This is a genomic window from Bacillus infantis (genome assembly GCF_050107595.1).
In the GTDB taxonomy this organism is placed as follows: Bacteria; Bacillota; Bacilli; order Bacillales; family Cytobacillaceae; genus Bacillus_AB; species Bacillus_AB infantis_C.
The window spans coordinates 115,344-230,686 of sequence record NZ_JBNILH010000003.1 but is presented as its reverse complement, the minus strand read 5'-3'; the positions used below and the strand labels follow the sequence as shown (position 1 = coordinate 230,686).

At 48.7% G+C, this 115,343-nt stretch carries 111 protein-coding genes and 1 pseudogene (2 of these 112 cut by a window edge); 87 read left to right on the top strand and 25 right to left on the bottom strand.

The features are described 5' to 3' along the window. From ACQCVH_RS07590 to ACQCVH_RS07560, 7 genes are all read left to right on the top strand, one after another. Positions 1-492: the 3' end of a response regulator gene (locus tag ACQCVH_RS07590; RefSeq protein WP_426835128.1), read on the top strand. The gene continues 1,086 nt to the left of window position 1, outside the view; the window shows 492 of its 1,578 coding nt (coding positions 1,087-1,578); its start codon lies beyond the left edge, outside the window; its stop codon occupies positions 490-492. Positions 493-945: 453 nt separating this feature from the next. Further along, a complete protein-coding gene (gene mglB, locus ACQCVH_RS07585; RefSeq protein WP_426835127.1) occupies positions 946-2,007 on the top strand; it encodes a galactose/glucose ABC transporter substrate-binding protein MglB in 1,062 nt (353 codons plus the stop codon). A 171-nt stretch (positions 2,008-2,178) separates the two neighbouring features. Further along, positions 2,179-3,681, top strand: a complete 1,503-nt coding sequence (gene mglA, locus ACQCVH_RS07580; RefSeq protein WP_224901849.1) for a galactose/methyl galactoside ABC transporter ATP-binding protein MglA — start codon at positions 2,179-2,181, stop codon at positions 3,679-3,681. 12 nt (positions 3,682-3,693) lie between these two features. Continuing rightward, on the top strand, positions 3,694-4,713 hold the full coding sequence (gene mglC / locus ACQCVH_RS07575; RefSeq protein WP_224901852.1) for a galactose/methyl galactoside ABC transporter permease MglC: 1,020 nt from the start codon (positions 3,694-3,696) through the stop codon (positions 4,711-4,713). Between the two features lie 87 nt (positions 4,714-4,800). After that, a complete protein-coding gene (locus ACQCVH_RS07570; protein ID WP_009794397.1) occupies positions 4,801-4,992 on the top strand; it encodes a hypothetical protein in 192 nt (63 codons plus the stop codon). Positions 4,993-5,142: 150 nt separating this feature from the next. Next, on the top strand, positions 5,143-6,042 hold the full coding sequence (locus ACQCVH_RS07565; RefSeq protein WP_426835126.1) for a sulfurtransferase: 900 nt from the start codon (positions 5,143-5,145) through the stop codon (positions 6,040-6,042). A gap of 119 nt (positions 6,043-6,161) precedes the next feature. Further along, a complete protein-coding gene (locus ACQCVH_RS07560; protein ID WP_426835125.1) occupies positions 6,162-7,151 on the top strand; it encodes a glycosyltransferase family 2 protein in 990 nt (329 codons plus the stop codon). Positions 7,152-7,164: 13 nt separating this feature from the next. Here the strand turns inward: ACQCVH_RS07560 and ACQCVH_RS07555 are convergent, their stop codons facing one another. After that, on the bottom strand, positions 7,165-8,064 hold the full coding sequence (locus tag ACQCVH_RS07555; RefSeq protein ID WP_426835124.1) for a PhzF family phenazine biosynthesis protein: 900 nt from the start codon (positions 8,062-8,064) through the stop codon (positions 7,165-7,167). Positions 8,065-8,221: 157 nt separating this feature from the next. Between ACQCVH_RS07555 and ACQCVH_RS07550 the strand changes: the two genes are divergently transcribed. Next, complete coding sequence (locus ACQCVH_RS07550) at positions 8,222-10,006, top strand: S9 family peptidase (RefSeq protein ID WP_426835123.1); 1,785 nt, start codon at positions 8,222-8,224, stop codon at positions 10,004-10,006. 96 nt (positions 10,007-10,102) lie between these two features. Here ACQCVH_RS07550 and ACQCVH_RS07545 read toward each other — a convergent pair whose 3' ends face one another. The 4 genes from ACQCVH_RS07545 to ACQCVH_RS07530 form a co-directional block, all read right to left on the bottom strand. Beyond that, positions 10,103-11,623, bottom strand: a complete 1,521-nt coding sequence (locus ACQCVH_RS07545) for a UDP-N-acetylmuramoyl-L-alanyl-D-glutamate--2,6-diaminopimelate ligase (RefSeq protein WP_426835122.1) — start codon at positions 11,621-11,623, stop codon at positions 10,103-10,105. 191 nt (positions 11,624-11,814) lie between these two features. Then, entirely contained in the window at positions 11,815-13,047 is a 1,233-nt protein-coding gene (gene pepT, locus ACQCVH_RS07540; RefSeq protein ID WP_426835121.1) for a peptidase T, read from the bottom strand. A 704-nt stretch (positions 13,048-13,751) separates the two neighbouring features. Then, positions 13,752-14,135 (bottom strand): VOC family protein, encoded by a 384-nt coding sequence (locus tag ACQCVH_RS07535; RefSeq protein ID WP_426835120.1) that lies wholly within the window; start codon positions 14,133-14,135, stop codon positions 13,752-13,754. Positions 14,136-14,180: 45 nt separating this feature from the next. After that, the gene (locus tag ACQCVH_RS07530; protein ID WP_426835418.1) at positions 14,181-15,833 is read right to left on the bottom strand and encodes a M20/M25/M40 family metallo-hydrolase; all 1,653 of its coding nucleotides are present in this window, start codon (positions 15,831-15,833) and stop codon (positions 14,181-14,183) included. 451 nt (positions 15,834-16,284) lie between these two features. Here ACQCVH_RS07530 and ACQCVH_RS07525 point away from each other — a divergent pair, with 451 nt between their 5' ends. Then, positions 16,285-17,463: an Alp7A family actin-like protein gene (locus ACQCVH_RS07525; RefSeq protein WP_426835119.1), complete on the top strand. Its 1,179-nt coding sequence runs from the start codon at positions 16,285-16,287 to the stop codon at positions 17,461-17,463. Positions 17,464-17,477: 14 nt separating this feature from the next. Beyond that, the gene (locus ACQCVH_RS07520) at positions 17,478-18,083 is read left to right on the top strand and encodes a hypothetical protein (protein WP_426835118.1); all 606 of its coding nucleotides are present in this window, start codon (positions 17,478-17,480) and stop codon (positions 18,081-18,083) included. Positions 18,084-18,169: 86 nt separating this feature from the next. On the opposite strand, the gene resA is transcribed toward ACQCVH_RS07520, so the two are convergent. Continuing rightward, entirely contained in the window at positions 18,170-18,706 is a 537-nt protein-coding gene (gene resA, locus ACQCVH_RS07515) for a thiol-disulfide oxidoreductase ResA (protein WP_426835117.1), read from the bottom strand. A 239-nt stretch (positions 18,707-18,945) separates the two neighbouring features. Between resA and ACQCVH_RS07510 the strand changes: the two genes are divergently transcribed. Beyond that, entirely contained in the window at positions 18,946-19,851 is a 906-nt protein-coding gene (locus tag ACQCVH_RS07510) for an NAD(P)/FAD-dependent oxidoreductase (RefSeq protein WP_426835116.1), read from the top strand. A gap of 147 nt (positions 19,852-19,998) precedes the next feature. Here ACQCVH_RS07510 and ACQCVH_RS07505 read toward each other — a convergent pair whose 3' ends face one another. Then, positions 19,999-20,721 (bottom strand): class I SAM-dependent methyltransferase, encoded by a 723-nt coding sequence (locus tag ACQCVH_RS07505; RefSeq protein WP_426835115.1) that lies wholly within the window; start codon positions 20,719-20,721, stop codon positions 19,999-20,001. A gap of 182 nt (positions 20,722-20,903) precedes the next feature. Between ACQCVH_RS07505 and ACQCVH_RS07500 the strand changes: the two genes are divergently transcribed. From ACQCVH_RS07500 to ACQCVH_RS07470, 7 genes are all read left to right on the top strand, one after another. Further along, entirely contained in the window at positions 20,904-21,365 is a 462-nt protein-coding gene (locus tag ACQCVH_RS07500; RefSeq protein ID WP_426835114.1) for a hypothetical protein, read from the top strand. 203 nt (positions 21,366-21,568) lie between these two features. Next, positions 21,569-23,227, top strand: coding sequence for a glycoside hydrolase family 13 protein (locus tag ACQCVH_RS07495; protein ID WP_426835113.1), 1,659 nt, complete (start codon positions 21,569-21,571; stop codon positions 23,225-23,227). Positions 23,228-23,561: 334 nt separating this feature from the next. Beyond that, positions 23,562-24,449: a UTP--glucose-1-phosphate uridylyltransferase GalU gene (gene galU / locus ACQCVH_RS07490; RefSeq protein WP_426835112.1), complete on the top strand. Its 888-nt coding sequence runs from the start codon at positions 23,562-23,564 to the stop codon at positions 24,447-24,449. Further along, positions 24,446-25,762: a UDP-glucose dehydrogenase family protein gene (locus ACQCVH_RS07485; RefSeq protein ID WP_426835111.1), complete on the top strand. Its 1,317-nt coding sequence runs from the start codon at positions 24,446-24,448 to the stop codon at positions 25,760-25,762. Before galU ends, ACQCVH_RS07485 begins: the two co-directional genes overlap by 4 nt. A gap of 125 nt (positions 25,763-25,887) precedes the next feature. Beyond that, the gene (ybaK, locus tag ACQCVH_RS07480; protein WP_426835110.1) at positions 25,888-26,364 is read left to right on the top strand and encodes a Cys-tRNA(Pro) deacylase; all 477 of its coding nucleotides are present in this window, start codon (positions 25,888-25,890) and stop codon (positions 26,362-26,364) included. A 167-nt stretch (positions 26,365-26,531) separates the two neighbouring features. Next, positions 26,532-27,644: a PRK06851 family protein gene (locus tag ACQCVH_RS07475; RefSeq protein WP_426835109.1), complete on the top strand. Its 1,113-nt coding sequence runs from the start codon at positions 26,532-26,534 to the stop codon at positions 27,642-27,644. A gap of 26 nt (positions 27,645-27,670) precedes the next feature. Beyond that, positions 27,671-28,216: a hypothetical protein gene (locus tag ACQCVH_RS07470; protein WP_426835108.1), complete on the top strand. Its 546-nt coding sequence runs from the start codon at positions 27,671-27,673 to the stop codon at positions 28,214-28,216. Between the two features lie 57 nt (positions 28,217-28,273). Here the strand turns inward: ACQCVH_RS07470 and ACQCVH_RS07465 are convergent, their stop codons facing one another. From ACQCVH_RS07465 to ACQCVH_RS07450, 4 genes are all read right to left on the bottom strand, one after another. Further along, a complete protein-coding gene (locus ACQCVH_RS07465) occupies positions 28,274-29,590 on the bottom strand; it encodes a YjiH family protein (RefSeq protein WP_426835417.1) in 1,317 nt (438 codons plus the stop codon). A 206-nt stretch (positions 29,591-29,796) separates the two neighbouring features. Continuing rightward, a complete protein-coding gene (locus ACQCVH_RS07460; protein WP_426835107.1) occupies positions 29,797-31,563 on the bottom strand; it encodes an ABC transporter ATP-binding protein in 1,767 nt (588 codons plus the stop codon). Beyond that, positions 31,550-32,317 carry a MerR family transcriptional regulator gene (locus tag ACQCVH_RS07455; protein WP_426835106.1) on the bottom strand — a complete coding sequence of 256 codons (768 nt, stop codon included), beginning with the start codon at positions 32,315-32,317 and terminating at the stop codon, positions 31,550-31,552. Before ACQCVH_RS07455 ends, ACQCVH_RS07460 begins: the two co-directional genes overlap by 14 nt. A 171-nt stretch (positions 32,318-32,488) precedes the next feature. Beyond that, positions 32,489-33,808 carry a short-chain fatty acid transporter gene (locus tag ACQCVH_RS07450; RefSeq protein ID WP_426835105.1) on the bottom strand — a complete coding sequence of 440 codons (1,320 nt, stop codon included), beginning with the start codon at positions 33,806-33,808 and terminating at the stop codon, positions 32,489-32,491. Between the two features lie 149 nt (positions 33,809-33,957). Between ACQCVH_RS07450 and ACQCVH_RS07445 the strand changes: the two genes are divergently transcribed. From ACQCVH_RS07445 to ACQCVH_RS07425, 5 genes are all read left to right on the top strand, one after another. Further along, positions 33,958-34,857, top strand: coding sequence for an SDR family oxidoreductase (locus tag ACQCVH_RS07445; RefSeq protein WP_426835104.1), 900 nt, complete (start codon positions 33,958-33,960; stop codon positions 34,855-34,857). Between the two features lie 108 nt (positions 34,858-34,965). Next, positions 34,966-35,457, top strand: coding sequence for a GNAT family N-acetyltransferase (locus tag ACQCVH_RS07440; protein WP_426835103.1), 492 nt, complete (start codon positions 34,966-34,968; stop codon positions 35,455-35,457). Between the two features lie 148 nt (positions 35,458-35,605). Then, a complete protein-coding gene (locus ACQCVH_RS07435; RefSeq protein WP_426835102.1) occupies positions 35,606-36,286 on the top strand; it encodes a sigma-70 family RNA polymerase sigma factor in 681 nt (226 codons plus the stop codon). A 23-nt stretch (positions 36,287-36,309) separates the two neighbouring features. Continuing rightward, positions 36,310-36,891 carry an ATP-dependent Clp endopeptidase proteolytic subunit ClpP gene (gene clpP, locus ACQCVH_RS07430; RefSeq protein WP_224901920.1) on the top strand — a complete coding sequence of 194 codons (582 nt, stop codon included), beginning with the start codon at positions 36,310-36,312 and terminating at the stop codon, positions 36,889-36,891. Between the two features lie 628 nt (positions 36,892-37,519). Continuing rightward, positions 37,520-38,245, top strand: a complete 726-nt coding sequence (locus ACQCVH_RS07425; RefSeq protein ID WP_426835101.1) for a hypothetical protein — start codon at positions 37,520-37,522, stop codon at positions 38,243-38,245. 64 nt (positions 38,246-38,309) lie between these two features. Here the strand turns inward: ACQCVH_RS07425 and ACQCVH_RS07420 are convergent, their stop codons facing one another. After that, entirely contained in the window at positions 38,310-39,827 is a 1,518-nt protein-coding gene (locus ACQCVH_RS07420) for a BCCT family transporter (RefSeq protein ID WP_426835100.1), read from the bottom strand. Between the two features lie 215 nt (positions 39,828-40,042). On the opposite strand from ACQCVH_RS07420, the gene ACQCVH_RS07415 reads away from it, so the two are divergent. From ACQCVH_RS07415 to ACQCVH_RS07400, 4 genes are all read left to right on the top strand, one after another. Then, positions 40,043-40,705, top strand: coding sequence for a DNA alkylation repair protein (locus ACQCVH_RS07415; protein ID WP_426835099.1), 663 nt, complete (start codon positions 40,043-40,045; stop codon positions 40,703-40,705). Positions 40,706-40,765: 60 nt separating this feature from the next. Further along, positions 40,766-41,632 (top strand): HAD family hydrolase, encoded by an 867-nt coding sequence (locus tag ACQCVH_RS07410; protein WP_426835098.1) that lies wholly within the window; start codon positions 40,766-40,768, stop codon positions 41,630-41,632. Positions 41,633-41,701: 69 nt separating this feature from the next. Beyond that, positions 41,702-42,787, top strand: a complete 1,086-nt coding sequence (locus ACQCVH_RS07405; RefSeq protein WP_426835097.1) for a PQQ-dependent sugar dehydrogenase — start codon at positions 41,702-41,704, stop codon at positions 42,785-42,787. Between the two features lie 145 nt (positions 42,788-42,932). Next, positions 42,933-43,376, top strand: coding sequence for an SRPBCC family protein (locus tag ACQCVH_RS07400; RefSeq protein WP_224901944.1), 444 nt, complete (start codon positions 42,933-42,935; stop codon positions 43,374-43,376). 69 nt (positions 43,377-43,445) lie between these two features. On the opposite strand, the gene bshB2 is transcribed toward ACQCVH_RS07400, so the two are convergent. The 3 genes from bshB2 to pdxK form a co-directional block, all read right to left on the bottom strand. Then, positions 43,446-44,111 carry a bacillithiol biosynthesis deacetylase BshB2 gene (gene bshB2 / locus ACQCVH_RS07395; RefSeq protein ID WP_426835096.1) on the bottom strand — a complete coding sequence of 222 codons (666 nt, stop codon included), beginning with the start codon at positions 44,109-44,111 and terminating at the stop codon, positions 43,446-43,448. A 21-nt stretch (positions 44,112-44,132) separates the two neighbouring features. Further along, entirely contained in the window at positions 44,133-44,480 is a 348-nt protein-coding gene (locus tag ACQCVH_RS07390) for a YojF family protein (RefSeq protein ID WP_426835095.1), read from the bottom strand. A 127-nt stretch (positions 44,481-44,607) separates the two neighbouring features. Then, on the bottom strand, positions 44,608-45,444 hold the full coding sequence (gene pdxK, locus ACQCVH_RS07385) for a pyridoxine/pyridoxal/pyridoxamine kinase (protein ID WP_426835094.1): 837 nt from the start codon (positions 45,442-45,444) through the stop codon (positions 44,608-44,610). A gap of 146 nt (positions 45,445-45,590) precedes the next feature. Here pdxK and ACQCVH_RS07380 point away from each other — a divergent pair, with 146 nt between their 5' ends. The 9 genes from ACQCVH_RS07380 to ACQCVH_RS07340 all read left to right on the top strand — a co-directional run bounded on the left by ACQCVH_RS07380 (position 45,591) and on the right by ACQCVH_RS07340 (position 53,258). After that, positions 45,591-46,262 carry a response regulator transcription factor gene (locus ACQCVH_RS07380; protein ID WP_426835093.1) on the top strand — a complete coding sequence of 224 codons (672 nt, stop codon included), beginning with the start codon at positions 45,591-45,593 and terminating at the stop codon, positions 46,260-46,262. Continuing rightward, complete coding sequence (locus tag ACQCVH_RS07375; protein ID WP_426835091.1) at positions 46,259-47,638, top strand: sensor histidine kinase; 1,380 nt, start codon at positions 46,259-46,261, stop codon at positions 47,636-47,638. The genes ACQCVH_RS07380 and ACQCVH_RS07375 overlap by 4 nt, the downstream gene beginning before the upstream one ends. Positions 47,639-48,195: 557 nt before the next feature. Continuing rightward, complete coding sequence (locus ACQCVH_RS07370; protein WP_426835090.1) at positions 48,196-49,107, top strand: ABC transporter ATP-binding protein; 912 nt, start codon at positions 48,196-48,198, stop codon at positions 49,105-49,107. Beyond that, on the top strand, positions 49,107-49,814 hold the full coding sequence (locus ACQCVH_RS07365; RefSeq protein WP_426835089.1) for an ABC transporter permease: 708 nt from the start codon (positions 49,107-49,109) through the stop codon (positions 49,812-49,814). The genes ACQCVH_RS07370 and ACQCVH_RS07365 overlap by 1 nt, the downstream gene beginning before the upstream one ends. A gap of 1 nt (position 49,815) precedes the next feature. After that, entirely contained in the window at positions 49,816-50,550 is a 735-nt protein-coding gene (locus ACQCVH_RS07360) for an ABC transporter permease (protein WP_426835088.1), read from the top strand. 319 nt (positions 50,551-50,869) lie between these two features. Next, on the top strand, positions 50,870-51,466 hold the full coding sequence (mobA, locus tag ACQCVH_RS07355) for a molybdenum cofactor guanylyltransferase (protein ID WP_426835087.1): 597 nt from the start codon (positions 50,870-50,872) through the stop codon (positions 51,464-51,466). A 71-nt stretch (positions 51,467-51,537) separates the two neighbouring features. Next, positions 51,538-52,002, top strand: a complete 465-nt coding sequence (locus ACQCVH_RS07350; RefSeq protein ID WP_009794347.1) for a molybdenum cofactor biosynthesis protein MoaE — start codon at positions 51,538-51,540, stop codon at positions 52,000-52,002. Then, positions 51,995-52,225, top strand: a complete 231-nt coding sequence (gene moaD, locus ACQCVH_RS07345; protein ID WP_426835086.1) for a molybdopterin converting factor subunit 1 — start codon at positions 51,995-51,997, stop codon at positions 52,223-52,225. The genes ACQCVH_RS07350 and moaD overlap by 8 nt, the downstream gene beginning before the upstream one ends. Before the next feature lie 13 nt (positions 52,226-52,238). After that, on the top strand, positions 52,239-53,258 hold the full coding sequence (locus ACQCVH_RS07340) for a ThiF family adenylyltransferase (RefSeq protein WP_426835085.1): 1,020 nt from the start codon (positions 52,239-52,241) through the stop codon (positions 53,256-53,258). 99 nt (positions 53,259-53,357) lie between these two features. Here the strand turns inward: ACQCVH_RS07340 and ACQCVH_RS07335 are convergent, their stop codons facing one another. After that, a complete protein-coding gene (locus ACQCVH_RS07335) occupies positions 53,358-53,681 on the bottom strand; it encodes a YflT domain-containing protein (RefSeq protein ID WP_257992745.1) in 324 nt (107 codons plus the stop codon). Between the two features lie 178 nt (positions 53,682-53,859). On the opposite strand from ACQCVH_RS07335, the gene ACQCVH_RS07330 reads away from it, so the two are divergent. The 4 genes from ACQCVH_RS07330 (at position 53,860) to ACQCVH_RS07315 (ending at position 56,408) form a co-directional block, all read left to right on the top strand. After that, positions 53,860-54,636, top strand: a complete 777-nt coding sequence (locus ACQCVH_RS07330) for a DUF4230 domain-containing protein (RefSeq protein WP_426835084.1) — start codon at positions 53,860-53,862, stop codon at positions 54,634-54,636. Beyond that, positions 54,620-55,294: a uracil-DNA glycosylase gene (locus tag ACQCVH_RS07325; RefSeq protein WP_426835083.1), complete on the top strand. Its 675-nt coding sequence runs from the start codon at positions 54,620-54,622 to the stop codon at positions 55,292-55,294. Before ACQCVH_RS07330 ends, ACQCVH_RS07325 begins: the two co-directional genes overlap by 17 nt. Positions 55,295-55,731: 437 nt before the next feature. Then, the gene (locus ACQCVH_RS07320; RefSeq protein ID WP_426835082.1) at positions 55,732-56,013 is read left to right on the top strand and encodes a YwdI family protein; all 282 of its coding nucleotides are present in this window, start codon (positions 55,732-55,734) and stop codon (positions 56,011-56,013) included. A gap of 23 nt (positions 56,014-56,036) precedes the next feature. Beyond that, a complete protein-coding gene (locus ACQCVH_RS07315; protein WP_009794339.1) occupies positions 56,037-56,408 on the top strand; it encodes a DUF423 domain-containing protein in 372 nt (123 codons plus the stop codon). A 35-nt stretch (positions 56,409-56,443) separates the two neighbouring features. Here the strand turns inward: ACQCVH_RS07315 and gerQ are convergent, their stop codons facing one another. The 3 genes from gerQ to hemQ form a co-directional block, all read right to left on the bottom strand. After that, entirely contained in the window at positions 56,444-56,947 is a 504-nt protein-coding gene (gene gerQ, locus ACQCVH_RS07310) for a spore coat protein GerQ (RefSeq protein WP_426835081.1), read from the bottom strand. Between the two features lie 22 nt (positions 56,948-56,969). Beyond that, the gene (locus ACQCVH_RS07305) at positions 56,970-57,392 is read right to left on the bottom strand and encodes a cell wall hydrolase (protein ID WP_426835080.1); all 423 of its coding nucleotides are present in this window, start codon (positions 57,390-57,392) and stop codon (positions 56,970-56,972) included. Between the two features lie 270 nt (positions 57,393-57,662). Beyond that, complete coding sequence (hemQ, locus tag ACQCVH_RS07300; protein WP_022544519.1) at positions 57,663-58,406, bottom strand: hydrogen peroxide-dependent heme synthase; 744 nt, start codon at positions 58,404-58,406, stop codon at positions 57,663-57,665. 455 nt (positions 58,407-58,861) lie between these two features. Here hemQ and pta point away from each other — a divergent pair, with 455 nt between their 5' ends. Together pta and lipL are read left to right on the top strand one after the other, a co-directional pair. Beyond that, positions 58,862-59,839, top strand: a complete 978-nt coding sequence (pta, locus tag ACQCVH_RS07295) for a phosphate acetyltransferase (RefSeq protein WP_009791662.1) — start codon at positions 58,862-58,864, stop codon at positions 59,837-59,839. 392 nt (positions 59,840-60,231) lie between these two features. Continuing rightward, positions 60,232-61,086, top strand: a complete 855-nt coding sequence (lipL, locus tag ACQCVH_RS07290) for an octanoyl-[GcvH]:protein N-octanoyltransferase (RefSeq protein WP_426835079.1) — start codon at positions 60,232-60,234, stop codon at positions 61,084-61,086. Positions 61,087-61,191: 105 nt separating this feature from the next. On the opposite strand, the gene ACQCVH_RS07285 is transcribed toward lipL, so the two are convergent. Further along, a complete protein-coding gene (locus tag ACQCVH_RS07285; RefSeq protein WP_426835078.1) occupies positions 61,192-61,971 on the bottom strand; it encodes an RsfA family transcriptional regulator in 780 nt (259 codons plus the stop codon). 316 nt (positions 61,972-62,287) lie between these two features. On the opposite strand from ACQCVH_RS07285, the gene ACQCVH_RS07280 reads away from it, so the two are divergent. The 3 genes from ACQCVH_RS07280 to ACQCVH_RS07270 all read left to right on the top strand — a co-directional run bounded on the left by ACQCVH_RS07280 (position 62,288) and on the right by ACQCVH_RS07270 (position 64,669). Continuing rightward, positions 62,288-62,512 (top strand): YuzB family protein, encoded by a 225-nt coding sequence (locus ACQCVH_RS07280; RefSeq protein WP_022544517.1) that lies wholly within the window; start codon positions 62,288-62,290, stop codon positions 62,510-62,512. Between the two features lie 302 nt (positions 62,513-62,814). Continuing rightward, the gene (locus tag ACQCVH_RS07275) at positions 62,815-64,113 is read left to right on the top strand and encodes an HD domain-containing protein (RefSeq protein WP_426835077.1); all 1,299 of its coding nucleotides are present in this window, start codon (positions 62,815-62,817) and stop codon (positions 64,111-64,113) included. A 49-nt stretch (positions 64,114-64,162) separates the two neighbouring features. Beyond that, entirely contained in the window at positions 64,163-64,669 is a 507-nt protein-coding gene (locus tag ACQCVH_RS07270; RefSeq protein ID WP_009791656.1) for a YwgA family protein, read from the top strand. A 46-nt stretch (positions 64,670-64,715) separates the two neighbouring features. Here ACQCVH_RS07270 and ACQCVH_RS07265 read toward each other — a convergent pair. Continuing rightward, positions 64,716-64,943 (bottom strand): annotated as a pseudogene (locus tag ACQCVH_RS07265) (2-hydroxymuconate tautomerase); the annotation flags it as partial. Between the two features lie 166 nt (positions 64,944-65,109). Here ACQCVH_RS07265 and ACQCVH_RS07260 point away from each other — a divergent pair. Next, on the top strand, positions 65,110-65,772 hold the full coding sequence (locus ACQCVH_RS07260) for a site-2 protease family protein (protein WP_224902006.1): 663 nt from the start codon (positions 65,110-65,112) through the stop codon (positions 65,770-65,772). A 72-nt stretch (positions 65,773-65,844) separates the two neighbouring features. Beyond that, positions 65,845-66,357 carry a YwhD family protein gene (locus tag ACQCVH_RS07255; RefSeq protein WP_426835076.1) on the top strand — a complete coding sequence of 171 codons (513 nt, stop codon included), beginning with the start codon at positions 65,845-65,847 and terminating at the stop codon, positions 66,355-66,357. 163 nt (positions 66,358-66,520) lie between these two features. Here ACQCVH_RS07255 and ACQCVH_RS07250 read toward each other — a convergent pair whose 3' ends face one another. Beyond that, positions 66,521-68,593, bottom strand: coding sequence for a transglycosylase domain-containing protein (locus ACQCVH_RS07250; RefSeq protein WP_426835416.1), 2,073 nt, complete (start codon positions 68,591-68,593; stop codon positions 66,521-66,523). A gap of 263 nt (positions 68,594-68,856) precedes the next feature. Here ACQCVH_RS07250 and speE point away from each other — a divergent pair, with 263 nt between their 5' ends. From speE to ACQCVH_RS07225, 5 genes are all read left to right on the top strand, one after another. Beyond that, positions 68,857-69,684: a spermidine synthase gene (gene speE / locus ACQCVH_RS07245; RefSeq protein ID WP_426835075.1), complete on the top strand. Its 828-nt coding sequence runs from the start codon at positions 68,857-68,859 to the stop codon at positions 69,682-69,684. Between the two features lie 42 nt (positions 69,685-69,726). After that, the gene (gene speB / locus ACQCVH_RS07240; protein WP_426835074.1) at positions 69,727-70,602 is read left to right on the top strand and encodes an agmatinase; all 876 of its coding nucleotides are present in this window, start codon (positions 69,727-69,729) and stop codon (positions 70,600-70,602) included. Between the two features lie 574 nt (positions 70,603-71,176). Beyond that, a complete protein-coding gene (locus ACQCVH_RS07235; protein WP_426835073.1) occupies positions 71,177-71,629 on the top strand; it encodes a YwiB family protein in 453 nt (150 codons plus the stop codon). Continuing rightward, positions 71,626-73,296, top strand: a complete 1,671-nt coding sequence (gene argS / locus ACQCVH_RS07230; protein ID WP_426835072.1) for an arginine--tRNA ligase — start codon at positions 71,626-71,628, stop codon at positions 73,294-73,296. Before ACQCVH_RS07235 ends, argS begins: the two co-directional genes overlap by 4 nt. A gap of 127 nt (positions 73,297-73,423) precedes the next feature. Next, complete coding sequence (locus tag ACQCVH_RS07225; protein WP_129613044.1) at positions 73,424-73,603, top strand: XapX domain-containing protein; 180 nt, start codon at positions 73,424-73,426, stop codon at positions 73,601-73,603. An 872-nt stretch (positions 73,604-74,475) separates the two neighbouring features. Here ACQCVH_RS07225 and uvsE read toward each other — a convergent pair. After that, complete coding sequence (uvsE, locus tag ACQCVH_RS07220; protein WP_426835071.1) at positions 74,476-75,432, bottom strand: UV DNA damage repair endonuclease UvsE; 957 nt, start codon at positions 75,430-75,432, stop codon at positions 74,476-74,478. Positions 75,433-75,491: 59 nt separating this feature from the next. Then, positions 75,492-76,694 carry a cardiolipin synthase gene (gene cls / locus ACQCVH_RS07215; protein WP_426835070.1) on the bottom strand — a complete coding sequence of 401 codons (1,203 nt, stop codon included), beginning with the start codon at positions 76,692-76,694 and terminating at the stop codon, positions 75,492-75,494. Positions 76,695-76,907: 213 nt separating this feature from the next. Here cls and ACQCVH_RS07210 point away from each other — a divergent pair, with 213 nt between their 5' ends. The 10 genes from ACQCVH_RS07210 to ACQCVH_RS07165 all read left to right on the top strand — a co-directional run bounded on the left by ACQCVH_RS07210 (position 76,908) and on the right by ACQCVH_RS07165 (position 91,098). Continuing rightward, the gene (locus ACQCVH_RS07210; RefSeq protein WP_426835069.1) at positions 76,908-79,019 is read left to right on the top strand and encodes a (Fe-S)-binding protein; all 2,112 of its coding nucleotides are present in this window, start codon (positions 76,908-76,910) and stop codon (positions 79,017-79,019) included. A gap of 334 nt (positions 79,020-79,353) precedes the next feature. Next, on the top strand, positions 79,354-80,541 hold the full coding sequence (locus tag ACQCVH_RS07205; RefSeq protein ID WP_426835068.1) for an acetyl-CoA C-acetyltransferase: 1,188 nt from the start codon (positions 79,354-79,356) through the stop codon (positions 80,539-80,541). A gap of 37 nt (positions 80,542-80,578) precedes the next feature. Continuing rightward, positions 80,579-81,430, top strand: a complete 852-nt coding sequence (locus ACQCVH_RS07200) for a 3-hydroxybutyryl-CoA dehydrogenase (RefSeq protein WP_426835067.1) — start codon at positions 80,579-80,581, stop codon at positions 81,428-81,430. Between the two features lie 38 nt (positions 81,431-81,468). Beyond that, positions 81,469-82,599, top strand: a complete 1,131-nt coding sequence (locus tag ACQCVH_RS07195; protein WP_426835066.1) for an acyl-CoA dehydrogenase — start codon at positions 81,469-81,471, stop codon at positions 82,597-82,599. Between the two features lie 42 nt (positions 82,600-82,641). Next, the gene (locus ACQCVH_RS07190) at positions 82,642-83,781 is read left to right on the top strand and encodes an acyl-CoA dehydrogenase (RefSeq protein WP_094769199.1); all 1,140 of its coding nucleotides are present in this window, start codon (positions 82,642-82,644) and stop codon (positions 83,779-83,781) included. Positions 83,782-84,056: 275 nt separating this feature from the next. Further along, a complete protein-coding gene (locus tag ACQCVH_RS07185; protein WP_426835065.1) occupies positions 84,057-84,734 on the top strand; it encodes a TetR/AcrR family transcriptional regulator in 678 nt (225 codons plus the stop codon). Then, positions 84,731-87,997 carry a fused isobutyryl-CoA mutase/GTPase IcmF gene (gene icmF / locus ACQCVH_RS07180; protein ID WP_426835064.1) on the top strand — a complete coding sequence of 1,089 codons (3,267 nt, stop codon included), beginning with the start codon at positions 84,731-84,733 and terminating at the stop codon, positions 87,995-87,997. Before ACQCVH_RS07185 ends, icmF begins: the two co-directional genes overlap by 4 nt. A 169-nt stretch (positions 87,998-88,166) precedes the next feature. Next, positions 88,167-88,346 (top strand): hypothetical protein, encoded by a 180-nt coding sequence (locus ACQCVH_RS07175; protein ID WP_426835063.1) that lies wholly within the window; start codon positions 88,167-88,169, stop codon positions 88,344-88,346. A gap of 351 nt (positions 88,347-88,697) precedes the next feature. Then, on the top strand, positions 88,698-89,270 hold the full coding sequence (gene rpoE / locus ACQCVH_RS07170; RefSeq protein ID WP_426835062.1) for a DNA-directed RNA polymerase subunit delta: 573 nt from the start codon (positions 88,698-88,700) through the stop codon (positions 89,268-89,270). 220 nt (positions 89,271-89,490) lie between these two features. Beyond that, positions 89,491-91,098 carry a CTP synthase gene (locus ACQCVH_RS07165; RefSeq protein WP_094769141.1) on the top strand — a complete coding sequence of 536 codons (1,608 nt, stop codon included), beginning with the start codon at positions 89,491-89,493 and terminating at the stop codon, positions 91,096-91,098. A 251-nt stretch (positions 91,099-91,349) separates the two neighbouring features. On the opposite strand, the gene ACQCVH_RS07160 is transcribed toward ACQCVH_RS07165, so the two are convergent. Next, a complete protein-coding gene (locus ACQCVH_RS07160) occupies positions 91,350-91,877 on the bottom strand; it encodes a DUF2529 domain-containing protein (protein ID WP_426835061.1) in 528 nt (175 codons plus the stop codon). 442 nt (positions 91,878-92,319) lie between these two features. Between ACQCVH_RS07160 and ACQCVH_RS07155 the strand changes: the two genes are divergently transcribed. The 25 genes from ACQCVH_RS07155 to upp all read left to right on the top strand — a co-directional run. Next, positions 92,320-92,694, top strand: coding sequence for a response regulator (locus ACQCVH_RS07155; RefSeq protein ID WP_426835060.1), 375 nt, complete (start codon positions 92,320-92,322; stop codon positions 92,692-92,694). 300 nt (positions 92,695-92,994) lie between these two features. Then, a complete protein-coding gene (locus ACQCVH_RS07150) occupies positions 92,995-93,852 on the top strand; it encodes a class II fructose-bisphosphate aldolase (RefSeq protein WP_101548883.1) in 858 nt (285 codons plus the stop codon). A 283-nt stretch (positions 93,853-94,135) separates the two neighbouring features. After that, the gene (gene fsa, locus ACQCVH_RS07145; protein ID WP_426835059.1) at positions 94,136-94,783 is read left to right on the top strand and encodes a fructose-6-phosphate aldolase; all 648 of its coding nucleotides are present in this window, start codon (positions 94,136-94,138) and stop codon (positions 94,781-94,783) included. A 324-nt stretch (positions 94,784-95,107) separates the two neighbouring features. Continuing rightward, positions 95,108-96,394, top strand: coding sequence for a UDP-N-acetylglucosamine 1-carboxyvinyltransferase (locus ACQCVH_RS07140; RefSeq protein ID WP_426835058.1), 1,287 nt, complete (start codon positions 95,108-95,110; stop codon positions 96,392-96,394). Positions 96,395-96,431: 37 nt separating this feature from the next. Next, positions 96,432-97,394 carry a class II fructose-bisphosphatase gene (gene glpX, locus ACQCVH_RS07135; RefSeq protein WP_148975669.1) on the top strand — a complete coding sequence of 321 codons (963 nt, stop codon included), beginning with the start codon at positions 96,432-96,434 and terminating at the stop codon, positions 97,392-97,394. A gap of 431 nt (positions 97,395-97,825) precedes the next feature. After that, entirely contained in the window at positions 97,826-99,100 is a 1,275-nt protein-coding gene (gene rho / locus ACQCVH_RS07130; protein ID WP_009792602.1) for a transcription termination factor Rho, read from the top strand. 156 nt (positions 99,101-99,256) lie between these two features. Continuing rightward, positions 99,257-99,469, top strand: coding sequence for a 50S ribosomal protein L31 (gene rpmE / locus ACQCVH_RS07125; protein ID WP_009792603.1), 213 nt, complete (start codon positions 99,257-99,259; stop codon positions 99,467-99,469). A gap of 165 nt (positions 99,470-99,634) precedes the next feature. Next, a complete protein-coding gene (locus ACQCVH_RS07120; RefSeq protein ID WP_129613013.1) occupies positions 99,635-100,255 on the top strand; it encodes a thymidine kinase in 621 nt (206 codons plus the stop codon). Between the two features lie 125 nt (positions 100,256-100,380). After that, positions 100,381-100,857 carry a hypothetical protein gene (locus ACQCVH_RS07115; protein WP_426835057.1) on the top strand — a complete coding sequence of 159 codons (477 nt, stop codon included), beginning with the start codon at positions 100,381-100,383 and terminating at the stop codon, positions 100,855-100,857. Between the two features lie 271 nt (positions 100,858-101,128). Next, a complete protein-coding gene (prfA, locus tag ACQCVH_RS07110) occupies positions 101,129-102,202 on the top strand; it encodes a peptide chain release factor 1 (RefSeq protein ID WP_009792606.1) in 1,074 nt (357 codons plus the stop codon). Next, positions 102,195-103,073, top strand: a complete 879-nt coding sequence (gene prmC, locus ACQCVH_RS07105; RefSeq protein ID WP_426835056.1) for a peptide chain release factor N(5)-glutamine methyltransferase — start codon at positions 102,195-102,197, stop codon at positions 103,071-103,073. The genes prfA and prmC overlap by 8 nt, the downstream gene beginning before the upstream one ends. Before the next feature lie 492 nt (positions 103,074-103,565). Further along, positions 103,566-104,264 (top strand): stage II sporulation protein R, encoded by a 699-nt coding sequence (gene spoIIR / locus ACQCVH_RS07100; protein ID WP_426835055.1) that lies wholly within the window; start codon positions 103,566-103,568, stop codon positions 104,262-104,264. A 186-nt stretch (positions 104,265-104,450) separates the two neighbouring features. Further along, positions 104,451-104,837: a glucose starvation-inducible protein GsiB gene (gene gsiB / locus ACQCVH_RS07095; RefSeq protein WP_426835054.1), complete on the top strand. Its 387-nt coding sequence runs from the start codon at positions 104,451-104,453 to the stop codon at positions 104,835-104,837. Between the two features lie 157 nt (positions 104,838-104,994). Continuing rightward, positions 104,995-105,435: a GNAT family N-acetyltransferase gene (locus ACQCVH_RS07090; RefSeq protein WP_426835053.1), complete on the top strand. Its 441-nt coding sequence runs from the start codon at positions 104,995-104,997 to the stop codon at positions 105,433-105,435. A gap of 176 nt (positions 105,436-105,611) precedes the next feature. Next, positions 105,612-106,652: an L-threonylcarbamoyladenylate synthase gene (locus ACQCVH_RS07085; protein ID WP_426835052.1), complete on the top strand. Its 1,041-nt coding sequence runs from the start codon at positions 105,612-105,614 to the stop codon at positions 106,650-106,652. Positions 106,653-106,998: 346 nt separating this feature from the next. Further along, a complete protein-coding gene (locus tag ACQCVH_RS07080; protein WP_426835051.1) occupies positions 106,999-107,556 on the top strand; it encodes a manganese efflux pump MntP in 558 nt (185 codons plus the stop codon). Positions 107,557-107,939: 383 nt separating this feature from the next. Next, the gene (locus tag ACQCVH_RS07075; RefSeq protein ID WP_426835050.1) at positions 107,940-108,377 is read left to right on the top strand and encodes a low molecular weight protein arginine phosphatase; all 438 of its coding nucleotides are present in this window, start codon (positions 107,940-107,942) and stop codon (positions 108,375-108,377) included. Positions 108,378-108,393: 16 nt separating this feature from the next. Then, a complete protein-coding gene (locus ACQCVH_RS07070) occupies positions 108,394-109,686 on the top strand; it encodes a methyl-accepting chemotaxis protein (RefSeq protein ID WP_426835049.1) in 1,293 nt (430 codons plus the stop codon). Between the two features lie 117 nt (positions 109,687-109,803). After that, positions 109,804-110,436, top strand: coding sequence for an NUDIX hydrolase (locus ACQCVH_RS07065; protein WP_426835048.1), 633 nt, complete (start codon positions 109,804-109,806; stop codon positions 110,434-110,436). Positions 110,437-110,558: 122 nt separating this feature from the next. Then, on the top strand, positions 110,559-110,999 hold the full coding sequence (gene rpiB, locus ACQCVH_RS07060; protein WP_426835047.1) for a ribose 5-phosphate isomerase B: 441 nt from the start codon (positions 110,559-110,561) through the stop codon (positions 110,997-110,999). A 20-nt stretch (positions 111,000-111,019) separates the two neighbouring features. Next, a complete protein-coding gene (locus ACQCVH_RS07055) occupies positions 111,020-111,583 on the top strand; it encodes a TIGR01440 family protein (protein ID WP_426835046.1) in 564 nt (187 codons plus the stop codon). A 377-nt stretch (positions 111,584-111,960) separates the two neighbouring features. Beyond that, positions 111,961-112,506, top strand: a complete 546-nt coding sequence (locus tag ACQCVH_RS07050) for a sigma-70 family RNA polymerase sigma factor (protein WP_426835045.1) — start codon at positions 111,961-111,963, stop codon at positions 112,504-112,506. Further along, on the top strand, positions 112,487-113,485 hold the full coding sequence (locus ACQCVH_RS07045) for an anti-sigma factor (RefSeq protein ID WP_426835044.1): 999 nt from the start codon (positions 112,487-112,489) through the stop codon (positions 113,483-113,485). The genes ACQCVH_RS07050 and ACQCVH_RS07045 overlap by 20 nt, the downstream gene beginning before the upstream one ends. A 131-nt stretch (positions 113,486-113,616) precedes the next feature. Continuing rightward, a complete protein-coding gene (locus ACQCVH_RS07040; RefSeq protein ID WP_426835043.1) occupies positions 113,617-114,858 on the top strand; it encodes a serine hydroxymethyltransferase in 1,242 nt (413 codons plus the stop codon). A 237-nt stretch (positions 114,859-115,095) separates the two neighbouring features. Further along, positions 115,096-115,343: the 5' end (the start) of a uracil phosphoribosyltransferase gene (gene upp, locus ACQCVH_RS07035; protein WP_009792624.1), read on the top strand. 382 nt of this gene lie beyond the right edge of the window; 248 of the gene's 630 nt are visible here — the first part of the coding sequence; its start codon is at positions 115,096-115,098; its stop codon lies off the right edge, out of view.

The window sequence follows — 115,343 nt, the reverse complement described above, 5'->3', positions numbered from 1 at the left end:
AGGTCTCTTCAAGAGCTGTTTGTGCTGGTATCAAGAATGCTCTATGAACTCGGCATTGACTACAGGCAGGTGCCCGAGCTCAGCGATTTAGATGACAGCGCGGTCCTGTTTGAGCACGGCAAGAATCATCTCCTCCGCATAGCCCGGGATGTGCAGGCATGGCGGAACAGCCATGCCAAAGATATGCTTTATAAAGCAAAGGAATATATCGAAGCCCATTATGCCGAGGCGCTTACCCTCGAATCGGCTGCTGAACATGTAGACTTGAGCCCGTTCTATTTTTCCAAACTGTTCAAAGACCGCTTTAGGATGACCTTCATTGATTTCGTCACCGACGTCCGGATCAGGAAGGCAAAGCATTTCCTCAAGGAAGGCTCCCTCAGCCTGAAGGAAATCTGCTACAGCATCGGCTACAAAGATCCCAACTACTTCAGCCGGGTCTTCAAAAAACATACCGGCCTCTCGCCAACCGAATACCGCAAGGAAAGCTGAAGGATCTCTATTAAGGGATCCTTTTTATTTTTTATAAAAGGGAATGAAAGAAATTGTTGTCATACATTTTGAATTTAATAGACATGCTGGGTGAAAGCCGTGACAGATGAATGCCCAAAAAATTATAAAAACCTGTTGATTGGAGTGCAAGGCACGTAGACTCCTGCGGGATTGCAGCGGCAGAGCTGAGACCCCGCAGGAGGTACGACGAGGAGGCTCAGCGCCGCCCCGCGGAAAGCGAAGTGCCTGGAACGGAAATCAACCCCCATTTAAAAGAAATCCTTTTTTAAAAATCAAAATATCCATCAAGTATTTTTTTATCCTGAACGCGATTTCACAAAATAGTCTAGAAAATCACAATTTAATGCTAGTTTTTCCGAATATGAATCTCCTACTCTCCTGCTACTATTTATGTAAGGGCTTACAAACTAAAACCAAAAGGGGATTGGGAAAATGGCTAAAAAGAAAAAAGGTTTGCTGGTATCACTTACGGTTGCTTCAAGCATCTTGCTGGCTGCGGGCTGCAGCAGCGATTCGACTGGCGGTTCGGGGGATTCAGGCAAGGCAGACGGACTTCCGGCTGTCGGGGCAACAATCTACAAATTTGATGATAACTTCATGTCCTATGTGCGCCGCGCAATGGAGGATTCCGCAAAGGACCAGGCCAACCTGATGCTCAATGACTCTCAGAACGACCAGGCAAAGCAGATCGAACAAGTCGATACACTGATCGCCAAAGGAGCAAAGTCACTGGCCATCAACCTGGTTGATCCAAAAGCAGCACAGACTGTCATCGATAAAGCAAAAGCAAAGGACCTGCCGGTTATCTTCTTTAATAAAGAGCCGGATGCAGCGGTCATGAATGGTTATGACAAAGCCTACTATGTCGGGACGACTTCTTCGGAATCAGGTGTCATCCAGGGTGAACTGATTGCCAAGCAGTGGGAAGCGAATGAAGCGGCATGGGATAAAAATGGAGACGGAAAAATCCAATATGTGCTCCTGAAAGGCGAGCCGGGCCACCCGGATGCCGAAGCCCGCACCAAATATGCGATTGACACAGTCAAGGGCATCGGCATTGAAACAGAAGAACTGGCAATGGATACAGGTATGTGGGATGCAACGAAGGCAACCGAAAAAATGGATGCCTGGCTGGCAAAATACAGCGACCAGATTGAATTCGTCATTGCCAACAATGACGGCATGGCACTCGGGGCAATTGCTTCTCTTGAAAAAGCAGGCTATTTCTCCGGAGATAAATACATGCCTGTCGTAGGTGTCGACGCTATTCCGGAAGCATTGGATATGATCGAAAACGGCAAAATGGTCGGAACGGTCCTGAACGATGCACAGAACCAAGGGAAAGCGACTGTCCAGCTTGCAGTCAACGCTGCAAACGGCAAAGACGTGCTTGACGGAACAGAATGGGAGCTTGACGAGGCCAAAGCCGTCCGCGTTCCTTACGTAGAAGTGACGAAAGATAACATCGATGTCGGCAAGAATGCTTACAAGTAAGAACTGCGCCTCAATTTGATGGCAGCAGAACAATAGATAAAAAGAGTTATTCCACAATGGGGGGCTTGCTGTGCGGGTCTCTCATTGTTTTCCAAAAAATAGCCGGCCGGATGAAACAGCTATAACAGGCAGTGCCGGCACATGCAGAAGGGCAAGCAAGGAGGTGCACTCATGCCGGAAACAAACGGAGCAGTGCTGCTGGAAATGAAAAATCTAACAAAAAGATTCCCCGGGGTCATCGCCCTGAACAACGTCTCCCTCAAGGTAAGGGCAGGGACAGTGCATGCGCTGATGGGGGAAAATGGAGCAGGCAAGTCAACTTTGATGAAATGCCTTTTCGGCATCTATTCAATGGACGAGGGACAGATCCTCCTCGAAGGCCGGGAGGTAGCCTTTGCCAGCTCGAAGCAGGCGCTGGAAAGCGGGGTCTCCATGGTCCACCAGGAGCTCAACCAGGTGCGCCAGCAGAATGTCATGGATAATATCTGGCTTGGCCGCTACCCGAAGAAAGGCATCTTCATTGATGAGAAAAAGATGTATGAAGATACGGCAGCCATTTTTAAAAGCCTGGACATCCGCATCGATCCGTCCAGCAAGGTGAGCTCTCTCTCGGTTTCAGAAATGCAGATGGTTGAGATCGCCAAGGCGGTTTCCTACCAGTCCAAGATCATCGTCATGGACGAACCGACCTCATCACTGACAGAAAAAGAAGTAAATCATTTATTTAAGATCATCAAAAAGCTGCAAAGTGAAAATGTAGCCATAATCTATATATCCCACAAAATGGAGGAAATCCTCCAGATATCCGATGAAGTGACGATCATGCGCGATGGACAGTATATCGCGACAAAGAGCGCCGAGGAGCTGACAACAGATGAAATCATCCGCCTCATGGTCGGACGCGATCTGTCACAGCGGTTCCCGGAAAAGGTGAACAAGCCGGGAGAGGTTATTTTAAAGGTTTCCGGCCTCACAGCGGAGGCAAAGCATTCTTTTTCTGATATCGGCTTCGAACTGAGGAAGGGAGAAATCCTTGGGATCGCCGGGCTGGTCGGATCAAAGCGGACCGAGGTGGTGGAAGCACTGTTTGGCATGAGGGGTGTGAAGTCAGGAAAGGTTGAGCTTCACGGGAAGGAAGTCCACAACCATTCCCCGCAGCATGCCATCAAGAACGGCTTTGCACTCGTTACAGAGGAAAGAAGATCTACCGGCATCTTTCCGGAATTGAGCATCAGCTTTAACTCTATCATTGCCAATCTGAAGAAATACAGGAAAGGCATCTTCCTTTCAGACGGCAAGGTGGCAGAGGATACCAAATGGGTCATAGACAGCATGAATGTCCGGACACCGTCGCAGAAAACATCCATCGGCAGCTTGTCCGGAGGGAATCAGCAGAAGGTTATCATCGGCCGCTGGCTCCTCACAAGGCCTGAAATCCTGCTGTTGGATGAACCGACACGGGGAATCGATGTCGGGGCCAAATTTGAAATATACCAGCTGATCAGCGAACTGGCGGCAGAAGGCAAGGGGATCATTTTCATCTCATCCGAAATGCCCGAGCTGCTGGGCGTGAGTGACCGGATCATGGTCATGAGCAACGGGAAACTGGCTGGGATACTGGATACTGCAGAAGCCTCGCAGGAAGAAATCATGCGGCTCGCTGCGATGTACTAGGAGGAAACACACATGAACAAAGCGGAAAAAAGATTCGATGCAGCCAAATGGCTCGTCGACAATGTTATATATGTCGTACTGGTCCTGCTTGTCATCGGGATCATCATCGCGTCACCTGACTTTCTATCAATAACGAACTTTATCAATATCCTGAGCCAGTCTTCATCCAGGATCATCATTGCTCTCGGGGTAGCAGGCATTCTGATCACTGCCGGGACAGACCTGTCAGCGGGAAGGCTTGTCGGCCTAGCCGCTGTCGTGTCAGCATCAATGCTGCAGGCTTCGGATTATGCTTATAAAATGTATCCGAATCTTGCTGAGCTGCCTATCATCGTACCCATCCTGATCGCCATGGCGGTCACAGGCCTGTTCGGGGCGCTCAATGGTGTCATTGTTTCCAAGTTCCATGTGCCGCCGTTCATTGCCACCCTTGGCATGATGATCGGCGTCTACGGCGTCACTTCGATCTACTTTGACCGCCCGCCATACGGCGCCCAGCCGATCGGCGGACTGAGCCAGAGCTTCACAACTTTCGCCCAGCGGGGAATCCCGATCGGCCAGTATGAACTGCCATACCTTGTCATCTATGCGGCTGTTGTTTCCATCATCATCTGGGTGATCTGGAACAAGACCCAGCTTGGGAAAAATATGTACGCAATCGGCGGAAATCCTGAGGCAGCAAAGGTTTCAGGCGTCAACGTTGCAAGGAATATCATCCTGATCTATCTGATTGCAGGCCTTCTCTACGGCTTCTCCGGCACCCTTGAAGCCGGGCGTGTAGGAAGCGCTACGAATAATACAGGAAATATGTATGAGCTCGATGCCATCGCAGCCTGTGTTGTCGGCGGGGTATCCTTGTCCGGTGGGATCGGCACCGTGCCGGGCGTCATCACCGGCGTACTGATTTTCCAGATCATCAACTACGGACTCGCCTTCCTTGGCGTTAGCCCTTATATCCAGTTCATCGTCAAAGGTGCCATCATCATCGTAGCTGTAGCCTTTGATATGAGAAAGCACGCGAAAAAGAAATAAGCATTCTGGCTCTGTTTCTCATTTGCGCCACCCTGCGCCACCCTGTGCTATACTTGCCAGACATATCCGGCAAAAGGAGCTCAGACTATGAAATTTCTCAAATCGCAAATGAAGCAGCTGGTCAAGCAGAACAAAGAACTGCAGCTGCGTTTAAAAGAGCTCGAAAAAGAGCATATGCTTGAAAAAAACTTCGCTCTAAAAGCCTTGTACCACGCAGAGGTTGCAGACGGCGGAAAATATCAGACAGCCTATCAAGCATTGGACCTGCCTAAAAAGTAGGTCCTTTTTTTATCTCCACAACTCAGGCTGCAGCCTTGCCTTGCGGGAGCTCCTGCACTTGTACAGGCCATTTTTGTTTAATAAATGTGTTTGCTGCATGCTGCAGGGGTAAACTTATGCAGGAAGCTAACGAACAGAAAGGGGAGCTTTATGGATACTATTCCTTTATTTGTCTCAACTGAATGGCTGGCTGAAAGGATGGAAGACCCGAACCTGAGAATCATTGATGCTACCGCTTTTCTGAAAATCCCGGAAGATAACGGCGAGGTTGGCGCCTGGTCCGGCAGGGATGAATATAACGGGGGGCATATCCCTGGTGCCGTCTTTGCCGACCTGATGAATGAATTGTCAGATCAGGAAGCGGGGCTGCCATTCACCGTGCCGCCAAGGCAGCAGTTCATAGAGAAAATCAGCAGGCTGGGAATAGGGGATGGCACATACGCGGTGATATACGATCAGGGCAATGCATTGGTCGGAAGCCCTGTTGCCGCTGCTTACTGGGCCTCAAGGCTTGCCTGGCAGCTTCGCTATGAAGGCTATGACAATATCGCAGTCCTGGATGGAGGGCTGACCAAGTGGAAGGAAGAGGGCCGCCCGATTTCCACAGAACCCGGGCATTATCCTGCTGCGGTGTTTACAGGGGAGCGAAGGGACGAGCTCATCGCTGCGAAAGAGGATGTCAAAAAGGCGATGAATGATGAAAGCATCGTCCTGATCAATAGCCTGTCCCCCGAGGATTTCAGGGGCGAAACGGAGACCTATCCGCGCAAAGGACATATACCCGGGAGTAAGAATGTGTTCTTCGGTGTTCATGCAAATGAAGAAACGAAGGAATTATTCTCTGACAAAGTTCTTAGGGAGACATTCGAAAAAACGGGCGCCCTTGATCCCGGCAAGAAGGTCATCACTTATTGCGGAGGCGGGATAGCGGCCACCTGGAATGCCTTGATACTTAACAAGCTTGGGCAAAGAAATGTCGCTGTTTACGACGGCTCCATGAATGAATGGGCCAGCGATTCGGACTGCCCGCTTGTCACAGGCAGCGAATAAGGATAAGCCCGATTTTTTTCGGGCTTTTTTTGTTTCCGTAAAATTCCTGTTTGAAAAAATGCTTTAACAGGGAAAAGATGTAAAAAAACTATACATATATAATGAAGGGGGAGGCCCTTATGAGCCAAATCAAAGTAACTGTCGGGATTCCGGTCTATAACTCTGCCAATCATATCAGCATCTGCCTGGATTCGATCCTGGAACAGTCGATGGAACAGGAGAGCATTGAAATCATCATGGTGAATGACGGATCGACCGACAGTTCCGGACAAGTGCTGGACAGCTATGCAAGCTCCCATCCAAATATCACTGTTATCCATCAGAAAAATACAGGAGGGCCGGGTGCCCCGCGCAATACAATTATGAAGCAGGCCCGGGGAAAGTTTATCTTTTTCGTGGATGCGGATGATTACCTGGGTCCGGAGGCGCTGGAGCGGATGTACAAGATGGGGAATGACAATCATTCTGACATTATTGTAGGAAAATTCACAGGAGTGAATGGGCGATGGGTGGCCAAGTCGATGTTTGCAGCAAACGAGCCATTCACCAATGTGTATGAATCAAATGTGCTCGAAGCGATCGGCCCTACAAAAATGTTCCGCCGCCGCTTTCTGCTTGATAATGATATTACCTTCCCGGCAGGGATCTGTACAGCAGAGGACCAGCCATTCATGGTAAAGGCCTATGTCCTGGCACGCGGCATTTCAATTGTAGCGGATTATCCATGCTATTATGTGGTCAATCATAAAGATAAGCAGCATGCGAGCGTCATCCAGGTCCAGCCGCGGGACTATTATAAAACGCTTGAAGAATCTGTGAAGGTTATCCACCGCTATGCCGAGAATGATGAGAAACGGAATCTGTTAAAAGCAAAATACTTAAAGAAAGAGCTGACAACCGGAAGAAGCATCCTGTTTGCCGGCTCTCAAATGGGACTCGATGAAAAGGTCCGCTGGCTCAGTGAACTGAACCGATTCTTAAACAGCTGGGTAGACGAAAAAACAGAAAAGCTTCTGCCGCTTAATATGAGGGCATTCCTTTTCCTCGTGAAGCGAGGGGATCTGGAGAGGCTGAGGGCGCTCTCCAGCCTGGAGTCAGTCCGGGCTTAGGGTGGAAGGATGCTTAAAAGGCCAGCATCCCGGAGATTACCGTTACCGCCCTTCCGCCAACTGTAATACGGATATTATCCCCATGGGAGCTGACGCCCGCCTCAAGCAGTCCCGGCCTTCCGGCTGCATGCCCCTGGCCTATGACCAGCTTGTGGCTTCTTCCATGTTCAAGAATACGCTCGAGCATTAAATATCCGGCGAGGGCGCCATTCGCGGAGCCTGTGACAGGATCTTCCCTGATGCCTGCAGCAGGGGCAAAATCCCTTGTATAGATGTCATATTCCATGCCCTTAGCATCAAAAGTAAACAAATGGGTTGTGCTGATTCCCAGCCGGCGGTTATGCTCCTCTACCAGATCAAACTGTGGTGCTGCCTGATCGATGGCTTCCCTGGTCTTCAAGGGGACAAGCAGATGCCAGTTCCCTGTATACCCCAGCCTGACAGGGTAACGCTCGTCAATGTCGGCAGAAGAAATGCCAATCATCCTGCACAGGTCTTCCAGGACATATTCTATTTCTTTTACTTTAGGTGATATTTGAGTCATTTCCGCAGAAAGGAGCTTTCCTCCGGCTGTTTGAAAAGTAACCGGCACGATGCCGATATTGGTCTCAAAACGGATTTCCCTGCTGTGCTTGAGCCAATCTGACTCAGATGCCATGATCCAGGCTGCGCTCAATGTCGCATGGCCGCAGAAATCGATCTCGCAGGAAGGCGTAAAATAGCGGACCCTGAAATCGGCATTTTCGCTGTCGGAAGGAGATAGAAAAGCAGTTTCAGACAGATTGAATTCACGCGCTGCCAGCTGCATCTCTTCTTCCTCCAGGAATGCGGCTTCCGGGACCACGCCGGCAGGATTGCCGCCAAATGCCTGATCGGTAAAGGCATCCACCTGATAAAATTTGATATTTTTCAACAAAAACTCCTCCTTCTTTTCTTATTTTCAAGAAAATTCTTGCAAAAAGATAGGGATTCCAGCCTTTCTTCCCGAATAGGATAGAGATGCCGGCAAATCTATTATACAGAATCACTGCCGAATCTAGTAAAAACAGAGAAGAAGGGGGAAAACTAGAATGCTGTCTTTTTCCAAACCGGATGTTGAATATTTTTTCCAGACCTTTGGCATCCAGACATTTGCTGTAAGCCCGGATGAAACGCAGCTGGTGTTCAGTACAAACCTGAACGGGAAATATAATCTATGGGCGATGGATCTGCCAAACCAGTTTCCTTATCCGTTAAGCTTTCAGAACCAAAGCTGCCAGGAGATAGAATATGATAAGGAAGGCCGCTTCCTGCTTGCTGTCATCGACTCGGACGGCGACGAAAACGGCCAGGTTTATGCTCTGCCAAGGAATGGCGGCGAGTTAAAGCCTATCCGCACACACGAAAATGCCCGTCATATGGGACTGATCTCCTCCAAGGACGGAAAGACGCTTTATTATACATCCAGCAAGGAAGATGCCACTTTTTTAAAGACGTACGCCTATAACATGGAGACCGGTGAGGAAGAGGTTTTGCTTCACGGCCGGGATGCTGCCACCTTCCTGACAGCCAAAAGCCCTGATGAGAAGCGCTTTGTCTTTGGCAGGATGTTCGCGAATACATACTCGCTTGCCTATGCCTGGGATGGCGAGAAGGAAGTTCTGCTGACGCCTGAGGCAGAGCCGCAGCATACAGTCACTGATGCTGTCTTTACTTCGGAAAACGATATCTATCTTGTAACCAACTATAAAGAGGACTTATCCTATTTAGCTAAGTTCAGCCTTGAAACAAACGAATTCACAAAAGTGCTGTCGCTCGATGGGGAAGACTTTTCAGGGCTGAAATATGATAAAAAGGCCCGCGCCCTGTATATCAGCAGCCAAAAAGGAGCAGAGGACCATCTCTACCGCTATGAGCTTGAGGAAGGCAAGGCGAAGCAGCTGGAGCTCCCTGCGGACACCATCGACGGGCTGTCAGTGGCAGAGACCGGAAACCTTTACCTGCTTGGCAGGTCTGCAGTCACTCCTCCTAATCTTTATAAATATGAAAAGGGCGAATGGACACAGCTGACCAATAATCGTGTGCCTGGAGTCAGTGAAGAGGAAATGGCTGAGCCGGAAATTCTGCACTACCCTTCGTACGACGGACTTGAAATTGAGGCGCTCTTCTTCAGGGCCAAGGAGGAAAACAGCAACGGACATGTCATCCTCTGGCCGCACGGCGGGCCTCAGGCGGCAGAAAGGGCTTCTTTCCGCTCTCTGTTCCAGTTCCTTGTCCACAGGGGCTACAGCATCTTTGCACCGAATTTCAGAGGCTCCTCAGGCTACGGGCTCTCTTATATGAAGATGGTCGAAGGCGACTGGGGCTACGGCCCGCGCCTGGATAATGTTGAAGGGCTAGAATGGCTCATCAAGAACGGCTATGCAGACCGGGAGAAGCTCCTGCTGATGGGAGGAAGCTATGGCGGTTATATGGCCCTGCTCCTGCACGGCAGGCATCCTGAGTACTTTAAAGCTGTCGTCGATATCTTCGGCCCGAGCGACCTGTTCAGCTTCATTGAATCGGTTCCTGAGCACTGGAAGCCGGTCATGAACCAGTGGGTCGGCGATCCGGTAAAAGACAAGGAAAAGCTGATCGAGTACTCGCCGATCACCTATCTTGATGCCATGACAAAGCCGATGCTCGTCATCCAGGGAGCCAAAGACCCGCGCGTCGTCAAAGCGGAATCTGACCAAATTGTCGCTGCGCTCCAGGAGAAGGGAAGGGAAGTCGAGTACATGGTCCTCGACGATGAAGGCCACGGCTTTTCCAAAAAAGAAAACGAAATTAAAGTCTACCGCAAAGTTCTGGAATTCTTTGACAGTTTTATTCAGTAAGGCTTTGCCGGAAAGTACGCACTGTGTGTGTACTTTCCGGCTTTTTTACTGGCTCCATCCCAAAAGAAAACAGGCAAGCCCCCGGCTTGCCTGTCCTCACGCTTCAAAGCGTTCAAGCTCTTCACTCTCTTCAAAGTTCCGGAAGAATTCCTGGATAATCTCCTTATCCGAATGAGGTATTTTCTCGCCTTTCACAATCTGAGCCCCGTTGATGCAGCCGCTTGTGAGAAGGATGAGATCGTCTTCTCCGCTGACGGACAATGCTGTGAGCACGCCATCCCTCCGTGTAGGCTCCTGCAGGATATTCCCTGCGTGGGGATTGGAGAAGCCCTTCATCACGTGGCCGACCACTTCCCATGGGTCTAGGAAACCAGGGTGGTCTACCGATACAATTACCTGGTCTGCCTGGTTCTCGACGGCCTTTGCCATTTGCGGCATTTTCTCTTTATCCCTGATCCCGATTCCGGTAATCATCACAATAAGTCGCTTATGCGGCAGCTTTTTCGCTTCCTTCAGCAGGCTTTTGAGGGCGACCGGCGTATGTGCGTAGTCAATGATGATCTTCCTCCGGCCGAATTCCTTCAGCACTTCAAAGCGTCCTGACGGATTTTCAACGCGCGGGAGGGCCTCAATGATCTGTCGGATCGTAAAGCCAAGGTGCATGGCCGTACAGATGGCTGAAAGGAGGTTGGCCACATTATAGCTGCCAAATACAGGCGTCCGCACGATATAAGAATTGCTCCCAAGCTTCAATTCAAAGCTTGTCCCATCATTTGACACCCTGATGTTCGAAGCTTTTACATCAGCAGCGGAATCCTTTTTCAGGCTATAGGTGAGAAGGCTGCCCTGGAAGTTCCGGATAATATCAGCGCCCATCCCTTCGTCATCAAGATTTACGACTGCCCGCTTTGCCTGGCGGAACAGCTTCAGCTTTGCCTGCTTATAATTCTCAAAGGTTTTATGGAATTCAAGATGCTCTGGCGACAGATTCGTATGAATAGCCACATCAAAGTTGATGCCGGCGGTCCGCTGCTGCTCAATGGCAACGGAAGAGACCTCCATGGCGGCGAGCTGGTCCCCGCGCTTAGCGAAATCAGCAAAAATAGCATGCAGATCGCTCGCCTCAGGAGTAGTCGGTGTTGACTGTACAAAGCTGACCGGGCCCTTGGACGAAAGCACCCCGTTGGTGCCAATCGAACCGGAGGGAATGCCGAGTGCCGTCATCAGTGATTTCACAAAGGCCGCTACAGTCGTTTTGCCGTTAGTGCCGGTAATGCCGACAGTATGTATTTTTTCATGGATCCTTCCATGGAATATAATTGATAATTGGGCAAGGAAAGCCCGTGCATCTTCCGTTTGGAGAAAGGTAAGCTGCGGGAATTTTCGGCTGAATTCCTCAAGAATGGCAGCATTCTCGCCTGCAAGGACAGCTGCTCCCTTTGCAATGGCTTCTTCCAGGAATGTATGGCCGTCATGATTTTCGCCGCCCAAGCAGATAAAGACCGATTGAGGGCCTGCATTGCGGGAATCATAAGTGATGCTATTTATTTTTTGGCTGGGGCTGCCCCATCTCTGCCTGATGTTCAGCTGCCCATATTGCTCAAAGTAGATGTCCATAGTACTGCTATCTAAACCCCCTGTAATAAAAGCCTGAATTGGCACATTTTTCGACAATGCGCCGTATACCTATACCCATGCTGAAAGTATTTACACATTCAGTTGAAAAAATGTATCTTTTGAATGTGCTTGGATCAATTCAGGATATTGGGGGCAGAAAAAAGGCGAAGATTACATCTCCGCCCCTGACATTATGCTTTCTCTTCAAACAGCTTTGCGATTTCTATGATGACATTTGCTGCTTTTTCCATATTATCAACTGAAATATATTCATATTTGCCATGGTAATTTTCGCCGCCTGTAAAAATATTCGGCGTCGGAAGCCCCATATAGGAAAGCTGTGAACCGTCCGTGCCGCCCCTGATCGGAAGGATCTGCGGCTCGATATCAAGCTTTTTCATCGCCTCTCCTGCAATGTCGACGATCTCGATGACAGGCTCGATTTTCTCTTTCATGTTATAGTACTGGTCCTTAAGCTCAAGCTGAATGCGCTCTTTTCCGTAATTCTCCTGCAGAGCGGCAACGGCTTTTTCAAGCAGCTCTTTTTTATGTTCAAATTCCGTACGGTCAAAATCACGGATAATATAGCTCATCTCTGTCTTTTCCACGTCCCCTTTGAATGAGCCGAGGTGGAAGAAGCCTTCATAGCCTTCAGTCAGTTCAGGTGCCTGTTCCTGCGGCAGGCTGCTTTGCAGCTCCATTGCAATTTTGATGCTATTGACCATTTTTCCTTTAGCAGACCCAGGGTGTATATTGGTTCCATTTATAATAATTTTGGCTCCCGCTGCACTGAAGCTTTCATACTGAAGTTCACCGAGCGGCCCTCCGTCCATTGTGTATGCATAGGTGGCATTGAAGGCTTCCACATCAAATTTATGCGGGCCTCTGCCGATTTCCTCATCTGGTGTAAAAGCGACCCTGATCGCTCCGTGCTTGATTTCCGGGTGTTTGACGAGGTATTCCATCGCCGTCATGATCTCAGCGATTCCTGCCTTATTGTCAGCCCCGAGAAGGGTAGTGCCATCAGTCGTAATCAGTGTATGGCCCTTATACTGCTCCAGGCTAGGAAAATCCTTTGGTGAAAGCGTAATATGTAAAGATTCGTTCAGGACAATATCCCCGCCATCATAATTTTCAGTAATCTGCGGGTTGACGTTTTTGCCGGTAAAGTCGGTTGCTGTATCTACATGGGCAAGGAAGCCGATGACAGGCACCTGCTTTTCTGTATTGGAAGGGAGGGTGGCCATGACATAGCCGTTATCGTCCATTGCTGCATCCTCCATGCCAATGGCTTTGAGCTCCTCTACAAGCTTTTTGCCAAGGTCCAGCTGTCCAGGGGTGGAAGGGCAGGTTGTGCTGTTATCGTCTGATTGTGTGTCCATTTTTACATACGAAACCAGGCGTTCAATCAGGTCTTTTTTCATCAGAATCACTCCAAGCTTTTTTCTTTCATCATATCATTTTTGTTTCGGGAAGCGAACAAAAAAAGGCACAAAAGCAGAACTTTTGCACCTGAGGTTTAGACGAAGGAAAAGGTAAAGCTTCCTAAGATTGTTTTGTTTGATTATGGGGCTGTTGATTTGCGTTCCAGGCACTTCGCTTTCCGCGGGGCGACGCTGAGCCTCCTCAGAGCAAGCTCTTGCGGGGTCTCAGCATTGCCGCTGCAATCCCGCAGGAGTCTACGTGCCTTGCACTCCAATCAACAGGGTTCCTATAAATAGTTGCGCAAGTTTGCATCAATAATCGGACTGTTGATTTGCGTTCCAGGCACTTCGCTTTCCGCGGGGCGACGCTGAGCCTCCTCAGAGCAAGCTCTTGCGGGGTCTCAGCATTGCCGCTGCGATCCCGCAGGAGTCTGCGTGCCTTGCACTCCAATCAACAGGGCTCCTATAAATAGTTGGGCAAGTTTGCCTCAATAATGGGGCTGCTGATTTCCGTTCCAGGCACTTCGCTTTCCGCGGGGCGACGCTGAGCCTCCTCAGAGCAAGCTCCTGCGGGTCTTAGCATTGCCGCTGCATCCTGCAGGAGTCTGTGTGCCTTGCACTCCAATCAACAGGGCTTTTAAATTTTTTATGGCATTGTGACTAAAAAACATGCCGAATTGTCCCAGCCCATTTTGTAATTAAAGTTAGCGCTGAAAGAATTCAATCCATTCCCTGTCAGGCCCGTAAAAGAAGAAATATTTATAGCCATTCGGGAGGGCGGTGATTTCCTGGTCTATGAGTTCAGCCCCCAGCTCTTTGAGCCGGGTGAATTCTCCTTCCACATCATCGGTGCTGACCGCAAAATGATGGACCGTCCCTTCTTCCGGGAGCTGGTCATTATAGCCTTGAATCAGCTCCAGCTCAGTCTCTTCATTCCCGCTGAAGCCAAGGAATGCGAGCTTAATGACACCGTTTGAATGGGGCACCTCTGCCTTCAGCTCCATGCCGACAGTGTGGGTATAAAACTCTATTGATTTCTCTATATTTTTAACCATTACTCCTACATGGTCGATTCTTTTTCCTGCCATGAAAACATCTCCTCATTATTATTTTGCAATTATTTCCCAGGAAACCTAGCCTTTTAGTACCTGCTGTATCACCCGGTTTGTCAGGTTAGGAACAATCTCAAGTGAATAGTTCATTTCCATGCGCTCCAGTTTCTTATGTGCATCCAGCCCGTATGGCCCTATATTGATGACAGGCACATTCAGTTCGCGGATATCGCTGTATTCCACATAATGCTTTGTGCCCCAGCCAGGGTTATTGTCAGATACAGCACTGATTCCTGCTTCATCATCGCTGAGCGCGATAAAGCTCATATCCGATATATAAGGGAAAAAATTCTTGGCAATGATCGGATGTGGGTAGGATGGCTGGATTTCTTCCACCGCCTGATCCAAAGCTTCAATAAGCCTTCTTTCATCCTCTGTCTGTCCGGAAAGCTCAATTCTCGGCGAGTATAAAGAAGAGTAGAAAAGAATCATCGCCGGGCTCTTATCCTTCAACCATTTCCATGCTTCTTCCACGACTCGTGCTGCATACATTCTTGTATCCAAAGTGTTATCAAGGAGCAATACTTCTTTGAATCCGTCCATATGGTCAATGTATGCCTGACCATGCTCATCCACCAGCATCCTGTGCATCTCCTCATATGTGTAGACGCGCGGCTGCCAGGGCAGCTCGGCATATGGTTCGCCGCTCATTTCGGCGAATTGCCGGTTCCGCTGTTCAAAGGAAGAGAGGGCGCTATTGAAGGCGATATAGGCTTGCTCCTTCAGTTTCTCCAATACTTCCTTTGGTGACCATGAATGAATGAAGAAATTATAGTAGACATAAGCACTCAGCGCAGTCTGGACTGTATAGGAAGGCTTAAGGTCGGTCTGCTTCAGGGATACCGGGGGGACTGTTGTTTCCCCAAGCGCTTCATTGCTAAGCTCCGGATTATAGCTGATCTGCCTTGTCAGTTCAGCAGCAAGGAAATTCGGATCCAGACCTTCAAAGCAGGAGCCGACATGTGTTTCAGCGCCTGTTATGAAGAAAGAGGGGAGGAGCTTCCCAACCGTTCCTTTGTAGATATACCGATTTGTATCTCCCTCAAATCTGGGGGAGACAAAGTCAGCATTGATGGCTGCAGCATAATGGAACTTATGCTCATCCTTCCATTTTTTCAAGGTCTTCAAAGCAGACAGTACTCCATGTGAACCGTCCTCCTCATCGCATTCTGCAAGGAAGACGAGATTTCCTTCTAATTCTTCCGGATGCTCAGAATAGTATTTTAAAAGATAGAGATGGCTTGCAAGCCCGCTCTTCATATCAAGCACTCCTCTGCCAAACATCCAGTCGCCGGATTCAAGCTGTTCCTTTGCTCCGGAAGGGAGTTCTTCGTTCCTGAACAGGTCTGCAAGCTGATCCGGGTCGCACGCTGCACCACGGAGCTGATTGAAATCATCGATTCCGACAGTATCCATATGGCCCATCAGAATGACTGTGCGGCTGTTTTTTCTTTTCGTTCCTTTCACAAAAGCCAGTACATTATACCGTTCCAAATCATCATCTATCGTCTGCTCTATAACGAGCTGTCCGCTGTTCTCCGCAAAATAGGGGAACGAGGATAAGAGTGTATATAAAGAATGGGCGATCACCTTCTCGCCATTTGTATTTACTATGCTTTCAATATTGACCAGCTGTTTCGTAAAGGCCAAAGTTTCTTCGCGGCAATTAAGCATATTCATCAAGCTCTCCTTTTGTCTAGTAAACTGTTAATGTATTAAAATTATCCTATTTTTGGAACGGTCGTCAAGGGGACTGTTTTTTAACTGATTAAAGTTTCTGGAAGGGGAGGAGAGCAATAGATTTTCAGGAAGAAAAAAGGAGGCAAATGGATTGCAAACGCATTGGTTTACTTGTTTACATATATGTTTGCAAATGAAAACAATAATGTTTACAAGTAAACAAATTGTATACTTATTGTTTATGAAAATGTTTACAAGTTTACAAAGTTGTTTATACATTGATTTGACAGTGTTTATTGAACATAAGATAAAGTTTGCGTAATGTTTACAATTTAACGTTTATATTACTTTATATGAAACTCATTGAATATTTGCCAAATATTAATTAAGCTTAAGATAATTGCTTGTACGATAAGCAAGGTACAATGTGAAAGGAATGGTAGATTTGAAAAACCCGAGAATAGCAGCAGTAGACGTAGGCAATGATTCGCTTAAAGCCTTATTCGGAAAATTGGATTATGAACTGAATATACCGAATGTCATTGCGAGGGATGTTGCGGACAGACCGGTAATCGGCATAGAAGAATTAGACAGCAAAGAACCTTTGGACGGGATTCATGTTAAAGTTCATTCCCCAGCATTAAAAGACAATAATGCAATCTATCGTGTAGGAACACTGGCGACTAAAAGCGACAATGCTTCCGAACTCGATCCCGGCAGCAGCAAATCCGAGGAAGACCAGACGCTTATCATGCTTTTCGTTTCACTTGCCCTTGATGCGGTAAGGGAAGAAAACGCTGGTTTGTTCCCGAAAAATAACAATATTATCGATACTAATTATATCCTGGGCACAGGGCTCCCTCTTCGTGAAGTGAAGGAAGGGAAAGATGCGGGCTACCGTTCAAAGCTGCTTGGATCAGTGCACCAGGTAGAATTCCTGGTCACTCCTAAATACCAGGGCATCAAAGTCAATCTGAAATTCAGCGATGTTAAGGTTTATCCGGAAGGCTTCGCGGCATTCATCAATCTTGTGATGGATAACGACCTGAACATTATCAATAAAGAACTGATCGACAAGCGCATTCTCATCCAGGATATCGGGGGCCTCTCCACTGATATTGCTGTAATCAAAAACCGTACGGTTGATGATGACAAGGCACAGGGCTTTAATCTGGGCGTATCGGAATCACTGGAAATGATCCGCGAGGAAATCAGATCCAAGCATGGTGTTGAGCTGGACAGCCGCCGCGATGTGGTAGAGATCATCACCAAGAAAAATGACCGCAACCATATCATGGTCAAAGGAAGCAGGACAAGCGTCCATGACATCACTGACCGCATTCTGTTCGACCTGGCCAAAAAGCAATACCGCCTGCTCCGCAATGTCTGGCAGAAAAATTCGCAGACAGAAATCTGCTACTTCGTCGGCGGAGGATCTGCTGTATTGAAGGAATATATCAAATCACTGAACAATAGCCTTGATGGATATAATATCGACTTCTTTGAGGATGAAAAAGAGAGCATCTGGATGATGGCAAACGCGTATTACAAGCTCGTTGCCGACCATTTGAAGAGAACATCCAAACCGGAAAAGCAGGATGAGAAGAAGCCAGTAAAAGCATAAAATAAGGTGGTAACATGACAAAATCTTCATCCAAGGGGATCGAAAGAGGCCAGACGATTGCGTTTCGTGTACCCTCTGATACCCCAGAATACTTAGTTAAACAGCTGCAAAAGCTTAAAGAGGCTGAAAAAAGGAATTTTTCCAGCAGGATTGCCGACTATGTCATGCAGGGTGTCAGCCAATCAGTCAAACAGGAACAGGAAACCGTTACGATTCCGCTGCCCAAGGCGCTCAGCAAGATGCAGCGCGACTGGCTCAAGCACGAGCACTCTGAAGCCCTTCTCGGCAGCATCATCTATCAGCTGATCACAGATCCGGTGCGGTCTGCTGCGCTGCTTGCCAGCTTTAACAGCAAATCGACCGATATTGATGAAGCCCTTTATCTGCAGGAGCAGAAAGAAAGTGAAGAGAAGCCGGTCTACCGGGCGGATGTTCCGCCTCCCTCCCCTCCTGCAAAGGAAGAAGAAGAAATACCTGCGTTCACAGATGGTGCTGATGATGATCTGGATGATATTGATTGGTCAAGTGTACAAATAGACCGTTCGGCTGAAAGCGAAGACCGGGAAGAAGAAAGCATGGAAGACCTTCTTGGCGATTTTCTTGCTCATATGAATAAATAGGATGAAGAAAGAGACAGGCGCACTAATTGGCCTGTCTCTTTTTTTGCCTATAGGACGCTGGTAACAAGGGCAGAAGTTGATCTTGTCTAATCAACCAATTCACCTACCCAGTCATTCAAATCTTCTTTGCTCATTTCTCCTTCGTACACTCTGGCAATTTCACCTGAAGAGTCTATAAAGAAGCTGGACGGGATCTTATGAACATCGTACATGCTTTCAACTGCATTATTCTTATCTAATAGAATTTGAAAGTCTATTCCCAGTTGCTCTTTTAAGTTTTTCACCGAAATTTGTGGTTCGCTCAGATTGACTGCCAGCACCACAAACCCGTCATCCTTAAATTCTTCATAAGTGGTCTGAATTGCGGGCATCTCATTTTTACAGGGTGCGCACCAGGTGGCGAAAAAGTTGACCAAGACAGGTCTCCCGATGTATTCGCTTAATTTGGTTCTCTCGCCATCCAGGTTTTGAAGTGCAAAGTCAGGAGCTTCTTCATTTAGCATAGCTTTTGTTTCAGATTCTTTTGAAAAAACATTCTGATATAAAGTGTATCCTGCTGCAAAGAATAGAATCAATAAAATGATCGACCTCATCACAAGTCTTTGTGTCTTTTTAGCTTTCATAAATCCTCCGATCTATAACAGATGGTATTAAATAGTGTAACATTTCCTGGAAGGGAACAAATGGATAAAAGTTATTATTTTTTGACAATTCCATTAAACTTGACAGAAGATGCCGGTCAGTATAATTATAGGTCTCGTTTCTTTGCGGCATCAGCCAAAATAGCATTTCTGTGCGTTAATAGCGCCCTAATGCGGGTAAATTACCTGTAGATACCTAAAAGGCACAAGGAGGCCATAGAATGACATACGATTGCATCATTATCGGAGGAGGGATTGCGGGCCTGCAGGCTGCGATTCAATTGGGAAGGTATAAACATAAGGTGCTGGTTGTGGACTCAAACCATGGGCGGTCGACCATCTGCAAAAGCTATCATAATATCCTTGGGTATCCTGATGGGGTCAGCGGCCAGGAGCTCAGGGACATCGGGCGGTCTCATGCAGAAAAGCTTGGAGTGGAATTTAAGCTGGGAAAAGCAGAGAAGGCGGAGAAAGAGGGGAGCGGGTTTAAAATTACCCTTGAGGAAGGCGGGCAGCTGGAGTCCGAAAGGCTGCTGTTATCAACGGGGGTTATGGACAGAATCCCGGAATTCCCGAATCTTTATCCAACGCTCGGCGTCAGTGTGTATGTATGTCCGGACTGCGACGGCTATGAGGTGAAAGATAAAAGGACGATTGTGATTGGCTCTGGCAATCCTGGGGCCAATATGGCTGTGACGCTTTCCTACTGGACAGATGAATTGGTCTTTATCAATCATGAGAAGAAAGAAGTCAGCCAGGAGCTGATGGGCAAGTTGCATGAGCTGAATATTGAATATATCGAAGAACCAATCGCGGAAGCCATAACTGACGGGGCGAACATCCAGGGGTTTCTGCTTGAGAATGGCCGGAAGGTTATGGGGGAGCGGGGATTTACGGCATTTGGAGGGAATGAAGTCAAGTCAGACCTGGCAAAGCAGCTTGGAGTGGAAAGGCTTGAAAACAAGCATATAAACGTCAATCCGCGTTCCAAGATGACCAATGTCAAGAACGTATGGGCTGCGGGAGATGTAGTTGCCCATTCAGAACAAGTGACCATTGCGATGGGAGACGGATCCCAGGCAGCGATTTGGATCCATAAGTCCATTCTGGCGGAGGAAAATAAATAATGAATAAAGAAACCCCTGCTATGCAAAAGGCGGGGGTCTCTTTATGTTCAGATGTTCGCTATAATGAACAAAGCAACTGCCGCTGTGCTCCCCGGGTGGACACTATACATACAATGCCAGCTTTATGCATAGATTGTATAATCGCGTCTATTTCTGCATCCGGTATACCCGGTATCCCAGGCGCTCGGCATAGATGGCCAGCAGCTTTTGGTGCTCAATCAGTATATGCTCGTATTTCGGATTGACAAGGTGCGGGTTGGCGATTTCCGGCTGCTGATCCCACGGCGAGTTGATGATTTCAGTATAAATGGAATTGGCCGCTACCGTCCTTGGGGACCGGAAACCTTCTGATGTATAAGCCTGCAGCCATTCTCCCTCTGTCAGCAGGCGCTTGATGCTGTATACACTCTGGATTTGGTTTTTCTCCTGAGCATTCAATGGCTCCTCAGCCGTCATTTCAAGGTCAAGAAATATACCGCCTGGCTTAAGAACCCGTTTAATTTCTTTCAAAGATTGTTCAATGTTAGTAAAAATAATGACAGATTCGGCGATAATATAGTCAAAGCTATTATCAGCAAAAGATAGATTCTCGATATTTTCCCTAAGGGCATTGACTGCCAGGCCTTCCTGGGCAAATCTTTTCTTTGCCTGGCCAATCATCAGTGGATGGCGGTCGATCGCTGTTACCTGGCATTTGAAGGATTTGGCTATGAAGGCAGCTGTCTGCCCTGTGCCGCAGCCTGCATCAAGCACCTTTGCCTTGCCTGAGAGCTGTTCCATTCCCAAAACTCTTTTCGTCAAAGCCAAACCGCCCGGGTGAGCGCCGCCCATTCCGAAAAAAGCAAGGGCATCCTGATATGATGGCTTCATGTTTCCGGTATCCCTCCTGTTCCATTCTGCCTGTGCCATACAGTATATGGATAAAAAGGGTGCAAAGTCACAAAAATAATGGTAAGATAATGTTTCATTACAGAGTTAATGGGGTAAAGGATTTGTTTCCCTTTCTTTCGCTGTGATGGATTATTAGCTTATTTGCAAAGAAAGGTGTAAGAATGGCGAATAAAAGGCTTGAACTAATCGTTGATGAGCTTCTTGAAAAAGCGGGAAGCACGGCCGTTGTCGTTTTGGAGGATTATTTCGGGGGAAACCGTTTTGCGGGTGGAAAATACAGCATGGGGACCCATACCATTACATTATATACCGAGGAAATTAAAAAGCAGTGCCAGCAGATTTTTTCCTCGCTTGACCATTTTGAAGATTATTTTGCAGTCGTTTGCGCACATGAAATCGGCCATGCCGAAGACCGGGAGCTCGGGGAGCTTGCAGATCATTTTGACCTTGCAGCCACCTCGCTGGAAAGAAACCAGCTTGCTCTCCGCATTGAAGAAAACGCTTGGGAATTTGCAGAAAAACTATTGGGGCATATTAATATCGCTTTTGTAAAAACCATCATATATCATTCGCTTCAGCCCTATATGGAGCTGCTTGAGACAGAAACCGCTGAAGCTGTGTAGGCCGGCATCCAAGAGGATGGCCGGTTTTTTGCTGAGTCGTCCATTCTATTATCAAAGGGTCATATTTTCCTATGCTGGCGCTTCACTTTCGTATTGATTAAATTCTATGTAAGCGTTACACTACGTATAGATGTATGCCGTTTTTTTTACCCATTAATGCAAACGTTTGCGCATACAAACATTAATTACTTGAGGGTGTTCATATGAAAAAAATCTGGTGGAAAGAAGCAGTAGGCTATCAAATATATCCCCGCAGCTTTCAGGATTCAAATGGAGACGGAATCGGCGATCTTCAGGGAATCATTGAAAGGCTTGATTATGTAAAGGATCTTGGCATCGATGTAATCTGGATTTGTCCTGTCTATAAATCGCCGAACGATGACAACGGCTATGATATCTCCGATTATCAGGACATCATGGAGGATTTCGGGACGATGGCCGATTTCGACAGGCTTCTCGAAGAGGTCCATCAGCGGGGCATGAAGCTGATCATTGATCTGGTCCTCAATCATACAAGTGATGAGCATCCATGGTTCATTGAATCACGTTCTTCCGGGACCTCTCCAAAGCGGGACTGGTACATTTGGCGGGACGGCAAACAGGGTGCTGAACCGAATAACTGGGAAAGTATTTTCGGAGGCTCTGCATGGGAATGGGATGAATGGACTCAGCAATATTTCCTCCATGTATTCTCAAGAAGGCAGCCGGACTTAAACTGGGAGAACAGCGATGTCCGTGAGGCGCTTTATGATGTTGTGAACTGGTGGCTGGAAAAAGGAATCGATGGCTTTAGGATCGATGCCATCAGCCATATCAAGAAACGCCCCGGCATGCCTGACCTGCCGAATCCGGAAAATAAGAAGTATGTGTCTTCCTTTGATATGCATATGAACCAGGAAGGCATCCATGAGTTCCTTCAGGAGTTCAAGGAAAAAACGTATGCAAACTATGACAGCATGTCAGTCGGTGAAGCAAATGGCGTCACCGTGGACGAAGCAGACTTATGGGTAGGCTCTGAAAACGGAAAGATGGATATGATCTTCCAATTTGAGCACCTTGGTCTGTGGGATGCGGAAACAAATCCTGAGCTGGATATTGTCGAGCTGAAAAAGGTGCTGACCCGCTGGCAGAAGGGCCTCGAAAAAGACGGCTGGAATGCATTATTCATTGAAAACCATGATAAGCCGCGTGTTGTATCGACATGGGGCAATGACCAGGAATTCTGGCGGGAAAGCGCCACCTCGATGGCTGCGATGTATTTCCTGATGCAGGGGACGCCTTTCATCTACCAGGGCCAGGAGATCGGGATGACGAATGTCCAGTTCCCTTCCATTGATGATTATGACGATGTGGCCGTAAAGAATCTTTACAAGCTTAAAACAGAAGAAGGCAAGAGCCACCAGGAAATCATGGAGATTATTTGGGCCTCGTCCCGCGACAACAGCCGGACACCGATGCAGTGGGACAGCACAGCCAATGCCGGCTTCAGCAGCGGAAGCCCTTGGATGAAAGTGAACAGCAATTACACAAACATCAATGTTGAAAAGCAGGAAAAAGATGAAGAGTCCATTCTGTCTTTCTATAAAAAAATGATCTCTTTGAAAAAGGCCAATGAAGTCTTTACCTATGGACAATATGACCTGCTCCTTGAAGATGACAAGCAGATCTATGCCTATACACGCACATTAGAAGACGATCAGGTCATCATCATTACCAATCTGTCTGCAAAAGAAGCAGCGTTTACAAGCGACTTCAACCTAAAACCGGAAAATCTGCTCCTGAACAACTATCCGGCAGCAGAAGCGGAAGGGAAAAGCATTACTCTGAAGCCTTACGAAGCTCGGGTATACCGTTTAAGGTGACAGGCACCTATACCACTTCTATACCAGTTGCAGCCCCCAATCCCATTCGGGACGGGGGTTTTTGTTTTAAAATGTGACAGGCACCTATACCACTTTCATACGTTTGAACCCCCTTAATTCCCACCCAGAGGATAAGGTTTTTTTGTTCTCTCCAGCCGCGCAAAGGCACGTGTCGCTTATCTTAACAATTTCTTTGCACAGAGTTGATAAAGCTTTAAGCTTTGCCTTTTATACTGAAGGATGAAAGACCTTATTTGCTAGTTTGTGTACAGATCATCATGAGGGATCCTATGGTAGTGGAAAGAAGCACCAATATCATTCTAGGGGGTAAATCATGTACGTTCGCAAAGCCATCATTCCAGCAGCCGGTCTGGGGACCAGATTCCTGCCGGCAACAAAAGCCCAGCCCAAAGAAATGCTGCCGATCGCCGGCAAGCCTGCCATCCAATATATTGTCGAGGAGGCGGCTGCCTCGGGGATTGAAGATATCATCATTATCAGCGGGCGCGGAAAAAGGGCGATTGAGGATCATTTTGATAAATCCTATGAGCTTGAAGAAACGCTGGCCAAACAGAACAAGCATGAGCTGCTGGAGGCGGTCAAAGCTGTCTCTAACCTCGCCAACATTCATTATGTGAGGCAGAAAGAGCCTAAGGGGCTGGGAGATGCCATTTATTGCGCGCGCAGCTATATCGGTGCCGAACCCTTTGCCGTCATGCTGGGGGACGATGTGTTCCAAGGGGAACGCCCTTGTCTGTCAGAACTGCTGCAGGCCCATCATCAATATGGGGGCACTGTAGCAGGTGTACAGGAGGTCGCTGCGGAAGAACTATGCAAATACGGAGTAGTGGAACCGGAAAAATTTATCGACAGGCAGCTCATGAAGCTCAAAAGCCTTGTGGAAAAACCTCCTAAAGGGCTGGAGCCTTCCAGCTATGCCTTAATGGGGCGCTATATTCTCCCGCCTGAGATATTCTCCATCCTGGAAACTCTCCCGCCGGGTGCCAATAAGGAAGTACAGCTGACAGACGCTATCCGTTTTTTAGCAGGAATCACACCGGTGTATGGAGTGGTGCTGTCAGGCAATCGCTATGATATCGGCGACAGGATGGGTTTTTTGAAAGCGAACATTGAGATGGCTATGCTGCAGGCTGACATAAGGACAGACCTGATTGTTTACCTTGAAGAGATGCTCATGAACCGGCAGGGAGCCGCTCTATGAATATAACAATTGCCGGAACAGGATATGTGGGGCTTGTGACAGGTGTATGCCTGGCGGAGAAAGGGCACAGGGTTATATGCTATGACCATGACGAAGAGAAGACAGCCGCACTCTCGTCCGGTGTTCCTTTAATCTATGAGCCTGGATTGGAGGCAATGATCGGCCAGAATATGAAAGAAGGAAAGCTTTCCTTCACTTCTGATCCGGAGATTGCCTATAAGTCGCCCGAATGCATCTTTCTCGCAGTCGGGACACCGGAAAAAGAGGATGGCTCTGCAGATCTGGGTTTTATCTACAGTGCATGCGGGATGATTGCCGATAAACTTAGGCATGAGACAATCATTGCCATTAAAAGTACAGTTCCGGTCGGGACCAATGAGAAGCTTCGGGCTTTTTTCAAGCAGAATCTCGCCATCCCGGTCCATATTGTCTCGAATCCTGAATTCCTGCGTGAAGGATCAGGAATCAGGGATACCTTCCAGGCAGACAGAATCATCATCGGATCAGACAGCTTTAAGGCAGCAAAAACGGTTGAGGAAATTTATGCACCATTCTCTGTGCCCATTATCCATATGGATGCCAAGAGCGCTGAGCTGGCAAAATACGCTTCAAATGCCTTCCTGGCAGCCAAAATCAGCTATATTAATGAAATGTCCCACTTATGCGAAAGAATGGGGGCGAATATTGATGCTGTGGCAGCAGGAATGGGGCTGGATAAGCGCATAGGCAGCCGGTTTCTCCAGGCAGGAGCCGGATTTGGAGGATCCTGTTTCCCAAAGGATACAAAAGCGCTGGGTATGATGGCTGAGGAACATCAATATGAGTTCCGGATCCTGAAAGCACTCATGGAAGTCAATGCGATACAAAAGAAAGTGCTGCTGCAAAAAGCCAAAAGCATCATGTCTCTGGCCGGAAGAAATGCGGCTGTGTTAGGGCTGGCCTTCAAACCGAATACTGATGATATCCGTGAAGCTCCTTCCATTGAACTGATCCGGGATCTTGTGGATGAAGGGGCCAGCGTCTCGGTCTATGATCCAATAGCATCCAGCAGGGCTATGGGAGTCCTGCCGGACAGTGTTCATTTTGCGGCATCCATTCATGAGGCCATCCACGGAAAAGATCTGGCCTTCATTACAACCGAATGGGCTGAAATACGCCATTTCCCGCTCAGCGCCTACAAAGAATACATGAAAGATTCCCTCGTCCTGGACGGCAGAAATTGTTATACACTGCAGGAAGCAGAATCCGCAAATATCCGCTACATCTCCATCGGCCGCCCCGAATGCCCGGCCAGAAGTGCGGTATTTGGGTGACAGGCACCTATACCGCCTTATAGACCAGTTCTTAGAAGAACCCCTCCCCAAAATCTGTTTCAAAGGTGCCTGGAACCTATTGGAAATGCTACTATAGAGAAAAAATGCTCCAGGAGGGAAAAGCAATGGCTCAGGGAAAAACGAATGCAATGAGGCTGCTGGATGCAGCAAAGATGGAGTACAGTTCTTTAGCCTATGACAGCAAGGACGGCAAGATTGACGGCGTTTCGGTTGCCGGAAAAATCGGCAGGGATCCGGACTTGGTCTATAAAACACTGGTTGCCCAGGCCGGCAAGAATGTCTATGTCTTCATTATTCCGGTTGGTGCAGAGCTCGATCTCAAAAAAGCTGCCAAAGCAGCAGGCGAGAAAAAGGTGGAAATGGCGCCGGTGAAGGATATTCAGAAGCTCACAGGCTATATCCGCGGCGGCTGCTCGCCTGTCGGCATGAAAAAGCTGTACCCCGCCTTTATTGATTCACAGGGGGAGCAGCTCGAAACCATCATCGTCAGCGGCGGGAAGATCGGCCTTCAGATTGAACTTGCGCCTAAGGGACTGAAGGAATTGATCAGAGCCGAATGGAAGGACCTTGTAAAGGAATAGCAGCACCTCAAAGCCTCTGCACTGTTGGGGCTTTTTATTTTGTCCCTAAAAAAAGTACATCCTCCAGCGGCAAATTTCTGCACCTGGGCGTTCACCCATACGGCAGTCCCAGCATACAGTAAAGAGGCAGGACCATTCAGCAATCAACTGAAAAAGGATGTGTGAGTGTGGCTGGAAAAAAGATCGACTATTTTGCAGGCGGCAATACCGCAAGAGGCTTTCATAGCCTTTATGAATCCAATCTTCAGGATTTATCGCGTTTATTTATACTTAAGGGCGGACCAGGTACCGGGAAATCGACACTCATGAAAGGCATCGGCTCTAAATGGCTCGACAAAGGCTTTAACATTGAGCTCATCCACAGTCCATCGGACAATGACTCTGTCAGCGGGGTAATCATCCCTGCTTTGAAGATCGGAATTGTAGACGGCACTGCGCCGCAGGTCATTGAACCGAAAGCGCCTGGTGCCATAGAGGAGTATGTCAATCTTGGGGAAGCGTGGGACTCGGCCCAGCTGGCCACCCAGAAAGGGATGATACTCAGGCTTAACAGCAAGATCAAAGCATGCTATAAACAGGCTTACAGCAATTTTGCAGAGGCATTGAAAATCCATGATGACTGGGAAAAATTCTATATCGACAGCATGGACTTTGAGAAGGCAAACCAGCTTACTTCAAGGCTGATACAGGTATTTTTCGGCAAAATGACCCTGAATAAGATCTCTTCCGTCAAGCATAGATTTTTGGGTGCTGCAACGCCAAATGGAGCGGTAGACTGCATCCCGAACCTGACTCTTGATATCCATAAGCGTTACTTCATCAAAGGCCGTCCAGGCTCAGGCAAATCAACGCTTTTGAAAAAGCTGGCTGCGGAGGCGGAAAAGCGCGGCTTTGATATTGAAGTCTATCATTGCGGCTTTGATCCCAATAGCCTTGACATGCTGATTATCCGTGAGCTTGGCCTTGCGATATTCGACAGTACGGCCCCCCATGAATATTTCCCGAGCAGGGATGGGGATGAAATCATTGATATGTATGAACAGCTGATCGCCCCTGGAACGGATGAGATTTTTGCTGATGAAATCAAAGAAATTGCCGCTAAATATAAAGCGAAGATGAAAGAGGCAACAGGCTGTCTGGCAGACGCCAAGAGGCTGAATGATGAATTGGAGAAGATTTATTCGGAAGCCATGGATTATTCAATTGTGGACACTATCCGCGGCAGGATTGAGGAGAAGATTCTTCGTATTGAAACTCCTCATCCGATCTATGCCGATTAACTGAAAGCAGAAAGGGGAACGACTCATTGAATTATTACCCTTATCAAGGACAGTATTATCCTTTGCCTCAGGCAGACCTGCAGCAGCCGCCGGAAAGATTTAATGTATTCCCAGGGGGCGGGGGCCAGCCAGGCTTTCCTTTCCCGCCCGGTTTTCCAGGAGGGACACCATTCCCGGGACAGCCTGGTTTTCCGGGAGGGACGCCATTCCCTGGCCAGCCAGGCTTTCCGGGAGGCGGAGGCCAGCCCGGGTTCCCAGGTGGAGGAGGCCAGCCAGGATTCCCTGGGGGAGGAGAAGCCCAGGGGCAGGCGGGAGGACCGCCAAGCAGCCCGCCTCCATCCTTTACGCCTGAACTCCAGACACAGTCTGCCTCCGTCTTTGCCGTCGATCCCGGCGCCATCAGAGGCTGCTTATACCGGTTCACCTATTTATGGCTGAATAACGGCAGAAGCTTCTGGTTCTATCCAACATTCGTCGGCAGGACTTCTGTAGCCGGCTGGAGGTGGAGAAGGTTCCGCTGGGAATATTATGGAACAGACACTAATCGGATCCGCTCCTTCCGCTGTACATGAGAATCGTTATTGAATAAAAGTGACCCCTTCAGTCATCCTGAAGGGGTCTTCGCTTCGTTAAAAAATAAGATGCGCTGCCAGCACGATGACCGGCAGGGTAATGATGGTCCGTTCAAGGAAAATGATGATCAGATCTTTCAGAGAGACAGGGATCTTGCTTCCAAGCAGGAGTCCGCCGACTTCTGACATATAAATCAGCTGTGTAACAGATGTACATGCAACGATAAAGCGGGTCATCTCGCTCTCAATTCCGCTTCCAATGACAGATGGCAGGAACATATCCGCAAAGCCGACGACGAGCGTCTCTGAGGCTGCCTTCGCCTCAGGCACCTGCATAAGCTCCAGGAGAGGTATGAACGGCATGCCTGCAATCTTAAAGATTGGCGTGAATTCCGCCACAATCAGCGCCAATGTCCCGAGCGCCATAACGATCGGCGCGACACCCATCCACATATCGAGGATATTTTTCGCACCCTGCTCAAAGAACTGCTTGATGCCGCGGTTTGTTGCCGCTTTGGCTGTTGCTTGTGCAACACCCCAGCTAAGGGGGTTATAGCCTTTAGGAATGGTTTCATCGAGCTGTGGCGCTTCCTCTGTAACATAGGTATCCGGTTTGGTCGACAGCGGCGGGATTCTTGGACAAATCAGCGCTGCCACAATCCCGGCTGCAAGGACGGTCAGGTAAAACGGCACAAAATGTTTCTCGAGACCAACCTGGGAAATAACAACAAGGCTGAAGGTGATCGAGACAACAGAGAAGGTTGTGCCGATGACAGCCGCTTCTCTTTTTGTATAAAAGCCTTCCTCATACTGCTTGCTCGTCAAAAGGACACCGATCGTGCCGTCACCGAGCCAGGATGCCGCACAGTCAACTGAAGAGCGGCCCGGCAGCCTGAACAAGGGCCTCATCACCTTTGTCAGGAGGGAGCCGAAAAGCTCGAGCAGCCCAAAGTTCAAAAGGAGCGGCAGGAATAAACCAGCGAATAAAAATACTGAAAATAAGACCGGAAGGAGATCGTAAAGCAGAAGCCCTCCTGTATTCTCAGACCATACCCATTCAGGGCCAATCTGGTAAAAAGTCATTAATGCAAAGATGGCGCCGAGCACTCTTGCGGCAAACCAGATCGCCGGAACATCGAACAGGGCAGTGAAAAACGCGCTTCTGCTGATGAAGGCAGGCTTTACAAGCTTTGCCAGCAGTGTGCCTGCAAAAGTCAGAAAAATGATCACAGTCATAATGGCCGGCAGATAGGCTGCCAGAAGGTCCTGGACAAGGCCTGATAAAATGGCGATGGGAATGGTCACTTCGCCTTTATAAGAAATAGGAAGCATAAATAAGCTGATGCCGATCAATGAAGGAATGAGGAAGAGCATAAAGCTTTTACCTGATGCTTTTTTCCTCGCTGCAGATTCTATCAAAACATTCACCCTTAATACAATTTATATTTATGAGACAAAGGTTATTTTAATTCATCCTGTATGAATTGCCAACCCACTTCTATTAAATTCCACGGATTCCCTTGTTTTTAAACCTATTTCCCAAAGAATATATTTATAAAAAAAGAGACTGACCTGGAAAGTCAGCCTCCTAAGGCGGCAGAGCGGTCTGATAGCTGCTGCTCTGCGAGCTCCCTGTATAAAGAGTGTTTTTCATACAGTTCCTGGTGTGTGCCGGTCCCGGTAATGCTTCCGTTTTCCAGTATGGCAATCTGATCGGCATCCACAACAGTGGAGAGCCGGTGGGCAATCACAAGGGTGGTGCGTCCTTCCATCAAGTGCTCCAGTGCTTTTTGGACAAGATGCTCTGATGTGCTGTCGAGATTGGATGTGGCTTCATCAAGCAGCAGGATGCGGGGATTGCGGATCAGCGCCCGTGCAATGGCAATCCGCTGCCTTTGGCCGCCTGAAAGCTTGATGCCGCGCTCACCGACCTGTGTATTGAAACCATCAGGCAGGGCATCGATGAATTCTGAGGCATTGGCGAGCCCTGCAGCTCTTTCAATTTCCTCATCAGGCACCTCCCGCTCCATTCCATAAGCAATATTATCGCGGATGGTGCCTGACATGATCGGACTTTCCTGGGAAACATAACCGATGGATGACCGCCATGAATGAAGGCGGAAGGAGCTGATGTCCTGATCCCCAAGAAGAATCCGGCCTGTCTGCGGCAGGTAGAAGCGCTCCAGCAGGGCGAACAGGGTGGTCTTTCCGCCTCCGCTCGGGCCGACGATCGCCGTGGTCTTTCCGGCAGGTACAGTAAGTGATGCCTGGCCAAGGATCTCCTTCTCTTTGTAAGCGAAGCTGACCTTCTCAAAAGTGATATCCTGGCTTGGATTGGCCACAGCCTCCGTGCCTTTATCCACTTCTTTTTCGGTGTCAAATATATGCTGGATCCTTTCTGTTGCCCCGACAGCCTTCTGGAATGCTGTAAAGAAGGATGCCATCTGGCTGAAAGGGACGACAATCTGGAACATATAAATGATGATCGCGACGAGCGAGCCGGCCGACAGGGCGCCTGAAGCAACGCGGACGCCGCCATAGCCGATCAGGATGACGAGCACGAACATCATGATAAAGGTCATGAAGGGGGAAATGACTGCCTGGATTTTCGCTTCCCTCAGCCCAAATTGGAATAAATGCCGTATTCCCTTGTTACCGCTCTCCTGCTCTGCTTTTTCAGCATGATAAGCTTTAACAAGGCGGATATCTGCAAGGACCCGCCCGAGGTTGCCGGAAAAACTGGCCATTTCATCCTGGGTTGCCCTTGAAATCTTATACATCTTCTGCCCCAGCGGCATAATCATAGCAATGGCCAGCGGTACGGCAATGATCATCACAAGAGTCATCTTCCAGTCGATCAGGAGAAGGATGATTACGGAGCCGATGATGGAAATGATCCCGGTCAGAAATGAAATCAAATGCTGTGTGATAAGGTTTTTGACAATATTCGTATCCTGAGTGACCCGGCTCATCGTTTCGCCCGACTGCTGCTGGTCAAAGAAAGGGACCGGCAGATGGAGAATCTGCCCCCAAAGCTTCCTCCTGATGGATGCTACAACTGCTTCCCCGATATAGCTGAGGAAATAGTAGGAAAAGCCGGAGGAGACAGTTTGGATGATGAAGGCACCTGCCAGAAGCAGTATGACGCTCACCTCCAAAGATGAGGCAGCCAGCTGGTCGACCATTGACTTGGTGAACAGGGGGACGATCAGCCCGGCACCGGTTTCCAGGATGCTGAGAATAATGGCCGACAGCAGGATCCAGCGCGGCGGCTTAGAGTCCTTCAGCAGGCTCCAGAATGCTTTCCAGCTTCCTTGCTTGATTGCAGGCTCCTCATTTCTCTTCATCAAAATTCATTCCTTTCTGCTCCAGATACAGACCAAGTGCAGCTGCAAGCCATTTTTCCTCTTCAGGGGAGAAGGGGATATGGAAAAGGCCGCCGTCATCATTATCGCCGAAATCCACCAAACTGAGTTCTTTCAGAAGCGAAGGATCATTTCCTGAGATTTCATCTACTATCTCCATTATTGCCTTTATTAAAGACTGAACTTCCCTGCAGGCAGGGTCTGAACCTGCAAGCTCCTTCAGTTTCATTGAAATGGAAACCCATCTGCTTTCATATTCCCGCTGTTTCTCCTCAGGAATGGCGTAAAGGGAATCCACTCTTTCCTCAGGAAGGATGCTCTTCAGCCATTCCTTCTGCTCGTCCTCCCGGTGGATGGTGTTGATGAGTGAAATGAAGACGCCCGCATCCACCTCGCCTTGATCTTCCATCACATAGAGGGCACGGTCCAAAGCCCGGATGACCCCTTCGACTTCTTCCTTCTTCCGGATCATCTCTGCTCTTTGGAAGGCGAGGGAATCCTTTAGGCTCCATTTTTCATTCTGGAGCATCCCTTTGATCTGCTCGAGGGAATAGCCGAGGTATTTTAGTGTCACAATCCGCTGGAGCACGGTGAAATCAGGGTCGGAATAATAGCGGCGCCCAGAGTCTGTTATTTCGGTTGGCTCCAGGAGGCCGATTTCATCATAATAATGGAGTGTCCTGATCGTGGTGCCGGTTTTTTTTGAAAATTGACCGATTGAGTATTTGCCAGCCATCTCTTCATCTCCCTTAATCTATCTGTCTTTATCATAAAACCTCACGCAGCGTGAGATGCAAGCTGTTTTTATAAAAAATTGCTTAAGTCTATTATAGCCACGCCGCTGCCCCGGCCATAAGCAGGAAGCGGCCGCATGAAAAAAACCCGCCGGAGCGGGTTTTCGGAAGTCTTATAGAAACAGCATTCCCAGCGATATAATGATACCGCTTACAAATAAAGCAAACACGCAGTAGCCCATGATGTCCTTGGCCTTCAGCCCTGCAATGGCAAGGGCGGGAAGTGCCCAGAAAGGCTGGATCAGATTGGTCCAGGCATCGCCCCAGGCGACTGCCATGGCCGTTTTCGGTATTGAAACACCGAGCGTTTGTGCCGCCTCAAGCATGACCGGCGCCTGTACGGCCCATTGGCCGCCTCCTGAGGGAACAAAGAAATTGACCAGGCCGGCGGAAAGGAAGGCGAAGAATGGAAAGGTGAAGTCATTGGAAATGGACGCGAATGCCTCTGACATCACAGCCGCAAGCCCGGAAGTCGTCATCATTCCCATGATCCCGGCATAGAAAGGGAACTGGATGATGATGCCGCTGGCTCCTTTCACGGCATTGACCGTAGCGTTCAGGAATTGCTTTGGAGTCCCGTGGAAGAGGATGCCCAGGAACAGGAACAGGAAGTTTACGATATCAAGATTGAGCTTAAATCCGTTTGTAGCAAAATAATAGAATAAGAACACAAGCCCAAAAATTCCGATCAGCATGGAAAGAATTTTACTGTTTTCAAGCCGGTCTGCCGGCGTCAGGGCAGCCTGTTCAATGGCAGCGGCCGGCAGGTCCTCCTCAAGCAGGGCAGGATCAACTGCGACGGTATCCTCCCTGGAAGGCATCATCATTCTGTTCACAATCGGCATAATGACGAAAATACCCAGGATAATAGCAATATTAAAAAAAGCAAAGATGGTCTCGCTGGTCGGGATGATGCCGATCAGATCCTCCGAGAAATGCCCGGCTGTTGCAATTGTCAGCGGAATCGAACCCGAAATGCCTCCATGCCAGACGATAAAGCCGGTGTATGCGCTTGCAATCAGAAGCCGGTAATCTACATTTTTGACCTTTTTCGCCAGCTCTTTGGCAAAAAGTGCACCGATCACAAGGCCGAAACCCCAGTTGATCAAGCTCGCGAGCATGGAGATGACAGTGACAAGGATGATGGCCTGCCCCGGAGATTTGGCCAGTCCTGCCAATGAGCCAAGGCCCTTTTTAAAAAGGCGGCTGCTTGCCAGCACATGGCCCGTCACCAGCACGAGTACCATTTGCATCGAGAATGTCAGGAGCCCCCAGAACCCGCCTCCCCAGAACTGGACCATCTGATACGGGCCGTTGTCTGTAAAGATGAGCCCCAGGCCGAAAACGGCGAAGGTCAGGATCACCACAAACAGGAATGGATCCGGCAAATACCGCTGCATGATCCGGTTAAAAAGTGAGACGACAGCTTTCATATTAATTCCCCCTTTAAAAAACAATACCTATATAGTTTCTGTAATATTCTAATTTTTCCTTCTTTTGCTCCTTAACCTTCTCTTTTCACCAAGTGGGCATCCACAGAATACACTGGATAGTCATATGCCTATGAACAGGAGTGGTGATCATGTATCCAGTCTATCCTTATTACGGAAAAAAAGAGGAATGCAAAGAAAAGCCGCTGTCTTTCCCGCCGCAGCATCAGGATGTACAGCCCGGCCTGGAATATAAGATGGTGCCAAGACCGATTTCGGAGGACCCCGACTATCGGGGGTCAGGAAAACTGAAAGGGAAGGTCGCCATCATCACCGGAGGGGACAGCGGGATTGGCCGTGCGGCGGCTTACGCGTTTGTAAAGGAAGGCGCCAAAGTCGTCGTTGTCTACCTGAATGAGCATCAGGATGCCAGGGAAACACAGGAAAGGATCCGGGAGCTTGGCGGGGAAAGTCTTTTTATCGCCGGCGATATGAGGAGGGAAAACTTTTCCCAGGAAATTGTCGAACAATCGCTCCGCCAATTCGGCAGGATTGATATCCTCGTCAATAACCACGGCGTCCAATTTGTGCAGAAAAGCATTCTCGATATCACAAGGGAACAGCTCTTCGACACCTTTGAAACCAATATTTTCGCGTTTTTCTACTTAACAAAAGCCGTTCTTCCCCATATGAAGGCAGGGGGCTCCATCATCAATACAGCGTCCGTTACGGCCTACGAAGGCCATAAAGATCTGATTGACTATTCCTCGACAAAAGGTGCGATTGTAACCTTTACAAGGTCCTTGTCATTGTCGCTTGAGAAAAAAGGGATCCGGGTGAATGCCATAGCGCCAGGTCCTATCTGGACACCGCTCATCCCCGCCAGCTTCTCCGCGAAGAAGGTATCAGAATTCGGCACGGATACGCCGATGAAAAGGGCCGGCCAGCCGTTTGAGCTGGCGCCGGCGTATGTTTACCTTGCCTCCGACGACTCCCGCTATATGAGCGGGCAGGTGCTTCATATCAACGGCGGGACGATGGTAAGTTCATAGAGAAAGCTGCCGGGCTGGATGGCCCGGTTTTTATATGGATAAACCTTGCTGAAACACCGGTAACCTTATATTATTTTAATAGTCTGACAAAAAAAGAGGGGATTATTTATGAATACAACTTTAGCCGCAGCAGATGCTTCAAAAAAGGAAATTGTCCGGAACCTGTACAGCTTTTACCTGCACGACTTGTCACAATATTCATCCTCACTTATGCCGAATGGCCACGGTACATTTGAGTTTGACTCGTTCGATGCCATTTGGGATACACCGGGCATTTCGGTTCATCTCATCAAATACGGGGAAGAGATTGCCGGCTTCCTGCTGTTTCTGGAAAAACCTTTCCTGAAAAAGGCCGATTTCTGCATCAATGATATGTTTCTTTTTCATCCATACAGGGGGAAGGGGGCTGCTGAAGAGGCTCTCGATGTATTGTTTCAGAAGCATAAAGGGACTTACTATGTTGAGCAGCTAGCGGAAAACAAGAGGGCGGTAAGCTTCTGGAAGAAGGTATTCAGCACGAATGGGTTTCCTTATGAGGAAAGGGAAAAAACAGAGGACGGGGAGCTGTGCCTGGGCCAGTTTTTCACAGTCGGAGCATAAACCGGGAAGGTTTGAGCCGGCTTCCTGAAGAATACACTATTAGAGAACTCTTTCAGGCAAATGAATAAAATATATTTGAGTAGGCCGTATCTTTTCGTCCTCCCTGATCCGTTTAAGGGGCAGAGATGTGTAAAAGGAGTGAGCAGCGATGGTGATGAAGCAGGAAAAGGCAGACCGGGTACAGGGATTGGCGGAGAAGGCGGATGAGATGTATCCCGCTCTTCAGCGCTATAGCCGATTTCTGGCGCAGAACAGCTGGGATGGTGACGACCTGGCCCAGGAGGCTTTCCTCCGTGCCGCCAGCAGCTATGAGCCTGAGCGGGTCAGTCAGGCGCTTTTGAAGAAAATTGCCTATAACTGCTGGGTGGATGTGACGCGCAAACGGAAAAAGGAGCAGCTGGAGGAGTCGCCGGAGCCTATCCGGAATGAAGAGAAGCAATACGTCAGCAGTGAAGCTGTCGATAAGCTGATGGAATGCCTGACCTTGAAGCAGGCAGTCATTTATGCTCTTAAGGAGGGGTTTCAATATACCTCAAAGGAAATCGCCGGACTGTTGCAGACAACCGAATTTGCCGTAAAGTCAGCCTTAAGCCGGGCGCGCAGGCAGCTGCAGACAGATGCTGACACAGGCAGCCCTGACACCGGGAGCGAAGAAGCTGCTGCTGTTGCCAGGCTGCTGGCCAGGTCCCTCCAGGAAGAAGATCCAGGCTGTCTTCTAAGGGCGCTCCCCATGCTGCCGTCCCTGAAAAGTCTTTCTGTCCACGCTGAGCCAAAGCTCTGCCAGCATAGGCAGACTCCTCCGCAATGCACACTCTCTATCGCGGCATAGACCGCAGAAAGGGAGGAATGGATATGACGGCAATACCTTATGTAATCGAACAGTCGAGCAGGGGCGAGCGCTCCTATGATATCTATTCACGGCTTTTGAAGGACAGGATCATCATGATCGGAGAAGAGATCAATGATCATGTGGCAAACAGCGTAATTGCCCAGCTTCTGTTTCTTGCCGCAGATGCACCTGACAAGGATATATCCCTATACATCAACAGTCCGGGCGGCTCCACTACAGCCGGCTTTGCGATCTATGACACCATGCAATACATCAAGCCTGATGTCAGGACAATCTGCACGGGGATGGCGGCCTCCTTCGGTGCCATGCTCCTGCTCGCCGGCACGAAAGGCAAGCGCTGCAGCCTGCCGAACAGCGAAATCATGATCCATCAGCCGCTTGGCGGTGCCAGGGGGCAGGCGACTGAAATAGAAATATCCGCGAAACGCATTCTGAAGCTCCGGGAGCATATCAACAAAATCATTTCCGAAAAAACCGGCCAGCCTGTTGAAAAAGTGGCCAGGGACACAGACCGCGACTATTTCATGAGCGCCGAGGAAGCAAAGGAATACGGGATTATCGATCATATCATCTTTCATAGCTGATAGCGGGAATGGCAGCCCTTTAAGGAGGGCTGCTTTTTTCCATAGGCGCTTTTCGCATAGATTGCTGCTATCTTGCCTCCGCAAATGCTGCTGTGCTTACTAACATTCAAACCCGTCAATTTCTTACATGAGGTATAAAAAACAGCCTTTCCTATGTGTTGGAACGACTGTATTTTTTATTCTTTTAAAGCCCCCGTTTGTTCATGGGTCATTCAAGAAAAGCTATTTAAGAGCACTTTTTTCCTTCCCCGTTCCCCATAAAAGAACGGACATTCCCGGACCTGAATGACAGGTTGAAAAACAAGGGGAGAAGTTCCCCCTATTTTCGAAAAAGCTTTAAAAATAGCTCAAATAGATGGAGAAATTCCGGCTATCGACTCAAAAAACTGGAAAATAGGCACCTTCGCTCAGCTTAACCGTAAAAGCTCCGCTTATTTTAAGGCTTGCTGGTCACTCACTCTAATAAGGAGAAGACTTCCTTTTTTTGAAACCATTCCTTCACTATCCTGTTTAAAAGCAACAATCTTTACGAAAAGAGCCTTTTCATAAATCAGGTTGGGAAATCTGCATAAAGGTCTTGAAATAAAGGAAAATATGGTAATATTTAGGGTGACAAAGGAGGCGGATTATGACTAAGAAATCTTTGAAGTGGGGAATTGGGGCGATAGCGCTATTGGCTATATTGCTATCTTTCGATAAATGGAAACTGTATAAGGAAGAAAAGCCTCCATTCCCTGAAATAGTGTCGGAAGGCAAGGAAGCTCAAGCAGTTTTGTTTGATTATTCATGGAACGGGACGGACACATCCAAAGAATTGAATAAAGCTAATCTATCAGACTCCCTGGAAAACATGGAGGCATTGCCGGTCGGCCCATTTGCAGATCTTGCAGTCTCCTTTCCGGAGAAGCCCGATCTAATATCCATTTCCGCCTGGGAGCCGCGGCTTGAAGAAGAAATCTATAAACAGGATGGATCTGTCTTTCAATTTACAAACCGTCCCGGAACTGTGACCCTTGTGATTAAGGCTGAATGGAATAAAGGAAAGGCAACGTATTTAACCAGAGTCAAAACTGAAAAGACTGTCTCTTATCAGGAACTTCTGGCCGCGGATAAAGAAGTACAAACCGTAATTGGATTTGCTGCCAGCAATTCATCATCTCTTAAATTTGCCAATAAAAAACCAGGCGATCGATTTGCCTCAGGATACATATCTGGAGAATTGGATTATTTACAAAAATCTTATCCCGAACTGGAACTGAGCGAGCTTCCCTCCTATTTTGTTTTTAATCAGGAGAAGGTTGTTTTTCGTACGAATAACATGGAAGAGCTGAAATCTTATATATCAAAGCACTAAGGGAAAAATAATATGGACACCCTATAAAAGAAAAACTCCCGCTTTTACACGGGAGTTTTGCTGTTTATTTTTTGGTCTTTTGCACAGGCGGTTCCTTGCTCAATGATTTGAGGAGCGAAATGCACATAAAGACAAGGATGATGGTGAACGGCAGGGCTGCGACAAGCGAGGCAGTCTGCAGACCCTCAAGCCCGCTGCTGAGCAGGAGGACGGCCGCAATCGCACCGATCAGGATGCCCCAGACGATGCGCACACCGAGAGGAGGCATCAGGGAACCCTTGGAAGTCATGCTGCCGAGAATATAGGTTGCCGAATCTGCTGAGGTAATAAGAAACGTGAAAATCAGCAGAATCGATAATAATGAGACAATAAAGGTAAACGGCAATTCACCATATGTTGTAAACAGAGCACTGGTCACATCCGCATTGACTGCTTCAGCTATGCTTGTTCCCTGGAACAGGTCAAAGTGCAGGGCGGTCCCGCCAAACACGGCTGTCCATAAAAGAGCGATGAGCGGCGGTATGATCAGCACGCCGACGACAAATTCCCTGATGGTCCTGCCCCTTGATACCCGTGCAATGAACGCGCCGACAAACGGGGACCAGGCGATCGCCCATGCCCAATAGAAAATCGTCCAGTCACGCACCCATGTACCGCCTTTATAAGGTGTAAGGCGCAGGCTCCAGTTGATGAAATTGGTCATATAATCGCCGATGCCCTGTGTGAACGTATTCAGGATGAAAACAGTCGGTCCGGCAATGAATACAAAGAGCATGATGATCAGAGCAAGGGAAAGGTTAAGATTGCTCAAATACTTGATTCCTTTATCCAATCCGGTCGTAGACGACAAGAGGAAAAGGGCTGTCAAAACAACGATGATGATAATCTGCACCCATGCACTGTTAGTGATCCCGAAGGCAGCATTCAATCCGCCGTTAATCTGCAGGATCCCAAGCCCGAGTGATGTGGCTACACCCAGGACAGTGGCAATGACAGCCAGGATATCAATGAATTTCCGGAGGCCTGTCCGCTCCCTTTTTACACTGATGATTGGCTTGAGCGTGGTGGAAACAAGCCCGTCCTGCTTTTTGCGGAATTGGAAATACCCGACTGCGAGTCCGACAATCGTGAAAACGGACCATTGACTGACGCCCCAATGGAAGAAAGAGTAGCCCATGGCAGTCCTTGCTGCTTCAGGTGTGAGCCATTCCATATCAGCGATGGGAGGCGAAAAGTAATGGCTCATCGGCTCGGCGATTCCCCAAAAGACAAGGCCGATGCCGAATCCGGCGCTGAAGAGCATGCCGATCCATGTGAAAAAGGAATATTCGGGTCTTTCATCATTTCCGCCAAGCCGGATGCGGCCATATTTGCTGATGGCCAGGAAAAGGCAGAATAATACAAAGAGGAGTACCGATAGCAGGTAGAACCAGCCAAAGGCGTATGTAGTGAAATCGAAGGCTTTCTGTGCGGCCCCTGAAAAAATATCAGGCAGGAAGACGCCTGTGAGGACAAGCAGAAGGATCACTGAAGCAGAGACCCAAAAAACACTGTTTAATGACTTATTTTGCTGTTCATTCATAGAATACCCCCTGTTTTTTCTCTATATTTAACCTTAACATGTATAAAAGGCAGGTGAAAATGCCATCAATAGCTGGGAATGGCAATATCCAAGAATAATTGGCGGGAAAGCCGGGATTTCGCTGCCTTTAGAGTGCCTTACGTACATATATACCCAAATAAGCAAGCTAGCAACCTATTTAGCAAAAAACCTGAATATACAAGGAGCTGGATGGAATGCATCTCAAACATCTGGAAGAAAAATTAATCCTGCACAAGAATGCGGAGCAGGCAGTGGCGATGCAAAAATATATGAAAAACAACTTCCCGTTCCTGGGAATCAGGACGCCGGAGCGCAGGAAGCTGACAAAGGAGTTTTTTGCTGAAACCGGAATCCTGAAGGAGCCCTTTCAGCATGAGCTGATTTCGAAACTCTGGAAGAAGGAAGAAAGAGAATATCAATATGCAGCCTGTGACTATATCATCAGCTCCTTGAAGAAGCTTGTAAAAGACGACATGCTGTTTATGGAAAGATTGATTACAGAAAAGTCCTGGTGGGATACTGTTGATACATTGGCTGCACATCCTGTCGGCCGCATTGCAGCCAATCATCCTGAAACCATTGAGGAGACAGTCAGGAGTTGGGCATATGGCAGCCATTTGTGGCTGATAAGGACGAGCATCATCTACCAGCTCCGCTACAAGCAAAATACAAGAGAAGACATCTTGTATGAATTCATCAGCCAGAACGCCGGAAGCAGGGAATTTTTCATCCAAAAAGCAATCGGCTGGGCATTGAGGGAGTACAGCAAGACAAATCCTGAGTCAGTCAGAAGCTTTATCAGCAGTTCTCCGCTCGCACCCCTGAGCATCCGTGAAGGTAGCAAATATTTAAAGTAAGAAGGAAAAACTGATAGAATGCTACATAGATTGAAAAAACAATTAGTAGGTGAAGAAAATATGGTGAAATGCATTGCGATTGATATGGACGGTACACTGCTGACCGCAACCCAGCAGATTACAGAAGAAAACAAAAAGGCGATCCAGAAGGCTCAGGCTGAAGGGGTGGAGGTTGTCATCGCCACAGGAAGATCCTATTTTGAAGCGAACTTCGTCCTTGAAGAAGCCGGGATACGCTGCCCGATGATCTGCGTCAATGGGGCAGAAGTGAGGACCATCGATAAAGAAGTCATAGCGGCCAATCCGCTCGACAAGTCGACGGCAAGGACAGCCGGCATGGCACTCCTGCAAAATGGCGTTTATTTCGAAGTGTACACAAATAAAGGAACCTACACGATTGATGCCGATAAAGGCGTTTCTATCATCGTCGACATCTTCATGAGCGGAAACCCTGAAGCTGATGTGGATGAAGTCATGAAGGCGGCAGAGGAAAGGTTCACAAAAGGGCTTGTCCAGAAAGTGGACAGCTACGATATCCTTTTTGATGATACAGAGCATCAGATTTATAAGCTCCTTGCCTTCTCATTCGATGCTGAAAGGCTGGCGGCGGCAAAGGAAGCCCTTGTGCCGCTTGAAGACGAAGGTCTCGTCATCAGCTCTTCCGGTGAGGAAAATCTGGAGCTGACAAGCAAAAATGCGCAAAAGGGCGTTGCGCTTGAAGCCTTCCTTGAAAAAAGCGGGACAGGCATCCAGGATGCAATGGCAATAGGCGATAACTATAACGATCTTTCTATGTTCAAACGCGTGGGCAGATCTGTTGCCATGGGCAATGCCGATGACATCATCAAGGCACAGTGCGACTATGTCACGCTGACCAATGAAGAAAGCGGGGTTGCAAAAGCAATCCTGGATGCCCTTAAGGCATAAGGGAAGGACGGCACGGGCCGGCCTGTTTTTTGGACGTTTTGAAACCTTCAGCTGAAAGGCGGAGATACTGTGAAAAAATCAGTCCTATTCATGCTGCTCGGCTTGCTTGCAATGGCAGGCTGCTCTGCAGAAAACAAATCGAATGAGGAAGAGCCGCGGCAGCAGGAAAGCGAGGAAGCGGCTTTAGCCGTGCCGGATGCAGAAGAACTCGCAGCCGATCTGAGGACCCCGTGGGCGATCGACCAGGCAGGAAGCACTTTTTATATGACTGAGAGGACAGGGAGCATTGTAAAAGCAGAAGAGGGCAGCCTTCAGAGGCAGGAGGTCCGCCTGAAAAAGAAACTCTCACAGGCTTCAGAGGCCGGCCTGCTCGGCTTTGTCCTTTCCCCGGATTATGAAAGCACTGGAGAAGCCTTTGCGTATTATACGTATGAGGAAGGGGCCGTCCAGCAGAACCGGATCGTCGTCCTGAAGCAGACGGGGGATGCCTGGGAGGAAACAAGGCTGCTGCTTGATGGGATCCCGAGCGGGCAATACCATCATGGAGGCCGACTGAAAATCGGCCCTGACGGCAAGCTTTATGCTGCGGCAGGCGATGCGGCAGCTGATCCGGCAATCGCCCAGGACCTGGATTCTCTCGGCGGAAAAATCCTCAGGATGAATCTGGATGGAACAGTTCCGGACGACAATCCATTTGCAGGTTCTTATGTATACAGCTATGGCCACCGCAATCCGCAGGGGCTGGCCTGGGCTGAAGACGGCACTCTCTATGCCTCTGAGCACGGGCCATCCGCCAATGATGAGATCAACCGGATTGAAGCCGGAAAAAACTACGGCTGGCCTGTCATCCAGGGCAAGGAAGAGAAGGAAGGCATGGAAGCGCCGCTCTTCACCTCCGGGGAGGACAATACCTGGGCTCCATCCGGCATAGCCATCAAGGACGGGAAGCTTTATGCTTCTGCCCTGAGGGGGGCTGCAGTCCTTGAATTCAATCTGGTAACAGGAGAGCAAAAGGAACTCATCACCGGTGCCGGAAGAATCAGGGATGTGCTGCTCTCCGATAATATCCTGTATTTCGCCAGCAATAATACGGATGGCCGCGGGAACCCGGGGCCAAACGATGATAAGCTGTATAAAATCCGGCTTTCAGAATAGAAAAGGGGTAGGCTCAGAGAGCCATGCCTCTTTTTAACATAATGAGCGTCCGAGCAAATATCTCTTAAATTAATACCTGACTCATATCCCTCAAAAAGGTATAATGTTCTCTGTACCAGCAAATCTTTTAAACGGGGTGCAGAATATGGCTGATTTTAAATCAACTGTCATTATAAGAAGACCAGTAGCAGAAGTTTTCCAGTACGCCACCAACCCGGACAACGCGCCTGAAATCATGCCGAATGTCGTCAAGATGGAAAAGGCCACGGACGGTCCGATCGGGCCATCGACGAAATTCATTGAAACAAGGATGATCAGGGGCAAGAAGGTCAAGGCTGAAATTGAATATACACAATTTGAACAGGACAAGTCCTATACGGCAAAAAGCAATTCCAACGGGCTGGTTGTCACGTATGATTATACATTCACAGAAATTGATGAAGGCACCCAGGTGGAGCTTGAGGCCAATATCCATACATCCGGCTTCATCATGTCCCTGACGAAGCCAATGCTTGTAAAGATAATTAAGAAAGAAGATGGCAGACAGCTGTCCTACCTGAAACAGATGCTGCAGGGAGATGAAGATTAAAAAAAGAGCCCGGGGGCTCTTTTTTTTATGGATATGGTGCCCTCTTGCTATAGAAGGCCGCATCCGATTTTAAAATTTATATGTCCAGAACCGTTCATTCTGAATCCAGGCTTTAGCCTGAGGGTCTTTATTTTTCAGCTTTTCCTCCGTTTGGGCAGCCATCAGCTGCGTCTGGGAAAGGTGCGCTTTAATCGCTGCCAGCTTCTGGTCGACGACTGGGCTGACATCATTGAGGATATCCGCTTCGCCAAGTTCATCGACGCAGTTATTGGAAAATGCCACACAATGCAGCTTCGGCCGGTCCTGCACAGGCAGGCGCTCAAGCGCTCTTACAACAGCAGCCCCTGTTGCATCATGGTCAGGGTGAACCGAGTATCCAGGATAAAAGGAGATGACCAGCGACGGATTCACTTCTTCCACAATGGAGAAAAGGTGATCAGTGAGCAGTTTCTCATCCTCGAATTCAATTGTTTTGTCACGATACCCGAGCATACGCAAATCCTGGATTCCCAGGACGCGGGCAGCCTCCTTCAGTTCTTTGCGGCGAATCAGCGGCAGACTCTCCCTCGTTGCAAATGGAGGGTTCCCCAGATTGCGCCCCATCTGGCCAAGCGTCAGGCATGCATATGTAACAGGGGTCCCGCTGTTAACATGGGTAGCAATCGTGCCTGATACACCAAATGCTTCATCATCAGGGTGCGGGAAAATGACGAGTACATGTCTTTCCTTTTCCATTAGCTATTTCTCCTTTCACACTTATTCAAACGGAGTCTCACTGATCTGCAGCGCCACAGCAAGCTTTCCGCCATTATCATGGCCAGCCATCAGCAGGCGGCCGATCTCATCAGCTTCAAAGTGGGTGATGCCCTCTGCATACACCCAGCCAAATTCCATTTTCAGTCCGACTCTGAACGGGCCGTCCCCGGTGATTTTCCCGAGCTCATATTTGAGGGAAGCGTTGCGGATATAGGCTCCCGCAGAGAAGAAGGATTCATCGAAATGGGATGCGTACGCCCCATTCGTTGTTTCGAGGTGGACAAAGACATTTTTCCCGGCAAGCCGGCTGATTTCCTTTTGCACCTCTTCTTTTACGACAGGCTTCATATATTTGCCTCCTTTCAGCACAATGCTGCTGTTCCTTGAATGAGATTATTTTACTAAAAAAGGAATGGAAAAGCGAAATCGGCGCTTCCACATTCCTTTCAAGCAGCGGCAGGTTTATCCTCCGCTATCAGATTTTACGGCCTTCAGCTTTTTCGATTGAGCCGTTGCTGCGGTATGCCCCGTGCATCGTAGGACCCACATACTCGTTCAGACGGAACCCATGGCGAATCGCTTCCGTGATGAACGATTTCGCAATTTCGACAGCTTCTGTCACGCTATGACCCTTCGCAAGTCCTGCTGTTACTGCAGAAGAATAGGTGCAGCCTGCCCCATGCGTATAAACAGTATCAATCAGCTCATTTTCAAACAGGATGAAGTCTTTTCCGTCATAAAGGAGGTCAGCCGCTTTTTCATGCTTCAGCTTGCTGCCGCCTTTGATCAATACAAACTTTGCACCCATATCATGGATTTTGGCTGCTGCTTCCTTCATGTCATCAATGGTGCGGATCGGCCCGGTCTGCGCCAGCTGCCATGCTTCAAACAGGTTGGGTGTCACCACTGTTGCCCGCGGCAAAAGGAGCTCCCTCATCGCGTCAGTGGTTTCAGGGTTTAATACTTCATCTTCCCCTTTGCAGACCATAACAGGGTCAATGACCGTGTTGGTCAATTTATTTTCATCCATTACCTTTGCCGCCAGCTCAATGATTTCCACCGTTCCGAGCATGCCTGTCTTCATGGCATCGATGCCGACAGAAAGGATGGTTTCAAGCTGCGCCTTCAGCGTTTCGATTGGCAGCGGATGTACATGATGATGCCATTGGTCTTTCGGATCCATCGTTACAATCGTTGTCAGTGCAGTCATCCCGTACACACCGAGTTCCTGGAATGTTTTCAGGTCCGCCTGGATGCCCGCTCCTCCGCTCGTATCCGATCCAGCAATCGTAAGTACTTTCTTCATAGTCATGTCATGCGCCTCCCAATATTGTTCTAACTATGATTATAACAATATTATATCTCAGTACAATTGGAACGAATTGCAGTGACCCCTTTTCTTTTCGCCAAAATTTACCTATGATAAAAACAGAAATAGCAGATTGAGCGGTGATAGAGATGAAGAACATTCTATATATCGAAGACGATAAAGAAATCGGCAAATGGACGAAAGATTATCTCATAGAAAAAGGCTATTCGGTCGACTGGCTGCAGTCAGGGGAGGGAGCAGCCCAGGCAGCTGCAAGGGCGGACCTGGTCATCCTCGATGTGATGCTGCCCGGGCTTGACGGTTTTACGATCGGCCAGCGTCTGAAGAAGGATGCCCCTGGAATCCCTATCCTGATGCTGTCGGCCCGGACGGCTGTCGATGATAAGCTGCAGGGCCTGCAGTTTGCCGATGATTACCTGACAAAGCCATTTCATCCGGAAGAACTGGCTGCAAGGATCGATGTGCTGCTCCGAAGATACGGGAAACCGGAACAGAGCCAGCTTCGGCTTTGCCATCTCGAAGTCAGCCTTGGGGAAAACCGGATCATTGATACAAGAAGCGGCGAAGAAATCATCCTGACCGGCAAACAGCATCAGATTTTCATGTACATGCTGCGCCATCCGAACCAGATTCTCACAAAAGAGCAGATTTTTGAGGCAGTCTGGGGGGAGCCCTATATAGACGGAGATAAAACCTTGATGGTCCACATCCGCTACCTGCGCGAAAAAATTGAAGAAAACCCGGGCTCGCCTGCCATCCTGGAAACCATCCGGGGCATCGGCTACAGGGTGAAGCAATGAAGCCAAAATCACTGCAGGGCAGATATCTGCTCATCATCCTGCTGGCGCTGGTGCTGATGCCGATCACTTTTCCGCTCGTTTCAGTATTATTCCATATCCCGTTTTCCATGCAGGAGCATGACCCGAATCTCTACGAAGACAGCGAAGGCATTGAATCAATGTGGAAGAAAGAAGGGGAGAAGCTCGGCGGAAAAACGGATGAAGAAATCAGCGGAAGACTCTTGGAGCTGAAGCAAAAGTACAGCAAGGCCAGCATCTTCTGGGTTGACGAACAAGGGAGCACAAAGCTGAAGCTTCCTGAGCAAATGAAGATCCCTGCCCAGTGGGACCCGCTGTACACCATAGATTTCATGAAGACTAACCGGGGCCTTGAAGCTGATCCTTATACCGTCGTATCATTCATCGGGTCCGGGAAATCCGAAGGGTTCATGGTCATCCAGGTGCCGCGGGGAGAAATGGACACAGAATGGGAGAAAGTAAGCAGAAGCTATGACTATTATTATCTGTTTGCCACCTTTGGGGTGCTGGGATTGTTCCTGTTTGTGTCATGGATTTTCTTTTACAGAATCCGCCAGAGGCTGCTCCGTCTCCAGGAGGCAATGGACAAGCCTGCTGAAGGCGGAATCCCCCTGCCGATCGCCATTGAAAAGAAGGATGAAATCGGCCAGCTGGAAGGTGCTTTCAACCGGATGATCGACCAGCTTGAAACAGGCAGGCAGCGGGAGCGGGAAGAAGAAGAACTCAGGCGCCAGCTGATCGCCAACCTGTCCCATGACCTCAGAACGCCGCTGACAACAATCAGGGGCCATGCCTACTCTTTGAAAAAAGAAATATATTCAGAAAAAGGGCAGGAATCTCTCGGACTTATTGACGATAAAATCAGCTATCTGGGCCAGCTGATCGAAAACCTGCTTTCCTATACACTATTAACCTCCGGCAAGTATCCATACAATCCGGAAAAAATAGATATCGTACGGCTCGTAAAAACATCGGCAGCCGCCTGGTATCCTGTTTTTGAAAATGAAGGCTTTGAGCTTGATATCGAGCTGCCGGACAAGAGCATCTACTGGGATATAGACGGGCAATGGATGAACCGCATCCTCGATAATCTGTTTCAGAATATCCTCCGGCACGCCGCCCAGGGCAAATATGTCGGCGTCCTGCTGGATACGGAAAAGGAAATTCTCACGATCAAAGATAAAGGGCCTGGAATGACAGGCGAGTCGGCTGGCAAAGGCGCTGGCATCGGCCTCTCCATTGCAGCTCTTATGCTGAAGGAAATGAATCTTGATCTACAAATTAACAGCAGCAGCGGGGGGACGGAGATGGTGATTGAGAGGAAGGGGGATTCGGGTTTAGGGCATAAAGATGGATAAATATTGGTGGAGGGTTCAGGTGATTTCATCTGGATTCTTTTTGTTTTTTTAAAAGACTAGAATAGAATTTTGAGGCGATAAGGAAACAATCCAAATTTAAAAACCCTGTTGATTGCAGTGGAAGGCACGCAGACTCCTCATAAAATGCATGCGCATTTTCTTCGTGCGATGCAGGTTCAAAGGTGAAGATTCAACGTCCTGCGGGATTGCAGAGCCGCCCCGCGGAAAGCGAAGTGCCTGCAATGGAAATCAACAGACGAAGTCCGAAGAGATAAAAATATGAATAAAGGGACAGCTGATTTTTTAGTGATTGGTAATAAATGTATAATGTGTAGAAAAGCAAGAAATTTATGTAGAATCAGCCGGAATTCATGCTAGAGACACCAGCTGGCTCTAAGATAGCTAGACTTTTTAAACAGAAAAACCTCAAATGTACCCCAAACCTCCCCGCAAAATACTGCACATGCTAATTTCCCCCCTTTTTTTAAACCAAATTTAAACTTCCCCCCACCCCCAGCTTAACCTTCACAGGATAAGATGGTTCCGAGGTGAAGAAAATGAGCGATTTAATCTTGGAAACGAATGGTTTAACGAAAAAGTTTGGAAAACGGAGTGCGGTTGAAAATGTGGATCTGCGGCTGGCGAAAGGTGAAATATACGGATTCCTCGGCCCGAACGGAGCGGGCAAGACAACGACGATCAGGATGCTGCTCGGGCTGGCCAGGCCGACGGGCGGAACCATCCAGATTTTTGGCAAGGACCTGAAAAAAGAGAAGCTTCAGATCCTCCGCAAAGTCGGATCCCTTGTTGAATATCCGTCCTATTACGGCCATCTGACCGCCATCGAAAATCTTGAGGCTCTCCGCAGGATCCTCGAGGTGCCAAAATCAAGGATTGATGAAGTGCTGGCCATTGTCCGCCTGTCAAAAGAAGCGAAGCGGCCGGTAAAGGGCTTTTCCCTTGGAATGAAGCAGCGGCTTGGAATTGCCGCTGCCCTGCTCGCGAACCCCGAGCTGCTGATCCTGGACGAGCCGACAAACGGACTCGACCCATCCGGCATTCTTGAAATCCGGGAGCTGATTAAAAGCATGCCGGCCCAGCATGGGATGACCATCCTCGTCTCAAGCCATCTATTGTCTGAAATCGATCAAATGGCAACACAGGTGGGCATCATCTCCAAAGGATCGATGATCTTCCAGGATTCGATCCATGTTCTCAGGCAGAAGGCAAACAGCCGGATTGCAATTACTGTCAATGAAACAGAATCGGCCTGGAGAGCGCTCCTGTCAAACGGCATCCAGGCAGAAAGAGAGCAGGAGCATCTGCTGCTTGACGGGACGGATACTCAGATTGCCGCGGCTGTGGAAACACTGGTCCGCCATGATGTTTCTGTATACCGTGTCCAGGAGCAGAGAAAAACGCTCGAGGACATCTTCCTGGAGCTGACAGGAGAAGGGGGAAGCCTGTGATGATGAACATGCTTTCCGCTGACTTCCTGAAAATCAAAAGAAAGATGATCCTGTTCCTCGTTTTTCTCGGCCCCTTTGGCGTCGTCGCTCTTGAAGCAGTCAATTTCGGGCTCCGCTATGAGTATTTGACAGGGGTTTATGCAAAAGCTTTATGGAAAGGGCTGATCGGCGAGGCCAGCTTCCTCAGCATCCCTGCCATCATGCTCGGGCTCGCGCTGATCACCAGCATGATAGCCAATATTGAGCATCAGACAAATGCATGGAAGCAGCTCCTGGCCCTTCCCGTTTCCAAAGGAAAGGTATTTACCTCCAAGTTTCTATTGGCAGCTGTCTTATTGCTTATTTCCTGTGTGCTGCTGTTCTTTGGATTGATCATTCTGGGGCTGATCCTCGGCTTTGGTACAGACATTCCCTTCCTTCATCTGGCTAAATCAGTGTTCTTTCCTTATTTGGCGGGGATGCCTTTTATTGCGCTGCAGCTATGGATTTCCATCACCATGAAAAATCAGGCCATCCCGCTGACGGCCGGTATTCTGGCGACGGTGCTTACCCTGTTTTCCGTGAAGTTCCCGGACTGGGTTCCGCTGAAGTGGCTATTTCTTGAGAGCTGGGGCGGTCCTTTTTATTCAGCACTGGCCGGCGTCCTGCTCGGCATCGCCATCTATTTAACCGGGCTGATCGATTTTTCCAGAAAGGAAGTGAAATAGCATGAAGAATCTATTAAGCTCTGAATGGCTGAAGCTAAGGAAGTCTTCTGTCTGGCTGCTTATATTTATCAGCCCTCTTCTGGCAGCCCTGGCCGGTTTTGCTGAAGCGGATGTCCCCGGGATGGAGGGAGAGCTGCAATGGCTTTACACCCTCAGCACCATGGCTTTCGTCCATGCGCTGCTGTTCCTGCCGTTATTGACCGGTGTGTTTTCTGCATTTGTCTGCCGCTATGAGCATTTGGGCGGAGGCTGGAAGCAGCTGCTGTCACTGCCGGTTTCCCGGAGGAATGTATACATCGTGAAATTCAGTCTTGTCATGGGGCTGATCGCTGTCTCTCAGCTGCTTTTTTTAGGCGGCCTGCTGCTGGTGGCACAGATGAAAGGGTTCGACACACCGATTCCGTGGAAAATCATTCTGGAAAGCATAGCCGGCGGATGGGCTGCCTGCCTTCCGGTCGCGGCCCTGCAAATGTTTGTTTCAGCCGCATGGTCCAGCTTTGCCGCCCCGCTGGCTATTAATGTGGTTTTCACGCTCCCGAACATCCTGGTAGCCAACTCAGAAACCTACGGACCGTTCTATCCATGGGCACAGCCGTTTCTGACCATGATTCCGCGGATGGGAGAAGAATTCGGGGCACTGAATGCCTCCATGGAAACCCTCCTGATCGTCATCCTCGGGGGCTTCGTACTGTTTTTCCTATCAGGATTGACGTACTTTCAGCGCAAGGAGATTTAGCATCAAGGAAGACAGAGGAAAACATTTAACAGAAGTTCCTTGTCTGTTAGATCCGCCCAAAAAAGTATAAAAAACCTGATGATTGCAGTGGAAGGCACGTAGACTCCTGCGGGAGATAGCGGCAGGGCTGAGACCCCACAGGAGCTTGCTCTGAGGAGGCTCAGCGCCGCCCCGCGGAAAGCGAAGTGCCTGGAACGGAAATCATCAGCCTCGTTAAAAAACTATACTGCCTATCTCCCATGGATGTTTTTCCCACCACCTATTATTCCACCAACAAGAAAGCTACAATAGTTACATATACCAAAAAGGAGGCTGCTGCATGAAAGCAACAGGAATCATTCTTGCGGGCGGGCGTTCAAGACGGATGGGCCAGAATAAGGCGCTGCTCAGCTTAGAGGGGACAAAGGTCATTGAACGGGTGCGTGACGAGCTGAAAAAGGCAGTTCAGGATATCATCATTGTCACCAACTCCCCGGAAGACTACGGCTTTCTGGGCTGCCCGATGGCTGGTGACATCTATCAGGACGGAGGGCCGCTCGCCGGACTCCATGCAGGACTGAAAAACTCGCAAACAGATTATAATCTTGTCGCAGCCTGTGATATGCCCTTTCTTTCAGCCCGGCTCGGCAGCATCCTTTTAAGCGAGCTGGGCGAATGCCAGGCGGCTGTCCCGGAAATCTGCGGGCAGCTTCATCCCTTGTTCGGTGCCTATCACAGGGGGTTATACCGGAGGGCAGAGGAAATGCTGGAGGCAGGCGACCGTAAAATGAGGAATCTGCTGACAGAGGACAGCAGGATTTTATCAGAGGAAATGCTTTTGAAAAGAGGCTGGACTGGTGGGGAGTCCTGTTTTTTCAATATGAACCATCCTTCTGAATACGAGCAGGCTAAGCGTATGCTCGGCTGGGAGTCTTAAAATTGGGAATGGGAAGCCAATCCTGCTATTCTATATAGATAAAAACTTCGAGAATCCTAAGAGGTGAGAAAGTGGATTTTGAACTATCAAAAGAACCGATTGATGTGCAGGCTGTCACTGATAAAGTCATCCAGCGGAATGCTGGGGCGGTCACCGTGTTTATCGGGACGGTCAGGGAGCTGACAGGCGGCAAGAAAACCCTGTATCTTGTGTATGAAGCATATGAGTCAATGGCAGTGAAGAAGCTTGAGCAGATCGGCCATGAAATAGAAGAAAAATGGGAAGGCGCCAAGGCAGCCATCACCCACCGGACAGGCAGGCTGGATATTACCGATATAGCCGTCGTCATTGCTGTATCTACCCCGCACAGGGCGGATGCCTATGAAGCGAACCGCTATGCCATCGAAAGAATCAAGGAAATAGTCCCAATCTGGAAAAAGGAACACTGGGAGGATGGGGAAGAGTGGATCGGCAACCAGCTTGAAACCGTTTCTTATCCGGCTGGACGTCCGCAAAAGGAGGATCTGGATGAATAAAATCAAACTGTTTGCCCACTTGCGTGAAAGTGCAGGACAGGAAGAAATAGAGCTTGAGGCTGCGGGCAAGACGATCCATGAACTGAAAGCCATTTTAACCGAAGCCTATCACCTTAATCTGGAAACCGTAATGACAGCAGTGAACGAAGAATTTGCCCTGGATCACGAGCTGATCAAAGAGGGAGACGTCATTGCTTTCATCCCGCCGGTCAGCGGCGGCTGAGGAGGGGAATAGGTTGGACGAAAGATATTCGCGCCAGACGCTGTTTCCCGGAATCGGCACGGCTGGACAGGAGAAGATCGCCCGGAAGCATGCCCTGATCATTGGTGCCGGGGCGCTGGGATCAGGCTGTGCAGAGCTCCTTATCCGCGCCGGTGCCGGAAGATTGACGATCATTGACAGAGATTATGTGGAAGAAAGCAATCTCCAGAGGCAGCAGCTTTATGCGGAGAAAGATGCGAGGGAAAAGCTGCCGAAAGCGAAGGCGGCGGAAAGGCGCCTGAAGGAAATAAATTCTTCTGTCAGCTTAAGCTGCATCGTTGGGGATGCAGACCCTTCATTGCTGGCTGAGCTTGCGCCTGGAACTGATCTGATGATTGATGCGACTGACAATTTTGAAACGAGAATGGTCATCAATGATTTGTCGCAGAAACTTGGAATACCTTGGATTTACGGGGCTTGTGTCGGCAGCTTTGGAATGAGCTTTACCGTAATCCCGGGTAAAACCCCGTGCCTGAATTGCCTTCTGAAAGCTGTTCCGCTTCAGGGGCTTACCTGTGATACAGGCGGCATCATTGGACCGGCCGTCCAGATGACCGTAGCCCATCAGGGGGCAGAGGCGCTGAAAATCCTGGCAGAGGACTGGGACGCAGTCAGGACTTCGTTTGTCAGCTTCGATCTTTGGCACAGCCAGTATACAAATATGGGGACTGCGAAAGCCAAGGATCCGGGCTGCCCTTCATGCGGGTCTGAAAGGACCTATCCTTACCTGGAGCAGGATAACCGGACCAGAACTGCAGTGCTCTGCGGCCGTGATACCGTCCAGATCCGCCCGCCCGGCAAGCGGAATCTTGACCTTGAAGAGCTGGCAGGCCAGCTTGGCCGGCTCGGCTATGAAGTAAAGGGCAACCCGTATCTCCTGTCTGCCGAGCTTGGTGCCGAAAGGGCCGTCTTTTTCAGTGACGGCCGGGCGCTACTGCATGGCACGAAGGATGAGGCCCATGCAAAATCCATCTACCAGCGCCTGCTGGGTTAAATGCAAGAACCCCTCTGCGTGGCTGCAGAGGGGTTCTTTTTTTCAGAGTAAGAAAGCCGCCCCGAGAGAAGCCCCGGAACGGCTGGCCGATCTTCTGTATTATTCGTTTGAACCTACAATGACAAGCTTGCCTTCATCAAGCACTTTTTCGTATTGCTCCGCTTCAACCTTTGAAAGGCCTAAAGCTTCGAACTTGTTGCGGAGCTCGTCGCCGCGCTTATTGAACATATTGCCGACAGAATCAAATAAGCCCTGCTCCTTCATGCCAACGCTGCCAGTGTTGGTAGCATCTGTTAAATCTTCGGAGCGGTTTTCGTCATGAGCAAAAATAAAGATATTGTCCTTTTCATAGCCTTCTGCCGTTAAAGTTTTAATAGTGTCCGTTGCTTGTACGCCGTTTTCACAAACCTCAATTTTATACATGAAGTATTCCTCCTCTAAATTTTTTGGACAATGAGCCTGTCCGCTTATTCTTTTATTTATCCTTTTTTTCCATTCTTAAACTTCAAACTTTGTGTACGGTGTTTCAGCAAAATTTTACAAAAAAGGCAGTTCCCATTTTATAATGGAAATGAACGGGTATAGAAAAGGAGCGGAGCTATTGAAAAAAGAACAGGAAGTATTAGAACAGATGGAGGCGCTTATGAAGGAACTGAAAACTTCCCGCAAGCAGGCTGCAAGCGCCGCCGCTCTTGAAGGCAGCGGGGGTGCGTTTACATTTTCACGGTTTTTGCGCTACGGATTCAGGAAGTGGAGCTGGAAAATCGGGCTGTTTTTACTGTCGCTTATTATGATCGGAATTTTGCTTACAGCAGGAATCTTTTATTTTTATACAGGGTCATCAGCTATAGAAGAGAAAGGGAGTTTTATAGAACAGGTTCGCGGCCTGTCTACGCTGGCATCGTCACAGGCGCTTGTGAAAGCCGTGATTGAGAAAGAAGACAATGAACTGTTTGGCAGGCAGATAGAAACGGATCTGCCGGGGACAAAGCGCAAGCTCCTGCTGATTGTCCCGGGAACGGTAACGGCAGGAGTTGATCTTGAGCAAATTGGAGAAAAGGACATCAAGGTGTCGGAAGAGGATAAAAGGATTGAAGTTTCCCTTCCGAAGGCAAGCATCCTCCAGGAACCGTCGCTCGATCTGGAGCATGTCCAGACCTTTTCGGCTTCCGGCATTTTTCGGGATGATGTGAATTGGGAAGAGGCATACAGCCTTGCAGCGGAGGCAAAGGAACTGGTAGAGGCGGAAGCAATTGACCAGGGAATTCTTGAACTTGCTGAGAAAAACGCGGAAAAAACGATCAGCGAATTTTTTGGCAGGCTGGGCTATGAGGCCTCTGTCAGCTATAAGGGGGATTCTGATGCAGCTATTAAATAACCGCTGGGGCGAGCTTTTGGAAGAGGAGTTCGAAAAAGCGTATTTTCATGAGCTGGAGAGATTCCTGGAAGAGGAATATGCCAGCGGGACGGTCTACCCGGCCAGGGAGGATATTTTTAACAGCCTGAAGTATACCGATTATGAGGATGTCAAAGTGGTCATCCTGGGCCAGGATCCTTACCATGGACCAGGACAGGCCCATGGTTTGAGCTTCTCAGTCAAGCCGCAGACCAGGATTCCTCCGTCCTTAAGGAATATCTTCAAGGAGCTTCATGAAGACCTTGGCTGCAAGATACCTGATAACGGATATCTGGTCAGCTGGGCGGAGCAGGGCGTCCTGCTGCTCAATACCGTTTTGACTGTGCGGGAGGGAGAAGCCCATTCCCATAAAAATAAGGGCTGGGAAACCTTCACCAATAGCGTCATCACCCTTCTGAACGAAAGGGAAAAGCCGGTCATATTCCTGCTTTGGGGAAAGCCGGCCCAGGAAAAGGCCAAGCTGATTGATAATCCGCACCATATAATCCTTAAATCTGTCCACCCCAGCCCACTATCAGCAAGAAGAGGATTCTTTGGGAGCCATCATTTTTCAAAAACCAATCAGATCTTGAAGGATAATGGGGAAGCAGCAATCAATTGGCAGATACCAGATCTCTAAATCGACATGTTTCACGTGGAACGGAAATTGCATATGAAGAATGCCGTCGAAAGCTGACGGCATTTTTTTCTATTTTCATTCAAACAACTGTCAGAGTTTTAGGATGTATAATCGCCACGAGTCATGTAAAATAGAAACCGATAACCCAATGAGTTAGAAATGAGACTCAGCAAAGGATGACAGGATTGAACAGCAATCAGCCAAATTGCTTTAAATGCAAGCATTTCTATGTGACATGGGACCGGCAGTTTCCGAAAGGGTGCAGGGCGTTTCAATTTAAGGGAAGGCAGCTGCCATCCAAAGAGGTTGAAAGGGCTTCGGGCCATCCTTGCCTCAAGTTTGAGGAAAAGGCAAAGTGATTCAGGCTAACCTGAATAGCATGGGTGCCTGCTGCCGAAAATGGAGCTGTAGAGATTTAGAAAAAAGAGGTGAATAGTATGCAGATACCTGTTGGAAATCTGCTTGCCAAGATGGAAAAGGAGCTGCAGGAGGCCAAATCAAGCTCTTCTGAGGAACGGATCCGGGAGCGGGTATATTCCATAAAGGCTTTATGCGAGCTGCTTCTGGAAGGTGAGAAGACAAGTTCAGAGCCGGTGCGACCGGCTGCATCTTATATTCCTCAGCCTGTACAGGAAAGCGTGCCGCTGGCTTCGGTCCAGCAGCCCAGAAAGATGAATATGGAAAATGAAGCGAACGGAGATTCAATTTTCGACTTTTAAGCAGTAGATGAAGAGGTGAAATCATGAAAATTTTTATCATAATCGGTGCAATTAATGCATTCCTGGCTGTTGCTCTTGGTGCTTTCGGCGCCCACGGCCTGGAAGGGAAAGTGGAACCAAAGTATCTTGAAACATGGAAAACAGGCGTAACCTATCAAATGTTCCATGCCACCGGGCTCCTGATCATCGGGGTTCTGCTGGGACGCCTGCCGGCAACGGCCTTACTCTCTTGGTCCGGCTGGCTGATGCTGATTGGAATCATTCTGTTCTCCGGAAGCCTGTACGTCCTGACGCTGACAAAGATCAGCGTACTCGGCGCCATCACGCCGCTCGGCGGAGTTGCCTTCCTTGCTGCATGGGTACTCCTGATCATTGCCGCAGTTAAATATCTGTAAAAAAATGAGCCTGGCTGCATAAGCCAGGCTTTTCATTATCTTGGCGGAAAGGCTGCCAGCCCTGGAGCCGCTCCATATGGATAGTCATACTCTATTTCCTCATCAAACGTAATATAATCCAGGTAAATCATCGGGATCAAATAGCGTGTGCCTGACTGCGGATCACTCAAGATCAGGTGATCCCTTCCGGCTGCTTCAATGATTCCCTTGAAAATCTTCGCATTCCACTCCCGGTTGTTCTCAAAGGTGGCGTAAACGGTTGCCAGCTTCCCTTTGTTCAGACGGAGGATGTTTTCAATATAAGATTGCTCAATAGGAAGCATTCCCGGGACCTGTGCGGCTGGCGAGACTCCAGTAGTTGGAGATGTGGTGAGCATGGAACCGGACGGCATCTGCGGGTAGACCTGCTGGGCGCCGTATCCCTGTGCCTGTGTGCCTGCCCCATAGTAAGGCTGCTGCTGTTGCTGCTGTTGCTGCTGATAAGGCGGATAGGTGCGGTAATCAACATATTGCTGCTGCGGTACAGATTGCTGTTTCAAATTAAATCCCTCCTAAAATTCATTAATAAACAGTTGGACAGTCAGCCTGAGTCGGCTGAAAGAAGCAATGCGATTTGAATCTTCCTGCATTTGCCTGATTGTACCATTCGGCAGGGCAGTCCCCGGTGGGGCGGAAAAACCACAGCGAATTGCTGGCAGGGTGATGGCGCTGCCCATTGATCACTTTCCGGGCCAGGTTGATTTCATTCTGGCGGGCCCTCTGGTAAAAATAGCCCTTGATGGTGGCTTCAAACCCGCCTGGCCGCTGATAAACCATTCTCCGGATAGAGGGAATCTCCTTAAAATCCAGGCAGTCGGCCCTGACACGGTTCACCCCGACATTGCCAACCATCAGCATGCCGAGATTTCCTTCCCCTTCAGCCTCTGCACGCATAAGCCGTGCGAGAAGCCTTACATCCTCTTCGGTATAAGGAATAACGGCCATAACTTCACCTCTCTCAGCAGCTCTATCGAACTGTAAGTAAAAGTATCCGTATGAAACCAAACTCACTATTTCATAAATATGTGTGAAATACTATATTATGCCTGATGCGGAAAAAGAAAAGCGGAGGGGGCTTGCTCACAAGCTGAAAATTATCTAAATGCGTAACTGAATAGATGGAAAAATTTCGAAGCCCAAATGCATGAAATAGGTTGAATTATTTTTTCAAAGAAAAAAAGCCCCGGCAAGAGCCGAGGCTTGATTCATATATTATTAAACATTCAGGAAGCTGCCCACCTGGTCTTCCAGGAGCAGGTTTCCTACAAAGAAAGAGCCAAATTCGCCGTAGCGGGCGCTCACTTCATCAAAGCGCATTTCGTAGACAAGCTTCTTAAATTGAAGCACATCGTCTGCGAAAAGGGTTACTCCCCACTCATAATCGTCAAAGCCGACAGAGCCGGTGATGACCTGCTTTACTTTGCCTGCATATTGGCGGCCGATCATGCCGTGGCTGCGCATCATATTGCGGCGGTCTTCCATAGGGAGCATATACCAGTTGTCTTCACCCTGGCGGCGCTTGTCCATCGGGTAGAAGCAGACATATTTTGCTTTAGGAAGCTCTGGGTAAAGGCGTGCCAGGACATGCGGGTTCTGGTAAGGATCCTCTCCGGCCGGCAGATAGTTGCTGAGCTCCACAACGGAAACATAAGAATGCGCCGGAATCGTATACTCGGCAAGCTTTGATTTATTGAACTCATTCTCAATCTCATTCAGCTCTTCCATTGTAGGGCGCAGGATCATCATCATGAAATCCGCTTTTTGGCCAACAATCGTATATAAAGCGTGGCTGCCATTCTTTTCGCTCTGCACGGAATTCCATTTATCCACAAGGCCCATAAACTCCTGGATTGCTGCATCGCGCTCTTCCTTCGGAGTCATTTTCCATGTAGTCCAATCCATTGTGCGGAAATCATGGAGGCAATACCAGCCATCAAGCGTTTGTGCTGCTTCAGTCATTCTGATCACTCCTATAAATGTACTCGAATTCTCACCAATACTATATCATAGTTTCACCATAACACGTCTGCCTGAAACTTGAAAATTATATGTCACTTATCTGCTGTTCAAAAATAATCCTCAATCAGGTTTCCAACAGGGAAAACAAGGGGATTCAAAAGAATAGCAGACAAGACAAACAGAACGGTGCGGAATCGGATATTTTCCGGCAGAAAAGACCATATTAACATCGTCCGGAACTATTGGATCCCAGGTATTAAATATAAGAATTTTAAGAAAACAAAAACATTTCGGGTGTAACCGCTGCCACTTCTCCTTGTTCTTGAATTTTCACAGTGGAGGAGTATCCTAAGGGAGTGAGAATAGCGGCCGCGGGTGCCTTCTCTACGGATAAAGGCAGTCTCAGCGCCGTTTTAGCCGAGTGATTTGTTACATATAAAAGGAGGATTTTTCATATGAGTGATCTTTTTGAAGGATTAAGGAACAAGGTTTCCGGCAATAATCTGCGAATCGTATTTCCTGAAGGAACGGATGAAAGGATTTTGACTGCAGCAGGCCGTCTGGCAGCTGATAAAATTCTTACGCCTATTCTGATCGGGGACATCGCCCAAATTGAAGATAAAGCAAAATCATTGGATGTATCCCTTGATTCTGTTGAAATCTACGATCCGAAGAACTTTGCCATGATGGACGAACTTGTCGCTGCATTCGTTGAGCGCCGCAAAGGAAAAGCGACAGAAGAAGATGCCCGCCGCATTCTTCTTGATGAAAACTATTTCGGCACCATGCTTGTATATGCAAATAAAGCAGACGGCCTTGTAAGCGGAGCTGCACACTCTACTGCAGATACAGTCCGCCCGGCACTTCAGATCATCAAAACAAAAGAAGGCGTCAAAAAGACTTCCGGTGTCTTCATCATGGTCCGTGAAGATGAAAAGTATGTATTTGCCGACTGTGCGATCAATATTGCACCAGACAGCGCAGATCTTGCGGAAATCGCCATCGAAAGCGCCAAGACAGCAAGAATGTTCGACATCGATCCGCGCGTCGCCATGCTGAGCTTCTCAACAAAAGGCTCAGCAAAGTCGCCTGAAACAGAAAAAGTATCCCAGGCAGTTGAAGAAGCCAAGCTTCGCGAGCCATTGCTCATCGTGGACGGTGAATTCCAGTTCGACGCAGCTTTCGTTCCATCCGTTGCTGAAAAGAAAGCTCCGGATTCACCTCTTCAGGGAGATGCTAATGTATTTGTATTCCCAAGCCTGGAAGCTGGGAATATCGGCTACAAGATTGCCCAGCGCCTGGGTAACTTTGAAGCGGTCGGACCGATCCTTCAAGGCCTCAACCGTCCGGTGAATGACCTGTCCCGCGGATGCGACCAGGAAGACGTGTATAAGCTTGCGCTAATTACAGCAGCTCAGGCATTGAATCAGTAATAGGAGGGAGCCGGCACTTTGGTGTGCCGGTTCTTTTTTTGTGGGGGCGTGCGCGGCGCGGTAGGGCTGTCAGCTGCCACTTGGTAGAAAAAACACCAATGGCGGTAGATTATAGAGTGAAGTCGGTAGAATATAGCGTAAAGTTGGTAGATTCCCGGGGATACTCGGTAGAATAAGCCCTGAAGTGAACAGAAAAGCAGTTCCATCGCCGTTTGCGCCGCCAAAGATAGGCTGTATTCAGGCAGAGAGATCAGTTTCAGGCAGAAACAACAGTCAAAAAGCTGATTTCAATAACCAACTGCGCACCCGATCAGCGACTCAGCCCCTTTTCTTCTCCCCGCCCCCCATATGCTATAATAATCCCATATTGTTTATTTAAAGGAGTACTGAAGATGAACGAAGCAAGTGAGCTGCTGCAGCAGCCGGAGTGGCGGATAATAGACCAGTCGAGTGCGGGGCTGCATTTGAATGCGATGCATTCGTTCGGGATGGATGATACGCTCTGTGCTTCTGTCGGATCGGGAAAAACCCCTGCAACGGCAAGAGCATGGGTTCATGACCGGACGATCGTGCTCGGCATCCAGGATTCACGGCTTCCATACCTGGAAGACGGGGTGGACTGGCTGCAGAATCAGGGTTACCGGGCGATTGTCCGCAACTCGGGCGGACTGGCAGTTGTGCTGGATGAGGGTGTACTGAATCTGTCGCTTATTTTTCCAGAATCGGAAAAAGGGATTGATATCAACCGCGGCTATGATGCTATGTGGCTTTTGATAAAAGAAATGTTCAGCGACTTTCCATATGAAATAGAAGCAAGGGAGATTGTTGGCTCTTATTGCCCCGGCAGCTATGATCTGAGCATCGGAGGCAGGAAGTTCGCCGGCATTTCCCAGCGCAGGCTGCGCAAGGGAGTGGCAGTCCAGATCTATTTATGTGTAAACGGCAGTGGAAGCGGGCGGGCTGCATTGGTCCGGGAGTTTTACAGCAGGGCGAAAAAGGATGCGGTAACGAAGTTCCTGTACCCTGACATCACACCGCCGGTCATGGCATCGCTCAGCGAGCTGCTCCAGACAGAGCTGACGGTCGCAGATGTGATGATGAGGTTCCTGAACGTGCTGAAAAGCCGATCAGGCAGGCTGTATGCCGGCGGGCTGAATGAAGAAGAAGCCGGCCTTTATGAAAGCTATTATGAGCGGGTCGCCGAGCGGAATGAAAAAGTATTCGGCACTCTTCAGGATCCCGCCTGACCATCCAGAATAGAAAAAACCGCCCTTTAATCCGGGCGGTTTTCTGTTTAAAGGGGCAGGCTGCTGCCATTTCTTCTCTCCGAGTCTATAAAACAGCGGGGTCCTCTATTCTGCTACCTTTTCCAGGTTCCCGTTGCGGTCCATCTTGAATTTGGTGGCCGGGCGTTCTTCCTCGTCAAACAGAACCAGTTTTCTTGCCCTGTTCATGATTTTCATGAGCGTCTCGTAATCTTCCTGGATTGTGACGGTATTCTGTTCCAGCATGCCGATTTTTCCGGATAACTCCTCATTCTGGCTTCTCAGCATGGCGATTTCACGCCTCAATCTTTCATTCTCGCTTTTTAACAGATCAGCGCTGAGGGTGGAGCCGTTCAGGCTTTGCAAATAGCTGATGACCGAATCCAGATTCAGCTGGGACCGCGGCTGCGGCGCCGGTTGATAGGCAGGATAAGAGAATACTGGTTCTGGAGCTTCGATTGTTTCTTCTTCAGCATCTCCATCGGCATCTATATCTATTTCTGTATAAGTCTCCGTATAGACTTCTGTTTCCTCTGGCATTGGCAGTGTATCAGCAGTGAGCAATTCAACTTCTTCAACGGCTGGAACCGGAGGATTGTACAGCAGCTTTTTCTTGCCGCCCTGTTCTTTCCCGAGCAGCCTGTTGCGCTGTTTGCGCTGTTTCTTGGCGAGCTGCAGCGCCTTTTCGTAACGGTGCCTTACAACAGCGTTCCAGCGGAATCCGCAGGCGGCAGAGGTGCGGTTCAGCTTATCTCCGACTTCCTCGAAAGCGTTCAGCTGGGTGCTTCCTTCCCTGACATGCCTTAATACCGTTTCAGCAAGCAATAAATCATTTTCTTCTGACCATGCATCCTGTCTTACTTTCATTTTTTCTTCAACTCCCTGGGCAAAATTGGTTTATATAACCTTCTAGCACTAGCATGGCCACATCTTTCTTTCTTTATACAGAGGGAATAAAAGGATAGTAGTTTTTTTTTCTGATATATTCAGGGACTGGGGAGAAGGGAGAATGTGCTGGAAAAAATGCCTGCAGCCTGCCAGCGGTGCTAAAGATTGCAGCTTGCAATACAAGTTCAGAAAATGTAAAATACCCTTTAGTGCCTCCGGGCAGATTAATTGAGATAGCAACTAAAATTTTCTATAGATAATTTAAAAATGATAGACCGAGAAAGGGATGTACGAAATGGCAAACGAATTCCGTGTTTGCGACGACTGCCAGGCAGTTAATCTGAAAACACTGATCCCCATGCTGAAGGATATCGACCCTGAGGCAAAAGTGGACGTAGGCTGCCAATCCTATTGCGGGCCGGGCAGGAAGAAGACTTTTGCATTTGTCAACAACCGTCCGCTGGCAGCATTGTCAGAAGAAGAGCTAAGAGAGAAAATCGAAAAAAAGCTGAAAAAATAAATCGCCTTTGACACCTGTCTTAAGGTGATTTTTTATTCGCCAAATGCTGTGCGGCTCCGGCAGATGGGGCAATTTCTTTTCTTCCCGGTACGTTTAGCCTGCTGCCTGTTTGTGGAAAAAGAACATCATCTGAACACAGGGAAAATTTTATTTTTCCGAAAGCCTTGCTGTGTCTGGATTTTGTCGAAGAAAAGGGAATTACAGCAGATTTTGTAATGATTTAGCGGTGGAAACTGGCTATAATAGATACAAAGGAAAAAAACGGGAATAGGCCAGGCTGGTGCACAGGAAGAGGGGAAAAGATGCCATATTCAACGGAAAAATTAAGCGAAGAAAAAGTATTCAAGGACCCTGTCCATCGCTATATTCATGTTCGTGACAGAATGATCTGGGATTTGATCGGGACGAGGGAATTTCAGCGCCTGAGGCGGATCAAGCAGCTGGGGACGACTTATCTGACCTTCCACGGGGCAGAGCACAGCCGCTTCAATCACTCACTCGGAGTCTACGAGATTGTCAGGCGGATCATCGATGATGTATTTGCCGGCCGTGAACAGTGGGATGGAAATGAACGGCTTGTATCCCTATGCGCGGCGCTCCTGCACGATTTGGGGCATGGCCCATTTTCCCACTCATTCGAGAAGGTGTTTGACCTGGATCATGAGCATTACACACAGGCGATCATTCTTGGCAATACAGAAGTGAATCTTGTCCTTTCAAGAGCCGGGAAGGATTTTCCGAAGGATGTAGCTGATGTGATTGCGAAGACTTACCGGAATAAGCAGGTCGTCAGCCTGATTTCCAGCCAGATCGATGCCGACAGGATGGACTATCTGCAGCGCGATGCTTATTTTACAGGTGTCAGCTATGGCCATTTTGATATGGAAAGGATCCTCCGGGTCATGCGCCCGAGGGAGGACCAGGTTGTCATCAAGCAGAGCGGCATGCATGCGGTCGAGGATTATATCATGAGCCGCTACCAGATGTACTGGCAGGTCTATTTCCACCCGGTTACAAGGAGTGCGGAAGTCATATTGACGAAAATCCTGCACCGGGCCAAGCAGCTCCATGAAAATTATTATGCGTTCAAGTACCTTCCCCTCCATTTCTATACACTGTTTGAAGGCGAAGTGACGCTGGAAGACTATCTGAAGCTTGATGAAGCCGTGATACTCTATTATTTCCAGATGTGGCAGGAAGAAGAAGATCCCATCCTTAGGGATTTGTGCAAGCGGTATATGGACCGCAATCTTTTCAAATATGTGGAGTTTGATCCGGCGAAGGAATACAAGAAGCTGGCCGAGCTGTCTGTGCTGTTCAGCAAGGCAGGGCTTGATCCTGAGTATTACCTGGTTGTCGATTCCTCCTCAGATCTTCCATATGACTTTTACAGGCCGGGAGAGGAAGAGGAGAGGCTGCCGATCCACCTGCAGATGAAAAACGGGGATCTGCGGGAACTGTCGCGCGAATCGGAAATCGTTGATGCGATCTCCGGAAAAAGGCGGACGGACCACAAATTATATTATCCTGCTGATTTGATTAAAGACGAGGGAAGCAAGAAGACTGTTAAGAAAAAAATCCGTGAAATGCTGGAGATCTAATCGACATACATAGACGCGGTAATTACTTTGGAGTAGGAGATGAGGGGTTTTGTTAAAAGATCATGCCAATTTGGTGCACGCTTTGGCTGCTTCCGGGGAAGTCATCGGCCGGAAAAAGCTTCAGAAGATGATTTTTATTGCAAAGAAGATTTCTTTTCCTTTTCAGGAGCGGTTTCAGTTCCACTTTTACGGGCCGTATTCAGAGGAGCTGACATTGAGGGTGGAGGAGCTTTGCAATATGGGCTTCCTGAATGAAGTGAAAGAGAAGAAGGGCGGCTATTTTCAATACCGGTACACACTGACGGATAACGGCCGGGAATTTCTTTCCGTCAACCAGGTTGATATGCCTTGCCTGCCGGACTGCCTGGAGGATATGAACAGCCAGAATGCAAGATTCCTGGAGCTTGTCTCAACGGTTTTATATTTTGATAATCTTCCCCGTGAAGAGGTGCAGGAGAAGGTCTTCACTTTAAAAAGCAAGCAGAAGTACACAGAAGAAGAGGTTGAAGAGGCCTATCAATATATCGAAAAGCTGAAAGAAAAAGCTAAGCACTAGGGGTGTGCTTAGCTTTTTCTTTAGTTTGCGGCCTTACGAAGCCAGTTTAATCTTCGTCGCTTAAGCGTTTGCCTGCGACGGCATAGTGGTTTTTACTCATTTCTTCGATAAATACGACGACTTTGTCTTTGGAAGCACCGGTCGTTTCGCTGACCGCATCGGTCACTTTTTCAACAAGAGCTTTTTTCTGGTCTTCTGTACGTCCTTCAAGCATTTTGACTGTCACATATGGCATAATAGCTTCCTCCTTTTTATACTTTTTACTATAGCAGAAGGCTTGAGGGAAGTGCCAGTTCGGGGCGCGGGCTGATGCCGGGCTTTTCCCGGAAGCGGAGTTTTCCCTTCGCCCGGCATTTCATGTATACTGAAAAATAGATAAGTGTGCAGGCATGTGCCTGCTGCATGAGGACTTTATTTATTCACATAAAGGGGTATTGCCGTTGGAACAATTCTTAGCCTTTTCTTTAAGGGAGATTCCCTATGTAGCTTTGACTTTGATGATCGCTTTTACGGTCCATGAATTTGCCCATGCGTTTGTTGCCTATAAATTCGGCGACCCGACGGCACAGAAGCAGGGGCGGCTGACGCTCAATCCGATCCACCATCTGGACCCCCTTGGGACCATCCTGATTTTTATAGCGGGATTCGGCTGGGCACGGCCTGTGCCGGTGAACCGTTTCCACTTCAAAAATCCAAGGCTCGCGGGAATATCGGTTTCGCTTGCCGGACCGCTCAGCAATCTGTTGATGGCTGGCCTGGGCCTTGGCATCTGGTACGGACTGGCCGCGGCCGGGGCAGCAGCGGGCCTCCCTGATTTTGTGCCCGAGTTCCTGGATTTGTTCATTTATTTGAATCTTATGCTGTTTGTGTTTAACCTGCTGCCTTTTCCGCCTCTTGACGGATACCGGATCATTGAGGATCTCGCCCCGGCGGGAATCAGGCCGAAGCTGACGCAGTTTGAGGCATATGGTTCTATTATATTCCTGATTCTTGTCATCACACCGCTCGATCAGTATACGATCCAGCCGATCTTCAGCACGGTGCTGCCGGTTCTGATCAACGGGATGCACGACTTCTTCTCGGGACTGTTCCTGCGCGGCTGACGGCTCGGAAATCAAGCCTAAATTAAAAGTCAGACTAAGATAACTGGCCTTTTTAAAAGGAGGATAAATCAAATGGAAGAAAATAAGAAAAAAAGTATCGGCTTCAACATCATTAAGAGCGACCCGACAGACGGGCATGGCGGCTTTGGGGGAGGTTCCCTCAGCCTTGATAATGTGTCACCGGTCTTTGTGGATGTGGAAGCAGGGGATGCCCATGTTGATATCGGCGCCATGCATGCGAGAAGCACTGTAGAAAAAGGAATCAAGTTCCTGACAAACCAGGAAGACGTTCCGAACGGAAAGCCTTACTGGCTCGTATGGGTGACGATCGACCGCAAGCAGGAAGGCCCTTATTATGCCGGTGTTACTGCCTGCTTTATGACGGTGGACAGGGAAATCCGCCGCGGCTATAAACTGCTGCCTGAGCATGTCAACAGGCTTGATAAAAGCATCAAACGCCATATCATCGTTGATCATATGGATGACAAGTCTAAAGGAATCCTTGCAGACTTCCTGAAGAATCACGATATGGGTATGTGGGAAAGAGCAGAAGACCAGCTGAAAAAGGATTTGGCTTCCAGCTGAAATATTTGACGAAATTGTGACAGATTTTCGAACTTAAATTCCAACCTACTTGCCGAGCGGCGATAAAAAAAGTAAACTTATTTACAGTGTTGATGCACTGTATAGAACTAGGACACGAAAAACCCCGGGCGGAAACCCGGGGTTTTTCCTTTTATTGAGTGCGTTAAGCCCCCCACTGAAACAGCCTTTTATACCAGGTTTTCTTCTCCTTGGGCTTTTTCGCAGGCTGTTCAGGCTCTTCTTCCGTATGCTCCAGATGATCGGTGCAATATTCGGTCGGCTCTGTTCCGGCTGCAAAATAGGTTAGGCGCTGAACCGGACACTGATCAGTGGCGATTTTTCCGTTCTCCGGATTGATATAGACGCCAACCGTTCCTTTTGGACCTTTGAACCGTTTAACGGGCATATCTTTATGGGCTTCCTCCATAAACTGGATCCAGATATTCTTCGCATACGCTTTATCTGCAGTCAATGTGATGGGCTTGCCCTGGTCATATCCGGTCCAGACGGCGGAAACGAGCTGTGGCGTGAATCCGGCCATCCAGCTGTCTGTATCGGTGGAGCCGGACTTGCCGGCATAGGGCCTCGTCATTTTGCTGATGATGGTGCTGCCCGTGACGCTGGAATAGCCGTCAAGCTTATGGTCAAACATGCCGGTCATCATTTGCGTCATAACATAGGCATCCTCCGGGTTCAGCACTGGCAGAGGCTCTTTCTTTTCTTCATAAATCACTTCGCCTTTATGGTTTTCAACTTTTGTCACCAAAACGGGGGAAACCTTCTTTCCTCCATTGGCAAAAAGGCTGTAGGCATTGGCCAGTTCAATGACCCTTATGCCCGATGTTCCAAGCGCCAGGGAAGGAACCTCAGCCATTTTGGAAGTGATGCCGAACTTTTTCGCTGTTTCTGCAAGTTTATTTTCGCCTAAAAAGAGATGGGTTTTTACAGCATACACATTGTCCGACAAAGCGAGTGCCTGTGCCATGGTGATATCACCATCCGCATATTGATTGTTGAAATTATGCGGTGTGTATTCCTGCCTGCCGTCATCAAAACGGAAGGTGGTCTGCTCGCTCCTCATCATGGTTGCAGGGGTGAATCCCTGCTCGAGGGCGGCATAGTAAAGCAGCGGTTTAATCGTCGAGCCAGGCTGGCGGACTGCCTGCACCGCCCGGTTGAACGGGCTCTCGCTATAGTCCCTTCCGCCGACCATTGCCTTGACATGACCGTTCTTCGGGTTGACTGATACAAGCCCGACCTGGATCTCCGATTCTTTGCTGATATTGCCGGATACCGCTTTTTCAGCGGCATCCTGGATTTTTGTATCCAGTGTGGTGTATACCTTCAGGCCGCCAAGTTCTATTGTGCGGTCATCAAGCTGAAGCTGATTTTTCAGCGCATTTTTGACCGCATCCTGAAAATATGGAGCGTCTTCAATTGCTTTATGCGGAAATTCGCCGACAAGCTTGAGCGCTGCACCAAAGGCCTTATCAGCTTCCTCCGCGGTGATTTTTCCCTGCATGGCCATCGTATCCAGAATGATGCGCTGGCGGTCCCTGGCCCTTTCGAAAGATGCGAGCGGGGAATAGACGCCAGGGCCCTTTGGTATCCCGGCAAGCATGGAAGCCTCGGCAAGGTTGAGCTCCTCAGCATCTTTCCCAAAATAGTACTGGCTTGCCGCCTGTACTCCATAAGCGCCATAGCCATAATAAATCGTATTGATATAGCCTTCCAGAATCTCATCTTTTGAATAGTTCATCTCAAGCCTGATTGTATAGAAGGCCTCCATCATTTTCCGTTTCCATGTCTTCTCGTGTGCGAGGAACAGGTTCCGGGCATACTGCTGGCTGATGGTGCTGGCTCCCTGGACCTTCGCCATCGCTTTTAGATCGGCAAGGGCGGCCCCGGCAATCCGTTTATAGTCAAAGCCATGGTGGGAATGGAAATTCTGGTCCTCGACTGAAACGGTTGCATCTATCAGATAAGGGGAAATATGATCAAGCGTCACCCAATACCGCTTCTGGCCGTTGCTGCTTTCCCCGATCACTTCACCGTCCGCCGAGTAATACAGGGTCGACTGCGGTACGGCCAGGGGGGGAGGGCCAAGAACCTTCGCATATATCAGGACAGCGCCGATGGCAAGCCCGGCAGCAATCATTCCTATTAAACTGATGACAGCGGATGCCCGCACATATTTCTTCGCTCTCTTGAACCGCTGATCGGCCATGACTTCCATCATATTCACCCCTTTTTATGGACAGTGCCCGCAATGGTCTCCGGCACCTAAATTTGGTCTTTATTCCTAGTATTGAAATAACAGAAGGAATTTATTCGCGAGTTTCATTTTTTTCTTGCAATTTTGCTAGATTCATCTATACTTTTTCTCATGTTTGTAATTAAACAGTTAGGGAAGCATAAAGATAACCGCACAACTTTTAAAAAGTTTTGAGAGCGTTTTATGCGCACTATACAAATTTTTAAAATGGAAGGATGTTCAGAATGGGACTTTGGTTTACAGAGAAGCAGACAGAGAACTTTGGCATCACAATGAAAGTGAAGCAGACTTTACATACAGAGCAAACTGATTTTCAAAAGCTTGATATGGTAGAGACAGAAGAATGGGGCAATATGCTCCTGCTGGATGATATGGTCATGACCTCCATCAAGGATGAGTTCGTATACCATGAAATGGTGGCCCATGTGCCGTTATTCACGCACCCGAACCCTGAAAACGTCCTTGTAGTGGGCGGCGGCGACGGCGGCGTTATCCGCGAAGTGCTGAAGCACCCAAGCGTAAAGAAGGCAACTCTTGTTGAAATCGATGGCAAGGTAATCGAGTACAGCAAGAAGTATCTTCCTGAAATTGCAGGCATGCTTGACGATGAAAGAGTAGAAGTGAAGGTTGACGACGGCTTCATGCATATCGCCAACAGCGAAAATGAATATGACGTCATCATGGTTGATTCCACTGAGCCAGTCGGACCAGCTGTAAATCTGTTCACTAAAGGCTTCTATGCCGGCATCTCCAAGGCACTGAAGGAAGACGGCATCTTTGTTGCGCAGTCTGACAACCCTTGGTTCAAGGCAGACCTGATCCGCACCGTCCAGAAGGATGTAAAAGAAATCTTCCCGATCACAAGCTTATATGTGGCCAACATCCCGACATACCCAAGCGGACTGTGGGCATTTACAATCGGAAGCAAGAAATACAACCCGCTTGAAGTGAGCGAAGAGCGCTTCCACGAAATCGACACAAAGTACTACACAAAAGAACTGCACAAAGCAGCGTTTGTACTGCCTAAGTTTGTACAGGATCTTGTAAAATAAAGCTTGGTGCCAGGCACCAGCATATAAAGCGAGGGAGTCATTTTGGTTAGATTTGATGAAGCTTATTCAGGAAATGTATTCATCGGAAGCCATCCGAATTTTATGGAAAGCCAGGCGGTCCTTTACGGAATGCCGATGGACTGGACGGTCAGCTACCGTCCGGGCTCACGCTTCGGCCCGACCCGAATCAGGGAAGTGTCAATCGGACTTGAAGAATACAGCGCATATCTTGACCGCGAGCTTGCAGAAGTTAAATATTACGATGCCGGCGATATTCCGCTTCCTTTCGGGAATCCGCAGAAAAGCCTTGATCTGATCGAGGAGTTTGTCGATAAGCTATTGGCTGCCGGCAAGTTCCCGCTTGGCATGGGCGGTGAGCATCTCGTTTCTTTGCCGGTTTTCAAGGCGATGTATAAGAAATACCCGGATCTTGCCATCATCCATATGGATGCCCATACAGATCTGCGCGAGAATTATGAAGGGGAGCCATTATCCCACTCAACGCCGATCCGCAAGGCCGCAGACTTAATCGGCCCGCAGAATATCTTCTCCTTCGGCATCCGTTCAGGAATGAAGGAAGAATTTGAATGGGCAAAAAAAGTCGGAATGCACATTTCAAAGTTCGATGTGCACCAGCCGCTCAAGGAAATCCTTCCTAAGCTGGCAGGCCGCCCGGTATACGTAACCATCGACATCGACGTCCTTGACCCGGCCCACGCGCCAGGCACAGGCACAGTCGACGCAGGCGGAATCACATCCAGGGAGCTCCTGGCCTCCATCCACGAAATCGCCCGCTCAAACGTAAAAGTCGTCGGAGCCGACCTCGTGGAAGTAGCACCAATCTACGACCCATCAGAACAAACAGCCAACACAGCCAGCAAACTCATCCGTGAAATGATTTTGGGCTGGGTGAAATAGAAAAGCGGAGGTGGCTTGCCCAGAGCCGACAAGCATAAGACGCCCGGGAATAAAAGGCGTTCTTTGCCTTTAATTCTCGGGTGGCTTATGACTCGAGGCTCTAGCCACTGCAGCTAGACAGTAATCGAAGTTCAAAAACCATAAAATTTAAATAGAAAAGCGGAGGCTAATGCCTTTGACAAAAGAGGTACAGGATTCTGTATCTCTTTTGTTTTGTATTGAAACCTCATTCATAAGATTCAATTAGTTGGGGCGGGTTTGCATTAATAAATAGGCCTGTTGATTTCCGTTCCAGGCACTTCGCTTTCCGCGGGGCGACGCTGAGCCTCCTCACCGCTGCGCGTCTGCGGGGTCTCAGCATTGCCGCTGCAATCCCGCAGGAGTCTTCGTGCCTTCCACTGCAATCAACAGGGCTTACTTAACTTTTTACAGCGTTTATAACTCATCTGGAAAAAAATTCAATCAACAGCTCCCGTAATTAAGCCAATCCCTATTACTGCCCAACTTCATTTGCACTTCAACCCCAAAAAAATTATAATTAAAAAGTTATACTAAAGAGTTAAACGAAAAGGAAGTGTGCCCGTTGTCTAATAGCCCAGCGGAACAGACACCTGTTAAAATAAAAGTAAAAACCGATATTCGCACCGGAGGCAGCAAAGAAACTTTTGAATTGACTGCGTTTGGCCGATACTATAAAAAAAACGGCTCCCGCTTTCTTCAATATGATGAAGAAAATGAAGCAGGGAAAGTTAAAACGATTGTAAAGATGGCGGAAGGGGAAGCATTGATCCTCCGTTCAGGAGCTGTAAAAATGAGGCTGCCCTTCCGGACGAACAAAAAGATGAGGGGAAGCTATGAAATGCCCTTCGGAACCATGGAAATGCTAACTTTGACAAAAGGGCTTTCACAGTCGTTTGATGACGGCAGCGGAACAGGGTCATTTGACCTTCTATACGAAATGAAAATGCAGGGATCACAGGCAGGTACATATCATTTGGCAATTACGTTTGAGGAGGAAAGAAAATGAATATAGTTGAACAAGTGCAAAGCAATCTGAAAGAGGAAATCAAGCAGGCGGTCATTAAAGCAGGCCTTGCTGCAGAAGAGCAGATTCCGGATGTAATCCTGGAAACGCCTAAAGAGAAGGCGCATGGCGACTATTCTACCAATATGGCGATGCAGCTCGCACGTGTTGCCAAGAAGGCTCCGCGCATGATTGCCGAGCAGCTGATCGAGAACTTTGACAGCAGCAAAGCATCCATTGAAAAAATTGAAATCGCAGGGCCGGGCTTCATCAATTTTTACATGAACAACAGCTACCTGACGAACCTCATCCCTACAGTACTTGACGCAGGCGATCAGTATGGGGAAACCAATACAGGCAATGGCCAGAAGGTGCAGATCGAGTTCGTTTCGGCCAACCCGACAGGAGACCTTCACCTGGGACATGCCCGAGGAGCAGCAGTCGGTGATTCCCTAAGCAGCATCCTGGCTAAAGCCGGCTACGAAGTATCCCGCGAATATTACATCAATGATGCCGGAAACCAGATCAATAATCTGGCATTGTCCGTTGAAGCACGCTATTTCCAGGCGCTTGGCATGGAAAAAGAAATGCCGGCTGACGGCTATCACGGTGCAGATATCATCGGCATCGGCCAAAGGCTTGCCGATGAATTCGGAGACAAATATGTGAATGCCGATGAACAGGAACGCTTTGATGCATTCCGCGAATACGGCCTTAAATACGAAATGGAAAAGCTGAAAAAGGATTTGGAAGATTTCCGCGTGCCATTTGATGTCTGGTACTCAGAAACTTCCCTTTACCAGAACGGCAAGATTGATAATGCTTTGAAAGCACTAAAAGAGAACGGACATGTATATGAAGAAGAAGGCGCAACCTGGTTCCGCTCAACCGAATTCGGCGATGATAAAGACCGCGTGCTTATCAAGAATGACGGATCTTACACGTATCTGACGCCTGATATCGCCTACCATAAAGACAAGCTTGAGCGCGGCTTCGAAAAGCTTATCAATGTCTGGGGCGCCGACCACCATGGCTATATCCCGCGTATGAAGGCTGCCATCCAGGCGCTTGGCTACGGCAAGGATGCTCTTGAAGTGGAGATCATCCAGCTCGTCCACCTGTACAAGAACGGCGAAAAGATGAAGATGAGTAAACGGACAGGAAAAGCTGTCACCATGCGCGATCTTGTGGACGAGGTTGGACTTGATGCAGTCCGCTACTTCTTCGCGATGAGAAGTGCTGACACTCATATGGATTTCGACCTTGATTTAGCTGTGTCCCAGTCCAATGATAATCCCGTTTATTATGCCCAGTATGCACACGCGCGCATCTCGAGCATTCTCCGCCAGGGTGAGGAACAGGGCTTGGAAATCAGCACTGATGCTGATTTCTCCCTCATCTCTGCTGAAAAGGAAATCGACCTGCTGAAAAAGCTCGGCGAATTCCCGCAGGCGGTTGCCGAAGCGGCAGAAAAGCGTATGCCGCACCGCATCACCAACTATATTTTCGAGCTCGCATCTGCCTTCCACAGCTTCTATAATGCTGAAAAAGTGCTTGATAGCGAAAATCCCGAAAAAACAAAAGCCCGTCTCGGCCTGATCAAGGCTGTACAGACAGCATTAAAAAACGCCCTGAAACTAATCGGTGTTTCTGCACCTGAAAAAATGTAAGACTTCGGCCCCGCTTCCTGAAAGCGGGGTTTTTTTCTGTTTCCGCGGCGGTGGAATGATAGAGCTATTATTGCACATAATAAAGGATATTTATGGCATAACTTGAGCTTATCTTAGGAGGAATATAATGAAAATTGTTCTGCTGTCACTTATAACAGGCTTTGCGGTCGGATTTATTTTTGCCCTGTTCAAACTTCCGATACCCGCCCCTCCGGCACTGGCCGGAGTAGTGGGGATCATCGGCATCTATTTGGGATTTAAAGCATTTGAACAGGTGGGCCCTTGGTTTGAAAGCTTTTTAAAATAAGATAGTGGGGATGCAGGGAGAGTCCAGAATCTTGTAGTCGAGGAGAAGCAGAGGTTCGTTGTCGGGCCGGAAAAGAGTGAGCATGTGGCCAGGGTGTACATAACTTTGTGTAAAAGAGGAAGTCATGTATCCCAGAATCAGTTTGAGATACGCGGAAAAAGTGCAGTATATGTACCCGTAAGCAGCCTGAGGCACATGAATTGGCGAAAAAAGAGCAACCCATGTATCCCAAAAGCAGTCTGAGGTACATGACCCGGCGAAAAAAGCGCACCTCATGTATCCCAAAAGCAGTCTGAGATACATGACCAAGCGAAAAAAGTGCAACTCATGTATACCGGAGGCAGTTTGAGGTACATGACCCGGCGAAAAAAGTGCAACTCATGTATACCGGAGGCAGTTTGAGGTACATGACCCGGCGAAAAAAGCGCACCTCATGTATCCCAAAAGCAGTCTGAGGTACATGACCCGGCGAAAAAAGCGCACCTCATGTATCCCAAAAGCAGTCTGAGATACATGACCCAGCGAAAAAAGCGCAACTCATGTATACCAGAACAAGTCTGAGATACATGATCCGGGGAAAAAATCTCCTCTCATGTATACCAGAAACAGTCTGAGGTACATGACCCGGCGAAAAAAGCCCATCTCATGTATACCAGAACAAGTCTGAGATACATGACCCGGCGAAAAAATCTCCTCTCATGTATACCAGAAACAGCCTGAGATACATGACCAAGCGAAAAAAGTGCAACTCATGTATATCGGAGGCAGTTTGAGATACATGACCCGTCGAAAAAAGCCCGACTCATGTATCCCAAAAGCAGCCACAGGTACATGACCCGGCCGAAAAACCCCACCTCGTGTATCCTAAAAAACTATTTCCACTCAACCGCACCGCCGCTGATCCGCTTCACGCCGCGGATCCGGCTGATATCCTCAACAAGCTTCAATAAAGCTTTGTCCTTCATCTTTGCTTCTATCATAAAATCCACATCCTCGCCGATCGCATGAAGGTGATCCAGCAGAGGCTTCAGGAATTCGGCGTCCACATATTCAGCATGCGACCTGAAGGCTTTTTCCGATTTAGGCGAAGACACATGGATCTTCGGCTTCATGCCGAAATGATCCCAGGTCCGGAAAATATCCGGGAGCATATCTTCAAGCGGCCTTTCGCTCAAGTTCGCCATATGATGGTGATAATCGAAGATCAGCGGTATCTGCTCCCGCTGGCAGGCGGCGAGCGTTTCTTCGGCGTTATAAGTTTTATCATCATTTTCAAGGGTCATAACTGCTTTTATATGCGCGGGAAGGGTCTTCAAATTTTGATAAAAACGTTTAATGGATGTCTCTTTATCGCCATAGGCCCCGCCGATATGGATATTGATCAGCGCCTGGTTTTCAAGGCCCATTGCCTCGAGCATGCGGTAATGGTATTCCATATCAATCACAGCATTTGCTGTGACTTCACTGCGGGGAGAGGTAAAAAGGGTGAACTGGTTCGGATGGAAGCTGACCCGCAGGCCATTGTCCCGTACCAGTCTGCCGAGCTCCTGCCATTCATCGCTGAAGGGGGTGACAAAATCCCACATGACCTCCGGATGGGTGGCAAGGGGGGCGATGGAGCTTGAGAACCGGTACAGTTCAATATCGTGGGCGAGGTTATAATAAAGCATCCTTCTCGTGCTGCGCAGATTTTCTGCAGTTGCAGCCAGCAGCTTCTGCATGCCTTCTTCCTTTGTCATCTGCTTGTATCTCGTAAATGTCAGTGTTCTCGCAGGGGATGCCTCCCATAGGCTTACCGCCTGGGAAACATAGCCGAATCGTATTTTCATAATTACTCCTTTAAAAAATGGCCTGGGTCCGGCACTGAAGGGAGGTGAGGCGCAAGCCCTCAGAGAAAGTACGAAACAGATTTCGCCACTCCTTCCCGCAGCCACCGGATTGCATTAAAGCCCGAAATATTTTTGAGCATAAGCAGTTTTGAGTCCTTTATATCCTGCTCAAGGACTTTCTCAGCTTTTTTGATAAATGCTTTGTCATATATATAACAGTTGAGTTCATGGTTTAAATACAAGCTTCTTTTATCAAAATTGGCCGTCCCGATATCGCATACTGTGTCATCCGAAAGAAGGATCTTCGCATGGTAGAAGCCGTTCATGTATTGATAGATCCGTGCCCCTTCCTTCAGCAGCACCCTGAGATAAGGATAGGAAGCTTCCTTGACAAGGGGATGGTCTGTTTTTGAAGGGACGATAATGCTCAGCCTTACGCCTCTGTCCAATGCCCGCCGCAGCTCCTGGAAAAGAGCGGGGCTCGGAATGAAGTATGGAGTGCCGATGATGATCTTCCTCCTCGAATTCCTGATAATGGCGAGGAAGGTTTCTTCCAGATAGCCGGCCTCTGATGGGATAAGCTGGTGCCGGAGGCCTTCCTGCGGAGGCCTGGGGAAATAGGCCGCATCCCTGAGCATGTCTGTTCCGGATGCATCCCGCCAATCGCACAGAAATTCGCTTTGAAGATCATTGACCCCTTCTCCCGTCATCCTGAGGTGATAATCCCGCCATGGACACAGCTTCGAATCCAGGTTGACGTATTCCTTGCCAATGTTATACCCGCCCAAATAGCCGATACTCCCATCTATAACGGTTATTTTCCGGTGGTTCCTCGATTGGGAGGAATAGAACAGGTAAGGGAGCTTTGGCACATGACAGAAAGCAAAACGGACCCCGGCTTTCTTCAGGCCGGTGATCAGCTTCCTTTTTACACGCAGGCTGCCTACCCAATCAAGCAGCAGCCGGACCTCGACGCCTTCCTCGGCCTTTCTCTTCAGCAGGGAAAGGAACTCGCCTGAGATTTTATCATTTTTTACAATATAAAATAAAATATGGATATGCTTTTTTGCATGTTTGATATCAAGGAACAGCTTCTCGAATAAATCCGGGCCGGCCGTAATCAAATCGATGCTGCTCTGCCTGACCGGATAGCTTTTCCTCTGGACCTTTGACAGCTGCTTCCGCCGGCCGAGCGCCATATCGCATGACACCCAAAGCAGCAGCGCCATCGCTATGGCAAGTATGATTATGGCAGTTTTCAAGTTGCATGTCCCTCCTCGGATCTTTTGCTGATAGCATCCCCTTTGAAGCTGGTTTCTATGAAATCGGAGAGCAGGCTGGGAAAAGTGGGAAAAAGCAGAAAAAATTATTGACTGAATGCTCATTCATTATATAATGGTACTAAGAATCTTTTCAGAAAATTTGGTTGGTTATAAATTTTCTGGTGGGAAAAGGACGAAAGGAGATTATCAGCTATGAATGGATTACTATGGATCAACTTAATTGCGTTCCTGATTGTAACCGCTTACGCAGTCAGCCTGTTTGTCTATGTGGTTAAGACCAGAATCGAATATATTAAGCTCGGCAGGAAAGCGGAGTTTGATAAAAACGTCAAAGAACGCCTGGGAAAAATATGGGTGAATGTCTTTGGGCAGAAAAAACTCCTGAAGGACAAGAAGAGCGGGGCCATCCACGTAATGTTCTTCTATGGATTCATCCTTGTCCAATTCGGGGCGATTGATTTTATCATCAAAGGTATCAAGCCTGGGGCACATCTGCCGCTCGGGCCGCTGTATCCCGGGTTCACTTTCTTCCAGGAAATTGTGACGCTGATGATCCTAGTCGCCGTTCTGTGGGCTTTCTACCGCCGCTATGTGGAGAAGCTTGTCCGCCTGAAGCGAAACTTTAAGGCAGGGCTTGTCCTCATCTTCATCGGAGGACTGATGCTTTCCGTTCTTCTTGGGAACGGAATGAGCATGATCTGGCATGGCCATGAAGGGACCTGGACAGAGCCGGTTGCTTCTATGATAGCCGGAGCTTTCTCAGGGATAGGGGAGACAGCCAGCATTGTCATTTTCTATATTTCCTGGTGGATTCACCTGCTGTTCCTCCTCGCTTTCCTGGTTTATGTACCGCAGTCCAAGCACGCGCATTTGATTGCCGGGCCTGCGAATGTGTATTTTGACCGGACCGAGAATGCCGGAAAGCTGAAGAAAATCGACTTTGAAGATGAGTCACAGGAATCATTCGGAGTCGGCAAGATTGAAGATTTCAACCAGCTGCAGATGATCGACTTCTACGCGTGTGTGGAATGCGGCCGGTGTACAAATATGTGCCCTGCAACTGGGACTGGCAAGATGCTGTCGCCGATGGATTTGATCCTGAAGCTGCGCGACCATCTGACAAACCATGGGGCCGCCGTAACATCAAGGCAGCCTTGGGTTCCGACCTTCGCCTTCTCCAATACAAAAGGCAATCAGCTTGCACTTGCAGCAGCAGGGAAGGGTGCAGAGGAAGCGGCAGCAGGCCTCTCATACAGCCCAAGCCTGATCGGCGAGGTAATCACAGAAGAGGAAATCTGGGCTTGTACGACTTGCCGCAATTGTGAAGACCAGTGTCCGGTCATGAATGAGCATGTAGACAAAATTATCGACCTTCGCCGTTATCTTGTTCTGACTGAAGGGAAAATGGATGCCGATGCACAGCGTGCGATGACGAATATTGAACGGCAGGGCAATCCATGGGGCTTGAACAGGAAAGAGCGGGAAGATTGGCGCGAGGCAAGAGAAGACGTGTCTGTTCCGACAGTGAAGGAAATGAAGAAGTCCGGCGAGGAATTCGAGTATCTGTTCTGGGTCGGCAGCATGGGTTCATATGATAACCGGAGCCAGAAAATCGCTTTGTCCTTTGCAAGGCTGCTTAATGAAGCCGGCGTGAAATTCGCGATTCTTGGCAACAAGGAGAAGAACTCCGGCGATACGCCAAGGCGCCTCGGCAATGAATTCCTGTTCCAGGAGCTTGCAACAAAGAACATTGAAGAATTCGAGAAAAATGAAGTCAAGAAAATCGTTACGATCGACCCTCATGCCTATAACATTTTCAAAAACGAGTATCCGGATTTCGGTCTCGAGGCAGAGGTGTATCACCATACCGAGCTGCTTGCCGAGCTGGTTAAAGAGGGCAGGCTGAAGCCGCAGTTCGATGTGAATGAAACCATTACCTTCCATGATTCCTGCTATCTCGGTCGCTACAATGAAGTGTATGATCCGCCGCGTGAAATCCTGAAATCCATTCCTGGCGTGAAGCTGGTGGAGATGGAAAGAAACCGGGAGACAGGCACGTGCTGCGGAGCAGGCGGCGGCCTCATGTGGATGGAAGAGGAAACAGGGCACCGCGTCAATGTTGCCCGGACAGAGCAGGCACTGGCTGTCAATCCTTCGGTCATTTCTTCCGGCTGCCCGTACTGCCTGACCATGCTGTCAGATGGCACAAAGGCTAAAGAAGCGGAAGAAACAGTCCAAACATATGATGTGGCCGAGCTGCTTGAAAAAACCGTGATCGGCGAACCGCAAACACTAGTATCCTGAGCCAAAAATTAAGAAAGGCCTGGCGCACCGGGCCTTTCTTAAAAATATAATGTAATTATTATTAAGAATCTTCAGGAAAATATTTTTATTTTTTCTGCGGATGGAGTAAGATGGAAATATAAATAAAGCGCTTACAAAAATCGGAGAACCTTTATTAATGGTCTCCTTTTTGTCCTTATTAGATTCAAACCAAGGAAGACAGGCTGATTTCAGCGGGCTTTGGCTCCATTTCGAGCGAGCGTTCAGTCAAAACCGAAAAAATTTGCCTAGCCTATCAGAAATTAAATTTACCCAGCAAATTAAAGACCAAATTTGCTTAAAGGAGAGGATACAGATGGGAAGAACAGTCATTATCAGCGGAGCACGGACACCTTTTGGAAAAATGGGAGGGGCATTAAGCAGCCTGACTGCCTCTGATTTAGGAGCTGCAGCCGTCAAGGAAGCATTGAAGCGTGCCGATGTCAGTCCTGAAGAGGTTGGGGAGCTGATTCTCGGATCGGTACTTCAGGGGGGCCAGGGCCAGATACCATCCCGGCAGGCAGGCAATAAAGCCGGCCTTCCATGGGAAGTTAAAACAGAAACGATCAACAAAGTCTGCGCCTCAGGTATGAGGAGTGTGACGCTCGGCGACCAGATCATCAGGGCCGGTGATGAAGAAGTCATTGTGGCCGGCGGGATGGAATCGATGAGCAATGCGCCATATCTTCTGCCAAAAGCAAGATGGGGCCTGCGGATGGGCGATTCGACCGTGAAGGACCTGATGATTCATGACGGCCTCAGCTGCAGCTTTACAGGCGTCCATATGGGGACTTACGGCAATTCAACGGCAAAGGAAATGGGGATTTCACGGGAAGAACAGGACCAATGGGCGTACAGAAGCCACCAGCGGGCTGTCGAAGCGATCGAAAGCGGCAGGCTGGCTGAAGAGATTGTGGCAGTAGAGGTGCCGCAGCGCAAAGGCGACCCGCTTGTCGTAGAGCAGGATGAAGCACCGCGCAAGGATACTTCCATTGAAAAGCTGGCAAAGCTTGCCCCTGTATTCAATGGGGATGGAACGATCACTGCCGGGAACGCACCTGGAGTGAATGACGGAGCTGCTGCACTGGTGCTGATGAGCGAGGAAAGAGCTGAGCGTGAAGGAAAGGACGTTCAGGCATACATCCTGGCCCACACGGCAATCGCTGTTGAAGCAAAGGATTTTCCGAAAACACCAGGGCTTGTCATCAAAGAGCTTTTGAAAAAAACAGGCAAATCCATGGATGAAATTGACCTGTTTGAAATAAACGAAGCATTTGCGGCGGTTGCCCTGACGAGCGGCAAGATCGCCAATCTGGATGAAAATAAAGTGAATGTAAATGGCGGAGCCGTTGCCATCGGCCACCCGATCGGGGCAAGCGGTGCCAGAATTATCCTAACGCTGATATATGAGCTGAAGCGCAGGGGCGGAGGAATCGGCATTGCGGCGATTTGCAGCGGCGGCGGCCAGGGGGATGCCATCATGATCGAGGTTCCGGCGAACTGATAGATTAGGAGTTTGGAAGAGAAATGGAGGAGAAACCATGGAAGTGAAAACAATAATGGTTATCGGTGCAGGACAGATGGGCTCCGGCATTGCACAGGTATGTGCACAGGCGGGGTATGAGGTGCTGCTGAATGATTTGAAGGCTGAATATATTGAGCGGGGGCTTGGTGTGATCAAGAAGAACCTGTCCCGTCAGGTATCTAAAGAGCGCATGACAGAGGCGGAGATGGAAGAGGTGCTCCGCCGCCTGCAGCCTTCTGACAATCTGGAAGACGCGGGCAGGGTGGATCTGGTGATCGAAGCCGCCGTAGAAAATATTGAAATCAAAGCCGATATCTTCAAACGGCTTGATGGAATCGCTCCTGAACATGCTATTCTGGCCAGCAATACTTCCTCGCTGCCCATCACGGAAATTGCCGCGGCGACAAAGCGTCCGGAAAAGGTAATCGGGATGCACTTCATGAATCCGGTCCCGGTTATGAAACTGGTTGAAATCATCCGCGGGCTTGCTACAGCTGATGAAGTATACACAGCGATCGAGGAAATGACTCATAAGCTCGGCAAGGTGCCGGTTGAAGTGAATGACTTTCCGGGATTTGTCTCAAACCGCATCCTGATGCCGATGATCAATGAGGCCATCTATACCCTCTATGAAGGTGTTGCCGAAAAGGAAGCGATCGATGAAGTCATGAAGCTTGGCATGAACCATCCGATGGGGCCGCTCACATTGGCGGATTTCATTGGTCTTGATACCTGCCTTTATATTATGGAAACGCTTCATGAGGGGTTCGGCGATGATAAGTACCGCCCCTGCCCGCTGCTCCGCAAATATGTGAAGGCCGGCTGGCTCGGGAAGAAGTCCGGCCGCGGCTTTTATCAGTACAGCTGAACTGGAAAGCCCAGAATGGACACCAGGAGGGATTAGCCATGAATTTACGGTTTACAGAAGAACAGGAAATGATGAGGAAAATGGTCCGCGACTTCGCCCAGAGCGAGATAGCGCCATTTATTGAAAAAATGGAGCAAGGGGACTTTCCCCGTGACATATTGAAAAAGATGGGCGGACTCGGGCTGATGGGAATCCCTGTACCTGAGAAATATGGCGGTGCGGAAATGGATTTCACCTCCTATATCATTGCCATCAATGAGCTGTCAAAGGTCTCCGCAACCGTTGGGGTCATCCTGTCTGTCCATACATCGGTCGGAACCAATCCGATCCTGTACTTCGGGACGGAGGAGCAGAAGCAGAATTATGTCCCGAAATTGGCTGCCGGCGAATACCTCGGAGCATTCTGTCTGACAGAGGCAGGGGCAGGCTCTGATGCAGGCAGCTTAAAAACCAAGGCTGTTAAAAATGGGAACGATTACATTCTCAATGGCTCAAAGGTTTTCATTACAAACGGCGGCGAAGCGGATGTGTATATTGTTTTTGCATCCACCACCCCTGAGCTTGGGACAAAGGGCGTTTCAGCCTTCATCGTTGAAAAAGGGACACCGGGCCTTGTAATCGGCAAGGATGAGGAGAAGATGGGGCTTCACGGTTCCCGGACAGTCCAGCTCAGCTTTGAGGATATGAGGGTTCCGGCAGGAAGTCTCCTTGGTGCCGAAGGGGAAGGCTTCAAAATCGCCATGGCCAACCTTGACGCTGGGCGCATCGGCATTGCAGCCCAGGCCCTTGGCATCGCGGAGGCGGCATTGGAGGCAGCGGTTGCCTACTCGAAGGAACGCAGCCAATTCGGGAAGCCGATCAGCCATCAGCAGGGCATTGGCTTCAAGCTGGCTGATATGGCTACAAATGTAGAAGCCTCAAGACTGCTGGTCTACCAGGCAGCGATGATGCGCCAAAATGGAGAACGATGCGGGATGCAGGCCAGCATGGCCAAGCTTTTTGCCTCAAAGACAGCGGTTGAAACGAGCATAGAAGCTGTCCAGGTGTTTGGCGGATATGGATATACAGAGGACTACCCTGTCGAGCGGTATTTCCGCGACAGTAAAATAACCGAAATTTATGAAGGCACAAGCGAGATTCAGAGAATTGTCATCAGCAAAAACCTGTAAATAAGAGGCAAGCCAATATTGAAATGGACGGGGGAAAATACGATGAATTTCCGACTGACGGAAGAACATGAAATGATCAGGAAAATGGTCCGCGATTTTGCAAAGAATGAAGTGGCGCCAAGCGCCGCAGAGCGCGATGAGGAAGAGCGCTTTGACCGTGAAATCTTCGACAAAATGGCCGAGCTTGGACTGACAGGGATTCCCTGGCCTGAAGAGTACGGCGGAATCGGCAGCGACTATCTGGCATACTGCATTGCAGTCGAGGAGCTTTCAAGGGTTTGTGCATCCACAGGGGTGACATTGTCTGCACATACATCACTTGCAGGCTGGCCGATCTATAAATTCGGCAGCGAAGAACAGAAGCAGAAATACTTAAAGCCGATGGCGCAGGGTGAAAAGATCGGCGCATACGGACTGACAGAGCCGGGCAGCGGCTCCGATGCCGGCGGCATGAGGACGACTGCCCGCCTTGACGGCGACCATTATGTACTGAACGGTTCAAAGATTTTTATCACAAACGGCGGGATCGCCGACATCTATGTCGTATTTGCCCTGACAGATCCGGAGAGCAGGCAGAAAGGCACTACAGCCTTCATCATTGAAAGTGATTTCCCTGGCTTCTCTGTCGGCAAGAAGGAAAAGAAACTTGGCATCAGGTCTTCGCCGACAACCGAAATCATCTTTGAAGACTGCCGCGTGCCAAAGGAAAACATGCTCGGTAAAGAAGGCGAAGGCTTTAAGATCGCCATGATGACCCTTGATGGCGGCAGGAACGGCATTGCAGCCCAGGCGGTCGGCATTGCCCAGGGAGCATTGGATGCAGCGGTCGATTACGCGAAAGAGCGGGAGCAGTTCGGCAAGCCGATCGCCCTTCAGCAGGGAATCGGCTTCAAGCTGGCCGATATGGCGACAAGTGTGGAGGCGGCAAGGCTCCTCACCTATCAGGCTGCCTGGCTTGAATCGGAAGGCCTGCCGTACGGCAAAGAATCAGCCATGTCCAAACTGTTCGCCGGCGATGCAGCCATGAAAGTGACGACAGAGGCTGTCCAGGTGTTCGGCGGCTATGGCTATACAAAGGACTATCCGGTAGAGCGCTATATGCGTGATGCCAAGATTACACAAATCTATGAAGGCACACAGGAAATCCAGCGCCTTGTCATTTCCAGGATGATAACCAAATAGAAGATAAGGGGATAGGGCTCTTTCCTAATTTAAAATAAACAACCACCGCGAAAACAGCCACCAGTAGGGAAAGGTCCACTTTTAATAGGTAAGTAAGTATGTATCTTAACTTCGATTACTGTCTAGCTCCAGCGCCTACCCCCTCGAGGTCACAAGCCAATCCTCCCAAAAAGGCAAAGAACGCCTTTTCGTTAGGCTCGTCTTGTGCTTGTCGGGGGTGGGCAAGGCGCTTGCGCTTTTCTAATGGAGCGGTCAGAGGAGGGCAGTGCAAATTTATGAAAAAACGGGAAGTCCATGCTTCTGTGAAAGATGAAAAGCTGGTGAAAAAGCGGCGGGACGAGATGATCAAGGGAGCGGTGAATCTTTTTAAGCAAAAAGGCTTTCACCGCACCACGACAAGGGAGATTGCAAAGGCCTCCGGATTCAGCATCGGGACGCTCTACGAGTACATCCGCACAAAGGAGGATGTGCTGTACCTTGTCTGTGACAGCATCTATGATTCGGTCCGCGACAGGCTCCAGGAGGCCCTTGATGCCAACAGGGGGACGCTGGAGAGCCTGAAGCTCGGGATCGCCTACTATTTCCGGGTTGTGGATGATATGCAGGATGAAGTCCTGGTCATGTACCAGGAAGCAAAGTCCTTGTCAAAGGATGCTCTTCCATATGTCCTGAGAAAAGAAATTGAAATGGTCTCCATGTTTGAAGACGTCATCCAGCGCTGTGTGGACAACGGGGAGCTCCATTTGACGGAAAAAGAGGTCAAGATGATCGCCCACAATATTTTCGTGCAGGGCCAGATGTGGGGCTTCCGCCGCTGGGCGCTGCAGAGGGTGTACAGTCTTGATGAATATATTGAATTGCAGACAGAGCTTCTGATTCAGGGGATAAAGCAAGACCAGGCAAAAGTGCCTGCCGGCATTAAAATCCAGGAACAGGGGGAGTCAAGCAAATGAGTACAGCAGAAATTTACAGGCCGAAGCATCACTTGCGATTCGTTACCGCCTCAAGCCTTTTTGACGGGCATGATGCTTCCATTAATATCATGAGAAGGATCATCCAGGCGAGCGGGGCAGAGGTCATCCACCTTGGCCATAACCGGTCGGTGGAAGAGGTCGTGAATGCCGCGATCCAGGAGGATGTCCAGGGAATCGCGATTTCCTCCTATCAGGGAGGCCATGTTGAATATTTTAAATATATGTATGATTTGCTGAAGGAAAGGGGGGCCTCCCATATCCGCATCTATGGCGGAGGTGGAGGGGTCATCATTCCGCGTGAAATAAAAGAGCTGCATGAATACGGGATCGCCCGTATCTTTTCCCCGGAAGACGGCCGCCAGAAGGGTCTGCAGGGCATGATCAATGAAATGCTCGCTGAGTGCGACTACCCGACCGTTTCAGTGGAGAGTGCAGAAGAACTTGAAAAGCTTGAAGCCGGCGAAGTGAACAGCATCGCCAAGCTGATCACGCTTGCCGAACATGGCGTCGGGCTTGAAAAAGAAGCGGCTGCTGCAGCAGAATCGCTCATGGAGAGAATCAAGACACTGGAAAAAACGGCACCGGTTATCGGAATCACCGGGACTGGCGGAGCAGGAAAAAGCTCATTGACGGATGAGCTGATCCGCCGCTTCATCAATGAAATCCCCGAAAAGAAAGTAGCCATCCTTTCTGTCGATCCGACAAAGCAGAAAACAGGCGGGGCGCTCCTTGGCGACCGGATCCGCATGAATAGCATCTTTTCTCCGCGCGTCTATATGCGGAGCCTTGCGACACGGAAGTCCAAGAGCGAGCTGTCGCTGGCAATCAAGGATGCCATCTCTGTCGTAAAGGCTGCCGGCTTTGACCTGGTTATCGTTGAAACAAGCGGGATTGGGCAAGGCGATGCTGAAATCGCGGAAATCTGCGATCTGTCCATGTATGTCATGACAAGTGAATTCGGGGCGCCTTCCCAGCTTGAAAAAATTGATATGCTCGATTACGCTGACCTGATCGTCATCAATAAATTTGAGCGCAAGGGCTCAGAGGATGCCCGCCGCCAGGTGCAGAAGCAATATCAGCGCAACCATATGCTGTTCGAGAAAGAGCTGGAAGAGATGCCGGTCTACGGCACGATCGCCAGCCAGTTCAACGATCCGGGCACAAATGCTTTATTTGCTGCCCTTGTCGAAAAGATGAATGAAAAAGCGGGCTTGGGCTGGAGAACTTCTTTTTCCAAAAATGAAGTGGTCGAAAAGCAGAATGTCATCATCCCGAATGAACAGCGCTATTACTTGCGCGAAGTATCTGAAACGGTCCGCAATTACCACAAAAAAGCGGAAGAGCAGGCAGCCCTTGCCAGGAAGCTGTTCCAGCTTGAAGGTGCAATCAATGCAGTAAAAGAGTCAGGCGGAAGTGAAGAGGCACTGGCTTCATTAGAGGACCTGGCAGCGCAAACAAAAGAAAAGCTGACAGCCGAATCGAAAAAAATACTCGAAAGCTGGGATGACCTCAAGGAGAAATACTCCGGGGAGCAGTTCACAACAAGGATACGCGATAAAGAAATCATCACGATCCTTAAAACGAAGAGCCTTTCAGGCCTGCAGATCCCTAAGGTCGCGCTCCCGAAATACAGGGACTACGGAGAAATTATCCGCTGGGTCTACAGAGAGAATGTGCCGGGTGCTTTTCCGTATACAGCAGGCGTCTTCCCGTTCAAGCGCGAAGGAGAGGATCCAAAGCGCCAGTTCGCCGGTGAAGGGACCCCTGAACGGACGAACCGCCGCTTTCATTACTTATCAAAGGACGATGCAGCCAAACGCCTAAGTACAGCGTTTGATTCCGTTACCTTGTACGGCGAAGATCCGGACTACCGCCCGGATATCTACGGTAAAGTCGGGGAGAGCGGTGTCAGCATTTGTACGCTTGATGATATGAAAAAGCTGTATGCCGGCTTTGACCTCTGTCATCCGTCCACATCGGTTTCCATGACGATCAACGGCCCGGCTCCGATTATCCTGGCCATGTTCATGAACACGGCGGTTGAGCAGCAGGTGGAAAAGAAAGAAGGGGAGCTTGGCAGAAAGCTGAACGAAGCGGAACTTGAGGAAGTGAAGGCTGCGACTCTGCAGACAGTGCGCGGTACCGTCCAGGCTGATATCCTGAAGGAAGACCAGGGCCAGAATACTTGCATCTTTTCAACAGAATTCGCTCTCAGGATGATGGGCGATATCCAGCAGTATTTTATCGATAAAAAGGTCCGCAATTATTATTCTGTCTCCATTTCCGGCTACCATATTGCCGAGGCAGGGGCAAACCCGCTTTCACAGCTGGCCTTTACGCTGGCGAACGGCTTCACTTATGTTGAGTACTATTTGAGCAGAGGCATGAAGATTGATGATTTTGCGCCGAACCTTTCCTTCTTTTTCTCAAATGGGCTCGATCCGGAGTACACCGTCATCGGCAGGGTGGCCCGCCGCATCTGGGCAACTGTAATGAGGGATAAATACGGAGCCAATGAGCGGAGCCAGAAGCTGAAGTACCATATCCAGACTTCAGGGCGCTCACTTCATGCCCAGGAAATTGATTTCAATGACATCCGGACAACGCTGCAGGCATTGATGGCGCTCCAGGACAACTGCAACTCCCTGCACACGAATGCCTATGATGAAGCGATCACCACGCCTACGGAGGAATCTGTCCGCCGGGCGATGGCCATCCAGATGATCATTACAAAAGAACATGGCCTTACAAAAAATGAAAATCCTCTTCAGGGGGCCTTCATCATCGATGAACTGACTGACCTGGTGGAAGAAGCGGTCCTCCAGGAATTTGAAAGGATCAACGACAGGGGCGGTGTGCTCGGCGCCATGGAAATGCAGTACCAGCGGGGCAAGATCCAGGATGAATCCATGTATTATGAAATGAAGAAGCATACAGGCGAGCTTCCGATCATCGGCGTCAATACGTATCTGAACCCGAATCCGCCGTCAGAAGAGCAGATGGACAGCATGGAAATCGCCAGGGCGACGAAGGAAGAAAAGGAAACACAAATCAGGAATCTAAGAAGCTTCCAGGAACGGAACAAGGACCATGCAGGTGAGGCCCTGTCCCGCCTGAAAGAAGCCGCGGTGACAGACGGCAATATCTTTGCAGAGCTGATGGAAACCGTCAAATATGCAAGCCTCGGACAAATCACGAGGGCATTGTATGAGGTGGGCGGACAATACCGCCGCAATATGTAGCAAGGATAGAGCCAGGGGCCGATTATAGCCCATGGCTCTGTCTTGTATTCGGAAAAAGGATATATTTTTCTGGAAAATATCATATTGTGTTTAGGATAAAAGGCTTTTCTCCGCTATAATGAAAGGGAATGCAGTCCTAAGTGATATTGATATGCAGGATGTGAACGGGTTGAGACAGATATTTTCAATAGGCGCTTTTGCTGCTGCGATAGCGGCCTTCTACTTCTTATACCAGAGGCAGCTTGGTGCGGTCGCTTTCTTTCTGCTGTCCATCTACTTTATGTACCTGGCCATGGGCCAGCTCTCCGGAAGAAAAGACAGGAAGCCGGGGAGGGGCAAAAAGACGTAACAGTGTTCCCGGATATAAACCTTCTCTCATCCAAAAGAAGAAAGCCATCCGGGAGACCTGCAGCAGTATGCCTTCCAAAAGTTTGTCTCACAGCAAAAATGCAAGGAAACTGGAGATAGAACTAGCATAAACACCAGCAATTTGTTTATAATGAAGAATATGTATTTTACATAAGCTGTCTATCCAGCTTGCAAAAGGCATTCTTATGCCTTTTATTCATCTAGGGCTGCTTTTGGAGCGGCTGAATCCTATGCCTTTTTAAAAGCACTGCAAATCCGGGAAGCCCCGGTGTTTTTTACAGTATTTTGCGCTCCGATAGCGAGTGTTATATAGGGAAAGGAAGTGCGTATAGTGAGTCTAGACCAATTCACAAAAGAAGAGCTGCAGGAAATGTCCTTTATCGATATCGCCTACGAACTGCTTAAAGGCACAAAGCAGCAGGTTTCTTTTACCGACATTATGAACGAATATAAAACGCGTCTTGAGGTATCAGATGAGGAAATCCGCTCCAGGATCGCCCAGTTCTATACTGACCTGAACCTTGACGGACGCTTCATTGCAATGGGAGAAAACCGCTGGGGCCTGCGCAGCTGGTACCCTGTTGATACAATGGAAGAAGATACAATGACAGCAGCGAAGCCTAAAAAGAAAAAGGCCAAGAAAGCGGCGAAGGCTGAAGACATCGATCTTGATCTGGACGAGTATGATGAGCTCGACGAGGAAGACATCGAATACGATGACCTTGATGACGATGATGATCTGGACGAGGATGACGACGATCTTCTTGAGGACGATCTTGATGAGGACTCAGACGACGATGACGACTTTGAAGACGACGACGAGATTCTGGAGGATGACCTCGACGAGGATGACGAAGACCTCGAGGAAGATGAAGACCTTGAAGACGACGAGGAAGATTTATAATTCCTTGACTTTTCCATGCCAGGCTTGTAGAATCATTTTTGGGCTCCTTAAAAAAGGACCATATGAATGTATATGCAATAGCGCTCCCTTACTGTTTGGTAGGGAGCGCTTTTTATTTTTAGCTGTTCTTGGCTCTGATCAAGAACAGCAAATTTTTTTAGGAAAAGCCTTACCTAAAGGATGCAGAAAATGCACAAACTGAATATGAGGGGGAAATAACATGACAAAGTATATTTTTGTAACAGGCGGCGTTGTGTCGTCATTGGGAAAAGGGATCACCGCTGCGTCTTTGGGCCGCTTGCTGAAAAACAGAGGCTTGAATGTCACCATTCAGAAGTTTGACCCCTATATCAACGTTGACCCGGGAACCATGAGCCCATACCAGCACGGTGAAGTTTTCGTTACAGGCGATGGCGCCGAAACGGATTTGGATCTGGGCCACTATGAGCGCTTTATCGATATCAATCTGACTAAGTTCAATAATGTGACAACTGGAAAAATTTACTCCACTGTCCTGAAAAAAGAGCGCCGCGGCGACTACTTGGGCGGAACAGTCCAGGTCATCCCGCATATCACCAATGAAATCAAAGAAAGAGTTATGCGTGCAGGGCATGAGACCAATGCCGATGTTGTTATCACAGAGATCGGCGGAACAGTAGGGGATATCGAATCCCTGCCATTCCTTGAGGCAATCCGCCAGATCAAGAGTGATATCGGGCGCGATAACGTTATGTACATTCACTGTACATTGATTCCTTATATCAAAGCTGCAGGCGAAATGAAAACAAAGCCGACACAGCACAGTGTAAAAGAACTGCGAAGCCTTGGAATCCAGCCAAATGTCATTGTCGTTCGTACTGAGATGCCGGTTTCCCAGGATATGAAGGATAAGATTGGTCTGTTCTGTGACCTTGATCCGAAAGCTGTCATCGAGTGCCGTGATGCCGATACATTATACGCAGTCCCTCTTGCCCTACAGGAGCAGAACTTTGACCAGATCGTCTGCGATCACTTGAAGCTGGATTGCGGACAGGCAGATATGGCTGAATGGACCGAACTTCTGAACAAGGTCCGCAATCTCTCCAAGACAACGAAGATTGCCCTTGTCGGTAAGTATGTTGAGCTCCAGGATGCCTATATTTCTGTTGTGGAAGCACTGAAGCATGCCGGCTACTCATATGATTCTGATATTGAAATCAAATGGGTCAATTCTGAAGAAGTAACAGAAGGAAATGTGGAGGAGCTTCTTCAGGATGCTGACGGAATCCTTGTCCCAGGCGGATTCGGCGACCGCGGCATTGATGGGAAGATCCTTGCCATCCAGTATGCGCGCGAGCAGAAGCGCCCATTCCTTGGCATCTGCCTTGGCATGCAGCTCGCTTCTATTGAATTTGCCCGCAATGTCCTTTCATTGGAAGGGGCGCATTCAGCGGAAATCGATCCTTCAACGCCGCATCCGATCATTGACCTGCTGCCTGAGCAGAAGGACATTGAAGATCTTGGAGGAACACTCCGCCTTGGCCTGCAGGCGTGCAAGCTGAATGAAGAAACGAATGCATATGCTGCATACCAGGATGAGGTTGTTTATGAACGCCACCGCCACCGCTATGAGTTCAACAATCATTACCGCCAGGCGATGGAGGAGAAAGGTTTTGTCTTCTCTGGTACAAGCCCGGACGGCCGCCTTGTTGAAATCATTGAAGTGAAGGATCACCCTTGGTTTGTCGCTTCCCAGTTCCACCCTGAATTCATCTCAAGGCCAAACCGCCCGCAGCCGCTGTTCCGCGACTTCGTCGGTGCATCCTTGAAGCATCAGGAAAATAACTAAGTTTACAAAAGCCCCCTCTGGAATTGAGGGGGCTTTCAGTTTGTGCCTTGTAATGGGGCTGTTGATTTCCGTTCCAGGCACTTCGCTTTCCGCGGGGCGACGCTGAGCCTCCTCACGCTTACGCGCTGCGGGGTCTCAGCATTGCCGCTGCAATCCCGCAGGAGTCTACGTGCCTTTCACTGCAATCAACAGGGCTTTTTATAATTAGTTGGGCAGGTTTGCGCCATCACTGGGTGCCTTCCTGACTGTAACTAATATTCACTCAAAATTTCATCAATCGTGAACTTCAGACCATGGTACACAAAGAGTGCAGTAATGGCAGATGGGTAGCCGAAGCGGTTTCCTTCTTCATCGGGGAGGAGTCCCTTTGTTAATTTCAAGTCGATATGGACATCCGCAAGCTCAGCCAGTGAAGGGCCATCAGCTTCTACAGCAGTGGAAATGGCAGCAAACGGAATCATTTTTTCAGAAAGTGCTTTTGCCAGGGCGACTGCCTGTTCATCATCAGAGTGGCGGGAGATGATCAGAAAGCGGTCTGTACCAGCGATATCATTTTCTGAATGAGCATCAGTCCATTGGGCGGCAGATGCGAGCGGTTCTGCTCCTTCCGTTGCCTCCAGGACAGCAGCCTTCATTTCGCGTGTGGCATAAATCTGGATCCTGCCCTCGCCTGCAGGGGCCTGGGCCAGCAGCCGGGCTGCGTCTTCAATGCTGAATTCTTCTTTTTCCATCAGCTTTTTGAAGATTCCCGTCAGCTGGGTTGAAAACATTTTTAGCAATGTAACTTCCTCCTAATTGTGCAAAAATCAATCTGCAGTCCATAAACTCCGCAGGATCTTGAACACTATTTGTGGTCTTATTATAGTGAAATGAATGCTAAAGGTAAAATATTCGGCAGAATTACTTAAAAAGAAGCAGGAATTCACGCGGGAAAGGGAGAATGTTGAGAAGTGGATATATTTTCTGTGACCATTGGTCATCTTTTGAAAAGCAGGAGTTTGATTTCACTGGCGCTGGGAATCCCGCATAACAGCAGTCGGCATGGCTTCCAAACAGGAAGCGGTCAAATGGCAGCAGTGAACTTCTTATCTTACCGGGAAAGCGGGAATTCTTATGTGCTGTCAAAAAAACAGAAGGGTCGTATGAGCCCGGCAGGACATAAGAATTCCGCTTTCTGTCTATCAGCATCAGAAGTAACTATTTTAGGGAAGAGGTGGCTGTATGAAAGGGAAAATATTAATAGTAGACGATCAGTTCGGCATCCGCATTCTATTGAATGAAGTGCTGCAAAAGGAAGGCTATGACACCTATCAGGCTGCAAATGGCGTCCAGGCCCTCGAAATCGTTACAAAGCATTCTCCGGATCTTGTCCTGCTCGATATGAAAATTCCTGGCATGGACGGCATTGAAATCCTGAAGAGAATGAAAGTCATCGACCAGGATATTCGGGTAATCATCATGACAGCCTATGGGGAGCTCGACATGATCCAGGAGGCAAAGGACCTTGGGGCATTGACCCATTTTGCCAAACCATTTGATATCGACGACATAAGGGCAGCTGTTAAGAAGTATGTCCCTATTACGAATTCATTATAGAACAGGCCGGTTAAATTTTGCTGAAAAATGGCCGCTGGCTAAAAAATTATCGCTGGTCCAGCAAAAAATATGAAAATTTAAAATGATAGCGTTTGCTTTAAAATATTCTGTCCTGCAGCGAAAAATAGCGCTGGATTAATGGAATTTCTGATTCTCTTTTGGTATGATACAAATGAATTCCAAAGGATTGCGTCCGTTTTGCCTATTTCAAGATAGGGTACATATTCATGGGCATGCTGGGAAAAACTTTATGTGAATCCCTGCAAAGAACGATGCAATCATTAATAAGGAGGAAGAAATATGCCTTTAGTTTCCATGACTGATATGCTGAACAAAGCTAAATCAGAAGGCTATGCTGTAGGTCAATTTAACTTAAATAACCTTGAGTTCACTCAAGCGATCCTTCAAGCTGCAGAAGAAGAGAAATCACCTGTTATCCTTGGTGTTTCTGAAGGTGCAGCTCGTTATATGGGCGGCTTCAAGACAACTGTGAAAATGGTAGAAGGGCTTCTTGAGGACTATAAGATCACTGTTCCTGTTGCCATCCACCTTGACCACGGTTCAAGCTTCGATAAATGTAAAGAAGCGATCGATGCAGGCTTCACGTCTGTTATGATCGATGCTTCACACGGTCCTTTCGAGGAAAACGTGGAAATCACTTCTAAAGTGGTAGAATATGCACACTCAAAAGGTGTTTCTGTTGAAGCCGAGCTTGGAACTGTCGGCGGACAGGAAGACGATGTAGTAGCTGACGGCGTTATCTATGCTGATGCTAAAGAATGTGACGAGCTTGTCAAGCGCACTGGCATTGACTGCCTTGCACCTGCTCTTGGCTCTGTCCACGGTCCTTACAAAGGCGAGCCAAACCTTGGCTTTGCTGAAATGGAAGAGATCGGGAAGCTTACAGGTATGCCTCTAGTCCTTCATGGCGGTACAGGCATTCCTACTAAAGACATCCAGAAAGCTGTTTCCCTTGGAACAGCGAAAATTAACGTAAACACTGAGAACCAAATTGCTTCCGCGAAGCGTGTACGCGAAGTATTGGCGGCTGACACAGAAGTGTACGATCCGCGCAAATACTTAGGACCTGCGCGTGAGGCGATTAAAGAAACAGTAATCGGCAAAATGCGCGAGTTTGGTTCATCTAATAAAGCTTAATAGAAAAGTGGAAGGCGCCCTGATAAAGGAACGCAGACTAAAGACGCCACGTCCTGTGGCAACGTCTGCATGACCCACATCCTGTGGGCCTCAAGCATAAGACGAGCCGGTCGAAAGGTTGTTCTTTAACCTTTTGGCCGGATTGGCTTATGACCTCGAGCCGATGGCGCCTGGAACTGGACATTGTTTGAAAACTATATTGAAACCGCCTTTCTGAAAGGCGGTTTCAATTCATTTATGTCGATTTTAAAAAATTCGTCGAATAATCTTAGGGGGAAGCGAAATGAAATTTTTTATCGATACGGCAAACCTGGAAGAGATTAAAACAGCCCATGCACTGGGGATACTGGCTGGAGTAACGACTAATCCTTCCTTAGTCGCAAAAGAAAAAAATATCTCATTCCATGACAGACTGAAGGAAATTGCTGAGCTTGTACCCGGCTCTGTCAGTGCAGAGGTCATCGCACTTGATGCAGAAGGCATGATCAGAGAAGGGAAGGAACTGGCGGCAATCGCCCCTAATATCACCATCAAGGTCCCGATGACACCCGATGGACTGAAGGCTGTCCATGCTTTTTCAAAAGAAGGCATCAAAACGAATGTAACCCTCATCTTCAGCGCCAATCAGGCTTTGCTTGCAGCAAGGGCGGGTGCTTCCTATGTTTCTCCATTCCTTGGCAGGCTTGATGATATCGGCCATAATGGCCTTGATCTTGTAACCTCCATCAGGGAAATCTTTGATATCCACGGAATCGAGACAGAAATCATCGCAGCTTCTGTCCGCCATCCACAGCATGTCACAGATTCTGCTTTGAGAGGGGCCCATATAGCCACCGTCCCGCTGAAGGTCATCAATCAGATGTTCAATCACCCTCTGACTGACAAAGGGATTGAAGCATTTTTGGCTGACTGGGACAAGCGTTCTGAATAACCTCGGAGAGAGCCTTGATTCGCCGGGAGTTTTCTGAATAGGCCGAAATGTAAGTGCATACTTCAAAAAATTAACTTTTTTCAATTCTCATACATGAAGTTTAAATTTTCGTGTAAACTAGATGATGAGGATAATGTCGGAATTCGTCTTTTACTCTTGGAAAATTATCCCTATACGGTAGCTTTTGATATAATGGACAAGCTATCCCATACTGAGAATGAAAAGTCCAACGGTGCTAAACTTTCGCCTGCAGCGGCAGGCTGGCAATCAATGTTCAGACTGGATTTGCAAATAGGCACTTAAGGGCAGGAAAGGAAGTCGAAAATGGAAAAGCTTATGATTGCGGGCGGCTACCCTTTAAAAGGAACTGTTAGAATCAGCGGAGCCAAGAACAGTGCAGTAGCATTGATCCCTGCTACAATTCTCGCAGATTCCCCCGTAACAATTGAAGGTTTGCCGGATATTTCTGACGTTCAAATACTGAAAGGGCTTTTGGAGGAAATTGGCGGGAGTGTCGATTTTGCTGATAACGATATGACTGTTGATCCTTCTTCGATGATTTCCATGCCCTTGCCCAATGGAAAAGTTAAAAAGCTGCGTGCCTCTTATTATTTGATGGGGGCGATGCTCGGACGCTTTAAAAAAGCGGTGATCGGACTGCCTGGCGGGTGCCACCTGGGGCCGCGCCCGATCGACCAGCATATCAAAGGCTTTGAAGCGCTCGGTGCCAGCGTGACAAATGAGCAGGGTGCCATCTATCTCCGTGCAGACGAGCTGAAAGGCGCAAGGATTTACCTGGATGTCGTCAGTGTCGGTGCCACGATCAATATCATGCTGGCTGCGGTCAGGGCAAAAGGGAAGACGATTATTGAAAATGCGGCGAAAGAGCCGGAAATCATCGACGTGGCAACGCTCCTCACCAATATGGGTGCAAAAATCAAGGGCGCGGGTACAGATGTCATCAGAATTGAAGGGGTGGACCAGCTGCATGGCTGCCGCCACACCATCATTCCAGACCGGATTGAAGCCGGGACATATCTGATCCTCGGTGCTGCCGCCGGTGAAGGAATCCTGATCGATAATGTCATTCCCCAGCACTTGGAATCACTGATTGCCAAGCTGCGTGAAATGGGTGTGAACATAGAGGCCGGAGACGACCAGATCTTTGTCAGCCCAGCTGAAAAAATGAAGGCCGTTGATATTAAAACGCTTGTGTATCCGGGATTCCCGACCGATCTCCAGCAGCCTTTCACTTCTTTGCTTACAGGGGCTGAAGGGACAAGCATGGTGACGGACACAATCTACGGCGCCCGCTTCAAGCATATTGATGAGCTGAGGAGAATGAACGCCAATATTAAAGTCGAAGGCCGTTCAGCAATCATCAATGGACCGATCCGTCTGCAGGGTGCCAAGGTGAAGGCAAGTGATCTCAGAGCAGGGGCCGCCCTTGTTATTGCCGGGCTGAAAGCCGAGGGGATAACGGAAGTGACAGGACTTGAGCATATAGACCGCGGCTACAGCCATCTCGTTGAAAAGCTCAATGGGCTGGGTGCGACCATCTGGCGCGAGAATCTGACCAAGGAAGAAATGGAGCAGATGAAAAACGCCTGAGTACAGATAGAGAAAACAACCCGGGGAGGAAATCAGAATGGAAAGAAGTTTATCAATGGAGCTGATCCGTGTTACAGAAGCAGCAGCACTTGCTTCAGCCCGCTGGATGGGAAGAGGCGTGAAGGATGAAGCAGATGATGCTGCTACCTCTGCCATGAGGGACGTGTTTGACACGGTGCCGATGAAGGGAACCGTTGTAATCGGGGAAGGGGAAATGGATGAGGCGCCCATGCTTTATATCGGAGAAAAGCTTGGAACAGGCTATGGCCCCCGTGTCGATGTAGCGGTAGATCCGCTTGAGGGCACCAATATCGTGGCCTCCGGAGGCTGGAATGCGCTGGCTGTCCTGGCTGTCGCTGACCATGGAAATCTCCTTCATGCACCTGATATGTATATGGATAAGATTGCAGTCGGTCCCGAAGCGGTCGGTGAAATTGATATCAATGCTTCTGTTATCGATAACTTGAGGGCTGTCGCCAGGGCAAAAAATAAAGATATAGAAGATGTCGTGGCAACCGTGCTGAACCGGGAGCGCCATCAGCATATCATCAGCCAGCTGCGGGAAGCAGGGGCAAGGATCAAGCTGATCAATGACGGAGATGTCGCAGGTGCCATCAATACCGCGTTTGACCATACAGGAGTAGATATCCTGTTCGGATCTGGCGGTGCGCCGGAAGGGGTGCTCGCTGCAGTTGCACTGAAATGCCTGGGCGGCGAAATCCAGGGCAAGCTGGTTCCGCAGAGCGATGCAGAAGTTGAAAGATGCCAAAGCATGGGCCTTGACCTTGGAAAGATTCTTCGTATGGAAGACCTTGTCAAAGGTGATGATGCCATCTTTGCAGCAACAGGCGTCACAGACGGCGAGCTGTTGAGAGGGGTCCAGTTTAAAGGCTCCTACGGTTCTACGCATTCACTTGTCATGCGCGCCAAGTCAGGAACGGTCCGCTTCATCGACGGGCGTCACAGCCTGAAAAAGAAGCCGCATCTTGTCATGAAATAAAGATTTTTTTTGCATGCCTGTGCAAACCCTTTCAAGAAAGGGAGCCTGAAACGGCCTGTAAAAAAATGCTGGAAGAGAAGGGACTGGCTTGCCGGCTGAAGCCGGTCCCTTTATATATTTCCCGAAACAAGGCAATCTATGAAAGAACTGAAAAATTATATTGATTAACTTTCAGGTATAGGGGTAAAATAGAGATTGTTTTTGAAATCTGTTATGATGGATATGCAGATTTGTTCTGTTTTAGGCCCGGGATACCGGGATGCCAGGAACAAACCAAAGATTCTACCCTTTTTTACAAGCTGAATCATCCTTCCAATGCTTCGATGAACCTCAAACGCTTCTTTCCTTTTTCCTTTCATATTCTTAATCAAGTACGATATTGTTATTTTATATGGGGAAAATGATTTAAAATTCAAAAGAGTGGTGTCAATATGGGATTAAATATATCCAGTTTAGAAAATATGAAGTTAAAAGAGCTCTATGAACTTGCCCGGGAATATAAGGTTTCCTACTACAGCAAGCTGACAAAGAAAGAGCTGATTTTTGCCATCCTGAAAGCCCGCGCTGAGCAGGAAGGCTACTTTTTCATGGAAGGCGTGCTGGAAATTATCCAGTCTGAGGGCTTCGGCTTCCTAAGGCCGATCAACTATTCGCCAAGCTCAGAGGATATCTATATTTCTGCATCGCAAATCCGGAGATTTGATTTAAGAAATGGAGATAAAGTATCCGGTAAAGTCCGCCCGCCGAAGGAAAATGAACGTTATTTCGGCCTTCTGCAGGTTGAAGCAGTCAATGGCGACGATCCGGAATCCGCCAAGGAGCGTGTCCACTTCCCGGCTTTGACGCCTTTATATCCTGATAGGCAGATGAAGCTGGAAACAACGCCAAAGCATGTTTCCACAAGGATCATGGACGTACTTGCACCGGTTGGATTTGGCCAGCGCGGACTGATCGTCGCTCCGCCAAAAGCGGGTAAAACGATGCTGATAAAGGAAATCGCCAACAGCATCACGACGAATCATCCAGAGGCAGAGCTGATTGTCCTCCTCATTGATGAGCGTCCGGAAGAGGTTACTGATATTGAACGTTCTGTTGCCGGCGATGTCGTCAGCTCGACATTCGATGAAGTGCCGGAAAACCATATTAAAGTGGCCGAGCTCGTCCTTGACCGGGCGATGCGCCTCGTGGAGCATAAACGGGATGTCATCATCCTTATGGACAGCATCACAAGGCTTGCGCGTGCCTATAACCTGGTTATCCCGCCAAGCGGACGTACCCTGTCCGGGGGTATCGATCCTGCGGCCTTCCACCGTCCAAAGCGTTTCTTCGGGGCGGCGAGGAATATTGAAGAAGGCGGAAGCCTGACCATCCTTGCCACAGCCCTTGTTGATACCGGTTCACGGATGGATGATGTCATTTACGAGGAATTCAAGGGAACTGGAAACATGGAGCTTCACCTTGACCGCCAGCTTGCAGAGCGCCGCATTTTCCCGGCCATCGATATCCGCCGTTCAGGTACACGGAAGGAAGAGCTGCTTATTCCGAAAGAGCATCTGGACAAGCTGTGGGCGATCAGGAAATCGATGTCGGATGCGCCTGATTTTGCAGAGAAATTCCTCCGCAAGCTGAAGCAGACGAAATCCAATGAAGAATTCTTTGCCAATCTCGGCGAAGAAATGAAGAACGGCAGGCGTTCCCAATCCTGATCTGTTCCTCATCAGAAAGTCAGTAAATCCCATCTTGCAAAAACATAATGTCCTTGTTATAATAACAACAGTGTGTTTTTGAATTATACGGTGTGTCCAAGCATCGTACTATATAACTCTGTTTCGCAAGACTCAGGGCAAAAGGAGATGAAACAAATGAAAGCAGGAATTCATCCTAATTACAAGAAGATTACGGTTACATGTGCTTGCGGCAATCAGTTTGAAACTGGTTCTGTAAAAGATGAGGTTCGTGTTGAGACTTGCTCTGAATGCCACCCATTCTATACTGGCCGTCAGAAATTCGCTGAAGCAGGCGGACGTGTGGATCGTTTCAACAAAAAATACGGTCTTAAAGGTCAACAGCAATAATGATAAAAGACAGGCAAGTTTTTACTTCTTGCCTGTTTTTTATTGCCGATAGAGAAGAATATGATGATTAGACAGGTTTATACTTTTAACAAAAAGTGTAAGTTGTAAAAGGGGAACTGGCGCTTTGGCGCCGTGTTTTCTTTAGCTAGGAAGGAGAGGCCACTCATGTATGTAATGAAGCACCACGGCTGGGTTGAGGTAATCTGCGGCAGCATGTTTTCTGGAAAATCGGAAGAGCTCATCCGCCGTGTCAGAAGAGCGCAATTTGCAAAGCAGAAGATAGCTGTGTTCAAGCCGCAGATCGATAACCGCTACAGCGAGGAAGCAGTTGTCTCCCACAATGGAACATCAGTGATTGCCAGACCCATCAGCCATTCAACGGATATCTTCAAGCATATTGATGAAGATATGGAGATTATTGCCATTGATGAGGTGCAATTTTTTGATGATGAAGTTGTGAAGGTGATTCAGCATTTGGCTGACAGCGGATACCGGGTGATCGCTGCCGGGCTCGACCAGGACTTCCGCGGTGAGCCGTTTGGGCAGATGCCGGCTTTGATGGCAATTGCAGAACTTGTGACAAAGCTTCAGGCAGTATGTGCAGTGTGCGGTTCGCCTGCCAGCAGGACCCAGCGCCTCATCAACGGAAAGCCGGCTTCTTACGATGATCCGGTCATTCTTGTCGGGGCATCAGAGGCTTATGAGCCGCGATGCCGCCACCATCATGAAGTTCCGAAATCGCCGAACGTCCTTACCGATTCGGAAACGACCCGCACTTTATCTTAATAGATGAAAGCTCAGGCTCTGCTTAGTGAAAGCAGGGTTTTTTGCTGTCTGAAAAAGCCGGATTCCTCCAGCAAACTGCCTGAATTTGGGTTGCGGCTTCACCTCCAGGAAAGGAGAACCTAATAATGGAGGTGTTTGAAATGATGAAATCAGCTTTAGCAGCTGCGGCAGTCCTTCTATCCGTCCTGATGGGAGGATGTGCACAGGATGATAATGTGGCAGGGATCCATGAGCTGAACGAAGACCAGAATGGGACAAACTTAATAACTGACGGCGGCGGCCAGGTGAAAAGGGGCCTTGATCAAGTGTCTGACGATGACCGTGACAGAACGATGAGCGATCAGAATCCGAATTTCCTCAATATTGATGGAGGGCGGGTCAACGATCAATCTGATGTCGACAAAGCCCGTCAGGTTGTAAGTCAATACAAAGAATATGAGCCGGATGAAGTCTGGATCAACGGCGGCCGCATGTGGGTCACAGCCCACACAGACAAAAGCCTCTCAGCCGAAGAAAAACGCCAGGCCCAGGCCGAGCTGCACAAAACACTCATCAAAGCCCTTCCCCGGTATAATATTGAAGTGCGGTTGAGTGAGCGGTAGGAGAAGGTGACAGGCACCTATACCACCTTTCTGCACGAAGACCCTGATTTGGAGAGGTTTAAACTGAATTGAGTGCTTGTCACCTATACCCCTGCCTATACCACTTTCAGCCCTGGTTTTCCGGGGCTTTTTAGGTTTTGACCTGGGATGCGCTGTATACTATAATTAGAATGTTATGGGCATGATGGTTTAATGGACTTATTTAATTAATTTATGAGCTTTTTGAGGTGTGAAAGCCGATTTATATAGAATCAAAATGAGGTGAAGGACTGTGTACGATCGTCTTCAAGCTGTAGAAGATCGCTACGAAAGGCTGAACGAGCTTTTGAGCGATCCTGAGATTGTAAATGACACAAAGAAGCTGCGCGAATATTCCAAGGAGCAGTCAGGCATCCAGGAAACGGTGGAGGCATACCGCGAGTATAAAGAAGTCCGCGGGCAATACCAGGATGCAAAAGCGATGCTCGAAGAGAAGCTCGATGCAGAAATGCGCGAGATGGTGAAGGAAGAGATAGGAGAGCTCGAAGACAGAGTGGAAGCTCTGGAAGCGCGCCTGAAGATCCTTTTGATCCCGAAAGACCCGAACGATGATAAAAACGTTATCATGGAAATCCGCGGCGCGGCCGGCGGCGACGAGGCTGCCCTGTTTGCCGGGGACCTTTACCGCATGTACAGCCGATTTGCCGAGGTCCAAGGCTGGAAAACAGATGTGATTGAGGCCAGCTCCACAGGTGTCGGCGGCTACAAAGAGATCATTTTTATCATCAACGGAAACGGTGCCTTCAGCAAGCTGAAGTTCGAGAATGGCGCCCACCGCGTCCAGCGTGTGCCTGAAACTGAATCAGGCGGGCGCATTCATACTTCGACGGCAACGGTAGCAGTTCTGCCGGAAGCGGAAGAAGTTGAAATCGAGATTCACGATAAAGATATCCGTGTCGATACATTTGCTTCAAGCGGACCTGGCGGCCAGAGCGTTAACACGACAATGTCAGCCGTGCGTTTGACCCACTTGCCTACAGGGACTGTTGTTTCCTGCCAGGATGAGAAATCACAGATCAAAAACAAAGAAAAGGCAATGAAGGTCCTTCGTGCCCGTGTGTATGATAAATTCCAGCAGGAAGCACAGGCGGAATACGACCAGCAGCGGAAATCCGCAGTCGGTACCGGTGACCGTTCTGAACGGATCCGCACCTACAACTTCCCGCAAAACCGTGTAACAGATCACCGCATCGGCCTGACCATCCAAAAGCTTGACCAGATTCTTCAGGGCAAGCTGGATGAAGTGATTGATGCCTTGATCATGGAAGAGCAGTCAGCCAAGCTGAAGGAAGCTTCAGATGCCTGATCAGCCTATGAAAGTCTACGAAGCCCTGAAGTGGGCTTCTTCTTTTTTAGAAACGGCCGGGCGGGATTTCAATGCGGGTGAAATTCTCCTGGGCCACTTTCTGAATATGAGCCGTTCCCGCCTGCTTGCGGAGATGAGGGAAGAGCTGGACCCTAAGATACAGGATGTCTTCAAAGAAGCAGTACAGCTTCATGCGGCCGGCAGGCCAGTCCAATATATCATTGGAAAAGAAGAGTTCTATGGGCGCACATTCCTTGTGAATGAAAACGTGCTAATCCCCCGGCCGGAAACAGAGGAGCTGGTGCTCGAAGCGCTGAAGAGGAAGGAAAGGCTCTTCAGCAAAGAGGCTGCCGCTGCTGCTGCCGATATTGGAACAGGAAGCGGAGCGATTGCGGTGACCTTGAAACTGGAATCTCCGGACCTTCAGGTAACTGCTACAGATGTGTACGGACCGTCCTTGGACACAGCAAAAGAAAATGCAGAACGAAACGGCGCAGATATCGAGTTCATTTTAGGAGACCTCCTGCAGCCTTTCATACAGAACAGCCGCAGATTCGATATCATCATTTCCAATCCTCCCTACATCCCGCTCAGCGATATGGAAGGGATGTCTGAAGTTGTCACCGAGAACGAGCCCCACCGCGCCCTGTTCGCCGGCCAGGACGGACTCGACCTCTATCGCCGATTCATGCAAGAACTGCCGCTCGTCCTAAAAGAAAAATCACTAGTCGGCTTCGAAGTCGGCACAGGCCAAAGCAAAGACGTTGGCCAACTGCTGCGGACTGCATTTCCAAATGCCAAAATAGACACAGTCTACGACATCAACGGGAAGGACCGGATGGTATTTGCGGAGATCGGCTGGCAGGATTAGTTTGTTGAGGAATTTATGCATTTGGATTCCGGTGTATGGGGGCCATTGGCGGAATGGCTGCCCTTCTTTATCTTGAACTTGTAATTTACGTCAAAATTTTATTGGAAAATATAAATTTAGTGAGCAGGCATACCATTTTCTTAGATTATCTAAGAAAACTGAAGGTGTGCCTGCCTTATTTTTGGCGGAATTTAATCGTTGAGAGTGTTATTCTACATAAATTTTGATTTATTCTACACAAAAATTCAATATTTCTACTAAAAATTTCATTTATTCTACATAAAAATCAAAAGATTCTACATAAAATCCATTTATTGACAAATAACGAAAGCGGGACAAAAATAAGACAGTGCCCTGCAGAAAGATCAACATACTCCATATATACGCCAAATAAAAATACACCTCGACTCAAAAGGGATCTTTTTTATATTTTGCTAGTTTAAGAATCCCCCTTCCTGTCCACAATGGATTAGTGAAGGGACGGTGTCGGAAATGACAGCAAAATCATTAGCGAAATTATATATCATTATCTTATCCTTAGGAACAATGCTAAGCCTATACATACCCAAAACAGAGGTGGCAGCGGAAGATCCGCTCGTCATACCGCAGGAAGCCATCCGCCTCCGCATCCTCGCAAACAGTGACAGCGAAGGAGACCAGGCGCTGAAACGGCTGGTGAGGGACGCGGTCAATAAGGAAATAACTGAATGGGTCAACGAACTGACTTCCATAGAGGAAGCCCGATCATTAATAAAGTCGCGCCTGCCGGAAATCCAGGAGATAGCAGAGCATGTGGTAAAAGAGGAAAATTCAGACCAGACAGTTAAAGCCAATTTCGGCAAAGTAGATTTCCCTACCAAGCTTTACGGCCAGTTTCTATATCCTGCCGGCGAGTATGAAGCAATTTTAATCACACTTGGTGAAGGTGATGGAGCGAACTGGTGGTGTGTTCTTTTCCCTCCTCTGTGCTTCCTTGATTTCTCGAATGGAGTGGCTGTAAGCGATGGATTTGAAGAGGAAAATCAGGAAAAAGGAGAAGTTGGTAAAAAAGTACCGGAAGAAAATGTGCTGGAAACAAATAAGCCTAAAGAACCATCTAGTGAAAAGGAGCCGGTCTTCGTTAAAGAAGAGGAAGAAAAGCCGGAGGTTAAGTTTTTTATCAAAGAATTATGGGAGAAAATTTTTGGATAGTATGCTGCTCTTTTCATAGAGCGGCATTCTTTTTTATAGGAAAAAGGACATAAGAGAAGCTAATGCCATTGTTACAAGTGCATGACAAGCCTTTTACAGATGCTGGGAGCATGTTTGATTCTGGGAGAAGCGGATATTAAAGGAGTGTAAGCCAAAACAACAATTACTGAAAAGGAGATGGAACACATGGCTAACAACAATAACAACGACAAAATGTCCCGCGAGGAAAGAGGCCGCAAAGGCGGAGAAGCAACCAGCAATAACCATGACAAAGAATTCTATCAAGAGATCGGTAAAAAAGGCGGAGAAGCAACAAGCAATAATCATGACAAAGAATTCTATCAGGAAATCGGCCAAAAAGGCGGAGAAGCTACTGCTGATAGCCATGACAAGGAATTCTATCAAGAGATCGGTAAAAAAGGCGGAGAAGCTACTTCTGATAATCACGACAAAGAATTCTACCAGGAGATCGGCCAAAAAGGCGGAGAAGCTACTTCTGAAAACCATGATAAAGACTTCTACCGCGAAATTGGTGAAAAAGGCGGAAATTCAAGAAATAACAACAACAACTAAGTTTATAATGTAAAGGAAGTTTGAATTGAAAGATTCCAGATAGCACGGCAGCCCGTTAACTGATGGCTGCCGTGTTTTTTATTCTTTTTTGAGTTCTACTTTTTCCCGCGCCCCATAGATATATTACTAGATTACAAATTCTTAGTGGGGTGAGAGGATGGAAACAATGATCCGCTGTGCACAAAAGGAAGACGAAAATAAACTGGCCGCATTTTTGGAAAAAGCCAATCTGGGGACAGAAGGCATTGCTGACTCTATCAATTATTTTTTGCTTATGGAAGATGAAGAGTTGAATATTAAGGCTACATTGGGCATCGAGCCCTTAGGAAGCGTGGGCCTCCTCCGTTCACTGGTACTTTCGGAAAAGGCATCTGAAAAAGATTTGCTGCTGCTTGTGGAGCAGATTCTGCGGCTTGCGAGGGAAAGGGAACTCGAGTCCCTATATATGGCTACGAATAAAAAAGGAGCAGCAGAGTTCTTCAAGCTGCTTGGCTTTCAGGATGAAAAAAGTGAACTTCCGGAAGAACTGTACCGATCTTCACATGTCCAGCATATTCTAACTGTGGATAACTTTACATTCCTGAAGCTTCCGATATAAATTGTGGATATATCCACAAAGTTATCCACTATTATCGAAAAGTTATGCACAAATTGTGGACAAAACTTGAGTTATCCTCCATCTTCTTTTATACTTTCAAAAGTGATTGTGGTTTAAAAGCCGAAACAATGGGTATACCACACAGAATTTGAACAGTATTGAAGGTGGGCATAACAATGAAGACAGAAATTTGGTCAGTGGATAAAAATGTGGATAGTTTAAATGATTATCCACAGATTAAGCAGGCAGCTGCTCTTTTAGCCCAAAATGAGACGGTTGCCTTTCCGACTGAGACGGTTTACGGACTTGGTGGAAACGCAAGAAATGACGAAGCGGTCAAAAAGATATTTGAAGCGAAGGGCAGGCCTTCTGACAATCCTCTCATCATTCACATTGCAGACAGAAAACAGCTTGAGGAGATTGTGGAAAGTGTCCCTAATAGTGCAGATAAGCTGATGGAAGCCTTTTGGCCGGGTCCGCTGACAATTATATTCAATAAAAAGGACGGGCAGCTCTCAGAGACAGCAACAGCGGGGCTTACTACGGTCGGAATCAGGATGCCGGACCACCCGGTGGCTCTCGCCATCCTCCGTGAAAGCGGGGTTCCGGTAGCGGCTCCGAGCGCGAACAGATCCGGGCGGCCCAGCCCGACCACTGCCGGACATGTCGAGGAAGACTTGAACGGAAGGATTGCCGGGATTGTGGATGGCGGTCCTACCGGAGTCGGTGTCGAATCCACTGTTCTGGATTGTACGGGGGAGATTCCAGTCATCCTGAGGCCTGGCGGGGTGACGAAAGAGCAGCTCGAGCAGGTAGTAGGAGAGGTAGCGGCTGATCCCGCACTTGCCGATGAGAAGGAGGCACCGCGCTCCCCTGGCATGAAGTACCGTCATTATGCACCTGATGCTCCCTTATATATAGTAGAAGGAACAAGAGAGAGAATTCAGGAACTGGTAAGCGAACAGCATGCGGAAGGCCTAAAGGCCGGTGTGCTTACAACCGCCGAAAATGAAAAATTTTACGACAGCGATTTTACGTTTATCTGCGGCAGGAGAGCGAATCTGGAAACAGTGGCAGCCTCACTGTACGAAGCATTGCGGAGTTTTAACAGCTCTGGAGTAGATGTGATTTTCAGCGAATCCTTTCCCTTAGAAGGTGTCGGTGAAGCCATCATGAACCGGCTTCTTAAAGCAGCAGGCCATCGAATCATCAAATAACTTTAGTGCCAGGCTCTGTCCAGGGACAATTCACTGTGATTTGTCCGCCGGCGGTGCCTGGCTCTTTTTAGGCCCGCAGGATGCGGGTCATGCAGACTTTGCCACAGGACGTGGCGTACTTAGCCTGCGTTCCTTAATGCTGGGCAAGCGCCCTCCGCATTTCTATTGTCCAGCTCCGGCTCCTAGGTGCTCGAGTCATAAGCCAAGCAGGCCAGAAGGTTAAAGAACAACCTTCCGTCCTGCTCGTCTTATGCTTGTCGCACCTGAACAGTCGCCTCCGCTTTTCTGATTCTATTTCCCCTTGGACGTGCATATGCTGAATTAGCAAGTCCAAGGAGGAGAATGGATGACTTCGTTTTTAGGGGAACTTATTACGTTGATGTTAATGGCGTTTGCCCTCGGGATGGATGCTTTTTCGGTCGGGCTTGGCATGGGCATGTTCGAGCTGCGCCTGAGGCAAATTTTTAAAATAGGAATAACGATCGGTCTTTTCCATGTGTTCATGCCGCTGTTAGGGATGATTGCCGGCAGGTTCCTGTCGGAGCAGTTTGGCTCTATTGCGGCTTATATCGGGGGAGGGCTGCTGCTGCTGCTCGGCGCCCAGATGATTTGGTCAAGCATCAAGGATGATGATGCAAGCTTGATCACACCCGCAGGCTTCGGCCTGCTCATCTTTGCGTTAAGTGTCAGCCTGGACAGCTTTTCAGTCGGGCTTTCGCTCGGGATTTATGGAGCAAAAACGGCTCTTGTCCTGGTATGCTTTGGTGCTGCCGCTGCGATTCTGACCTGGGCAGGGCTATTGGCCGGACGCAAGGTGCAGGGCTGGATCGGCTCCTACAGCGAAGCCCTTGGCGGAGCCATCCTCCTCGCTTTCGGGATAAAGCTGTTATGGCCATTTTTTTAATGCGGGAGGCTATTCATTCATCGCAGCAAACGAAGGCATCCGGGTGGGTGTCTTTTTATGTTGAACAGAGGAGAGGGCGTTCTTCTTTTAAAGCAAGCACCCTGCGCACTTCATATTGTCCTGCTGCGACGGCTAGGGCCTCGAGTCATAAGTCACTTAGGAATTAAAGGCAAAGAACGCCTTTTATTCCTAAGCGCCTTATGCTGGGCCTGCAGGATGCGGGTCATGCGGACGTTGCCACAGGACGTGGCGTTTTTAGTCCGCGATCCTTAATCTGAGCAAGCCCCTTCCGCACTTCGTGTGAACTTTCTATAAATTTTTCCATGCTTGTCTATTGAAACTGTGACATTTGGCTTATAATGGAGGGAAAGGGGGCTGCATCGATGAGACGCGTATTGTTTGTTTGTACTGGAAACACTTGCCGGAGCCCGATGGCAGAGGCGATTTTGAAGAGCAGGGAGCTTCCGGGGATTGAGGTGAAGTCTGCTGGTGTGTTTGCTGCCAATGGAGGACAGGCCTCCGCTCATGCGAAGCAGGTTCTTGAGGAGCAGGGGATTACCCATTTACATACCTCCAGCGCACTGACGGCAGAGCTGGTTGAATGGGCTGATGTGATTTTGACGATGACGTCCGGGCATAAATGGAATGTGGTCAGCATGTTTGAAGGAGCAGAGAGCAAAACCTTTACACTGACAGAGTTTGCAGGTGAACCAGGCGGTGAAATTCCTGATCCATTCGGCGGAAGCCTTGAAATATATAGAGAAACCTTTAATGAACTGAAAAAGCATATTGAAAAGATCATTATCAAAATAGAAAAGTAACGACCAGGGGGCAATTATGGAGAAGAAGCGCTATAAATTCGGGTTGAGAAAAAAGCTTGTGCTGTTAACGACCATATTGGCATTCATTACGTACACGACAAGTGCTGTGTTCATCTATGGTCTATTTCCGCTTGTGAAAGACTACCTGCCGTTCGGGGAAGCGGCCTTTAACATCATCACGCTTACTCTTGGGGCCATGTGGTCCGGTGTATTGACATTCGTTGCGGCCGGCTTTATCACTAAACCGCTGCAAAGGCTGGAGAAGACAGCGTTGAAAGCCGCAGAAGGCGATATCAGGGAAGACGCGGAGCTTTCCAAATCGGATGATGAAATCCGCTCGCTTGGAATGGCATTCAACCATATGCTATACAATCTCCGGGAAATGGTCGCGAAAATCGATGAAAACTTTCAAAATACCAATAACAAAGTAGTCAGCATCTCGCAGGAAGCTTCAGCTGCTGCCGAGCAGGCTGCAAGCATCTCAAGGACGATCGGCGAGATTTCCCTTGGTGCCGACAGCTCTGCTGTATCGATCCAGGCGACAGCCGAATCGGTCGAAGATGCTACAAGGATTGCTGAGGAAGTACAGCAGCAGGCGAAAACATCTCAGCAGGTTTCCGGCGAGCTTGTCGACGATCTCAATGAATCGAAAGAAGTGATTCACTCCCTAGTAGCGGGAATCACCAAGCTGGCGGAAGACAATCAGGAATCTTTGCAGACCGTCAAGCGCCTCGAAGATAATGCAGCGAAGGTAGAGCAGATCATCCAGCTGGTGGGAGACATCGCGGCCCAGACCAATCTGCTGGCGCTGAACGCTTCAATAGAAGCTGCGCGTGCAGGCGAGCATGGAAAAGGCTTTGCTGTTGTGGCAGAGGAGGTCCGGAAACTGGCTGATGAAAGCGCCAAAGCGGTCCAGGGCATTTCCGAATTGATTAAAAACATCCAGAATGAAGTTCAAAATGTTGTTGAGCAAATCACAGCTCAGGTTGAAACAGCTTCTGCCGAAGGGAAAAAAGGTGTGAAAACCAATCAGGTCATCGGCGAAATGACGAATACCGTCAACCAGATGGCATCGTCTGTCACCACGATTTCGAGCCTGGTGGAGCAGCAGATGGAAGGCATCCGCCATTCTGCCACCCAGTCGCAGGAAGTGGCAGCCATCGCAGAGGAAACATCTGCAGGTGCCCAAGAGGTCTCTTCCGCGACAGAAAATCAATCAATGGTCATTTCCAATGTGGAGAAGCTTGCCTTTGAGTTAAAGGATGAGGCGGAAAAGCTGAAGGAAACGATCACCAAATTCAGGGTATAAACAACAAGTTAGAATCTCTGCAGCATAGGCGGGGGTTCTTCTTTATTTCGCAGCAGCGATTTTGCTGATGGATAAATAGGGGAATAGATATAAATATAAATGGAGGTGGATGGGTGAATGAATATAGAGGAAATGATCGCAGGATTGGGCAGCCGGACACCGGCCATCCTGGGAAGCGATAAATTCATAAACTATTCAGTTCTCGTACCGCTGATTGAAAAGGAAGGCGGTGTCCATGTCCTTTTTGAGGTCCGGTCCATGGAAATGCGGAGGCAGCCGGGGGAAATTTGTTTTCCGGGCGGCAGGGTCGACAGATCGGATCCGGACGTGAAGCATACAGCAATCAGGGAAACAACCGAAGAGCTTGGAATCCCCATGGATGAAATCAGAGGGACAGTCCCCCTTGACTATATGGTATCCCCGTTTGGCATGATCATCTATCCTTTTGCAGGAATGCTGAAGCCATCCCAGCCATTTAAGGTGAACCCGAAAGAGGTGGGCGAAGTATTCACCGTACCGCTTTCCTATCTGCTGAAAACCAAGCCTGAGATTTATAAAATGAATTTCAGGCTGGAACCAGAGAACGGATTTCCTTTTGATCGGATTGCCGGCGGCGAAAACTATAATTGGCAGACACGGTCAATGGAGGAATGCTTCTATTATTTTGAGGATAAGGTCATTTGGGGTCTGACTGCCAGGATCCTGCAGCATTTTATAGAGATTGTCAATGAGCTCCAGGAACAGAACTAGGCCCTTCCGTCGCTCCTTTTCTGTAATTTTTTAAAAGGCAGATACAGTCCGGCCAGCTTTCTATTTCTGCTCATTTGTGTCAAAATAAAGGAAGAATCGTGTTTATTTAGGAGGTTTTTGTAATGAAGGTTGCAATTGCTTCAGATCATGGCGGAGTGAACATCCGCGAAGAAATGAAACATTTGATGGAAGAAATGGGCATTGAATATGAAGATTTCGGCTGCGAATGCGGCGTTTCGGTCGATTATCCGGACTATGCTCTCCCTGTAGCGCAAAAAGTGGCAGCAGGCGAATTTGATAAAGGGATCCTGATCTGCGGCACAGGGATCGGAATGAGCATTTCCGCCAACAAGGTGAAGGGCATCCGCTGTGCGCTGGTCCATGATGTGTTCAGCGCCAAGGCGACCCGCCAGCATAATGACAGCAATATCCTTGCCATGGGCGAGCGCGTGATCGGACCCGGACTTGCCCGGGAAATAGCGAAAACCTGGCTTGAAACCGAGTTTGAAGGCGGACGCCATGCGAACCGGATCGGAAAAATCAAAACCTACGAAGATCAATAAGCAACTGGAAGGGTGATACCATGTTCGAAGAGATTCAGACTGAATTGAGAGAAATCCTGGATGAGTTCGGCGGACAGGTGGCGATTAACGAAAACAGCGTGCTTGTGGTTGGCTGCAGCACCAGTGAAGTAATCGGCAAAAGGATCGGCACATCCGGCACAGATGAAGCCGCGGCCATCCTCTTTGAAGAGCTGGAGAAGTTTGCAGAACGGACAGGGGCAAGACTCGCCTTCCAGTGCTGCGAGCATCTGAACAGGGCGCTCGTTGTGGAAAGGCAGACTGCGGAACAGAAGAATCTTGAAGAAGTATCGGTCGTACCGGTGCGCCAGGCCGGAGGGGCCATGGCGTCATATGCCTACAGAAAGTTCAAGGACCCGGCCGTCGTCGAATTCATCAAGGCCGACGCCGGCATCGACATCGGCGACACCCTCATCGGCATGCACCTGAAGCATGTAGCAGTCCCAATCAGAACAAAACAAAAAAGCATCGGCAGCGCCCACGTCACCCTCGCCTCCACAAGACCAAAACTCATCGGCGGAAGCCGGGCCGTGTATGAGAGGCTGCCGGAGAATGAATCGTGTTAAGGATATCTTTTTGTATAAAAGGAGTACGGTGTAGAAATTGCCTGTACTCCTTTTTGATTTGTAAAAAGACTGCTTGGAACCACTGACCTGCCAAAAATTTTAAGGCACCTGTTGATTGGAGCGGAAGGCACGTAGACTCCTGCGGGAAATAGCGGCAGAGCTGAGACCCCGCAACGCGCAATCGTGAGGAGGCTCAGCGCCGTCCCGCGGAAAGCGAAGTGCCTGTAGCGGAAATCAACAGCCCCATTCACAATACCAAACTAGGATAGACAGCCTTTTCATCAGGGCTGTTTTTTATTTTTCTTAAAAAACCTGTAACAAATGGCAACCCCGTGCGTTATGATTATAGCCATTCAAAGAAAGGAGGGAAAAAACAGTTGGACGCCCGCAGAAAAGAAAAGCTCGATGACCTTTACTCACACTACGCAAAACCCCTCTACTACTACCTGCTCAAGCTTTCCGGTTCAGACCACATGGCCGAAGAACTCGTGCAGGAAACCTTCGTGCGTGCAACTGTTTCACTCTCCTTTTACCAGCAGGAGGATGTACGTGCCTGGCTGTTCAAGGTGGCCAGGAACGCCTATCTGGATGAATGGCGAAAACGGCAGAGGCGCAAATGGGTGCCGTTTGCAGACTATCTTTTTTCAAAAGAAGAAATCCTCAGTCCCTACGGCCTGCCCGAAGAAGAGGCCCTGGCTGCCGAGCTGGAACAGAATGCCGCGGATATGCTGGGGCTGCTGCCGGAAAAATACCGGACGGTCCTCTATTTAAGAGAATATGAGCATTTCAGCTATAAGGAAATACAGGAAGCGCTTGACCTGACAGAAAGCCAGGTGAAGGTTGACCTTCACCGCGCCAGGAAAAAGCTCGCTGTAATCGCAGAAAAGAAGGGATGGAAAAAGGATGGCAGACTGGAGCCCTGATAAAGAAAAGAAAATCCTGACGAAATACCGTTTTGCCCTGACTTTCCGGGTAATCAAAGTTTTGATTGCTGCGTTATTTTTCTTCTGGGTGTATATGCTGGCTGTAACGATCAGCTATGACAGCCTGCACCTGGATCGGAAACATATTTTTTACACCCAGCTGGCGATGGATTGGACCCAGCCGAATATCCATAAAGACTTTGGCGGATTCGCACAGTCGGAAATCACACCATTTTTCACACAGAAGATTTCTTATCCTGTCACAAGACGGGTTGGCAAAGAAGAACAGCCTGCCGGTGAAATGCAGATCAGGAAAGGGCTCTTGAACAGTTACTCAACGCGGGCGCTTTCCTATTATCAGCCAGATCAAGAAGGAGCTTTTCGTTTCTACTTTCCTGAAGATCCAAAGACAGGAGGGAAGCTGGATGCCGAGGACAGCAATGGCGTTTGGGGAGCATTGGATAAGGTTCATGAGGGAACAGTGGCAGAGGCTGCTTTTTCGACAGACCGGTTTATGGAGCCGGAGGAGCTCTTCACTCTTCTTGAGCCATTTGATCTGGATGTCCTGTGGATGCCTTTGTACACAGGTGAAATGAAAACTTTTAAAGGAAACACAGGAAGCGGCGGCAATTCTATTTCTCCTATCCCGGCCTTCGGGCTGACTGGCGGAAGGGAAATCAGCGATGACCGCATGTCAGAAAGCGAGTACGAGTTTACACCGGAAATGCTCGGCAAAAATAAGGAGCTGATGCTTGGACAGATGGAGAAGCTCCTAAAGGAAGAGCGGAAAAGCTATTATGAGAGATTTCTGGGCATCAGCTATCTTGAAGAACGGCATGCTTATCTGAAGGAGAACGGCTTTCAGGTATACGGGGCGGTCGTGACAGGGCCGGTCAAGGAGCTGCTGAAGCTGAGAGAGGTCAAAGAGCTGCGGGGAGCCCAGCTTGGCGAGATGGATTACTGGAACTGGACGGAATAATCAAAGAGCCCCGCCTGTTTTTGGCGGGGTGTTGAAGTTGGGTTCCTTTTTAAAACCAAAACATGATAGAATGTAAGAGGATTTTACAAAAAAAGCATACATATGTAGTTTTTCAAAAAGGGAGGATTACAATGAAGCATTTAGCACAGCAGGATGAGCAGGTTTTTCAATCGATTCAAGAAGAATTGAAGCGCCAGAGAACGAAGATCGAATTAATAGCTTCCGAGAATTTTGTCAGTGAAGCGGTGATGGAAGCGCAAGGGTCGGTATTGACCAATAAATACGCCGAAGGCTATCCGGGCAGACGCTATTATGGCGGCTGTGAGCATGTCGATGTGACGGAAAATCTTGCCCGCGACCGTGCGAAGCAGATTTTCGGGGCAGAGCACGCCAACGTCCAGCCTCACTCGGGCGCCCAGGCGAATATGGCTGTATACTTCACGATCCTGGAAACAGGGGATACTGTCCTTGGCATGAACCTGTCCCATGGCGGACACCTCACCCATGGCAGCCCTGTCAACTTCTCAGGCATCCAATACAACTTCGTTGAGTACGGAGTAGATAAAGACACACACCGCATCAATTATGACGATGTCCTTGAAAAGGCGCGCGAGCATAAGCCGAAGCTGATTGTAGCAGGTGCAAGCGCCTATCCGCGCGAGATCGACTTCAAGCGTTTCAGGGAAATTGCCGATGAAGTCGGGGCTTACCTGATGGTCGACATGGCCCATATTGCCGGCCTGGTCGCAGCGGGACTCCACCAAAATCCTGTGCCATATGCTGACTTTGTAACAACCACTACACATAAAACATTGCGCGGACCGCGCGGCGGCATGATTCTTTGCCGTGAGGAATTCGCGAAGAAAATCGATAAGTCTATCTTCCCTGGCATCCAGGGCGGCCCATTGATGCACGTGATTGCAGCCAAGGCTGTCGCATTCGGCGAAGCACTGCAGGACAGCTTCAAAGATTATGCGCAAAATATCATCAATAACGCTAAAGCACTTGGAGAAGGACTGAAGGAGGAAGGCATCGACCTCGTTTCCGGCGGAACGGACAATCACCTTCTTTTAATTGATCTCCGCTCCCTTGGCCTGACAGGCAAGGTGGCTGAAAAAGTGCTTGATGAAATCGGCATAACAGTTAATAAAAATACGATTCCATTCGATCCGGAAAGCCCGTTTGTAACAAGCGGCATCCGCATCGGAACAGCTGCAGTCACTTCCCGCGGCTTCGGCGAGAAAGAGATGAAGGACATTGCATCCCTGATTGCCTTTACCCTCAAGAACCATGAGGACGAAGCAAAGCTGAAGGAAGCAAGCAGCCGTGTTGAGGAACTCACAGGCAGATTCACTCTTTATAAAGAGCTTTAAGATGGAGGGCCTTCCTTTGCGGGAGGCTCTTTTTGCGGAGGGAGAAAGGAGTCCAATCTCCATCATTGTCCAGCTCCAAGTGCCATTGGATCGAGGTCACAAGCAGGCATCTTGCGCTTTTCTATAAATGACGATTACTTTACAATTTCGGCTCCCAGTTGCCCTTGCATTTATTTTTCTGTAAAATTAGACGAAGTGTAAACGAAACATAGCGAAGAAAAAAGGAGAGATTTTTCAATGGCAAAAGTATACGTCTTTGATCACCCGCTCATTCAGCACAAGCTTACATACATCAGAGAAAAAAACACTGGAACAAAAGAGTTCCGCGAACTGGTTGATGAGGTCGCAACACTTATGGCCTTTGAAATCACACGCGATATGCCTTTGGAAGAGATTGAAATTGAAACTCCTGTCAGCGTAACAAAGTCAAATGTCCTTTCCGGCAAAAAGCTTGGAATTGTGCCAATCCTGCGTGCGGGAATCGG

Bases quoted from the DNA above. Each gene is read 5' to 3' on its own strand.
- mglB (WP_426835127.1), top strand. From the start codon at position 946: ATGGCTAAAAAGAAAAAAGGTTTGCTGGTATCACTTACGGTTGCTTCA.
- mglA (WP_224901849.1), top strand. From the start codon at position 2,179: ATGCCGGAAACAAACGGAGCAGTGCTGCTGGAAATGAAAAATCTAACA.
- mglC (WP_224901852.1), top strand. From the start codon at position 3,694: ATGAACAAAGCGGAAAAAAGATTCGATGCAGCCAAATGGCTCGTCGAC.
- ACQCVH_RS07570 (WP_009794397.1), top strand. From the start codon at position 4,801: ATGAAATTTCTCAAATCGCAAATGAAGCAGCTGGTCAAGCAGAACAAA.
- ACQCVH_RS07565 (WP_426835126.1), top strand. From the start codon at position 5,143: ATGGATACTATTCCTTTATTTGTCTCAACTGAATGGCTGGCTGAAAGG.
- ACQCVH_RS07560 (WP_426835125.1), top strand. From the start codon at position 6,162: ATGAGCCAAATCAAAGTAACTGTCGGGATTCCGGTCTATAACTCTGCC.
- ACQCVH_RS07550 (WP_426835123.1), top strand. From the start codon at position 8,222: ATGCTGTCTTTTTCCAAACCGGATGTTGAATATTTTTTCCAGACCTTT.
- ACQCVH_RS07545 (WP_426835122.1), bottom strand. From the start codon at position 11,623: ATGGACATCTACTTTGAGCAATATGGGCAGCTGAACATCAGGCAGAGA.
- pepT (WP_426835121.1), bottom strand. From the start codon at position 13,047: ATGAAAAAAGACCTGATTGAACGCCTGGTTTCGTATGTAAAAATGGAC.
- ACQCVH_RS07535 (WP_426835120.1), bottom strand. From the start codon at position 14,135: ATGGCAGGAAAAAGAATCGACCATGTAGGAGTAATGGTTAAAAATATA.
- ACQCVH_RS07530 (WP_426835418.1), bottom strand. From the start codon at position 15,833: ATGCTTAATTGCCGCGAAGAAACTTTGGCCTTTACGAAACAGCTGGTC.
- ACQCVH_RS07520 (WP_426835118.1), top strand. From the start codon at position 17,478: ATGACAAAATCTTCATCCAAGGGGATCGAAAGAGGCCAGACGATTGCG.
- resA (WP_426835117.1), bottom strand. From the start codon at position 18,706: ATGAAAGCTAAAAAGACACAAAGACTTGTGATGAGGTCGATCATTTTA.
- ACQCVH_RS07510 (WP_426835116.1), top strand. From the start codon at position 18,946: ATGACATACGATTGCATCATTATCGGAGGAGGGATTGCGGGCCTGCAG.
- ACQCVH_RS07505 (WP_426835115.1), bottom strand. From the start codon at position 20,721: ATGAAGCCATCATATCAGGATGCCCTTGCTTTTTTCGGAATGGGCGGC.
- ACQCVH_RS07500 (WP_426835114.1), top strand. From the start codon at position 20,904: ATGGCGAATAAAAGGCTTGAACTAATCGTTGATGAGCTTCTTGAAAAA.
- ACQCVH_RS07495 (WP_426835113.1), top strand. From the start codon at position 21,569: ATGAAAAAAATCTGGTGGAAAGAAGCAGTAGGCTATCAAATATATCCC.
- galU (WP_426835112.1), top strand. From the start codon at position 23,562: ATGTACGTTCGCAAAGCCATCATTCCAGCAGCCGGTCTGGGGACCAGA.
- ACQCVH_RS07485 (WP_426835111.1), top strand. From the start codon at position 24,446: ATGAATATAACAATTGCCGGAACAGGATATGTGGGGCTTGTGACAGGT.
- ybaK (WP_426835110.1), top strand. From the start codon at position 25,888: ATGGCTCAGGGAAAAACGAATGCAATGAGGCTGCTGGATGCAGCAAAG.
- ACQCVH_RS07465 (WP_426835417.1), bottom strand. From the start codon at position 29,590: ATGCTCTTCCTCATTCCTTCATTGATCGGCATCAGCTTATTTATGCTT.
- ACQCVH_RS07460 (WP_426835107.1), bottom strand. From the start codon at position 31,563: ATGAAGAGAAATGAGGAGCCTGCAATCAAGCAAGGAAGCTGGAAAGCA.
- ACQCVH_RS07455 (WP_426835106.1), bottom strand. From the start codon at position 32,317: ATGGCTGGCAAATACTCAATCGGTCAATTTTCAAAAAAAACCGGCACC.
- ACQCVH_RS07450 (WP_426835105.1), bottom strand. From the start codon at position 33,808: ATGAAAGCTGTCGTCTCACTTTTTAACCGGATCATGCAGCGGTATTTG.
- ACQCVH_RS07445 (WP_426835104.1), top strand. From the start codon at position 33,958: ATGTATCCAGTCTATCCTTATTACGGAAAAAAAGAGGAATGCAAAGAA.
- ACQCVH_RS07440 (WP_426835103.1), top strand. From the start codon at position 34,966: ATGAATACAACTTTAGCCGCAGCAGATGCTTCAAAAAAGGAAATTGTC.
- ACQCVH_RS07435 (WP_426835102.1), top strand. From the start codon at position 35,606: ATGGTGATGAAGCAGGAAAAGGCAGACCGGGTACAGGGATTGGCGGAG.
- clpP (WP_224901920.1), top strand. From the start codon at position 36,310: ATGACGGCAATACCTTATGTAATCGAACAGTCGAGCAGGGGCGAGCGC.
- ACQCVH_RS07425 (WP_426835101.1), top strand. From the start codon at position 37,520: ATGACTAAGAAATCTTTGAAGTGGGGAATTGGGGCGATAGCGCTATTG.
- ACQCVH_RS07420 (WP_426835100.1), bottom strand. From the start codon at position 39,827: ATGAATGAACAGCAAAATAAGTCATTAAACAGTGTTTTTTGGGTCTCT.
- ACQCVH_RS07415 (WP_426835099.1), top strand. From the start codon at position 40,043: ATGCATCTCAAACATCTGGAAGAAAAATTAATCCTGCACAAGAATGCG.
- ACQCVH_RS07410 (WP_426835098.1), top strand. From the start codon at position 40,766: ATGGTGAAATGCATTGCGATTGATATGGACGGTACACTGCTGACCGCA.
- ACQCVH_RS07400 (WP_224901944.1), top strand. From the start codon at position 42,933: ATGGCTGATTTTAAATCAACTGTCATTATAAGAAGACCAGTAGCAGAA.
- bshB2 (WP_426835096.1), bottom strand. From the start codon at position 44,111: ATGGAAAAGGAAAGACATGTACTCGTCATTTTCCCGCACCCTGATGAT.
- ACQCVH_RS07390 (WP_426835095.1), bottom strand. From the start codon at position 44,480: ATGAAGCCTGTCGTAAAAGAAGAGGTGCAAAAGGAAATCAGCCGGCTT.
- pdxK (WP_426835094.1), bottom strand. From the start codon at position 45,444: ATGACTATGAAGAAAGTACTTACGATTGCTGGATCGGATACGAGCGGA.
- ACQCVH_RS07380 (WP_426835093.1), top strand. From the start codon at position 45,591: ATGAAGAACATTCTATATATCGAAGACGATAAAGAAATCGGCAAATGG.
- ACQCVH_RS07375 (WP_426835091.1), top strand. From the start codon at position 46,259: ATGAAGCCAAAATCACTGCAGGGCAGATATCTGCTCATCATCCTGCTG.
- ACQCVH_RS07370 (WP_426835090.1), top strand. From the start codon at position 48,196: ATGAGCGATTTAATCTTGGAAACGAATGGTTTAACGAAAAAGTTTGGA.
- ACQCVH_RS07365 (WP_426835089.1), top strand. From the start codon at position 49,107: ATGATGAACATGCTTTCCGCTGACTTCCTGAAAATCAAAAGAAAGATG.
- ACQCVH_RS07360 (WP_426835088.1), top strand. From the start codon at position 49,816: ATGAAGAATCTATTAAGCTCTGAATGGCTGAAGCTAAGGAAGTCTTCT.
- mobA (WP_426835087.1), top strand. From the start codon at position 50,870: ATGAAAGCAACAGGAATCATTCTTGCGGGCGGGCGTTCAAGACGGATG.
- moaD (WP_426835086.1), top strand. From the start codon at position 51,995: ATGAATAAAATCAAACTGTTTGCCCACTTGCGTGAAAGTGCAGGACAG.
- ACQCVH_RS07335 (WP_257992745.1), bottom strand. From the start codon at position 53,681: ATGTATAAAATTGAGGTTTGTGAAAACGGCGTACAAGCAACGGACACT.
- ACQCVH_RS07325 (WP_426835083.1), top strand. From the start codon at position 54,620: ATGCAGCTATTAAATAACCGCTGGGGCGAGCTTTTGGAAGAGGAGTTC.
- ACQCVH_RS07320 (WP_426835082.1), top strand. From the start codon at position 55,732: ATGCAGATACCTGTTGGAAATCTGCTTGCCAAGATGGAAAAGGAGCTG.
- ACQCVH_RS07315 (WP_009794339.1), top strand. From the start codon at position 56,037: ATGAAAATTTTTATCATAATCGGTGCAATTAATGCATTCCTGGCTGTT.
- ACQCVH_RS07305 (WP_426835080.1), bottom strand. From the start codon at position 57,392: ATGGCCGTTATTCCTTATACCGAAGAGGATGTAAGGCTTCTCGCACGG.
- hemQ (WP_022544519.1), bottom strand. From the start codon at position 58,406: ATGACTGAAGCAGCACAAACGCTTGATGGCTGGTATTGCCTCCATGAT.
- pta (WP_009791662.1), top strand. From the start codon at position 58,862: ATGAGTGATCTTTTTGAAGGATTAAGGAACAAGGTTTCCGGCAATAAT.
- lipL (WP_426835079.1), top strand. From the start codon at position 60,232: ATGAACGAAGCAAGTGAGCTGCTGCAGCAGCCGGAGTGGCGGATAATA.
- ACQCVH_RS07285 (WP_426835078.1), bottom strand. From the start codon at position 61,971: ATGAAAGTAAGACAGGATGCATGGTCAGAAGAAAATGATTTATTGCTT.
- ACQCVH_RS07280 (WP_022544517.1), top strand. From the start codon at position 62,288: ATGGCAAACGAATTCCGTGTTTGCGACGACTGCCAGGCAGTTAATCTG.
- ACQCVH_RS07275 (WP_426835077.1), top strand. From the start codon at position 62,815: ATGCCATATTCAACGGAAAAATTAAGCGAAGAAAAAGTATTCAAGGAC.
- ACQCVH_RS07255 (WP_426835076.1), top strand. From the start codon at position 65,845: ATGGAAGAAAATAAGAAAAAAAGTATCGGCTTCAACATCATTAAGAGC.
- ACQCVH_RS07250 (WP_426835416.1), bottom strand. From the start codon at position 68,593: ATGGAAGTCATGGCCGATCAGCGGTTCAAGAGAGCGAAGAAATATGTG.
- speE (WP_426835075.1), top strand. From the start codon at position 68,857: ATGGGACTTTGGTTTACAGAGAAGCAGACAGAGAACTTTGGCATCACA.
- argS (WP_426835072.1), top strand. From the start codon at position 71,626: ATGAATATAGTTGAACAAGTGCAAAGCAATCTGAAAGAGGAAATCAAG.
- ACQCVH_RS07225 (WP_129613044.1), top strand. From the start codon at position 73,424: ATGAAAATTGTTCTGCTGTCACTTATAACAGGCTTTGCGGTCGGATTT.
- uvsE (WP_426835071.1), bottom strand. From the start codon at position 75,432: ATGAAAATACGATTCGGCTATGTTTCCCAGGCGGTAAGCCTATGGGAG.
- ACQCVH_RS07210 (WP_426835069.1), top strand. From the start codon at position 76,908: ATGAATGGATTACTATGGATCAACTTAATTGCGTTCCTGATTGTAACC.
- ACQCVH_RS07205 (WP_426835068.1), top strand. From the start codon at position 79,354: ATGGGAAGAACAGTCATTATCAGCGGAGCACGGACACCTTTTGGAAAA.
- ACQCVH_RS07200 (WP_426835067.1), top strand. From the start codon at position 80,579: ATGGAAGTGAAAACAATAATGGTTATCGGTGCAGGACAGATGGGCTCC.
- ACQCVH_RS07195 (WP_426835066.1), top strand. From the start codon at position 81,469: ATGAATTTACGGTTTACAGAAGAACAGGAAATGATGAGGAAAATGGTC.
- ACQCVH_RS07190 (WP_094769199.1), top strand. From the start codon at position 82,642: ATGAATTTCCGACTGACGGAAGAACATGAAATGATCAGGAAAATGGTC.
- ACQCVH_RS07185 (WP_426835065.1), top strand. From the start codon at position 84,057: ATGAAAAAACGGGAAGTCCATGCTTCTGTGAAAGATGAAAAGCTGGTG.
- icmF (WP_426835064.1), top strand. From the start codon at position 84,731: ATGAGTACAGCAGAAATTTACAGGCCGAAGCATCACTTGCGATTCGTT.
- ACQCVH_RS07165 (WP_094769141.1), top strand. From the start codon at position 89,491: ATGACAAAGTATATTTTTGTAACAGGCGGCGTTGTGTCGTCATTGGGA.
- ACQCVH_RS07155 (WP_426835060.1), top strand. From the start codon at position 92,320: ATGAAAGGGAAAATATTAATAGTAGACGATCAGTTCGGCATCCGCATT.
- ACQCVH_RS07150 (WP_101548883.1), top strand. From the start codon at position 92,995: ATGCCTTTAGTTTCCATGACTGATATGCTGAACAAAGCTAAATCAGAA.
- fsa (WP_426835059.1), top strand. From the start codon at position 94,136: ATGAAATTTTTTATCGATACGGCAAACCTGGAAGAGATTAAAACAGCC.
- ACQCVH_RS07140 (WP_426835058.1), top strand. From the start codon at position 95,108: ATGGAAAAGCTTATGATTGCGGGCGGCTACCCTTTAAAAGGAACTGTT.
- glpX (WP_148975669.1), top strand. From the start codon at position 96,432: ATGGAAAGAAGTTTATCAATGGAGCTGATCCGTGTTACAGAAGCAGCA.
- rho (WP_009792602.1), top strand. From the start codon at position 97,826: ATGGGATTAAATATATCCAGTTTAGAAAATATGAAGTTAAAAGAGCTC.
- rpmE (WP_009792603.1), top strand. From the start codon at position 99,257: ATGAAAGCAGGAATTCATCCTAATTACAAGAAGATTACGGTTACATGT.
- ACQCVH_RS07120 (WP_129613013.1), top strand. From the start codon at position 99,635: ATGTATGTAATGAAGCACCACGGCTGGGTTGAGGTAATCTGCGGCAGC.
- ACQCVH_RS07115 (WP_426835057.1), top strand. From the start codon at position 100,381: ATGGAGGTGTTTGAAATGATGAAATCAGCTTTAGCAGCTGCGGCAGTC.
- prmC (WP_426835056.1), top strand. From the start codon at position 102,195: ATGCCTGATCAGCCTATGAAAGTCTACGAAGCCCTGAAGTGGGCTTCT.
- spoIIR (WP_426835055.1), top strand. From the start codon at position 103,566: ATGACAGCAAAATCATTAGCGAAATTATATATCATTATCTTATCCTTA.
- gsiB (WP_426835054.1), top strand. From the start codon at position 104,451: ATGGCTAACAACAATAACAACGACAAAATGTCCCGCGAGGAAAGAGGC.
- ACQCVH_RS07090 (WP_426835053.1), top strand. From the start codon at position 104,995: ATGGAAACAATGATCCGCTGTGCACAAAAGGAAGACGAAAATAAACTG.
- ACQCVH_RS07085 (WP_426835052.1), top strand. From the start codon at position 105,612: ATGAAGACAGAAATTTGGTCAGTGGATAAAAATGTGGATAGTTTAAAT.
- ACQCVH_RS07080 (WP_426835051.1), top strand. From the start codon at position 106,999: ATGACTTCGTTTTTAGGGGAACTTATTACGTTGATGTTAATGGCGTTT.
- ACQCVH_RS07075 (WP_426835050.1), top strand. From the start codon at position 107,940: ATGAGACGCGTATTGTTTGTTTGTACTGGAAACACTTGCCGGAGCCCG.
- ACQCVH_RS07070 (WP_426835049.1), top strand. From the start codon at position 108,394: ATGGAGAAGAAGCGCTATAAATTCGGGTTGAGAAAAAAGCTTGTGCTG.
- ACQCVH_RS07065 (WP_426835048.1), top strand. From the start codon at position 109,804: ATGAATATAGAGGAAATGATCGCAGGATTGGGCAGCCGGACACCGGCC.
- rpiB (WP_426835047.1), top strand. From the start codon at position 110,559: ATGAAGGTTGCAATTGCTTCAGATCATGGCGGAGTGAACATCCGCGAA.
- ACQCVH_RS07055 (WP_426835046.1), top strand. From the start codon at position 111,020: ATGTTCGAAGAGATTCAGACTGAATTGAGAGAAATCCTGGATGAGTTC.
- ACQCVH_RS07045 (WP_426835044.1), top strand. From the start codon at position 112,487: ATGGCAGACTGGAGCCCTGATAAAGAAAAGAAAATCCTGACGAAATAC.
- ACQCVH_RS07040 (WP_426835043.1), top strand. From the start codon at position 113,617: ATGAAGCATTTAGCACAGCAGGATGAGCAGGTTTTTCAATCGATTCAA.